The following is a 115,343-nucleotide window of genomic DNA, read 5'->3' as shown; positions in this document are numbered from 1 at the left end:
ATCATGATGGTTTTTGCGTCGAGCAGGTTTCGTGCCCGTTCGGCAATACGTGTGAATGCCGCATCCAGGCCTTCCTCGCTGGCCACGATTTCCGCAATTTCGTTCAGTAACGCAAGCTCGGCCTCCTTCTGTTGAAGCAGGTCCTCGAGTTCCCGGATTCGGTTCCGGGTATTGCCGTCCGACGCTGGACGCATAATCTCTCCACACTACAAGGCCGGTATGACCTCAGGATTATGTTCAGGATCGGCCGATTCCACGGAGGCTTAATGGTTGATTTACAGAAAAAAATTATAAATAGCGTGTATCGGGGGTGTGGCGCTTGCCGGCAGTTCCCGGTGTAAAGCCCGGAACAAGACGCGGCGCATCAGAAAGCTTGTCCTGTGCCTGAAATATATGCACTAACATCATGTAATTACACAAAAAGATCCTGGATTTCCTCGAGTTCCTCGACACGATCCGTCAGTTCGATCTCTTCCACGTCATCGTCCATCCCCAGTTGCTGGAATGCGGCCACCTGGGTCCAGTCGATATTGCCCAGCCTGTGCTCCGTGCCCATGTGACTCTGCAGATTGGCAACTTGCACGACATCCACCAGGTCAGCTCCGCCGTCGTGACTTCGTGACAGATCCTCATGTTGCCCGGCAACTGCCACAAGTGCCTCAGGGAATTTCCAGTGCCTGAGAATGGCGCCACCGACCCGGGTATGCAAACTGGATATGAGGTGGTCAAGCAGTCCCGGCGTTTCCAGTAACTCGGAACGTTCCTCGGCACGGTACAGGATCGGCAGGGTGCCGATATCGTGCAGCAGGCCGGCGAGCATGGCCTGGTCGGGAGAAATCCCGGCGCACTGGCCTGCCAGTACGCGCGCGATGGCCGCCACCTGTACGCTGTGTTCCCAAACAGCGCGCAGGTGCGTGTCGACCGCGTCATGGGTGGCCTGGAACATCTGCTTCATGACCTGGCTGGTCACCAGGTTGCGCACCAGCTTGTTGCCAAGGCGTGCGACGACCATATCGAGACGGTCGATTTCATTGCGCCCCCGGTAGAGCGGGGAGTTTGCAACATGTATCAGGCGTGCCGACAGGGCGGCATCCTGGGCAATAATCTCTGCGATCTGGTGGGCATTGGCCTGTTCGTCATCCACAACATCCCGCACCCTCAGGGCAACCTCGGGCAGGGTGGGGAGCTGCAGTTGCCCGCTTTCCAGGTCGTCGATCAGCTCTTTAACAAAAACGTTTTCCGGTTCCATGAAGGTTCCTTTCCGGTTATGCGGACCATCCTTGTGTGTAGCGACGCCAGGCGCGGATTATTGAAGTCAGGTATATACCCTACTCCTCGGCGGGGAAGGGGTAGGGGAGGGGCTCGATCTCGAGTGCCGGCCCGTCACTGGCGCCGAGGTGCAGGTTGGGGCTGTCGGATTCTGCGTTGGCGATCTGCAGCACCACGAGTACCACGAAGCCGCCATCCGGGTGTGGCGCGGCCGATACCAGTTTCCCGACGCTCTGGGCGCCTTCGGTGTCGGGCAATATTTCGTCGCCGGGTCGGGGGCTCTCCTTGCTGTCGATGCGCGCCCGGTACATGCGCCGTTTCAGCTTGCCAAGGTACTGCATGCGCGCCACGATTTCCTGGCCTGGATAGCATCCCTTGCGGAAACTGACGCCATCGACCAGCTGCAGGTTGACCATTTGCGGGACAAAGGCTTCACGGGTTTGCGGGTAAATCATCGGTATACCGGCCTCGATGTCCAGTAATTGCCAGGCATCGGCGCCAACCGGGGCATTGTGGACGTTAAGCGCATCCCATAGCACGGTGGCTTGCTCGATGCTGGTAAAGACTTCATAACCGGGACGAATACCGGGTACACGTATCACCAGGCCATCTTCGCTATGGACAACATCATGGACTTTCCCGGGTAGCGCACCGAAGGCCTTTTCCAGGTCGGCAGCGGCGGTTTCACCGGATACACCGAGGTGAACGAAGGTATCGCTGGTTTCCTCCAGGGTGACTTTCGATCGCAACACGAACATGCGCAGTTTGCTGATCAGGGAATCCAGCATTTCCGTCGGCAGACTCAGGTAATAGCTGTCTCCACGCCGGAAAACCCGGAAGGTGGCCAGCAGCCGCCCTTTTGCATTGCAGTAACCGCTGTACTGGCTGTGCTGTTCATCGACCTCGCGAAGATCATTGGTGAACTGGCCGAGCAGGAATTCCGCGGCGTCTTCGCCGTGAACTGAAACCAGTCCGTAGTGCGAGAGGTCGGCAAAGATATTGCCGGTCAGTGCAACGCTCAGCTCGCGGCGCAGGTTTCCGTAGTGGGCCACACCATAATCGTCGAATTCGGCGCCGGCTTTTTCGAGAAAGTTTTTCCAGTCAGGGATCATGGCTCTTGGGTATCCAGAAAGTGTGCGGTGAATGGTAGTCAATCTGTCCCGTGATGTCAGCCACACAAAAACTGGCGATTCATTCGGTCAGGTGGTATAAAACTCGAAAGACAGGGTTAGTCGATTTCATGGCAAAACAAAAAGCAGCGCCCAGGTTTCTCAATCTACTGGCCATCAAGCTGCCACCGGGTGGCATCGCCTCTATCGGGCACCGGATTTCCGGTGTGCTCATGTTTCTTTCCATCCCCTTCCTTGCCTGGCTGTTCGGGCTGTCACTGGGCAGCGAGGAAGGCTTCCGTCAGGCTGTGAGCTGGCTGCACACCCCTCCGCTGCGATTACTGGCGCTGCTGCTGGTCTGGTCGTTGAGCCATCATCTGCTGGCAGGCATTCGCCATCTGCTGCTGGATGCCGATATCGGCGTTGACAGGGGGCCGGCGCGGGCAACTGCCCGGGTGGTGAATTTTGGCGCACTGTTGCTGGTCGCCATCTACCTGGTCAGCCAGCTGTGAGTCGTGCCGCTCAAGGTCTTCGCGCCTGGCTGTTGCAGCGTTTCACGGCGGTCTATCTCGCGGTTTATTTTCTCACGGTGCTGGTTATATTCCTGCTCCACGGCGACTGGGATTACACCGCGTGGCGCGCCTGGATGAGTCAGCCAGTGATGAGCGTGGCAACGGTACTGTTTATTCTCGCCGTGCTGCTGCATGTCTGGGTTGGCGTTCGCGATGTACTGATTGATTATATTCACGCGGTCTGGTTGCGCCTGGTGTTCATGGCGGGGACCGCACTGCTGTTACTTGGCAGCCTGTTATGGATATTACGCGCCCTGAACCTTGCAGCACTGGCATCCACGGGATAAATGATGAGTTCCATACCCAAACGCAGTTTTGATACGCTGATCATTGGCGCCGGTGGTGGCGGGCTGCGGGCTGCGCTGCAGCTTTCCCAGGCCGATGCGCGTGTCGCGGTGGTGTCCAAGGTGTTTCCCACGCGCTCACATACCGTAGCGGCGCAGGGTGGTGTCAATGCCGCGCTGGCCAACGTGGTGCCGGACAACTGGCACTGGCACATGTTCGATACCGTCAAGGGCAGTGATTATCTCGGCGACCAGGATGCCATTGAATATATGTGTCGTGCCGCGCCGCGGGTGGTTTACGAACTGGAGCATTTCGGTGTGCCGTTCTCGCGGCTGGATACCGGGCGTATTTACCAGCGGGCCTTTGGTGGCCAGAGCCGTAATTTCGGTGGTGAACAGGCGGCGCGTACCTGCGCGGCGGCAGACCGCACCGGGCATGCCATTCTGCATTCGCTGTATCAGCAGAATATTCGTGCCAAAACCCATTTCTTCGACGAATATTTTGCCATTGACCTCATCAAGGACCAGGACGGTTATTTTCTTGGTGCGCTGGCCATTGAGATCGCGACCGGTGAGCCGATCCTGATCGAGGCCAAGACCACGTTGCTGGCGACCGGCGGTGCCGGGCAGTTGTTTCGTACCAATACCAATGCGCTGGTCAATACCGGTGACGGTATGGCCATGGCGCTGCGCGCCGGCATCCCGCTGCAGGACATGGAGTTTTTCCAGTTCCACCCGACCGGCATCGCCGGCAAGGGTATGTTGATTACCGAAGGCGTGCGTGGCGAAGGCGGTTACCTGCTGAATGCCGATGGCGAGCGTTTCATGGAACGTTATGCGCCCAATGCCAGGGATCTTGCCAGTCGCGACGTGGTCAGTCGCGCCATCGCCACCGAAGTGCGTGAAGGGCGTGGTGTGGGACCGAACAAGGACCATGTACTGCTCAAACTGGATCATCTCGGTGCAGATATTGTTAAAAAACGCCTGCCGGGCATCCGCGATACGGTCATGACCTTCCTGCACATCGACCCGGCGGAAACCCCGATCCCCGTATTTCCAACGGCGCACTACACCATGGGCGGCATCCCGACCGACCGCTACGGCCAGGTGGTGGTGCCGGTGCAGCAGGGCGCCGAAGAGCCGGTGCCGGGGCTTTACTCGGTCGGCGAATGCGCCTGTGTGTCGGTACACGGCGCCAACCGTCTGGGTGGCAACTCGCTACTGGATATCCTGGTGTTCGGACGCGCTGCCGCCAACCACATCATCGGGCACCTGTCAGAACAACGCTATCACCGGCCGATTCCGGAAGGTGCCGGTGATGCCGCCATGGAACGTCTGACGCGCTGGAACCGGCAGGGCAGGGGAGAATCGGTGCCCGCCTTGCGCCGGGAGCTGGCTAAAATCATGGAAGACCACTGCAGTGTGTTCCGTAACGAAGAAGTTCTGCAACAGGGTCGGGACAAGGTGCTGGAGATTCGTGAACGCCTCCGTGACGCCTGTATCGATGATCATAGCCAGGTGTTCAATACCGCACGTATCGAGGCCATGGAACTGGAGAACCTGGTGGAGATCGGTGTGGCGACGGTGGTCTCGGCGCTGGCGCGTACCGAAAGCCGCGGCGCCCATTCACGCATCGACTACCCTGAACGTGACGATGCGCGCTGGATGCGCCACAGTCTGTTTTCACTCGACGGCGACAAAATGGACTACAAACCGGTACGTATGAAGCCGTTAACCGTAGACAGCTTCCCGCCAAAGAAACGGACCTACTGATATGAAATTTTCCATATACCGTTACGATCCCGACCAGGACGCCAGGCCCTATATGCAGGACTACGAACTGGCGGAGGACAGGATCGAGCCTGGTATGATGCTGCTGGATGCCCTGTTGTTGCTGAAAGAACAGGATCAGAGTCTGAGCTTTCGGCGTTCCTGCCAGGAAGGTGTGTGTGGTTCCGATGGTATGAATATTAATGGCCGTAACGGGCTGGCCTGTATTACGACGCTGGCAACACTCAAACAGCCGGTGGAAGTTCGTCCACTGCCGGGGCTGCCGGTGGTACGTGACCTGATTGTGGATCTGTCACAGTTTTACAAGCAGTACCGCACCGTAAAGCCTTACCTCACGAATGACGACCCTACGCCGGAAGTAGAGCGGCTGCAAAGCCCGGAGGAGCGCGAGAGGCTCGACGGTTTATACGAGTGCATCCTGTGCGCCTGTTGTTCCACATCCTGTCCCTCGTTCTGGTGGAACCCGGACAAGTTCCTTGGCCCGGCGGCCCTGTTGCAGTCGTGGCGTTTCCTGGCGGATTCGCGCGACCAGGCTACCGAGGAACGCCTGAATGACCTGGAAGGTCCGTTCCGCCTGTTCCGCTGTCACACCATCATGAACTGTGTCGAGGTGTGTCCCAAGAACCTGAACCCGACGCGTGCCATTGGCCACATCAAGGCGCTGATGGTCAAGCGCTCGCTGTGAGTGAGCTGGCGCGACTGCGCTGGAAGTGCCGGCGCGGCATGCTGGAACTCGACCTGCTGTTGCGGGATTTTCTCGATCACGGCTACGCGCAACTGGACGCCGATGCCACGCAACGTTTTGATGCATTGCTCGATTACCCCGATGCCGTCCTGCTGGAATGGATGATGGGGCGTATACAACCCACCGACAAGGATGTCGCCCGACTTGTGCAACAGATTCGATCGTCCGCTTCGCCTTGATCTTGGCGATTCGCCACGGCTGCTGAAAGTGTTGACCGCGCTGCACCTGGCAGCTGTTACAGCCTGGCTGATGCTCCCGCTGTCGCTGCTTTTTCAGGCGCTGGTTATTGCTGTTCTGCTGGGCCAGTTCCGGCGCCTGCAACGTCTTCATGTGCGGCCCCGGGCACGTCATGCCGTACAGGCCCTGTACTGGGAGAAAGACAGCGGCTGGAAAGTGCGTACCGCGAGTGGCTGGTGCAGGGCTGCACTGTGTCAGCCCTGCTATGTGACGGTACACCTTGCTGCCGTACGCTTTCGCGTTGGACGGTTTCGCCGGGTGACGGCAATTGTGCTGGCAGACCGGGCTGAAGCCGATGATTTTCGCCGGCTTCGGGTACGCCTGCTACAGTGTACACGTGGCCGCTATTAACCGGATGCTGACGGTGTGGACATCGGCTGTACTTGCATGGCGGCACTCTGGGTGCAGCCTGCCCGAACCATCACCCGGGGCACCGGGTACTCGTCCAGGTATTCCTCCGGCAGGGAAAGCAGTTGCTGTTTGAATGCATCCGGGGCAAACAGCATGGGAATAATGTTGTTGTAGTAAGCCGCCTTGCCGGTCATGGCGAGCGCATCGCCATCGCGCCGTAGATAACCCAGTTTCAGCAGCGCCGCGATCAGGTCACCGAACACATAGTCCAGGTCGACACCATACTTTTGCCGGACGATGCCGAAGTTGACCTCGGTAAAACGCAGGCGGCTGGAAACCTCACGGATCAGTTCCATTTCTGCTGTCAGTGGGTCCACGGTTGCGATTGGCAGTCTGGCGTCATCGAGCAGCTGGTAGTAAGGCTTGAGTGCCCCGACATTCTGGTAGGGCATGCGCGGTGCATAGCCCTGTGCGGATACCCCAAGGGCGACCAGTGGAAGATTGTCCCAGCGCCTTGTCTGGTGCCGGTAGCTGCCACGGCCCGGTTGTACGAAGACATTTTGCAGCACCGGCGCATAGCCCAGCCTGTCGAGCAGACCGCGGGCGCGTGAGAAGGTATCGATCTTGTACTCGTACTGTTCATCGCGCGGGGGTCCCAGCAGGGATTTCCCCTTGCGAATACGCTGGCTGTCCAGGGCGTAGATGGACAGGCTGGGAATGCCCAGTTCATGAAAGCGCTGCAGGGTGCGGGTCAGTGCGTCATCGGGTTCATTCTCGAAGCCGTACATGGTGTCGACATTGATGTTGCCGATAATATCCAGCGCCAGTTCGAGTTCGTGCTCTGCCTCGCTTACCTTGTAGTGTCGGTTCATCGTTGCCAGCAGGGCTTCGTCGAGTGTCTGTATGCCGTAGCTGAGGCGGTTTACGCCGAGTTGTTTCAGGGTTTCCAGTTTCGATGGGGACAAGGTGCCGGGCGCGGCTTCAATGCTGATTTCGGCATCTTCCAGCAGGTGGAAGCGTTCGCGCAGCGCCTGGATCAGGGTGACCAGCTGTGATTCGTCAAGGTAAGTCGGTGTACCCCCGCCAATATAGATGGATTCACACCATTCTCCCTGTAACACGGGCGCATAGAGATCCATTTCCCGGATCAGGTACGCGAGGTACTGTGTGGACTGTTCGATACCGCGTCCCGGCAGAACGGTGTAGTAGCAGAAACTGCACAGGGTTTTGCAAAACGGCACATGCAGGTACAGGCTGTAGCGACCGGGTTCGACGGAAGGGCTTGAAAACAGCGCTTCGGCTGATGCCGGCGGCGTGTGGGTGCTCAGCAACGGCGGCGGGAAGGTCCAGTCGAAACAGGGGAAAAAGTCATTCTGTATCTGGAGTACGGATTGCAGGTGTTCGGGCAGACTGCCTGCATCCAGCGCACGGAGACGGTTGTTCGATGATTCACCCAGTGAAGGGGGTTTTAACAGGCGCGAACGTTTATTGAAACTGCCGCTGTACTGCTTCATGCATCCTCCTGTCCGGAGCAGAATGTCCGGATTGATCAAGAATGGCCAGTCGGGTGGAAACAGCTTGTTTGATATCCTGCATCGGTGTGTTGTCGCTGACTTCCCTGCCATTAAAATAGGTTACAGTGCGCATACTGAACCATCATTCACGCCAGTTCAATATCAGGGGTACAATGTCTGTGGGGCTCCCGTTGAACCGGGATTCCTTACGTCTTGAACCGGGGTCCCTTACGTCATACCGGCGCAGGCCGGTATCCAGCTTGCTGAAACCACTGGAAGGCTAAAAAATGAATCCCGCCAGGCAGCCCTGTAGCACGTGACAAGATATCTGTTGATGCTGGGTCTTGCGTTCTGGCTGGCAGGCTGCGATGTGCAACCTGACAGCGGGGCAATTCGTTTTGCACTGGCGACAGTACCTTCCGGCCTGGACCCCCGTTATGCCACGGATGCAACATCCGAACGTATCAACCGTTTGCTCTATGCGCGGCTGGTCGACTTTGATGAACAGTATCGCCCGGTGCCTTCACTGGCGCGCTGGGAGCGTCCCGGCCCCGCGCATTACCGTTTCTTTCTGCAGAATCAGGGGCGGGAATTTCATGACGGTACGCGACTGGAAGCGAAAGACGTCGCCGCCACCTATCGGTCCGTGCTGGACCCCGCCACGGCTTCGCCGCATTACGGCACACTGAAACTGATCCGGCGCATCGAGGTGGTCGATGCCGATACCGTGGATTTTTTTCTTGATCGGCCTGCGCCGCTGTTTCCCGCCTGGATGACAGTGGGGATCGTGCCGAAGGCTGTCATAGATGCCGGGCAGCCGCTGCACCACACGCCGCTCGGCAGTGGGCCATTTCGTTTTGTCGCCTGGCCGCAGGCCGGCCGGCTTGAGCTGGAGCGGGTGTCTGACGGACAACGGCTGGTATTTGAACAGGTGCGCGATCCAACCATGCGTGTCTTGAAGTTACTGCGTGGAGAGGTTGATCTGCTGCAGAACGATCTGCCGCCCGAACTGCTGGACTGGCTGGATGATCATCGGGCGATACAGGTAGCACGTCGCCCGGGCAGTAATTTTTCCTACCTGGGTTTCCAGATGCAGGATGCCGCTACCGGGAAGCTGGCGGTAAGGCGTGCTGTTGCACTGGCCATCGACCGTGACGCTATTATCCGCTATGTGTTCCGGGGCGCGGCGCGCAAGGCCTCGGCTTTGCTTCCACCGGAGCATTGGGCGGGTGCTGAACTGCCATTGATCGAGCGTGACCTGCCGCGTGCCCGTCAGCTGTTGCGCGAAGCAGGCTATGGTGAAGAAAATCCGCTGCGCCTCGTGTACAAGACCTCAAGTGATCCATTCCGCATCCGCCTGGCAACCATTCTGCAACAACAACTGGCGGAAGCCGGTATCCAGGTGGCGGTCAGCAGTTATGACTGGGGAACCTTGTTTGGTGATATCAAGGCGGGAAGGTTTCAGCTTTACAGTCTTGCCTGGGTGGGTATCAAGTCGCCGGATATCTTTCGCTATGCCTTTCACAGCGTTTCCTTGCCCCCGGCCGGGGCCAACCGCGGCCGGTTTTCCGACAAACAGGTCGATCAGTTGATTGATGCCGCCATGCAACAGGTGGATATGTCGCGGCAGGCGGATCTGTACCGGCGATTGCAACGGCGCCTGCTGGAGCAGCTGCCTTATGTGCCGCTGTGGTTTGAAAGCCAGTATTACGCGGCGCGTAATGACATTACGGGTTACCGCCTGGCGGCGGACGGTAACTTCGATGCCCTCGTGCAGGTGACAAGGCAGCCCTGGCGCAGCGCTCTCGATTCGTCATGCCGGCGAAGGCCGGCATCCAGTATACTGGGCCGGAATTAAAGGGTGCGCGGGAAACCAGCTGCTATGTCGAACAAAACACGGTTACCGGCCTCGCGGATAGAAATCAGTCTTGCAGACCAGCGCCTTGAGCTGATCCACCAGCATGAATGTGTCCGCAGCTGGCCTGTTTCGACCGCGCGGAATGGAGCCGGTGAACAATCGGGCAGTGAGCAGACGCCGCGTGGCTGGCATCGCATCCGTGCCATGATCGGTGCCGGCTGCCCGCCAGGGACGGTTTTTGTCGGCCGGCGTCCAACCGGTGAGGTGTGGTCCGCCGAACTGGCACGGTTGAACCCGGAGCGGGACTGGATACTCAGCCGTATTCTCTGGCTGTGTGGAAGCGAGCCGGGCCTGAACCGGCTCGGCGACGTTGATACCCAGCGCCGGTTTATCTATATCCATGGCTGCCCCGATACGGAGCCGGTTGGCGTACCGGCCTCGCATGGCTGTGTGCGCATGCATAATGCCGATGTTATCGCCTTGTTCGCGTCAGTCACGCCCGGCTTCCCGGTGCTCATAAAAGAGCACGACACGGGTTGCCGGAAAGACTGATCCCGCCCGGTTCGTATGGTATGATTTCGTCATAAAAACCGACGTTGGGGGGCAGGCCAGGGCGCCTGGACCGGTTGTATGACGCGATTCATTTCCATTACCAGTGGCAAGGGCGGTGTTGGTAAAACGAGCATTGCCGTCAACCTCGCCATGCAGCTGGCGCAGCGCGGCAAACGCGTGTGCCTGCTTGATGCGGACTGGGGCCTGGCCAACGTCAATGTCATGTTGCGCCTGCAACCGCTGCATACCCTCGAAGACATGATTGTTTCGGGTCTGTCGCTCGATGAGGTGCTATTGCGCGATGTTCAGGGGGTGGACATCATCCCTGGCAGTTCCGGCTCCGAACGTATGACAGCGTTGACGCCTGTGCAGATCGACCGCATGGCGGATGCCATGCAGGATTTACAGCGCTACGATTTTGTGCTGATTGACTCGTCCTCGGGCATTGCGCGTAACGTGCTGGCGCTGTCCCTGGCCAGTCCTGAAGTGCTGATCGTCATCACGCCGGAACCCACGTCCATGACTGACGCCTATGCGATGCTGAAACTGCTATACGCAGAACAGTATCAGGGGCAGATACAGGTCATTGTCAATCACTCGAGAAATCATTCGGTTGGAAGACATACTTACGACAAGTTCAGAGAAGTTGTCGACTTCTACCTGAAGCTCAAATTACCTTTGCTGGGGCTGGTCCAGGAAGACGCACGCATGCAGACGGCCGTGCTCCGGCAGCAGGCCGTGAGTATTGACAGCCCGGAATCGGCGGCGGCCCGTGACATCGGTTCGCTGGCCAGCCAGTTGCTGCTCGAATCCGGCGCCATGAAAAGTATTGATGCGGAAACCTTCTGGCAGCGTTACCGTGCAGCGGCCGGTGTCGGGCAACAGACACCGGCAGGGGAATACAAAACGGCGGGACAACCGGAAACGCGTGATGGGCCTGTTGTCGAGGAGCCGGAACGGGCAGAGCTGGAACAACAGATCGAATCACTGACGGCCCGGGTTGATGCGCTGATCAACGAAGTCACACATCTCCGGCAGGCCGCTGACACGGTGCCTGACGGTAACTCGGTGGTGCCGCTGGATCGTGGCCGGCGGCGGTTAGGTTCCTGTTGTCCCGAGCGCTGGGTTGCTGAACTCGCTTCCGGCTATGAAATTGTTACAACAGCTGAAGGCAGTTTTCCGGTCTATGAACTGGAACAGGCCGATGGCAAGACCATCCGCTTTGCCTGCCACGGTCTCGATGACGTCTACCAGAACCCGGGATCGCAGTCCTCTTCATCCTGATGCCGGCGTACCTGGCTTACCGTTTGGTGAACGCCTTATGGGTGCTGTTCGGTGTTACCACGCTGGTCTTCTTTCTCATTCACTGGGTGCCGGGCGATCCGGTTGCCGTCATGCTCGGGGAGTCGGCATCGGCCGCCGATAGCGAGGCACTGCGACATGCATTGGGTCTGAACCGGCCGCTGCCCGAGCAGTGGCTGGGTTTTCTGGGCGGCGTCCTGTCACTGGAACTGGGCCATTCGCTGTACTACCAGGAGCCGGTGTTCAGACTGCTGATGGACCGGTTTGGTGCAACACTGGAACTTTCGGCACTGGCGTTTCTGGTGGCGCTGCTGGTTGCCTTGCCGCTCGGTCTGCTGGCAGCGGCACGCAAGGGCAGTGTCTGGGACAGTAGCGCCATGGGTTTTTCCCTGTTGGGTGTTTCCATTCCCAACTTCTGGCTTGGGCCATTGCTGGTGATGGTTTTCTCGCTGGGCCTTGGCTGGTTTCCGGTGAGTGGGCGGGAGGGACCGCTTTCGGTTGTGCTGCCTGCCATTACGCTCGGTACCGGCCTGGCAGCCGTGTTGTCGCGCATGATACGCAGCAGTCTGCTGGAAGTGCTGGGCGATGACTATATCCGTACTGCGCGTGCCAAGGGACTGGCTTCGCGGCAGGTGCTGGTGCGCCACGCCTTGCGTAACGCCTGGTTGCCGGTACTGACATTACTGGGGATGCAACTGGGCGCCCTGCTCGGCGGTGCGGTGGTGACCGAGATGGTGTTCAACTGGCCAGGTGTGGGCGCCTTGCTGATCGAGTCGATCCAGCGCCGCGATTACCCGCTGGTACAGGGATGTGTCCTGTTGATCAGTGCGAGTTATGTGTTCGTCAACCTGGTAACGGATTTGCTGTATGTAAAAGCCGACCCACGTATACGGCTGGGGCAGACCGGGTGATTCGCCGTGTTGCCGTGCTGGTGCTGCTGAGCTGGGCGCTGGTTGCGCTGGGTGGACAGTGGTTGCCGTTGCACCCGGAGCAGATTGCCTTGCCGGATATTCTCGAAGCGCCGGACGCCGAACACTGGCTGGGCGCAGATGACCTGGGACGACCGGTACTCGACCGGTTGTTGGTCGGTGCTTCGGTATCGTTCCGGGTGGCATTGCTGGTTGTCAGTCTGTCGCTGGTATTCGGCGTACTGATCGGCAGTATTGCCGCCTGGTACGGTGGCATGGTCGAGCGCCTGCTGGTGCTGGTCATCGATGTGTTCATGGCATTCCCGGGAATCCTGCTGGCCATTGCACTGGCCGGCCTGCTCGGACCGGGTATCGATAACCTGGTGTTTGCACTGACACTGGTCGGCTGGGTAGGCTACGCACGGCTGGCGCGTGCGCAGGTCCTGTCGCTCAGGCAACGCGAACATGTGCTGGCCGCACAGGCGCTGGGCACGCGCACTTCAGGTATCATACGGCGCCACCTGTTACCGCTGATCAGTGCGCCACTGGTGGTGGAGGCGACGTTTGGCGTGGCGGCGGTGGTGATTGCCGAATCCGGCCTGTCGTTTCTGGGGCTCGGGGTACAGCCACCGGATGCCTCCTGGGGCAGTATGATTCGTGATGGCGTACGTTACATGCTGGTGGCGCCGCACCTGGTGCTGGCGCCGGGCCTGGCGCTACTGCTGGTGGTATTGAGTGTCAATCTGCTCGGTGATCAATTACGCGACTGGCTGGATGTGCGCTCCGGTCTGCGCAAACAGGGGACAGGACAGTGAGCATGGGACCGGTCATGCTGGACGTGCAGGGGCTGGAACTGCAGGCGGAGGAACGTGAAATCCTCCAGCACCCGGCTGTGGGTGGCGTGATCCTGTTCAGTCGCAATTATGAATCACCGGAGCAGGTGGTAAAACTGGCGGCTGATATTCACGCCGTGCGCCAGCCTCCCTTGCTGGTTGCCGTGGACCAGGAAGGCGGGCGTGTGCAGCGTTTCCGTGACGGGTTTTTCCGCTTGCCCCCGGTTGGCGTGTTTGCCGGTTTGTATGATGAAAACCCTGCTGCGGCACTGGCGCTGGCGGAGCAAGCGGGATGGCTGATGGCCAGTGAGGTATTGTCTGTCGGTGTCGACCTGAGTTTTGCGCCGGTACTGGACCTGGATCTTGGTGTCTCCGCTGTGATCGGTGATCGCGCCTTTCATCGCGACCCGGATGCGGTCAGTGAACTGGCACAGGCCTATCAGCGGGGCATGCGTGAAGCGGGCATGGCCAGTGTGGGCAAACATTTTCCCGGACACGGCGGCGTAGCGGTCGACTCGCACCTTGGTCTGCCGGAAGATCAACGCACGCTGGCGGATCTGGAGTTACAGGACCTGGTGCCGTTCGCACGACTGGCGCGGAATGGCATGAACAGCGTCATGGTGGCGCATGTGCTGTATCCACAGGTCGACAGTCAGCCGGCAGGCTTTTCGCGGCGCTGGCTGACCGGCATACTGCGCGACGCCATGCGCTTTCAGGGCGTGATTTTCAGCGATGACCTGAGCATGGGCGGCGCCGGGTGGGCAGGTGATTACCCGCAACGTGCGCAACTCGCGCTGGAGGCAGGTTGCGACATGGTGCTGGTGTGCAACCAGCCGCGGCATGCGCTTGAGGTGGTCGAATCGTTAACGGATTATAACAATCCTGCCGCACAGCTGCGGCTGGCGCGCATGCACGGCAGACAGTTCCTGTCGCGCGATGTGTTGCGTCAAAGTGAACGCTGGCAATCCGTTACCGCACGGCTGTCCCGATGTGAAACAGAAGGCTGGCTGGACATGGATCTGGAGTAGACAGGTAATAATGGAAAAACAGATTATCGCAACCCTTTCCGAGTGGACCGGCGCCAACACCTGGGTCGTGCAGGTTTTTGCCGTGGTGTTTATTGCCATGCTGGCGGACCTTGTCAAACGGCGTCTGATGAAGCGCCTCCATCAACGCTTCACGACCACGCGTAACCCCTGGGACGATGATGTATTGCAGGCAGCGGCACGGCCGCTGACGCTGTTGATCTGGGTGGTCGGCATTACCTTCGCCGCTGACATTGTGCGCACTGAATCCGGGTCGGCCATCTTCAACGCCGTCGGGCCGATACGCCAGGTCGGTGTCATTGTGGCGGTGGCCTGGTTCCTGGTGCGACTCACCGCCCGCTTGCAGGAAACTGTCATCGAGCGTGGACTTGTCAGCGGTGAACCCTATGACCGTACCACGGCCGATGCGATTGCAAAGCTGGTGCGCCTGTCCGTTATCATCACCGCGTCGCTGGTTATCCTGCAAACACTGGGGTTCAGCGTATCCGGCGTGCTGGCGTTTGGTGGCATCGGTGGTATCGCCGTCGGTTTTGCCGCCAAGGATCTGCTGGCCAACTTTTTTGGCGGGCTGATGATCTACCTCGACCGTCCGTTCCTGATCGGAGACTGGATTCGCTCGCCGGATCGCGAAATCGAGGGCACGGTGGAACACATTGGCTGGCGGTTGACAACCATCCGCTCATTCGCCAAACGGCCTATCTATGTACCGAACTCCATGTTTGCCAGCATCGCCGTCGAGAATCCCTCGCGCATGACCCACCGGCGCATCTATGAAACCATCGGGCTGCGCTATGACGATGCCGAAAAGGTCGCCGGGATTCTCAAGGCAATTGAAACCATGCTTCGCCAGCACCCCGAGATCGATGACAGCCAGACCCTGATGGTGAATTTCGAGGCCTTTGCACCGTCGTCACTGGATTTCTTTGTCTACACCTTTACGCATACCACCAACTGGGTGAAGTACCAGGCGGTCAAGCAGGATGTATTGCTGAAGATTGAACAGATTATCCGTGAACACGGTGCCCAGATTGCCTTCCCCACTTCCACGGTGCATGTGCCGGACGGATTGAAACTGGAGTCGCCATTGCCACCGGGGGCCATGAAATGACGCTTGCCGAAATCGAGGCGGTGCGTCGTCATGCAGACCTGATGTTTGACCGTGAAGCCGTCGATGCGGCATACGCGCGCATGGCGATGGAGATCACAGGCGTACTGCGGGAGACCAACCCGGTCCTGCTGTGTGTGATGAGTGGTGGCCTGGTCCCGGCCGCAGAATTGTTTACCCGGCTGGACTTCCCCGTACAGCTGGATTACCTGCATGCCACCCGTTATCGAGGCACAACGCAGGGGGGACGCACCTTGAACTGGCTGGCCCGTCCGCAGCACGACCTGAAGGGGCGTAGCGTGCTGGTCGTTGATGACATTCTCGATGAAGGCGTGACGCTGGCGGCTATCCTGGCGTATTGCCGCGAGCAGGGTGTGGAGGCGGTTTACAGTGCTGTACTGGTAGAGAAACGGCACAGTCGCAAGGCAGCCGGGCTGAAGGCGGATTTTGTCGGCCTGGAAGTTGAGGATCGGTATGTGTTCGGTTGTGGCATGGATTACCACGGCTACTGGCGCAACCTGCCTGCGATCTATGCGGTAGCCGGGACGGCATAAGGGAGGGGACAGGTGACGACACTGGGCATTATCGGCGGAACCGGGCTGGCGCAGCTTGAAGGTCTGACGAATACCCGCCGCGAGACACGCGACACACCGTTTGGAGAACCCTCGTCTCACTTGCTGCATGGGCAGATCGAGGGCGTCGATATTGTTTTTCTTGCCCGTCACGGGGAGAGGCATTCGATTCCCCCGCACCGGGTGAATTACCGCGCCAATCTGTTCGCTTTGCACGAGGCGGGTGTTGATGAGGTGATTGCGGTGGCGGCTGTAGGGGGCATCAGTGACGATATGGTACCCGGCGTGATTGCAGTCCCGAAACAGATCATTGATTACACCTGGGGACGACAGCACAGCTTTTTTGAGGATGACCCCGAACCGGTGACGCATATCGATTTTACCGATCCCTATTGTGAAACCCTGCGCAACAGGCTGCTGGCTGCTGCGCAGCAATGTGCAATACCGGTTGTCGATGGCGGTGTGTATGGTGCAACTCAGGGTCCAAGGCTGGAAACAGCGGCTGAAATTGACCGCATGCAGCGCGATGGCTGCACGCTGGTAGGCATGACCGGTATGCCGGAAGCCGCCCTTGCGCGTGAACTGGGGCTTTGTTACGCCGCTTGTGCCGTTGTCGCCAATCGTGCCGCCGGGCGCGGTGAGGGGAAAATCAGCATGGCGGAAATCGACGCCACGCTGGCCACCGCTATGCTGAAAATCAGCGTGATATTGACTGCTGTCACCAGGATAAACACAGAAAACAGAGCATAAAAGCTAATTAATACATTAAAAAATAAGGAAAAAATAAATTAAAAGTAATAATTATGGGTCAACAAGCTTGATTAATTGCCGCGTTGCTACTATATTAGTGGTTCCTAATAAGCCTTGACGGGAGGTGATGACAATGAGTGGATTGATTCCAGGGTTTCCAGCAGATGGTGTGGTAACAGTGAACCGCGTCATTCTTAAAGACGGTTACACAGTCGATGATCTTCAGGAGCGTGTCGCCTACCTGTGTGAAAACGTAAAGACCTATCATTCCGATACCGGTTTTGTCGGTGGGTTCGTGTGCCTGAACAAGGGCGATGTATCCAATGAAGGATCGACCGTGGGACAGGCCGTTGAAAGTGAACTGAAGGGCAAGGAGGCGCTGATTGTGACCTTCTGGAAGAGCTTTGAAGATCACGAGGCCTCACACCGCAGCGAGACCTTCCAGCCATTGTTCAAGAAGGTGCTGGAGCTGTGCGAGAATGGCAACGAGGAAATTGCCTACGAGATGCTGTGGTCCGGAAAAGCCTATAGTGCTGAAGAAGCCAAGGCTGCCCGCAAGGCCAAGGAAGAACACCAGGCAGCGTAACAATGTCTCACACGGATCCGGCGTCTGGCCGGCTTCCTGAAACCGGGCTTCGGCCCGGTTTTTTATTGCACGGAATCTGTTGCAGGCAGATTGTCGACGCTGGGCGGGGAGACAGTTTCGACCGGTACCGCAGGCGGCGTATAGGGCGTAATCAGTGCAATCACGCCAAACTTCGGATGATCGAAATAATGCAGTTCCTTGCTGCGCATACGACGTTTTTGCTGCATGCGGAATTCCGGTAATTCGAAATCGAGGAATTCTGTTTCAACGGCCAGTGTCGTATCAACCAGCCTCAGGTCGAGGTAGAGGTGCAGGTAGCGTTCGACGGCGACGCGTACGGTTCCTTCAAGTCTCACAGGGTTCTGCTTATCGAGTGACGGTATGTCGATGGGTCGGGCACGGATACGGTCAACAACGGTCTGGCGCCAGGCGATGTGACGCAGCGGCCGGTAATTGCCGGAACGTTCAAGTGCTGCCTGTTCGGCTTGCAGGTGGAGGTTTTCAGCGCTGAGCCATTCCGGCCCGGTTGAGCCTGTTTCTGTGCCGGGCGTTGTGATGGACGCCATTTCGGCGGGTCCGGCAGTATCTTCCTCGAACAATTCCGAGTAGTCGATGGGCCACACCTCACCACCGTCATCCGCGCTGAGGTTCTGGAAGATCAGTAATTCGATATCGAACTGGCGCGCTGCTTCTTCAGCATAACCGGGGGGTGTCGCACTGATAAACAACAGCAGGGCATAGACGGTTGTTCGGAGGTGATTCATCATGGCTCATCCTGCCCTAAGCCGGGCGCGTGCTCAACCTTTCCAGTAATGTCCCCACTGTGTGCAGGCGTGTTTCGGCGTCATCCATGTCGGCGTAGAAGCGTATCACGTCAGAACCATCGAGCCGGTAGTGTTGCGGTTCTGTCTGGATGAGCTGAATAATCGTGGTCGGGTCCACGTTCGGTTCCGGTCCAAACAATAACCTGCCGCTTTCTTCACCCGCATCGATCTTGCTGATACCCAGCGGCGCGGCTTTCAGTTTCAGGCGGGTCACTTCGAACAGCAGTTTGACCGGCTCCGGCAACAGGCCGAAGCGGTCGATCATTTCCACCTGCAACTCACGCAATTCATCTTCGTTGGCCGCGCTGGCAATGCGTTTATAGAGAATCAGGCGGCCGTGTACATCGTGCAGGTAATCGTCGGGAATCAGTGCCGGCAGGTGCAGGTCGACTTCCGGTCCGTGGTTGAGCGGGCGCTCCAGTTCCGGCTGGCGGCCGGCCTTCAATGCGCTCACGGCGCGTTCCAGCAGTTCGGTGTACAGGCTGAAGCCAATTTCATGGATCTGGCCGCTCTGGTCGTCGCCCAGCAGTTCGCCGGCACCGCGGATTTCCAGGTCGTGGGTGGCCAGGGTGAAGCCGGAGCCGAGGTCTTCCAGCGACTCGATGGCCTCGATGCGTTTGATGGCATCATCGCTCATGGCCTTGCGTGGTGGCACGATCATATAGGCGTAGGCGCGGTGATGGGAGCGCCCGACCCGGCCGCGCAACTGGTGCAACTGGGCAAGCCCCAGCTTGTCAGCACGGTTGATCAGGATCGTGTTGGCGCTCGGCACATCGATGCCGCTTTCAATAATGGTGGTGCACAGCAGGATGTTGAAACGGCGGTGGTAGAAATCCAGCATCACCTGTTCCAGTTCGCGCTCACGCATCTGGCCGTGACCGATTTCCAGTGTGGCTTCGGGAATCAGTTCGCGCAGTTCACGGGCGATGGTTTCAATGTTGTCGACTTCGTTGTGCAGGAAGTAGACCTGGCCACCACGTTTGATTTCACGCAGGCAGGCTTCGCGAATGGTGGCCTTGTTCCACTCGGTAATGAAGGTCTTGATGGTCAGGCGTTGTACCGGTGGTGTGGCGATGATGGACAGGTCGCGCAGCCCGGACAATGACATGTTCAGCGTGCGCGGTATTGGTGTGGCCGTCAGCGTGAGCAGATCGACCTCGGTGCGCAGTGCCTTGAGTTTTTCCTTCTGCCGCACACCGAATCGGTGCTCCTCGTCGATAATCACCAGCCCGAGGTTTTTTGGCTTGACGTCACTCTGCAGGATCTTGTGCGTACCGATCAATATGTCCAGTGTGCCGTCGGCAAATCGCTGCAGGATGTCATCCTGCTGTTTTTTGCCGCGAAAGCGTGACAGCACGTCGACCTGGATCGGCCAGTCGGCGAAGCGATCGGCAAAGTTCTGGTAGTGCTGCTGGGCGAGCAGGGTGGTCGGCACCAGTACCGCCACCTGGCGGCCGGCCTGTGCGGCGACAAACGCGGCGCGCATGGCGACTTCGGTCTTGCCGAAGCCCACATCGCCGCATACCACCCGGTCCATCGGTTGCGGGCCGGTCATGTCCGCGATCACCGCCTCGATGGCGCTCGCCTGGTCAGGGGTTTCCTCGAACGGGAAGGTGCTGGCGAAGGCGTGGTACTCGTCGGCGTCAAACGGGAAGGTGTAGCCCTGGCGCGCGGCGCGGCGTGCGTAGATGTCGAGCAGTTCGGCGGCGACATCACGGACCCGTTGTGCGGCGCGTTTGCGGGCCTTTTCCCACTGGTCGCTGCCGAGGCGATGCAGCGGTGCGCTGTCGGGGCTGGAGCCGGTGTAGCGGCTGATCAGGTGCAGCGAGGCAACCGGCACATAGAGTTTGTCGTTACCGGCATATTCGAGTGTGAGGAATTCAGACTCGCGTCCGCCCACGGTCAGTTTCTGCAGGCCGATATAGCGGCCGACACCGTGGTCCTCGTGCACCACCGGTGCACCGATGTGCAGATCGGTGAGGTTACGGACAATGGCTTCGGCATCGCGTTTCGGTTTGCGGCGCTGCTGCTGTTGCAGGGCGCGTTCTCCAAACAGACGGGCCTCGGTGATCAGAACGACCGGGGTGTCACTGACCAGCCAGGCGCCCTGTTCGAGTGGTGCGACAGTGATACCGAGAGCAATATCACTGTTCAGAAACGCATGCCAGCCCTGCACGGTGCGCGCGCGCAGTCCAAACTCACGCAATTGTCCCTGCAGGGTTTCGCGCCGACCGGCCGACTCGGCACAGATCAGCACACGGCCCGGGAAGCCGGCGATGAAATCCTGTACTGCAGCTGCCGGACGTTCCGCGCGTGCCTTGATCTGCAGATCGGGCAGCGCACGCGTGGCGTAGTTGGTTGCATCACGCTGCATGTCCAGCGCCTCGGCGCGTTGCAGCTCGATACGCGCGCTGTTGTCCAGCGCTCGATGCATTTCGTCTTCCGACAGGTAGAGCCGGTCCGGTGGCAGCAGTGGACGCTCAATGTCGTGGCGCAGGGATGCGTAGCGTTCCTCGATTTCCTGGCGGAAATCAACAATCGCATTGCGTGCATCTTCACTTTCCACCAGGCAGCAGTCACCGGGCAGGTAATCGAACAGCGTGGCTGTTTCCTTTACAAACAAGGGCAGGTAGTACTCGATGCCACCGGGAATAACATGGTTGCTGACGTCGCGGTAGATCAGTGCGCGCTGCGGGTCTCCTTCAAACAGGTCGCGCCAGTTCTGCCTGAAACGCCGGATGGCGTCTTCGTCGACGGGGAATTCACGCGCCGGCAACAGGCGTATCTGCTCGACCTTGTCAATGGAACGTTGGGTCTCCGGGTCAAAGGTACGGATGGATTCAATTTCGTCATCAAACAGATCAACACGGAATGGCGTTACGCTACCCATGGGAAACAGGTCCAGCAGTGCACCGCGCACCGCAAACTCACCGTGTTCCATGACCTGCTCCACGCAGCGATAGCCTGCAGTTTCAAGCCGTTTGCGCATGGCGTCCAGGTCAAGTGTGTCGCCACGATCGAGCATCAGGCTGTACTGGTCGAGAAAACTTTTTGGCGGCAGCCGTTGCAACAGGGTGGCAACCGGTACCAGCAGCACGCCGCGTTTCAGTGTGGGCAGGCGGCACAGGGTTTCCAGGCGCTCGGAGATAATGTCCTGGTGCGGCGAAAAGGCGTCATAGGGCAGGGTTTCCCAGTCCGGGAAACACAGGATGTCCAGCGACGTGTCATCACAGAAGAAACGCAGCTGCGACTGTAACTGCTCTGCTGTCTGGCTGTCCGGGGTAATAACCAGCAGCAGTCCTTCATGCTGTTGCGCGGCCCCGGCGAGGATCAGCGGCAGGCTGTCGCCATATAACCGTGACCAGCGCACGCGCTGGCGCGCCTCCGGCAGTTGTGGCTGGAAGGGATCTGCCTGTCCGGTATCCGCTGTGGTATGGCTGACGGCCTGTGACATAAAGCATCTGGTATACGGCAAAGCCGGCTATTCTCGCATAACCGGACAAAAAAAACCGGCGCTGGGCACCGGTCGAAGGCGGGACTATGAAACCTTGCTCAGATAAACAGGCAGATGTCTGAGTCCTTTGCAACCGGAAGGAAATAGGTTGCGCCGACATAGTCCGTCACTTCCGGGATAAATTCGCTCTGGTCGAAACCGAATACATCAACTGTCATCTGGCAGGCAACCATTTTGACATCAGCTTCGAGGCAGAGTTCACGCAGTTCTTCAACCGTGGCAACGCCCTTGTTCTTGAAAGTTTTTTTCATCAGCGTGGTAGCGACCTTCTCGAAACCGGGGATACCGGCCATCAGCAGGTTAGGCATATTCCAGTTGATGTTCTGGAACCATTTGGGGCCAAACGGCATTTTCATCGGCATGGCCGGGTTGCCCAAAGGGCTGACTTCACAGGGCAGTTCCTTTTTTAGCAGCAACAGGCCGTAGAAGGTAAAGAAAATCGACGTGTCCCAACCCAGTGCAGCAGAGGTCGAGGCGAGGATAAAGGGCGGATAGGCCCAGTCCAGCGTGCCCTTGGTTGCAATAATTGACATGGAGGGTGTGCGTGTTTCATCGATGCTCTTGAGTTTTGCCGGTAGTAATTCGTCCAGTTTCCTGTCGAGCCATTGGTCCATTTCAGTATTCGTTACGTCAGTGGTCATAGTAAACCTCCCATCATGGGTTAAGGGGTCAGAGGTTGTTCCTGAATCCGTATTCACCCAGCCAGCGGCCGCTGCGAAAATCCAGTTTCAGCCAGTCCGGGACAAACAGGTCGGGTTTCTTTACCGGCAGGGTTTCCACCGGGGGTTTGCCGTCGGTTTCATCCATCCGGCAGTGTGCGGTAGTCACTGCGCGGAAAGTCGCATACAGTCCTTGCATGACACGCGTGAAATCCTCGTTTTCGACAGTTTCTTCAGCGGGGAGGGCGGTAAAGCGGATTTGCTTGCGCACCAGGCAACTGAAATATAACTCGAGTTCCACCAGTAACGGGGTGTCCCGGTCGGAAAGCGCCCGGGCTGCGCTTTCGCTGATCTCGACACGTACGGGTTTGCCTTTCAGCTTCATGGTGCCTGCATACGCGTTCGAGGAAAGTCGGCGGTCCGGTATGGCCTCGCCGATGCTGAGTCCCAGTGTTAATGCCGTCATAACGGTGCATTCTCCTGCCGGTGTGGCTGTCAGGACAACCTTGCCGGGATTAGGGTTGCTTGCTAGAATACGTACCGACCAGATGGTTTGTCAATAGCTTTCCGCTCAAAGTTCCCGAATAATACAGCCAGCGGCGGAGGGAAGGTGAGTTATGCAACAGGCAGGAAATTTAGCCAGGGCACCAAGAAACGCCGATCAGACGCGCCAGCGTATACTTGAAGCCACGTTTATGGAGATCTATCGTAATGGTTTCCAGGGCATGCGCGTTGATGAAGTGCTGGCGGCGACTTCGCTGACAAAAGGCGCACTTTATCATCATTTTCCGAATAAACAGGCGCTTGGCTATGCGGTTGTCGATGAAGTGATTCAGCAGCTTGTACAGGCTACGTGGATCCAGCCATTGCGGGGTGCGGACGATCCGCTGCAGACGCTGATCGATGTTATCGAGCAGTTGCCGGATAACAAGCCACCCGAGATGATCCAGTATGGTTGCCCGCTGAACAATCTCGCCCAGGAAATGTCTCCACTGGACGAGGGGTTCCGCCAGCGCCTGGATCGGGTGTTCGATGCCTGGCAGGGTGCCACCCGTGATGCATTGGTAAAGGCTCAGCAACTGGGGCAGATTCGCCAGGCGTGTAACTGTGACGAGATTGCAACATTTATCATGGCTGCACTGGAAGGCTGCATCGGACTGGCAAAGAGCGCCCAGAGCAGGGAGCGCCTCAAAACCTGTAACCGGGGTTTGATACAGTTTCTCCTGTCGTTGAAAACGAACTGAAACAATAACAAGGATTTAATATGGCAAGGTTAGTTGCGAACCAACTGGTTCGCTGGCGATGGATCGCTTTACCGGTAGCGCTGTTACTGGCGGTTCTGGCAGCACTGGGAGCGCGGCAGCTCGAGTTCTCGAACGATTACCGGATTTTCTTCAGCAAGGATAATCCGCAACTGCTGGCTTTCGAGGAACTCCAGAACACCTACACAAAATCCGACAACGTCCTGTTTGCGATTTCACCCGCGGACGGGGATGTTTTTACCCCGAAGACACTGGAAGCTGTTCGCTGGTTGACCGAGGCATCCTGGCAGATTCCCTATTCCATCCGTGTCGACTCGGTGACCAATTTCCAGCACACCTACGCGGAAGGCGATGACCTGATTGTCGAAGACCTGGTACAGGACACCGATGTCCTTGATGCAGCCAGGCTTGAAGAAGTCCGCCATGTTGCGCTGACTGAACCGTTACTGCTCAATCGTCTGATCTCACCGGACAGCCGTACCACAGGCGTCAATGTCATTGTCCAGTTGCCGGGTATCCACCCTGAAAAGGAAGTGCCGGAAGTTGTGTCTTTCAGCCGTGATCTGGCCGATCAGTTACTGGCGCGGTACCCACACCTCGAAGTCCACCTGACCGGCGTGGTATTTCTCAATAACGCGTTCTCCGAAATGGCGATCAGCGACATGACAACGCTGGTACCCATTATGTTCGGCGTGATTGTCCTGATGCTGCTGATGCTGCTGCGTTCCGTGGTGGCCACATTGGTAACATTGCTGGTCATCATACTGTCGATCATTACCGCCATGGGTGTAGCCGGCTGGCTGGGCATCAATGTGACGCCGCCACTGGCGAGCGCGCCAACCATGATCATGACACTGGCCGTGGCAAACAGTGTGCATTTCCTGGTGACCTTCCTGCAGAAAGTGCGTGGCGGTGATTCACAGCGAGACGCCTTGCTGGAAAGTCTGCGTATTAATCTGCAGCCGATCATGGTCACCTCGCTGACCACGGCGATCGGGTTTATGTCGATGAATTTTTCGGATGCGCCACCATTCCGCGATCTGGGTAATGTCGTCGCCATCGGAGTGGTTGCATCTTTCGTCTACACGCTGGCGTTCCTGCCGGCATTGATGCTGTTGTTGCCTGTACGTCGAAGAACCGGCCCCGGGCGTTACGCGCCGTTTATGGATGCGCTGGCAGACCTGGTTGTAGCGCACCGCAACAAGGTGCTGGTGTTGATGACACTGCTGGTAGTGGGGTTGATATCCTTCGTGCCACGAAATGAACTGAACGATGAGTTCGTTAAATATTTTGATGAGCGTGTGCCTTTCCGTGTCGATACCGACTATACGACGCAACACCTGACCGGGTTATACAGTGTTGCCTACTCACTGGGCGCGGGTGAGCCGGGCGGCATCAGTGAACCGGCCTACCTGCGCAAGCTGGATGAGTTCGCCAACTGGTACCGGGCGCAGCCGGAAGTCAAGCACGTCAGTACCCTGTCCGATACCATGAAGCGACTCAACATGAATCTGCATGCTGATGATCCTGCCTGGTATCGTCTGCCCGAACAGCGGAATCTGGCTGCGCAGTACCTGCTGCTCTACGAGATGTCGTTGCCTTATGGTCTCGACCTGAATAACCAGATCAACGTAGACAAATCGGCGACCAAACTGGATGTGTCGCTGGGCAGTCTTTCCAGCAACCAGACCATTGCGCTGGAGGCGCGGGCGCAGCAATGGCTGGAAGACAATGCGCCGGAGTATATGCAGGCACACGGCGCCAGTCCTGCGGTCATGTTTTCGCATATCGGTAAACGCAACATAAAAAGCATGCTGGTCGGTACCACAGTGGCACTGGTGCTGATTTCCTTCGTGCTGATTTTTGCCCTTGGCTCCGTGCGTATCGGGTTGATCAGTATCATTCCCAACCTGGTGCCTGCCGGCATGGCGTTTGGCCTGTGGGGTTTGCTGGTCGGCCAGGTGGGCCTGGCGCTGTCTATTGTAACGGGGATGACGCTGGGTATCGTGGTGGACGATACCGTGCATTTCCTCAGTAAATACCTGCGCGCGCGCCGTGAGGAAGGGCTGTTACCCGAGGATGCGGTCCGTTACGCTTTTCATACCGTGGGTACGGCGTTGTGGACGACCTCGGCAGTACTGATGGCCGGCTTCCTGGTGCTGGTGTATTCGCCCTTCGAACTGAATGCCGGCATGGGGCTGCTGACGGCGATTACCATCGGTCTGGCTTTGCTGGCCGATTTCCTGTTGTTACCCACCCTGCTGATGGCCCTGGATAAAGGTGAAAGTGATGAAAAAACTGTGCTTGCTGATTCTGCTGAGTCTGTCTCTTAACGCTGCGGCGCAGACGCCGGAAGAAAAGGGACTGGAGATTGCAATCGAGGCAGACCGTCGCGATAGCGGTTTCCATGACTCCACCGCATCGATGCGCATGGTGCTGCGCAACAGGCAGGGGGACGAAAGTACCCGTGATATCCGCGTCAAAACACTGGAAGTGGAAAATGACGGAGACAAGAGCCTGACCATTTTCGACAGCCCGGCGGATGTGAAAGGCACGGCGTTTCTCAGCTTTACCCACAAGAGCGGGCCGGATGACCAGTGGTTGTACCTGCCGGCGCTGAAGCGGGTCAAGCGTATTGCCTCGCGCAACAAGTCCGGTCCGTTCATGGGCAGCGAGTTTGCCTACGAGGACCTGTCTTCACAGGAAGTGGAGAAATATACCTATAAGTACCTGCGTGACGAACCCTGTGACGATGGTCTGGAGTGTTTTGTTATCGAGCGTGACCCGGTTGACAAATATTCCGGTTATACCCGCCAGCTGGTGTGGATCGACAAGCAGGAATACCGCCCCTGGAAGATTGACTATTACGACCGCAAGAACAGTTTGCTGAAAACACTGACATTCAATGATTACAGGCAGTACCTGGGGCGTTACTGGCGTGCCCACGACATGTATATGATTAACCACCAGACCGGCAAAAGTACACGCCTGACCTGGTCGGATTACAAATTCAAAACAGGTCTGACGGAGCGTGACTTCGATCGCAACAGCCTGAAGCGCGCCAGGTAGCGTTGATCAGAAACCCCTGACTCTAACGGATTTCCTCGATCGACAGTGTCTTTTCCATGATCTGCGGCGTCACGATGGCATAGCCCTGCAGTTGCCAGTGTGCGATTTCCGTCATCGCTGACGGTGTCAGACGGATGAAGTCCTGGAAGTCATCGATGCTGTAGCCATAGTCGTCAGCGGCCAGTCCGCACACACGGAATTCCACGCCCAGTTCCGCGTAGTAGCGCATGCGCTCCACGGCGTCCTTGTACTTCGTGTAATTTTTCTTCGCCACGGTAACGATTTCTGTGCCGTGGATCAGTACGATCAGGCGCAGGTCTTCGGGGGCATAGTCGTAGGGTGAATCCAGCAGTGGATTCATCAGTGAGCGTACCCAGTACAGCGCCGAGTTGATCTTCTCGGGCCTGTCGAAGTAAAAATCGAACAGAACGCTCTGTGCCGTGTAGGGGGTCTGTACGAACTCGGCCTTTTCGTTGGCCTGGAGCGCGGTGCAGCCCAGCAGGATTGCCAGCAGCAGTATTCTCATGGTGGCCTCCGGTTCAGTCTGTGGCCAAGAGTATAGTCGACCGTGACGGCAACCTTTGTGTCTATTCCCCTGCTTTTGCTGCGCGTTTCCCTCGCTTCAGGTAGGCTTCCCGGGCTATCTGTACATCGTCGAGATACCAGGGCAGTTCATCGAGTGTCAGCGCCTGCGGACCGTCCACCAGCGCGCTGGCGGGGTCGGGGTGAAAATCCACCAGGATCATGTTGGCGCCTGCAATCACACCCTGTGCGGTAACGTGCATGACGTCCAGCAGACCGTCGGGCGCCATATCGCGTGTGCCGACCGAGTGGGAAGGGTCGATGCACACTGGCATCCGCGTCAGGCGTTTTACCACCGGCACATGGGCGAAGTCGACGAAATTGCGGTGCGGGTCGCCCATGTTGGTTTTCATGCCGCGCAGGGCGAATACCACGTTGCGATTTCCTTCGCTGGCGAGGTACTCGGCCGCGTTCAGTGACTCTTCCAGAGTAATGCCGAAGCCGCGTTTGAGCAGCACCGGGAAACGTTGCTGGCGACCGACCGATTTCAGCAGTTCAAAGTTCTGGGTATTACGTGTGCCGATCTGCAGCATGACCCCGGTGGGATTACCGGTTTGCTCCAGCGCCTCGGCAATTTCATCAACATGGTCCTCGTGGGTGATTTCCATGGCGATCACCTTGATTCCGTACTTGCCGGCGAGTTCAAACACGTACGGCAGGCAGGCCTTGCCGTGGCCCTGGAAGGAGTAGGGGCTGGTGCGAGGCTTGTAGGCGCCCATGCGCGTACACACCTGGCCATGGGCCTGCAGGGCCTTCATCATGGTTTCCACATGCTCTGGTGTGTTGACGGCGCACAGGCCGGCGAATACGTGCAGGGTGTCCTGCCCGAAACGCACACCGTTGTACTCGAACCAGGTCGGGCGCCGGTCGTCCCGGTGGCGCCCCAGTACCCGGTACTCCTCGGAAACCCGTACCACGCGTTCGACAGCTGGCAGGTTCTGCATGTCTTCTATCGACAACGCGGCGGTATCCCCGACCAGGTAAACCTCGGTGAGTAGTTGTTGCGCACCGGTTTCCTGGTGGACGCGATAGTGAATGTCTGGCAGTTTTTCGAGGAATGTTTGCAGATTGTGGAAGGCTTCGCTGTCAGTATCGGTATTGGGTTTCAGAATGAGGATCATGGTTTTGTCCTTGTGGTATCAGTCCCTGAAACGGCGTGTCAGGTCGTGGTAGGCGTCAATGCGGCGGTCGCGCAGGAACGGCCAGATACGGCGTACCTGTTCGCTGCGTCCGAGGTCGATGTCAGCCATCAGCAGGCTATTGCCCTGTGCTGATGCACGCGCCAGTATTTCGCCCTGTGGACCCGCGATAAAACTGTTGCCCCAGAACTGAATGCCATTGCTGCGCTCCACCGGGTCGGTTTCATGTCCTGTGCGGTTACAGCTAATGAGCGGCAGGCCATTGCTGATGGCATGGCCCCTTTGTACGGTAATCCATGCCTCAAGCTGGCGCTGTTGTTCGCTGTTGTCATCGCGACTGTCCCAGCCGATTGCGCTCGGGTACAGCAGTATGTCTGCGCCGTCGAGCGCCATCAGGCGGGCAGCTTCCGGGTACCACTGGTCCCAGCAGACCAGTATGCCGAGTTTGCCCAGGCGTGTGTCCACAGGATGGAAACCGCGATCACCCGGGGTGAAGTAAAACTTCTCGTGGTAACCGGGATCATCGGGGATGTGCATTTTGCGGTATTGCCCGGCCAGCGTGCCGTCGCTGTCCAGTACCACGGCCGTGTTGTGATACAGGCCGGCGCTGCGGCGTTCGAACACGGACCCGACGATAACGATTCCCAGTCGGCGAGCCTGTTCGGACAGGTGCTCGGTGGTCGGGCCGGGGAGGGTTTCCGCAAGATCGAAATTATCCGGGTTTTCCGTCTGGCAGAAGTACAGGCTGTTGTGCAGTTCCTGTAGCAGTACCAGTTGCACACCGGCGTCGGCGGCTTTTTCGAGTTGCGCGTCGATGTGTCGAAGGTTGACATCGCGCTCCGCTGAACAGGCCATTTGCACTGCGGCGACGCTGAGGGTTGTGTGTTTCATTGACCGGCATTATCCGGGGTTTGCATGCCGGAACTCAACACCTGACGGAAACTGCAGGGTCACACAGTGCAGGCTGCCGAACTGCTGGATCAGGGGCAGGCAGGGAACGGGCAGGATTTCGCGGTCAGGAAAGCACTGCTGCAACAGCGCTGCGGCCCTGTCGTCCTGCGCATCCTCGTAGGTGGGCAGTAACAGGGCGCCATTGATGAGCAGGAAGTTGGCGTAACTGGCGGGCAGTCTTTGTCCTGCCGCGTTGAACTTTGGCGAGGGCCAGGGCAGGGCAGTCAGTTGAAAAGGTTCGTCATCCACTGTACGCAGTTGCCCGAGTTCGATCTCCATGGCCTGTAGTGAAGCAGCAGCAGAATAGCCGGGCTCCGTGCATCGCTGGTAGATGATATGTGCCGGGCTGGCGAAACGCGCCAGCATGTCGATATGGCCGTCGGTATCGTCACCTTCCAGTGCCCCGTGTTGCAGCCACAGTACTCGCTGGATGCCCAGTAATTCACGCAGACGTTGCTCGATCTCATCGGCGTCAATAGCGGGATTTCTGCGTGGGTGCAGCAGGCAGCGGCGTGTCGTTAACAGCGTGCCTGTGCCGTCGCAGTCGATACTGCCGCCTTCGAGCACCCGCTCGATGTGAATAACGGGTGTACACCCGAATATACCGTTTTCAGCCAGTCGGCGTGTGATGGCATTGTCGCGTTCAGCCGGGTACTTGTCACCCCAGCCATTGAAGATAAAATCCAGCAATTCCGGGTTTCCGTTACGCAGGCGGGTCAGCGGTCCATGATCCCTCGCCCAGCTATCGTCTGAAGGAATGATAGTGGTTATCAGGTTTTGTTCGGGGATGCCCTGTTCAGACAGCCAGGCCTGGATGCGATCTGCAGTTTGCCGGTCGAAGCAGTTCACCAGCAGGGTTTCACGCCGGGCAATTTCGCTGGCAATCTGAAAAAAAACCGGCTCAACCTGCGCCAGCTGGTCGCGCCAGTCACTTTCAGCATGCGGCCAGGTCAGCATGACGCCGGCCTGGTGTTCCCACTCGGCGGGTAGTCGGATTTCTGTTGTTTTCATGCCGGCTATACTACGTCATTGCTCGCAATGGCGGTGGGGGGTTATTTGCCGTGCGGTACCACCGAGTGCAACACGTAATTGCCTTCGAAGTACACCACGAAATCCGGGTACACCCAGTGGCTGATCGGCGGTTCACCGACCGGGCCGACACGCCGTTGTGGTTCTCCCCGGTTCTGCAGCACCTGCTCCATGGTCATGCCGCGCTGCGGGCGGCTGACATCCGGGGTGGACTGTACCGATTCGAGCAGCAGGGTATCGGCGCTGGCAGGCGGAATAAACAGGCCGGAGACGAGCGACAGCAGAAACAAAACACGGATGGGACGCATGATAGTTGTCCTTGAAGTTGAATTTATAAAGCACATCAACTGTTTTCGGCAGCTCTCGCTTGTGATTTAATGCCCCGCATGTTTCGCCCCCTGGAAATCTGGATTGGCCTGCGCTACACCGGCGCCAAGCGCCGAAACCACTTCATCTCCTTCATCTCCCTGATCTCGATGCTGGGTATCGCGCTGGGTGTTGCGGCGCTGATTACGGTGCTATCGGTTATGAACGGCTTCGAACAGGAGCTGAGGACGCGGATTCTCGGCATGGCCTCGCATGCCAGCATCAGTGGTAACCGGGCACCACTGGCGGATTGGCAAAAGGCCTCGGAACTTGCCCTGCAGCACCCGGAGGTGGTCGGCGTGGCGCCCTACGTACAGGGTGAGGTCATGCTGACACAGGGCAAGAAGGTCAGTGGCGCGCTGATCCGCGGTATTCTGCCAGCACGTGAACCGGCGGTATCGACGGTCGGTGAGCACATGGTCATGGGGCGCCTGGACGACCTGCAGGCAGGCGAGTACCGGATAATTCTCGGCAGTGAGCTGGCCTACAGCCTCGGTGCGCGCGTGGGTGACAGCCTGACTGTGGTTACGCCACAGGCCAATTTCAGTCCCGCCGGTATCCTTCCGCGCCTGAGGCGGTTCCACGTGGTCGGTATCTTCGAGGTGGGCATGTACGAGTACGACCGTGGCGTGGCGCTGGTGCACATGCAGGATGCAGCGCGCCTGTTCCGCCTGGGTGACAAGGTCAGTGGTGTGCGTCTCAGGCTGGAAGACCTGTTCCAGGCCCCGCGTGTGGCAAAACAGCTGGCGCGGCAATTCGGCGGTGACCTGCGTGTCGAGGACTGGACACGCCAGCACGCCAATTTCTTTCGTGCGGTGCAGACCGAGAAGCGCGTCATGTTTGTCATCCTGACACTGATTGTTGCCGTGGCGGCCTTTAATATCGTTTCCACACTGGTCATGGTGGTGACGGACAAGCGCGCTGACATTGCCATTCTGCGCACGCTTGGCGCCACGCCTGGCGTTATCCTGCGCATCTTCATGATCCAGGGGGCGTTGATCGGAACGCTGGGCACTGCGCTCGGGCTGGTGGGAGGTATTGCACTGGCGATGAACGTCGAAACCATCGTGCCGGCGATCGAGCAGGCCTTTGGTGTCCAGTTCATGCCGGCTGATGTGTATTACATCAGTGACCTGCCTTCAAAAATAAACTGGCCGGACGTCTGGCAGATTGGCGGCGTGGCCTTCCTGCTGAGTTTTGTCGCCACACTCTACCCGGCCTGGCGTGCTTCACGGACCCAGCCAGCCGAGGCGTTGCGCTATGAATGAAGGGCGTGTGGTGTTGTCGTGCCGGGGGCTGGGGCGGACTTTCAGTGAAGGTGACCTGAATGTGCCTGTTTTGACGGAGGTTGATCTTACGATTCAGGCTGGACAGCAGCTGGCGATTGTCGGCAGCTCCGGCAGTGGTAAAAGCACCTTGCTGCATTTGCTGGGTGGACTGGATCAACCTACCCGGGGAGAGGTCGAGTTGATGGGGAAGCGCTTCAGCCGGATGCGCGAAGCTGCACGCAGCCGGCTGCGTAATCGCCACCTGGGTTTTGTCTACCAGTTCCATCACTTGCTGCCCGAGTTCAGTGCCATGGAGAATGTTGCCATGCCACTGATGATTCGGGGTTACACGGTTGACGAGGCGCGCGACAAGGCGGTTGATATGCTGCAGCGTGTTGGCCTGGAGGCGCGTATCCGCCACAAGCCTTCCGAACTGTCAGGTGGTGAACGGCAGCGCGCTGCTGTGGCGAGGGCGCTGGTGACACGCCCGGACTGTGTACTGGCCGATGAGCCAACCGGTAACCTGGACCGGCGTAATGCCGAGCATATTTACCAGTTGATGCTGGAGTTGAACCGGGATCTCAATACCAGCTTCGTCGTTGTCACCCATGACATCCAGTTGGCAGAACGTATGGACCATATCCTGCACCTCGATGACGGCAGACTTACGGGCTAAAAGAACCACCAGCCCTTGTCCAGCTCGTCTTCACATTGTTTGAGTTGTGCGCGGTAGGCCGAAGCGCGCGAAGCCACCTTTTTCGCGACTTTGATCAGCCATGGCTTCTTTTTGTAGGTCTTGCGTTTAAAACCGCCGTGACCCTCGTGGTAAGCCAGGTACTGGCTGTAGGCATCCTGTTTACTGATCCCCAGCTTGCGGTGCGAGACATTCCCGTACCAGCCGATGAAATCCACCACATCCTCGAAATCGTCACGATCCGCCCAACGGTTACCGGTAGACTTGCGGTACCAGTCCCAGGTGCCGTCCTTGATCTGGCCATAGCCATAGGCCGAAGACAGGCGTGTCCAGGGAATCACCCACAGCAGTTTTTTGCGCGGGGGTCTGGCGTCATGCACAAAACGGGATTCCTGATAGATGATGGCCAGTTGCACATGGATCGGTACACCCCATTTCTTCTGGCTGTCCAGTGCATCGCTGTACCAGCCGTCTTTCTCGGTAAAAATAGCGCAGCTGTTACGGGTGTCGCGGGGTGGTGAGGTGGCACAGGAAACCGCCAGCGATGAGGCAAGCAGGACAAGCGTGAGCGCAGAAAACAGACGCCAGCGGCGCACGGGGAAAGTCAGAATGCGAAATGCGCGCCGGCAAACGGACCGTCGAACTCGATATCGGCATAGGAGCCGTCGAAATCATCGAGGTTCAGGCGAATGGCGCGGTAACCGACATCGACACCCAGGTACCAGGGGGTGATATAGCTGGCCTTCAGTGTGTAATCGTAGAAGGTGCTGTCCTGGTACCCCACAAAGCTGCCATCGGCACTGATGGAAAGGCCGGTAAACGGCAGGTCGGCGCCGAAGCCCGCGTAGAGCATGGGTACCCAGCCGGAAACATCGGCTGTCTCCGTGCCTGAAAGCGAACCTGTGATGCGTGAGCGGGAATCGATGTATTTGGCGTTCAGGCCAAGATCAATATTGAGTACCGTGTCAAACAGCTGGTAGTACATGGTGACATCGGTCTGGTCCAGCGTCACTTCACTGCTGACATTCTCATTCAACAGGAAGGTGGTGTTGCCATAATTAACCGTGCTGCTTAACCGCCCATTGGCGCTCGAATCGATATTGGTGCGGCTGAGACGAATATTCGGCAGTACCGGCAGCGGGTGCTCGAAGGTGATGTAGTAGCTGTTTTGATCGTCATCGCCATAGCCGAGGTCATCGTTGACGTCGATATCGTCCGACGAGCGATTACTCTGATAGCGTACCGATCCGCTGATGTCGTAGGACCAGCGGTAGGCGCCGGCTTTTACGCCGATGTTGTCGGCCTGCGCGTGCGTGGCAGCCAGTGCCAGCAGGGCAGCGTAAGCAGCAAGTTGTCGCATATTCCCCCCGATCGGTGGCTGAAGGCCGCCAGCAATGGCGCGTTGATTGACGCCAATTGTAGCAGATGCCGGGTTTCAGACAAAGCCGTGCGTCACAAAATGCTTGTTGATTTGCCGGTTGCGGCGTAACGTCAGCAGCGACGGATAAACGGGATTTCAGGGACGAAATGCTTTACTCCGCACTGGCCATTCTGGCCGGAACAAGCGTGTTTTTGTCATTTATGCCGGTTGCCGGCTGGCCGCTGGCTGCACCCCTGTTACTGCTGCTTGCCACACCCTGGAAGTGGTTGCGGTTTCCCGGACTGGTGGTGGCCGGCTTCCTCTGGAGCGGCTGGCAGCTGGACCAGGTGCTGGCGCAGGATTTGCCGCGCCTGCTGGAAAATCGTGACCTGCAGGTGGAGGGTGTGGTTCAGGGGTTGCCGGAAACACTGGCAGACGGGCGGCGGCGTTTCCGTTTCCGGGTCGACTGTTACCGGGACGCGACCGGTTGTCATTCACTTCCGTTGCTGGTACGCCTGAGCTGGTATCGTCATGCGCCGCCACTCCAGGCCGGGGAGCGCTGGCAGTTGCGGGTGCGCCTGAAACGCCCGCACGGTTTCGCCAACCCGGGAGGATTTGATTATGAACGCTGGCTGCTCGCGGCCGGCATTCGTGCCACCGGTTATGTGCGCGGCAAGGCAGGCAACCAGCGTATCGGCCTGTCTTCCGGTTTCAGCCTGCACACGGCCCGGCAGTGGATAGCGCAGCAAATTTCCCGGCAGCTCGGCAACAACCCGCAGGCCGCTCTGCTGAGAGCACTGGGAGTGGGAGACCGCAGCCGGATGACCGCTGACCAGTGGGAGGTGTTGCGGGCAACGGGAACCAGCCATTTGCTGGCGATTTCCGGCCTTCATGTGGGGCTGGTGGCAGGCCTGGTGTTTGCGCTGGCGCGCAGCCTGTGGGGGCTGGCCGGTTTTTGCCGCTACTGGCCGTCGCGCCACGCCGCGGCACTCGCCAGCATGGCAGCGGCACTGGGGTATGCGCTGTTATCCGGGTTTGAGGTGCCCGCACAACGTGCACTGATCATGATCAGTGTGTTCATGCTGTCCGGGTTTGCTTCGCAACGCTTCTCGCCCTGGCATAGCTGGTCACTGGCACTGTTACTGGTACTTCTGGTCGATCCGCTGTCCGCACTGACCCCCGGGTTCTGGTTATCGTTCGGCGCGGTGGCGGCCATTCTGTATCTGAGTGTGGGCTACCAGGGCAATCTGCCGAAGTGGTACAGCATCGGCCGCCTGCAGTTGCTGCTGCCATTGGCGCTGTTACCGCCGGGCTGGGTCTGGTTCCAGCAGATTTCAGTGGTGGCGCCAGTGGCGAACCTGCTGGCCATTCCCTGGGTCGGGTTTCTGGTTGTGCCACCCCTGCTGGCCGGCCTGGCGTGTCTGCCGCTATGGCCGTTGGCGTCAGCCTGGTTGCTGTCAGTGGCGGCTGTCTCGGTGCAGGGATTATGGCAATTGCTGGCCTGGTTTTCCGACTGGCCGGGTAACCTGATGCACCTGCCCGCCATTACCGCTGCGGGTTTGCTGTGGACGCTGCTCGGTATGATCTGTGTGCTGGCCTGCCGGGTTTTGCCGGTGCGACTGACCGGAATGCTGTTGCTGGGTGCTGTTGCGCTGACGCCGGCAGCCCGTCCGGCGGCGGGTAATCTGTGGATGACGGTGCTGGATGTCGGGCAGGGTCTGGCGGCCGTGATCCAGACACAGCGGCACCTGCTGGTGTTCGATGCCGGGCCGGCATTTCGCAGCGGGTTTAATACCGGTGAAGCCGTCGTTGCACCTTTCCTGCGTGGGCTGGGATATGCTTTTATCGATCGGCTGATCATCAGCCATGCCGATAACGATCACGCGGGTGGTGCAAAAGCACTGCTTTCAGGGTTCCACACGGGCATTGTCTCAAGCGGTGAGCCAGGTGAACTGGCAGTGCCGGGGGTTCATACCTGTCGCAGTGGCCAGTACTGGGTCTGGGATAAGGTGCAGTTTGAAGTTTTGTCGCCGCCCGATGACACCAGGACGGGTAATAACGCATCCTGCGTCCTGCGCGTGACTGCCGGCGACGGACGTTCGATACTGTTGCCGGGTGATATCGAGCGTCGGGTGGAACAGCGGTTGCTGCGCCAGGCAGCGGAAAAATTGTCCTCCAGTGTATTGCTGGCACCCCATCATGGAAGCCGGACCTCTTCAAGTTCCGGGTTCGTTTCCGCGGTGAAGGCCGATCTGGTGATTTTCTCCACGGGGTACCTGAACCGCTTCGGTTTCCCGAAGGCGGATGTGAGCCGGCGCTACCAGGTCATGGGGGCAACACTGCTGAATACTGCCCGCGAGGGTAGCGTGCAGATCAGGATCGATGCAGGTCGCCCGCTTGCCGTGCGTGCCTATCGCCGGCATCAACGTTTTGGTGCGTTAACGGTCAGGGCAGTACTGCCATAACGGCAGCGGGCATTCGTATTTGCGCCTGATTCAAGTATTATTCGCAACAATTCTGAAATAACTGACAAACCAACAGAAAAGGACGGCAAACGTGTTTGAACTGGTTACCGCCGGCGGCTGGTTAATGGCCCCCATTATTGCCTGCTCGATTATCGCTTTTGCGATTATCGCCGAACGCCTGTGGACGCTGCGCATCAGGCGCGTCATTCCCTCGGAACTGGCCGCCCAGGTGTGGGAATGGGCCAAGGACAAAAAACTCGATATTGAGCGTATGCAGGCCCTGCGCGCCAGTTCACCGCTTGGACGTATTCTTGCCGCCGGTCTTTCCAACCGCAATGCCAGCCGCGAGATTATGAAAGAAGCGATCGAGGACACCGGTCGCCACGTCGTCCATGAACTGGAGCGTTACATCAACACACTCGGCACCATCGCGGCGATTTCCCCCTTGCTGGGCCTGCTGGGCACTGTTATCGGCATGATCAAGGTGTTTTCCGCCATTACCACCCAGGGCGTAGGCAACCCGGCGGCGCTGGCGGGCGGTATTTCCGAGGCGCTGATTACCACGGCGGCGGGTATGGTTGTCGCTATTCCCACCCTGATGGCCTATCGCTATTTCCGCGGCAAGGTGGCGCTGCTGGTGATTCGCATGGAACAGCAGGCGTTGCGCATGGTCGAGGTGCTGCATGGCCAGCGTCCGCAGGACAGCGTCGTGAGTGACCTGCCGTGAAGCTGCGCCAGACACCGATGGATGAGCCGGAGGTCAACCTCACGCCGTTGATCGACGTGGTTTTTATTCTACTGATTTTCTTCATGGTCTCCACGACCTTTCAGCGTGAATCGGAAATCAGGATTGAACTCCCGGAAGCCAGTGCGGAAGCGGTGGAAGACCGCGATGAGGTACTGGAAATCCTGATCGATGCCGAGGGACATTTCTTTATTGGTGGCGAGCAGGTGGTCAATACAGAACTGGAAACGCTCAAGGGTGCAATTCGCAAGTTCCTCGGTGACAGGAAAGAGATGCCGGTAGTGATTCGCGCCGATCGCACGTCACCCTACGAGGCCGTGATTCGTGCCATGGATGCGACCTCGCAACTGGGGCTGGAGAAGATGTCACTGGCGACCAATCAACCTGAAAATGGCGGAGAGTGATACGACGGTTGTTACGGTAACCGGGCCCTACCGACGACTGCTGGCCTACGCCCGGCCGCACTGGCGTATTTTTACCGGTTCAGTGCTGGCGATGGTGCTGGTGGCGGGTACCGAAACCGGCTTTGCCGCGCTCATGAAACCCTTGCTCGACGGCAATTTCATCGAGCGTGATCCAACCACCATCCGCCTGGTTCCGGTTGCACTGATCCTGCTGTTTCTGTTCCGCGGTCTGGGGGGCTTCGCTTCGCGCTATGGTATGGCGTTGATCAGCCGGCGCGTCATCAGTCAGCTGCGCGAGGAACTGTTTCATAAATTCCTGCACCTGCCGGTCAGCTACTATGACCGCAACACGGCCGGCCGCCTGCTGTCGCGCCTGACCTTCGATGTCGAACAGGTGGCTGAGGCCAGCACCAATGCGGTGACGATCCTGATCCGCGATACACTCACGCTGTTGTTCCTGCTGGCTTACATGTTCTGGGTCAGCGGCTGGCTGACGCTGCTGTTCCTGCTCGTCGGACCGGTACTGGTGTGGCTGATTCGCTATGTGAGCCGTCGTTTCCGGCGCATCAGTCGGTCTATACAGGATTCCATGGGTGAGCTTACCCAGTTCAGCGACGAGGCGATTCACGGGCAACGGCTGATCAAAACCTTCAGCGCCGAACACTGGCAGGAATCCCGTTTCCGGGACGTTAATGAGCGCAACCGGCAACTGCACCTGAGGATGGCTGCCGTAGCAGGCGCCAGCACACCCGTTGTCCAGTTCATTTCAGCCTGTATTCTTGCGCTGGTGATATACCTGACCACACTGGAATCGGTCGCCAGTGAAATCAGCGTTGGCAGTTTCGTGTCATTTATTGCTGCCATGATGTTGCTGATGCAGCCCATGAAACGGCTGACCAATATCAACGCGTCCGTGCAGCGCGGTGTGGCGGCGGCGCGCAGCATCTTTGGCGTGCTGGACGAGCGCAATGAGGATACAGGTGGCGATGTGCCACTGAAACAGGCGCGCGGTGCCATTGAATTCCGCGAGGTTTCGTTTGCCTACGATACGCACAAGGGTAATGTGCTCGACCGGCTTTCCTTTGTGATCGAACCCGGCCAGACCGTTGCACTGGTCGGTCGTTCCGGCAGTGGCAAATCGACACTGGCACAATTACTGGTGCGTTTCCATGACCCGGACCAGGGGAGTGTGTTGCTCGATGGCCGGGATTTAAGGGATTACCGGCTCGCCGATCTGCGCCGCCAGATCGGCATGGTCGGGCAGGAAGTTATCCTGTTCAACGATACCATCCGCAACAACATCGCCTTCGGCAGCCTGTCCGGTGCCAGCGAAGCGCAGATCATTGCGGCGGCGGAAGCGGCACGCGCCATGGAGTTTATCCGCGATTTGCCGCAGGGGCTGGATACCCGCATCGGTGATCGTGGCACCCTGTTGTCCGGCGGGCAGCGCCAGCGACTGGCGATAGCGCGTACCCTGCTCAAGAACGCGCCGATACTGATACTCGATGAAGCGACTTCCGCCCTCGACAGTGAGTCCGAACGGCTGGTGCAGGACGCATTGCAGCAGTTGATGCACAAGCGTACCTCACTCATCATTGCTCACCGGCTGTCGACGGTTGAACATGCCGACCGTATTCTGGTCATCGAGCAGGGCGTGATCGTCGAAACCGGAACCCACGCGGAATTGCTGGCCAGCCAGGGTCTGTATGCCGACCTGTACCGTCTGCAGTTCAGCGATACCCGGATGACATGAAGCGGGTTCAGGTGGAGCGCTGGCTGAATCGCATCTGGTATACCGATGCACTGCCACCTGCCTGGTTGATGCCGTTTTCCTGGTGCTACTGTACACTGCTGCGGATGCGTCGCCTGTTGCACAGGGCGGGCCTGTTAACGCGTGTTCATCCCGGCGTAACGACCCTTGTGGTCGGTAACCTTACGGTGGGCGGCACCGGCAAAACGCCGCTGGTGATTGCCATAACCAACATGTTGATCGACGAAGGTTTACGCGTTGGCATTGTGACGCGCGGTTACGGTGGTCGCGCAACCGACTGGCCGCTCGCGGTCACGGCCGACAGCGATCCGTGTGATGCGGGTGATGAGGCGGTGCTGCTTGCGCAATCTGCCACTGCCCCCGTCTATGCCGGGCCTGATCGTGTCGCGGCGGCGCGCGCCTTGCTGGCCAGCCATCGCGTCGATGTATTGATCAGTGATGATGGCCTGCAGCACGAGCGCATGGGGCGTGATATCGAGATTGTAACGATAGACCCGCAACGCGGGTTCGGAAACGGCTGCTGCCTGCCGGCCGGCCCGCTCAGGGAGCCCCTGTCGCGACTGCAGGACGTCGATGCAACGGTGGCGTTGGGCGATAACCCGGCCGCGCGATTCCAGCTTGCAGTGGCACCCGCGGACGCGAGAAAGGTGCGCAGTCCGGCAACCCGGCGCGCCTTGCGTGCCTTTGCCGGTCAGCCCTGCCACGCCATTGCCGGCATCAGCTGTCCCGAGCGCTTCTTCCGGATGCTGGACAGTCAGGGCATACAACCCGATACGCGAGCCTTTGCCGACCATCATGCCTTTATTGCCGGTGATATCCGCTTTGATGATGATTCTCCGGTTTTAATGACGGCGAAAGACGCGGTAAAATGCCGCAACTTCGCAGGCGAAAATACCTGGTATGTCCCGCTCGAACTGAACCTCGGGCCGGCATTCAGGCAATGGTTGCTTGAAACGCTGACACGGAAAAAACATCGTGGATAAAAAACTGCTCGATATTCTGGCATGCCCGGTCTGCAAGGGTCCCCTGGTGTACGACAAGGCAAGGCAGGAACTGATCTGCAAGGTTGACCGACTTGCTTACCCGGTACGTGACGACATCCCCGTCATGCTTGAGGAAGAAGCCCGCGAACTCCCCGCAGACGAGGAAATCCAGGCATCGCGGCAGCCGGGAGGGGGAAATCAATGAGCCAGTCCTTCAAGGTTGTGATACCGGCGCGCTATGCTTCAACGCGTCTGCCGGGCAAGCCGTTACGGCAACTGCTGGGCAAACCGATGCTGCAGCATGTCTGGGAAGCCGCGAAACAGTGTAGTGCCGACCAGATTGTTATTGCCACCGATGACGAACGGATTGAACGTGCGGCCCGCGACTTTGGTGCCGAGGTCTGTATGACAGCGAGCACCCACGCCAGTGGCACCGACAGGCTGGGTGAAGTGGTCAACACGCTGGGCTGGTCAGCTGACACGATCGTGGTGAATGTCCAGGGTGACGAGCCACTCATGCCGCCAGGACTGATCGAACAGGTGGCCGATGATCTTGCCGATAACAGTGAGGCATCCATGGCCACTGTTGCTACCCCGCTGCTGGCAGCCGGTGAGTTTTTTGACCCCAACGTCGTGAAGGTGGTCTGTGACAAGGCGGGTTATGCGCTGTATTTCAGTCGTGCACCCATTCCCTGGGATCGTGATCTGCTGGTGGATGAGGCCAGGGCGCTGCCCATTGGTATTATGCCGCTGCGCCATATCGGCATCTATGCCTACCGTGTCGGTTATCTGAACCGTTACGCTGAAATGCGTGCCTGTCCGCTGGAACAGGCGGAACAGCTGGAGCAGTTGCGCGCGCTGTGGTACGGCGAACGCATTCATGTGGCGGAGGCCGGACAACGCCCCGGGCCGGGTGTTGATACGGAAGACGATCTGATGATTGCCGAGGAGTTGCTCAGGGCGCGTCAGGCTGACGCCTGATTCAGCCAGTGACGGATGTCCGGGTCGAGCCGCTGTGATTCATCGTACAGTTTGATGGTATGGCAGGCCTGAACCCGTCGCGTAGCTTCTCCAAACTGGTTGCCCTGGATTGTCGGGGGGGCTGTACGGGAAACGCACTGCACCACCAGCGCCTGTTCTGAATCCAGCACCTCTATGACCTGGCACGGGCGGCCACGATACTCCACCTGGTATCCAATCAGGGAACGTAACTGGCGCTTCAGCGTGTCGTCGATCATGCGCGCATTGTAACGAACAACACGAATGCGTGATAATGTTCTGCAAGTGCAATAAAATACATCAGGAAAAACCTCTAACCATGAGTAAAATAAGCATATTATTTGTCTGTATGGGTAATATCTGCCGTTCACCTACGGCCCAGGGCGTGTTTGAAAGGCTGGTGCAGGAGGCGGGCCTGGAAGCCCATGTCGAAATTGATTCGGCCGGTACGCATGCCTATCACGTCGGCGAACCACCGGACCGGCGCGCCACACAGGCGGCGGCGGGTCGTGGTATTGACCTGACCCCACAACGTGCCAGACGTGTCAGTGAAGATGATTTCGAAATGTTCGATTACGTCCTGGCTATGGACCGGGACAATCTGCAGGACCTGCGCGCCATCTGTCCTGAACATAGACAGGATCGTATCTGTTTATTGCTGGATTTTGCTGAAACCGGTCAGTCCAGTGATGTACCGGACCCTTACTATGGCGGGACACAGGGATTCGAACGTGTGCTCGACATGGTTGAGGAGGGTGCAAGGGGACTACTGGAAGATATTCGTCGGCGGATAGAACGCTAGCCCCCGTTTCGTCATACCGGCATGCGCCGGTATGACGGTAATCGCTTTACACAGACCTGGAGCGTTATTTATCTCCTGCAGCGTTTGGCTTGTCCGCACTGGAGGGAGGCGTGGCAGGTGCAGCGGTTTTTGGCGCTGGCTCAGCTTTAGCCGGTGCCGAAGCCGTTGTTGATGCCGCTGTTGCTGCGGGCCTGGCTGCCTCAACCGGTTTGGGTGTTTCAACCGGTGCAGGAGGTTGCCGCTTTTTTTGTTCCTGAGCCGGTTTCACCTCGGCAGCGGGTTTGCTTGCTGCGGGTGCGGACGGCTTTTGTGCGACAGGTGCCCCGTCACGGTTTTCTCCGCCGGATGATGTGTTGTTTGCTGCCGGTTTGTCCTGTTTGGCAGCACCGGACTGATCGTCGCCAGAGGCGCTGTTCGGGTTCTGCGCGGCATTTCCATCACGTCGCTGACCGGAACGACGGCGCCCGCCGCGGCGGCCGCGGCGACTGCCGCTGCGTTGCTGACCCTGACCCCTGGCCTGCTCAGTGCCGGTCGTCTGTGCTGCCTCGACCTTCCCGGTTGAGGGCTTGTCTGTTGTGACTTCCCGGGTTTCCTTGCTTTCTTTGTTTTCCTTGCTGTCTTTCCTGGCCGCAGTGCTATTGCGTCGCCGGGGTTTTTGAGCCTGCCCCTGTTTGCCGGTGGCTTCGCGCTTTTCACCCTCGTTGCGACGGCTCCCCTGACTGCGTTTGCTGCCACCGGCGCGGTTGCGCCCACCCCGGTTAGTGCCGCGAGACCGGCTGCGCCGTTGAGGTTCGGGTTTTTTCTCTTCCTCGACTTCAACGGTTTTGCCGAACAGGTTTTCCCACAGACGACGGATCAGGCCGGTTGCTGGTGCCGCAGCAGGCTGCGCAGCCGGTGTGGGCGTGGGTGCCGGTGCGGAGGGCGTCACGGACTGAACAGCGGGTTTTTCAGCTTCCGGTGCCTTGCTCTCGCGCAATGCAGCCGAAATGTCGATTTCTTCCTCTTGCTGTATCAGCTTATGGCTGGTTGCGCCTTCCTCACCGCTGAGTTCATCAGCCCTCACCCGTTTGATTTCGTAGTGCGGCGTTTCCAGGCTGGGCGTGGGAATCAATGTGACGCTCAGTTTGTGCCGTTGTTCAAGATTGAACAGGATGTCGCGTTTTTCGTTGAGCAGGTAGGTGCCAACATCGACAGGGACGCGTGCAATGATGCGCCCGGTTTTTTCCTTCATGGCATCTTCTTCAATGATACGAAGGATCGACAGCGCCAGCGATTCCACGCCACGCACGGTGCCCTGGCCGTTACAGCGCGGGCAGACGATCTGGCTGGACTCGCCCAGCGACGGGCGCAACCGCTGGCGTGACATTTCCAGCAGGCCGAACCGCGAAATACGGCCAACCTGCACGCGTGCGCGGTCGATGCGCAAGGCGTCGCGCAGGCGGTTTTCCACCTCGCGCTGGTGCCTGGTCGGTTGCATGTCGATGAAGTCGATCACAATCAGGCCGCCCATGTCGCGCAGGCGCAGCTGGCGGGCAATTTCGTCAGCGGCTTCGAGGTTGGTATTTAACGCTGTTTCCTCGATGTCACTGCCCCTGGTGGCACGCGCCGAGTTAATGTCGATGGAGATCAACGCCTCGGTGTGGTCGATGACAATGGCGCCGCCTGCCGGCAGGGTGACTTCACGCTGGAAAGCCGTTTCAATCTGGGTTTCGATCTGGTAGCGGGAGAACAGTGGCACCGGATCGTCGTAAAACTTGAGCTTGGGCAGGTTGTGAGGCATGACCTGGGTCATGAACTCGACAGCACGCTGATAGACCTCCTTGTCATCAATGAGGATTTCACCAATGTCACTGCGCAGGTGATCGCGCAGGGCGCGGATAATGACATTGCTTTCCTGGTAGATCAGGAAAGGGGCAGGGCGTTCTTCAGCGGCCTTGGCGATGGATTCCCAGAGATGAATCAGATAGTCCAGATCCCACTGCAGTTCTTCGCTCTGTCGACCGACGCCGGCAGTGCGCACAATCAGCCCCATGGTGTCGGGGTACTCCAGCTGCGCCATGGCATCCCGGACAATACTGCGATCTTCACCCTCGATCCGGCGCGATACGCCACCGGCGCGGGGGTTGTTGGGCATCAGGACAAGGTAGCGGCCGGCCAGACTGATGAACGTGGTGAGTGCGGCGCCCTTGTTGCCGCGTTCTTCCTTCTCGACCTGGACGATGATTTCCTGGCCTTCGCGCAGGGCTTCCTTGATGGAAACGCGGCCACTGCCTTCACCGGCGCCTTCACGGTAATAGGTACGGGCGACTTCCTTCATGGGCAGGAAGCCGTGGCGCTCGGCGCCATAGTCAACAAAAGCGGCTTCGAGGCTGGGCTCGATGCGGGTTATTTTGCCTTTGTATACGTTGGATTTCTTTTGGCCGCGGGAAGGTACCTCAATATCGAGATCGAAGAGCTTCTGGCCGTCCACCAGAGCCACACGCAGCTCTTCGGGCTGCGTGGCGTTGATAAGCATACGTTTCATTTGATTTTTCTCTCATGCGCTCGACCATGTCGCGATGGCGCGCCGTGATTCTCACAGGAACAGGCTCAGGATGGCGCACAGCACAAGGTGCGCCGGAGGATCGAATCAGCCAGGTGACGGATCCGGCGAGCAGGCCAGTAATCAAAGCTATCGTTAACGACACAGGAGCAACCAGTAGTTGTTCGTCGGTTAAAAACAGTAGAAGCCCGATAAAGCGCTTCTGCTCGATCCCCGGGCATGGCGTACTGCGACTGCCCGGTGGAAACGAATAGGGTTCAGTTGCCGGCAGAGCGCGGAAACTCCTTTCCGGTTCAGCTGCGCGAGCGGCTCTGACTATAGCAGTCCAACCCCGTGATATCAAACGCTTATTAGTATTCCAAGTCGTTCATATTCCATGAAATTGGCGCAGATTCACAAGCAGTCCGGCGACGACGCTGGTAGAATGCGCGCGCATGGAGAATACGCACAGGCCCAGCGTACAGTGGGTGGATATCAGTGACGGGCAGGCCGGGCAGCGCATCGACAATTTTCTCCTGCGTGTGCTCAAGGGCGTTCCGAAAAGTCGCATCTACCGGCTGTTGCGCAAGGGTGAAGTGCGCGTCAATCGTGGTCGTATCCGCGCCGATTACCGCCTGAAGGCGGGCGATCAGGTGCGGATTCCGCCTGTTCGGGTCGCTGAAACGCGCAAGGCCGAGCCGACTACGGGGGCAGTAGACACGCTGGCCAAAAGTATCCTCTATGAAGATGACCGGCTGCTGGTGCTGGACAAGCCCTCGGGCATGGCCGTGCATGGCGGCAGTGGTCTGAGCTACGGCGTGATCGAGGCATTGCGTGCGCTGCGACCCGATGCCCCTTACCTGGAACTGGTGCACCGGCTCGACCGTGATACCTCGGGCTGCCTGTTGATTGCCAGGCGTCGCAGTGAGTTACGCACGCTACATGAATTATTGCGCAACGGCGGGGTCGAAAAGCGTTACCTGCTGCTGGTGCAGGGTGACTGGAGCCAGGGGCCGTGGAAAATCAACGCCCCGTTGCGCAAGAACCAGATGCAGGGCGGTGAGCGTATTGTGCGCGTCGACCCGGAAGGCAAGACGGCATTGACGCATTTCCGTTTTCTGGAGCGTTATGCCAACGCCAGTCTTATGGAGGCCGAACTCAAGACCGGCCGCACGCACCAGATTCGTGTCCACGCAGCGCACGCAGGACACCCGTTGGCGGGCGATACGAAGTACGGGGATGCCGGCTTCAACCGCGAGTTGCGCAGGCTGGGGCTGAAACGCCTGTTTCTGCATGCACATTTTGTTGCCTTCCGCGACCCGGAAAGGCAGCGTGAGATTGAGGTCAGTGCACCGTTGGCGCCTGATTTGAGAAAACTGATTCAGCAACTGGAGTGATGGTCCGATACAGGCCGGATGTATAAGGAAATGGACAGTAAAGCGAGAAACCTTCCGTCAGCCGTAAGGCTGATTGTGTTTGACTGGGACGGAACCCTGATGGATTCGGAAACCCAGATTGTGCACGCCCTTCAGTCGTCAATCGAGGAGTTGGCGCTGGAAGCCCGCAGTGTTGACGAATGTCGAAATATTATCGGTCTGGGCTTGCAGGAAGCCATAGACGCCCTCTACCCGGGGCAGGATGACGGCTTCAACCAGCGCTTCGTGGAATGTTACCGGCGTCACTGGTTTTCCGGTACACAGCAATCGGACCTGTTTCCGGGCAGCCGGGAGACCCTGTTGCTGCTGAAAGAGGCGGGCTTCGAGCTGGCGGTGGCCACGGGCAAGGGCCGCACCGGTCTGGACCGGGTGCTGGCCGATACCGGTCTGGAAAATCTGTTTTCCGTTACCCGCTGTTCCGATGAAACACAGTCCAAGCCGCATCCACAGATGTTGCAGGAAATTCTGCAGGAAACACGTATTGAGGCCAGGCAGGCACTGATGGTCGGCGACACCGAATACGATCTGAAGATGGCCAACGAGGCTGGCGTCGGCCCTGTCGCGGTCAACTATGGCGTGCACGCCCGCGAACGCCTGCTCCGGCACGGCCCGCTGGTCTGTCTGGACAATATCACCGAACTGGTTGACTGGCTGGCGGAACAGCAATGGCTTGATCCCGGCCGCATCAAACATGAACCCCTTGCTTCGTAAACTGAGGTAGTACATATGACATCGAATCAGGACACCGATCCGACACAGGAAAAAACCGCTGAATGGCAGCGCGATCTTATCCGGAAACTGGCAACCTCCTCGCTGGCCGAGCAGCGCCGCGCACGCCGCTGGGGAATCTTTTTCAAATTCCTGACCTTCGCCTACCTGGTCGGGATAGTGGTCCTGTATACACCCAGCATCGACATGGATGCTGACGAACACAAACGCCATACCGCGCTGGTCGAACTGAAGGGCGTGATTTCAGCGGATGAAGAGGCCAATGCCGATAATATTGTCAGCGGTTTACGCGATGCGTTTAAAAACAAAAATACTGCTGGCGTCATACTGCGTATCAACAGTCCAGGCGGCAGCCCGGTGCAGGCAGGTTATATTAACGATGAGATCGGGCGCCTGCGCAGCAAGTATCCCGATATCCCGCTGTATGTCGTTATCGCGGACATCTGTGCCTCGGGCGGTTATTACGTTGCCGCGGCGGCTGACAGGATCTATGCGGACAAGGCCAGTATTGTCGGCTCTATCGGTGTACGCATGGACGGTTTTGGTTTTGTCGGAACCATGGAAAAGCTGGGCGTGGAACGCCGCCTGTTGACCGCCGGGGAACACAAGGGTTTTCTCGACCCTTTCCTGCCGGCCAGGGCGTCTGATGTCGCCCACGTCCAAAAGCTGCTGGCTGATATTCACTCGCAATTTATCAATACGGTACGTGCAGGTCGTGGCGATCGGCTGAAGGAGACGCCGGAGCTGTTCAGTGGTTACGTCTGGACCGGCGAACAGGCCATCGACCTGGGGCTGGTTGACGAACTGGGCAACGCCAGTTACGTGGCGCGCGAGGTAATCGGTGCGGAGGCGATTGTCGATTACACGCCGCAAGAAGACCTGTTCCAGAAATTCAGCAAGAAATTCGGTACGGCGCTGGGGCAGGGTGTTGGCAAGGTGTTGATGAGTGGAAGTATGAGTTTGCAGTAAACAGGCGGGAAAGCCATATGTCGCAACCGTCCGTCCGGTTGAAACTTTCCGGTGATGCATTGTCAGAGGTGGACCCGGTACCCTTGGCACAACTTCTTCAGGCAGGGGTATCTTCCTGGTGCGGAATCTTTGTTCTTCCCTGGGCTGGCGTGATGGTGGGCGTACAGTCGAAGCCGTCTATGAGTGGAAGTTATGACAACCGGTCCAGGATAAATCCGCCCTAAACCCGGAACCCGTTCAGCCGATAGCTACAGGGATCGCGTTTCTATCAAAGGATTGCCACTATGAGTCAGGCCGCAGTATCAGATTTAACCCACAGCATGGCCGATGCATTGAATGCCTTCACGTTCTGGGTAGGCGACAGCCTGTTCGCCATAAACCTGGATAATGTCCTGTCTGTAGAGCAGGATAACAATGCAATCCAGCCCGATCCCTTCCAGGGGCGTGGTGCGCTGGGCATCATCAAGCATCATGGCGTACCTGTCAGGGTTTTCGATTTTGCGGAATTCCTCGGCATAAGCTCCTGCAGCGAACAAAAGGAAGCCTTGATCAGCACGCTGGTTGCCCGTGAACAGGACCATATCGATTGGCTGAATGCCCTCGAGCACTCAATAAAAACGGATGAAGCTTTCACCAGGGCGCGCAACCCTCACCAGTGTGAATTTGGTCAGTGGTACGATCATTATGAAACACGCGATGAGGAACTGAAGGAAATCCTGATCCAGTTTGACAAGCCTCACAAGCGCATCCATGCCATGGCTGACCGGTTGTTGAACCTCAAGGACAAGGGGCATGCCGAGCAGGCACTGAAGGAACTTGCTGTAGAGCGTGATACTACGCTGGTCGAGTTGCGCCGCCTTTTTGACCGTGCATGCGGGCAGATCCGAGACAGTATCCGCTCGGTCTCCCTGTTTGTTACGGTTGACGGGAAAACACCGCGTGTTGCACTTCGGCTGAATGAGATCAGCGATATGGTAAGTTTTACACCGGAACAAATTACCACTACCAGCGCGCTGGGTGTCGGCCAGAATGAAAGACTGGCCAGTACGATGCAGGGTTATCTCAGTACAGGCAGCGACAAGGACTGTTTGCTGATAGACGTCAATGGTCTGCTGGAGACAATACTGACCTGAATGACGCCTGGTAAAGCGCTGGCATTTCTTCCCCGCGCCGGCATGACGAATCCTGTCATTAGCCGCCTGTCCCTTTGCGTGCTTTGCGACTCCGCGAGCGCATCAATTCAGTTTTTCGCGCTTCGCGATTGATAAATATACGCAGTGCATCGTGAAGGGATTTGAGACTGTCTTGTGACATGGGAGATAGTCGGATTTATGCCACATACAAGTCAATTTACTGACGATATGTCGCACGCCCGGCGTGCATCCTTTCACACAGCAAGCTCAAATGTTCCAGAAATCCCGTATCTGGCGGAGAAAAAAGCAGCCGGTTTCTGTGTTGTAGTGCTGGCATGACTCATGCATCAGGCGTTTGGAAACAACGCGCATCGAGGTGACAGGAATATCTTTGATGGCGCTCAGCTGTTCTTAAGTCAGATCGGATGTTGCCGCTAGCGCGGCTGAATAGCAGATTGTATGGAGCAGGTGTATGACACAAGTGGAGTATGAAACCGACAAAGCGGTGGAAGCCATACAGTTACCCGAACAACTTACCATTGCACAGTCCGGTGAATTCCACCAGCAGTTCGTAGCACTCATCGAAAAAGGCACAGATATTGTTCTTGACGGTGCTGCCGTTACCCGGATCGATACCGCATTTATCCAGCTTCTATATCAGGTTCAACGCACCTTGCGGGAAGCCAGCAATTGCCTGCGCTGGGTTAATGCCAGTGAGGCAATTACCCGCTCAGTAGAACTTCTGGGTATGCGCGAACACCTGGCTTTGACTGAAGCCAATTGAGACTCAGGGACAGAGAGACCAGGGAGTACCTACCAAATGGCAACAATACTTGCAGTAGACGATTCAAATTCCATGCGGCAGATGGTGAGCTTTACCCTCAAGCAGGCCGGGCATACCGTTACAGAGGCGGCTGATGGTGTTGAAGCCCTCGCGCTGGCGAAAAAAAGCAGTTTCAATCTGGTGATATCCGACGTGAATATGCCACGTATGGATGGAATCGCCCTGATCAAGGAACTGCGAACATTACCCGATTACAAATTTACACCGTTACTGATGCTGACGACCGAATCAGGCACGGACAAGAAGCAGGAAGGCAAGGCGGCAGGAGCAACAGGCTGGATCGTAAAGCCGTTCAATCCTGACCAGTTACTTTCCACCGTCAAACGTGTACTGGGATAATTACCGATGACAATTGACGTCAGTCAGTTTCATCAGGTCTTTTTCGAGGAAAGCTTCGAAGGCCTGGAAGCCATGGAAAATGCGCTACTGGATCTCAGCCAGGGCGTAGACGATCCCGAACTGATTCACCTGATTTTTCGTTCTGCGCACTCGATCAAGGGTGGTTCCGGCACCTTCGGTTTTACCGCTGTCGCCGGCTTTACCCACGTAATGGAGACCCTGCTCGATCAGATGCGGGAGGGCGAGCGGGAAATCACCAGTGATGCACTGAATTTGTTGCTGGAATCCGGTGATGTATTGCGCAATATGCTGGAAGCAGCGCGAGATGATGGGGAATTCGATGCTGAGCGGGCTGCTGCGATCCAGTCGCAACTGGAAGCCATGCTGGGAAAGCGTGAAGATTCAGGCACTAATACTCCTGAGTCGGCAGTAGCGGGAAGTGGCACAGAAGGTTGGCTGATCGACTTCAGGCCATACACTGAACTGTTGAAAACCGGGAATGACCCGGTACGCATGTTCCGTGAACTTGCAGAACTCGGTGAGCTGAAGGCAGAAGTCATTACCGACGCACTACCTCCGTTCGACGATTTCGATCCGGAAGAATGTCACCTGTCCTGGAAGTTGACCGTTAAGGGAGACGTTTCGCGTGAACAGCTGGACGAGATTTTTGAGTGGGTCGATGGCGATTGTGACCTCAGTATCGAACCACTGGTTACCGGGCAGTCCGAAGCCTCAGGCACAAGTCATTCACAACCCACCCAGGTGAAAAGCAAGACTGAAACGCCGACAGTCAAGCGTGTGGAAAAGGCAGAAGACAGGCGACAAGGCGACGACCGTCGCAAAGGCGACCGGCGTTCCGTCAATACCGCAGACAGCTCTATCCGGGTAAGCATCCAGAAGATCGATGAGCTGATCAATATGGTCGGAGAGCTGGTGATCACCCAGTCCATGCTGGGGCAGGTCGGCAGCGGTGAAATTGAGGAATTCGATGCTTCCCGACTGGAAAAACTGCGCGATGGCCTGCAGCAGCTGGAACGCAATACGCGTGAGTTGCAGGAAAGTGTCATGCAGATCCGTATGCTGCCAATCAGTTTCTCGTTTAATCGTTTCCCGCGCCTGGTGCATGACCTGTCATCCCGGCTTGGTAAAAAGATCGAACTGAAAATTTCGGGTGAAGGTACCGAACTTGACAAGACTGTGATGGAGAAGATCGGTGACCCGCTGGTTCACCTTGTACGCAACTCACTGGATCACGGTATTGAAATGCCAGAGGAGCGCCTTGCCCGTGGCAAACCTGAAACCGGCGTTATACACCTGAACGCCTATCACCAGGGTGGAAATATCGTTATTGAGATTTCTGACGATGGTGGTGGACTGCCTGCTGAAAAGATCCTTGCCAGGGCACGTGAGCGCGGCCTGGTTGCGGCGGATGAAGAACTGAGTCATGAGCGTATTCTGGAGCTGATCTTTGAGCCTGGATTCTCAACGGCCGATGTGGTGAGCGATGTATCAGGACGTGGTGTGGGCATGGATGTCGTGCGCCGCAACATCAAGGATCTTGGCGGTGCGATCGAAGTGCAGTCAATAGCAGGCGAAGGTTCGACGTTCATTATACGCCTGCCACTGACACTGGCGATTCTCGATGGCCAGTTGCTCAGTGTCGGGGATGAAACTTTCATTATGCCTCTGATATCCATTGTTGAGTCGCTTCAGGTTGATAGCGCTATGGTGAATTCAGTTGCGGGTAACACGGAAATGTACAGGCTTCGCGATGACTACATCCCGATTGTGCGCCTCTACGGGATTTTTGGTATTGAACCCAAAACAACGTGTCTTGAACAAGCTCTGCTGGTTGTCGTTGAGCACGAGGGGCACAAGATCGGCCTCATGGTCGATGAACTGCTGGGACAGCAACAAGTGGTCATAAAGAGCCTGGAAACCAACTACCGGCGCGTAGAGGGACTTTCCGGGGCAACTATTCTGGGTGATGGCACTGTGGCCCTGATTCTTGACGTGGGTGGCCTCATTAGTTTGAGTGGCAGTGCAGGACCGGCCGAACGGCGCTCTGCCGGCGATGAACAGGCAGCATAAGGAAACATCATGGAAACAGCACAGGTTGAAGCGAAGATTGAAGCGGCCTCCATGGCCATTGGTCTTACAGGTGACGAAGACCAGTACCTGACCTTCCTGCTTGACGGTGAAGAATATGGGGTGGATATCCTGCGCATTCAGGAAATCAAGGGCTGGGACCGTATTACCCATATTCCCAATACACCGGAATATATTCTGGGTGTAATAAATCTTCGTGGTGCCATTGTCCCGGTTGTCGATCTGCGCCAGCGTTTCGGGATGCCGGCTGTTGCCTACGGTGCAACGACAGTTGTGATCGTACTCAAGGTAAAGGGTGAAGACAGAGAGCGTATCATGGGTGTCGTCGTGGATGCTGTGTCAGACGTGTACGACATACCCGAGTCAGAGCTCAAAGCGGCACCACCCGGCACGGCAAACAGCATTATGGAGTCGGTACGTTCACTGGCAACAGTTGACGAAAAGATGGTCATCCTTCTGGATGTTGATCATCTTCTCAATACCAGTGAATTATCCGCTATGGACAAAATATCAGGATAGGACCGGATGATGGTGCAACGCAGCCGAACATTCCGACAAAAACGACAGCCCAGACAGGGATGGCGTAGCGAATTATGGCTGTGGATACTGAGTGGACTGGTATGGATGGGGTAAGCTGATGACGATGAAGAAAACCCGGAAAAAAGCCGGACAGTGCCCAATGACGCAAGGCCTGGTGGATAACGAACCCGGTGAGGCGACCGATGAACTGAAAGGTCTCGAACGACGCACGACCGGAAACCGGCGGAAATCGTCACGCCGAAAATCGGATGATTCCATGACACCGGAACAGGTTGAAGCGGAGACACGTATTGCACTGCTGGAGAATTCCTTCGCACTGCTTGCAGGTGAGGCAGAAGCACTGGTCGCGAGGTTCTATGAGGAACTGTTCAAACGCTATCCGGCTGTACAACCGCTGTTTGCCAATACGGACATAAAGAAACAGCAGAAAAAACTGCTGGCCGCACTGAAGCTGGTGGTCAACAGTCTGCGGAAACCGGATGCGCTTCACAAGGCGCTGACGGATCTGGGAAGAAAACATATTGAATACGGCGCTGAACCGGAACACTACGCTGCTGTTGCCGGGACTTTGCTGGATGTCATGGCAGAGTTTGCCGGAAAGGCATGGACGAATGATGTCAGGGAGGCCTGGACGCAAGCATTGAACCAGGTTGCTGAAGTAATGATTGAAGCAGGAGAGGCAGAAATGGCCACGAGTAAAAAGGCAGTACAGGACAGTGTTGCACAGGCAGCCGGATCATCATGGGAAGATCTCGGTATCATGAAGGATATCCTGGAACAGGCGCCCTACAATATCATGATTGCCGATGCAGACGAGAATATCGTTTTCGTCAATCGCAAGGCGCGCGAGGTTCTGGGGGCCGTTGAGGGTGAACTGGCCGAGTACCTGCCCGGCTTCGAAGCCGACAAGGTGGTTGGAGGCAGTATCCACCGCTATCACAAGGATCCGCAGGCCATCAAACATATCCTGCATAGTCTGGGCAAGGATGACAGGCGTGTTGGCGCGATTACTCCCGGCAATTTCTATTTTGCGCACGAAACGCGCGTTCTCTATGACCGTGATGGAAACCGCGCAGGTTATGTCGTGCAATGGAACGATATAACCGAACAGCGTAAACGCGAAGACGATGTTGCCCGCCTGGAAGGCGCTGTACAGAATGCCATGACGGCCATGATGATGGTTGACCGCGATTTGATCATTACTTCGGCTAACCAGGCGACTATTGACCTGCTGACCAGGCACCAGGATATATTGCGCCAGGAATTCCCCGGGTTCGATGTTGAAAAACTGGTTGGAACGTGCATCGATGTCTTCCACAGGAATCCTGCGCATCAGCGTAAACTTCTTTCGGATGCGTCGAATTTACCCTATTCGACGGATATCAATATTGGGCCGTTGACATTCAATCTGAATGTTACGGCGATCTTCGACGCAGACCGGAATTATGTCGGGAATACGCTGGAATGGTCCGATGTCACCGAACAGCGTGCACGGGAACTTGAGGTTGCCCGTCTGCAGTCAGCAGTCGATGGCGCCCAGGCCAATCTGATGATCTGTGATACTGATCTGAATATTACTTACGTCAATCCTGCTGTCAAAGACATGCTGAGCAATCGTGAAGCGGATTTGCGAAAAGTATTCCCCGGTTTCAGCGTTGCGGACCTGGTCGGATCCAATATTGACCAGTTCCACAAGAATCCGGCCCACCAGCGAGCACTGCTCAGTGACCCGAAGAATTTACCTGCTTTTGCCGAGATTCAGGTGGCCGGTCTCGAATTTACGGTCAACGCCACGGCAATACTCGACCACCAGGGTAACTGGATGGGCAATATGGTTGAATGGCGTGATATCACCGAGCAGAAAGAAGCTGAACGCCAGATCGAACAATTGATCGAGGCCGCTTCTGCCGGTGAGCTTGACAGCCGTCTGGATCCGGAGCAATTCCAGGGTTTTGCGCGCAACGTTGCCAGTGGTATCAACGCATTGCTCGACGCCATGGTTGACCCGATGCAGGCCACTGCCGAGGTGGTCAAGGCACTGGCGGAAGGAGATCTTACCCGTACCATGAACGGGGACTACCAGGGACAGTTCTCCGAGCTTAAATCTGCGGTCAATGGTTCGGTTGAGAACCTGTTGCAGATCGTTGGTGAGATACGTAACACAGCAGACAGTATTGGCAGTGCTGCCGGTGAATTGTCACGTGGCAATACCGATCTGAGTCAGCGTACTGAAGAAATGGCATCCAGTCTGGAGGAAACGGCCTCCAGCATGGAAGAAATGACCAGTACCGTTCGTCAGAATGCCGACAACGCGCGTCAGGCAAATCAACTGGCGGCCGGCGCGCGAGAACAGGCTGAAAAAGGTGGGGAAGTGGTCGGCCGGGTTGTCGCTGCCATGGGCGCGATCAATGACTCCAGCAAGGAGATTGCCGATATCATCAGTGTTATCGATGAGATTGCTTTCCAGACTAATCTTCTTGCCCTGAATGCCGCGGTTGAAGCTGCGCGTGCCGGAGAGCAGGGGCGCGGGTTTGCCGTTGTGGCTGCAGAGGTGCGTAATCTTGCCCAGCGCAGTGCGGGCGCCGCCAAGGAAATCAAGAGTCTCATCAAGGACAGCGTGGACAAGGTAGAAGAGGGAAGCCGGCTGGTCGACGAGTCCGGTTCCACGCTGGAAGAGATCGTTAATTCAGTGAAGAAGGTATCGGATATCATTGCTGAAATTGCAGCGGCGAGTGAAGAGCAGTCACAGGGAATTGAACAGGTCAACAAGGCCGTGACACAGCTGGATGAAGTCACCCAGCAGAACGCAGCATTGGTTGAAGAGGCTGCTGCGGCAAGTGAAGCCATGGATGACCAGGCCCAGGGTTTGACAACCTTGATGAACCGCTTCCATACCGGTGACCAGGAATTTGCAGGATCTGCACCTGCAACAACTACAGCTACATCTCGCAGACAGGAACGCACTACAGCACCGGCAGTGCGAAAATCTGCGCCTCGCCGGACATCAACACGGAAAACGGATGATGAGTGGGAAGAGTTCTGATCTGTAAGCTTTATGTATCTCGCCGTGGCAATAAAATATTGCCACGGCATTCACCTGACATAAGGAATTACGTGGCTCATGCTGGCCAGATCACACCCGCAACGCGAAAGGGAATTTGAATTTACCTCGTCCGATTTCGAGACAGTGCGGAAAACACTCTATGAGCAGGCCGGTATCTCCCTCAATGACGGGAAAGCGGATCTCGCCTATGGGCGTCTGGCGCGACGCCTGCGCAATCTGCAGATGTCCCGTTTCGCTGACTACCTGGCCTATGTGAATTCAGACAAGGGTGAAAGTGAGATGGTGCATTTTATCAATGCACTTACCACTAACCTGACCGCATTCTTCCGTGAGCCTCACCATTTTGAATTCCTTGCGAAGACCGCACTTCCGGAAATCGCACGACGTCACCACCGCGATCGGCGTGTGCGTGTCTGGTCTGCGGGTTGTTCGACTGGTGAGGAGCCTTACTCTATTGCCATAACGCTGTCTGAATCGCCTGTTGTCAGTACATCATGGGATACAAAACTGCTTGCCACAGACCTGGACTCCAATGTTGTTGAAACAGCCCGCGAAGGAAGGTACGCCGTGAAACGCATAGAAGGACTTTCTGCTGCACGTGCCAGGAAATGGTTTCACCCTCTTCCGGGGGGTAGTGAAGTCCAGGTGAAGGATTCGCTGCAGGATATCATTACTTTCAAACAACTTAACCTGATGCACGACTGGCCGATGCGGGGTCCATTCGACATTATCTTCTGTCGCAACGTGGTAATTTATTTCGACAAGCCAACCCAGAAGCAATTGTTTAACCGTTACGCCGACATGTTGACTGGTGGGGGTTACCTGTTTCTTGGGCACTCTGAAACCATGCACAATCTGTCCGACCGGTTCGAACTGATCGGTAAAACAATCTACAGGAAGGTCGGGTAAGCATGGTTTTCCAGCAGCGCCCGCTTCCGGCCGGTCAGGAGCAGGCACCCGTACTGCGTGGATTCGAGCACATACGCCGCTACTGGGATCGGGCACATAACTGTTTCGCGGCAAAAATTCTGCCGGGCGAATATTATGTGACGTGCGCGGATGAAGCCGTTATCACTTCACTGGGTTCCTGCGTATCCGCCTGTATTCGCGACCGGGTATTTGGTGTTGGAGGTATGAATCATTTCATGTTGCCCGAAGCCGCGGGGCACAAACAGGTTCATGCCGGTGACCTGACCGAGGCGGCACGCTATGGTTCCTATGCCATGGAACAGCTGATCAATGAGATCCTCAAGGCTGGTGGACGTCGGGATAATCTTGAAGTCAAACTGGTTGGCGGGGGGCGTGTCATAGCCGCCATGGACAGCGATGTGGGTAAACGCAATATTGATTTTGCCCTGGAATATATCGCCAAGGATGGATTGACAGTAGCCGGTTCAGACCTGGGAGGGGAGTCGCCAAGGCGGGTCGTGTATTTCCCTGCGAGCGGAAGGGTTCGGGTAAAGAAACTGCGCAGCCAGGAAGTCATTGCCCGGGAACGCGCCTACCGTGAGAAAGTCAGTCACCAGCATATCGAAGGCGATGTCGAGTTGTTCTAGGAATTATTGTTTATGTCAGGTTCAACACTGAAAAAAGATAAACAGAAAATCCGCGTGCTGGTTGTTGATGACTCGGCACTGATACGCAAGATTCTGACAGAAATGCTTGAAAAAGATCCCGCTATCGAGGTCGTCGGGACAGCCCAGGACCCGATTATGGCGCGGGAGAAGATCAAGCAACTGAAGCCGGATGTTTTGACGCTGGATGTTGAAATGCCAAAAATGGACGGCGTTACCTTCCTGCGCAATTTAATGCGTCTGCGTCCAATGCCGGTAGTGATGGTCTCGACACTGACGCAGAAGGGCAGCGATATCACGCTGGATGCACTGGAGCTCGGTGCTGTTGATTTTGTTTCCAAGCCGACTGTGGACATTGCGCATTCGCTCGGAGACTATGCCGATGAAATCATCTCCAAGGTCAAGACTGCGTCGACAGCCCGTGTAAGGGAATTGAAGCCTGTTGCAGAACGCCACAGCGCAGATGCAGTATTGCCTGCTGTACGCGGAAAGCATTTCAGGACCACAGACAAACTCATTGCGCTTGGTGCTTCAACAGGAGGCACTGAGGCAATACGTGAGGTCCTGGAAGTCATGCCGGCCGACAGTCCGGCAATAGTCATAAGTCAACATATACCGGAAGCTTTCAGCAGGCCTTTCTCTGAACGCATGAACCGTTGCTCACAAATGACGGTCAGTCAGGCTGAGGATGGCGAGCAGATACTGCCGGGGCACGTATATATAGCACCCGGAGACAGTCACCTGCTGGTTGTGCGCGATGGCGCACGTTTCCGATGTAAATTAAGCGATGGCCCGCCGGTCAACAGGCATCGCCCCAGTGTCGATGTCATGTTTCGTTCGGTGGCACAAAATGTCGGACCGAATGCGGTATCTGTGCTGCTGACAGGTATGGGAACTGACGGCGCCCAGGGTATGCTGGAAATGCGCGAAGCCGGCGCGCATACACTTGTTCAGGATGAAGCCAGCAGTGTTGTCTGGGGTATGCCCGGAGAGGCCGTGGCGCTGGGTGCCGCAGAACAGCAGGTGGCACTGTCGAAAATGGCCAGATGTATACAAAAAGTTTTGTTGAAAGGATAAAGCCCGCCGGCCAGTGGGCGTTATTGTAGTGTAGTAAAGGAGTTGCTATCTCGTGTCAGAAACACCATTGAATCCCGTTCAGTTTAGCTGGTTGCGCGCACTTGTCCCGGGTATTGCGGGAACGCTGGCTGTTATGGCTGGGACTGCCCTGGGCTGGCTGGGTGAGGTTGATGCCTTGACACTGCTGTTGCTGGCCGCCAGCTGGGGGGCAGGTATCGTGTGGGCTGGACGCCGGGTATCTATTGCGACGCTAAATGAAAACGAAACCGCTACCAATGCGGTGTCTGTGGATGAATTGAGAGAGATATGCACACCGATAAAAAGTCTCCTGGCGGGCGAGGTTGACGGTACGCGAGATGAAGTACAACGTGTCAGCAATATCGTGCGCGACGCTATTGCGAACCTTACAGACAGTTTTCATAACCTGGGTGCCAGCAGTCAGCGTGAAGAGGAAATGATCCACGGGATTATCGAATATGGTTCCGGCGACAGCAATCAGCATTCTTTTCTCACTGAGGCAAGTGAACTGATGCAGAATTTTATCGATACGCTGATTGATGTCAGCAAACAGTCCGTCGAGACAGTACATCGAATCGATGACATGGTGGATCACATGGATGGTGTATTCAGGTTGCTGGAAGACGTCAAGAATATTGCCGACCAGACCAATCTGCTGGCCTTGAACGCGGCTATTGAGGCCGCACGGGCTGGTGAGGCAGGCCGGGGTTTTGCCGTAGTGGCTGATGAAGTCCGCCAGTTGTCAATGCGCTCAAATAAGCTGAATGAGGAAATTATTGCTGGTGTAAACGCCGGCAAGCAGGCAATCGCAGCGGTTCGTGAGACAGTCGGCGCAATGGCGTCACGAGATATGAATGTGGCAATTGCTGGCAAGGAACGCGTCGATGAGGCATTCACGCGTTCTGAAAAATATAACCTTTTTGTGGCAGAGCAGATAGGTCACCTGGGTAAAATCAGTGATTCGATCAGTAGTGATGTCGGGAATGCTGTTCGTTGTATGCAGTTTGAGGACATGGTTACCCAGTCCATGGCTGCTGCCGGGATTCACCTTCAGCGTCTGAATCAACTCGAGGGAATGGTGGAACGACTGGTTGACCTTTGCGCTGCACCGGATAGCGAGGTGTTGTCCGGCCTTAAGGCAGATATAGACGCATTTGCTGACAGCAGGATTGACAGCAGGGACAAGGCCGTCGTTCAAAACTCTCTGGATGGTGGTGAAGTTGAATTATTCTAGCGAAGAATAGTGGTGCTGTTGCTCAGGGCGGGGCCTGACGTAGAGAAAATACTGCGTATTGCGAATTTCGATAAATTGCTGGATATGCCTTCGGCCTGATCAGGGTATGCTGATACCCGCTTCATTCAACCAGCTCACCAGCCGTATCAACGGTAAACCTACCAGTGCATTCGGATCGTCGCCCTGCATGGTTTCAAACAGGCTGATACCGAGCGCCTCGGACTTGAAACTTCCCGCGCAGTTGTAGGGCTGCTCTGCACGCAGGTAGCGATCGATCTGTTCTGGAGACAGTTGTCGGAAAGTTACTGTATAGGTCACAAGATCCGTGCGCGCCTCGCCACTTGTCGCATCATACAGGCACAACCCGGTAAGGAAGTCGACGCGCTGTCCGGATAACTGTGCAAGCTGCTGGCAGGCTTTTTCATGGTTACCGGGTTTTCCTAATACTTCGTCTCCACATACCGCGACCTGGTCCGAGCCGATAATCAGCGCGTCAGGGAAAGCCTGTGCGCCGGCACGCGCCTTGGCTTCGGAGAGCCGTACTACAAGTGAACGAGGGCTTTCATTTTCAAGGCGGGTTTCGTCAACCTCGGATGAGAGGGTTTCAAACGGAATCTGCAATTTCTCCAGCAGGGCGCGGCGAAACGGAGACGTGGAGGCAAGGATCAGTGTTCTTTTCTGGCGCATTCGGGTTCAGACCTGGGAAAAGTACTGTTTCAGATAATCGTCGAAGCTCAATACATCGGCCGCCTCGCGGGCCTTCTGGTCTTCGACAGACTTGCTTGCAAGCGCGCTGTAAAAACGCTGTTTTTCTTCTTTCATGGGCAGGTTGGTGAAGAAGTGATGGTGTATTTCCGACATGCGCCTGGCGAAGTGGTAGAAGCCTTCGCCACGGTCACGCATTTCCTGGAGCATCCGCGCGGACGGTGTCAGTTCAGGGTTTTCGACTTTTTTCTGTTGTGACGCCAGGGCATTGCAGTAAGGCGATCCTTCTGTGCTCTTGTCAAGCAGATCACACACACCCTCCATCTCGGACAGCAGTTCACTTGCCCAACGGCTGAGCAGGACGGGTTCATTGTCACGTGTCAGTTTCAGTTGGGGATCCCGCCCCTGGTGCGCGGTCTTCAGCTCGTTTTCATCAATCGCCCGACGCTCGCTGTGGCTGATTGGCGGGCTTTCGTGCAGCAGGCAGAACAGCAGGAAGCACTCCAGGAAATACATCTGTCGCTCGTTGATGCCAAGCGGGTCAAAGGCATTGACATCGAGTGAGCGTAATTCAACATAAGCGACACCCCGGCGGCGTAGTGCCAGAGACGGCATTTCATTACCGGTGACAATCTGTTTGGGGCGGATGGTGCTGTAATATTCGTTCTCAATCTGCAGAATATTGGCGTTCAGTTGACGCCATTCACCATTGACTTTTACCCCGATCTTCTCAAACTCCGGGCAGGGCGTGGTGATGGCGCAGATCAGGCTATCAATGTAACTTTGCAGGTTATCGTAGTTGGCCTTGATACCGGTTTCGTTTTCACGGTTGTTCTGGTAACCAATATCGCCCATGCGCAACGAGGTGGCCCAGGGTTCGTAGCAGGTGTTTTCATTGAAAGTCTGCAGGCTGGTTTCACGGTTGCCTATAAAGGATTTGCAAATTGCCGGTGAGGCGCCGAACAGGTAGGGGATCAGCCAGCCAAACCGTTGCAGGTTACGAATAAGCGCCATGTAGGATTCGGAAATAAAATCCTGCATGGGCATTGTATTGCCTTCCAGTTCCGCATAAATCGGCCAAAACTCCGGCGGGAAAGAATAGTTGTAATGCACACCGGCGATGACCTGCATGGTACAGCCATGGCGATAACCGAGTCCCTTGCGGTAAACGTGTTTCATCATGCCCGAGTTTGATGTGCCGTAGTTGGCAATGGGAATGCTGGTCTCTCCATCCACTACGCACGGCATACTGGTTGCCCACAGGAACTCATTGTCGAGGCACTGGTAGACATATTGTTGTGTGTCGCGGAGAAAACCCAGCACATCCCGGATCTGTTGCAATGGCGGGGTAATGAATTCCGCCAGCGCTTCGGAAAAGTCGGTGGTGATCCAGGGATGGGTCAGCGCGGAACCCAGTTTTTCCGGGTGCGGTGTCCGGGCAATACTGCCCTGGGTGTTGACGCGCAGGCTTTCTTTCTCGACACCAATAGCACTGTTACGCATCAACTGCGAATGTTGCAGGTCAAGCAGCCGCTTCAGTCGCTGTCGGGCCGTATTGTACAAGGTTACAGTTGCTCCAGGTCCGGGGGCAGTCCTTCGGGGGCAAAGCCGCCCATGGCCACCAGCTCACGCAATCCCGGCTGAATCGCTTCTTCCAGTACCGGGTGGTAGAAAGGCATACGTACCATCTGCAGGACAGTCAGCTCCTGTTCAATACACCAGTTGAGCAGGTGCCCAAGGTGTTCGCCATGTGGTGCGATCATCGAGGCGCCCAGCAGTTTGCCAGTTGTTTTGTCGGCATAGAGTCTTAACTGCCCCTTGTTGCGCCCCATAATCAGCGCCCGTCCGAGCATGCCCAGTGCAACGCTGGCAACCAGGGTGTTGGCGAGATCGAGTTCCGACCAGCTTTTGCCCACCATGACAATGTTGGGATCCGAAAAGGTGATGTACAGCGGTGTCTTGCGCCGGAAGGCAACAGGGGAATCCGCCGTGGCATTGATACCGGCAATACGACCTTCATCCGCTGCCTCGTGGAGAAGCGGGCGGTCGCCATTGACATCGCCCGCCAGGAACAGGGGCTTGTCCTCAATTTGCAGGGTGTTCGGGTTGTAGTCCGGCAGGCCGTGCTCGTCAAGTGTGACACCGGCCTTTTCAATGGCCAAGCTGGCGAGGTTGGGGCGTCGGCCAATGCACAGCAGAACCTTCTCCACTTCTACCGAGTTATCACCCGCACTGATGCGCAGTTTCCCGTCACTCCCTTCCTCTATGCTGGCCGGTTTTCCCAGCCAGAGTGGCATTTCCTTGCCAAGAACCTGGATGGCCGTTTTATTGATTTCCGGGTCATCGAGATGGCCGATGGTTTGCAGCTGGTCGATACCGGTTACCTCGACACCAAGCCGGTGGAATGCCTGGCCGAGTTCCAGCCCGATAACGCCGAGACCGATAACGGCCAGTGACTTCGGAAGATCCTCGAGTTCGAAAATCTCATCGGTGGTCAGTACCCGCTCGCCAAACGCTTTCCAGGGTTTCGGGACAATCGGCGTTGAACCGGAAGCGATGACAATACGTTTGGCACGAATGCGTCGGTCGCCAACCTGCAGAAGACCGGGTTCAATGAACTGTGCATATTCCGGGATAAACTCATCGCCCATTTCATCCGTGGTGGTCGACAGAACCTTGTCGACAAAGATATCGCGTAAATCCTGTACGTGCTCCATGACATCGGGGCCTTCCACACTCAGGCCATCACCCCCCTCGATACCTTCACGGGGGAAAATTGAACGACGGTGAAAGTCTTCTGCAACCTGTATCAGCGCCTTGGAGGGCATACAACCCACGCGTGAGCAGGTGGTGCCCAGTTCGCCGCCGTCTATGAGGACATAATTGTCGGTCTTGCGTTTGACCTGGCCTTGCGCATAGAGTCCTGCGCTGCCTGCGCCGATAATGGCGACATCAACTTCTTGTTCCATAGTGTGTCTTCTGCTTTGTCGGTTCTCGGGGTGATATCGATGCTGTATGCTAGCCCGCCGGGCGGGCAATGGCGATACCGCCACCGGTATGAGTGGTTTTCGAGTGGTAAAGTGCCCGGTCTACCTGCTCCAGCAGGTTGGCGAAACTGTCGCCGTGGGTGGGCGCTTCACCAAGCCCGAAGGTTACGCTGAAATCAATTTCATTGTCGGTCGCCCACTGGTTGACCTGTTGCTGGATGCGCTCTGCAATTAACCGGGCATGTTCCAGTGTCGAGTCTTCAAGGATGATAACAAACTCGTCCCCACCAAAACGCGCAGCCACGTCCGGTTCCCGGATAGATTGACGCACAATCCGGGCAAATTCACGCAGCACCAGGTCGCCTGCCGCATGCCCCAGTTCATCGTTGACGTCCTTGAATTTGTCCAGGTCGGCAAACAGCAGGACAAATTTATGCTGGCTGCACTGCAACCGCTGGAACATCGCGGTGGCGACTTCCTGAAGGGCGCGGCGGTTCAGCAGCCCGGTCAGGGTGTCGATATTACTGCTCTGTTCCAGTTCGTTACGACTGTGTTCAATGCGCCCCATCAGTACGTAGGAATATACCAGGATGATGCCGCCGAACAGGTTCAGGAACAGCAGGCCGGCGGAAAGTTCCGAACTGCCCCACATGTAGCGTAATGACAGTACGATCATGGCGGCGCCAAAACAGCCAATCAACGACTCGGCGAACAGTCGCATGCCGTAGCGCATACCATTGCCCAGTACCACCATGATGTAGACCAGCAGCGAGGGTGGAATGGGGTAGGGGTCATTCATGACCGAGATGCTCACGATGGCAATATCAACCCACATCGCGAGGTGATAGCGCAACGGACACACATTGACCTTTGCTGCATGTACGAACATGGCTCCCTGGGCAATGAAATAAACCGCATAGGCCATGTTAATCTGCTCGGTCGACCAGAGCGTCGGCATGATCCCCGCCGTGAAGTTGAAAAAGCCTATGCCCAGGGCGAGAAAAATGAAACGGGTGATGAACTGGATCTTCTGCTCTTGCCAGCCGGGGTAGCGATAGCGCCCGGCGCTATGCTCACCGTCTGCACGACGCCGGTCGAGGTGATGGCGCCGATCCTCAAGCACTCCCTTGTCTGACAGTCTGCGCTGGCGCGAATGATCGTTAATTTCCTTTAACCTTTTGATTATTCATGAACTTACGGCTTTCAGGGCGGAGATCGTCGGGGACCTTTGCCAGGAAACAAGCCATTATAAAAAACTCCTGGCTGCTGGGGTAGTGTTACCAGTAGTTCTCTACCGTGATATGCCCGGGTTTGCGGCGCCGGTTGCGTTCCAGGCCGCGCGCCTTGAGCGTTGCGGAGGTATCTTTCACCATGGCCGGGTTGCCGCAGATCATCACCTGCGACTGTTCCGGCGAGATGTCGATGCCGGCACGCGCCTCCAGTGTACCGGAATCCAGTGCATGGGGGATGCGGTCGCGAATCGCAAAATCCGTGTCTTCCCGGCTGACAAAGGGGATATGGATGAACTGGTCAGGATGTTGTTCAGCAATGGCGCGGATGGTGTCCTGAAAGGAAAGTTCTTCGGCGGTGCGTACCGCATGTACCAGCACAATGCGCTCGAAACGTTTCCAGGGTTCCGGCGTTTTCAGGATCGACAGGAAAGGGCCGATGGCGGTACCGGTCGACAGCATCCACAGGTGTTTTGCGTCCGGGACTTCGTTCAGGCAAAGAAACCCCGCTGCCTTGCGCATAACGTAAATCGGGTCGCCGGGCCTGAGTGTTACCAGTCGTTGTGTCAGCGGCCCGCCCGGTACAGTGATAAAATAGAACTCCAGCGGGCGCTCATCGGGCGCGTTAACGTAGGAGTAGGGACGTCCGACCAGTTCCCCGTCGATGACAAGTCCAAGTTTGCTGAACTGACCGGCGGTAAAGTCATTGACCGGTGCATCAACACGAATCGAATACAGGCGATCCGTCCAGGGTTTGAGTTCGGTAACCCTGCCTTCGCACCAGCGCTCCAGGTTGACCGGTTTCTCCATTCAGTGGTCTCCTCGCTGTGGTTGCTGCATCTGGCGGTGGATGTCTTCCATACGCTCCAGTCGCAGCCAGGCATCGTGCAGGGTTCTGTCCGGGTCACGTTGCAACAGGAATACACGCGCATCCTCGCACAAAATCGATAGCTGTTCGACATCGAAAATGGTCAGGCTGGGCACGAGGGTTTCGTCCGGTTCGCTGAGCAACGAGGGGATTAACTCGTCTTCACCGATCGGGGACTCCGGGTGGGTCAGCGCGGACACCAGCGGCAGTTCCTGCAGGCTGAAGTGCGCACGTCGTGCTGTTTCCTCGTCATCCAGCTCCTGCCTGGCAACGGCATCTTCCCCGATGCCACTACGGATGGCACGCATGATGGCATCCACCAACTGGCCTATGGCCTGCTTGATGCGGCTCTGGTCGCCGGGCAGGGCGCAGGCCTGCTGGTAGGCCTTGTCCAGCGACGCCTTGATTTCCAGCACGGTTTCACTGGGGGTATTTGCCTTCAGGTCGACGGCGCGCTGCACCAGCGACTGGAACTCATTCATGAAGCGGTCCAGTTCAAGGCCGTCATCGAGACGCGCTGTCGCCAGGTCTTCACTTGCGACTTTGCGGCGTATTTCGTCAAACAGTGGATTGTTTCGACGCCGTAGCAGGTGTTGCTCGCGGACGCCCGGTTTTTCGTTGCTTTCAGCACGCATGCTGCTCTCCCCGTGTTCAGGCCACTACCTTACCTGAAGACGGGGGGATAAAAAAACGTGTGGTGAGTAAGGGTGCGTCATTGCGAGCGTAGCGCGGCAATGACCGGGTTGTATGAAACCGGTTCAGATCGTACACTCGATTTCACCAAGCCGTTTGGTCAGCTTGACATTCTCGGTATAATCCACCGGCACAGCAATCAGTGCCGGCCCATCCTGTTTGAAGGCTTCCTCCAGCGCAGGAAGGAGCTGCCCGGGGCTGGTCAGCGTCTTGCCCCACATGCCGAATGACTGTGCCAGTTGTTCCCAGCGGGGATTGCCGAAATCCAGTTTTGAATGGCGGCCGTTGAACTGGTTCTGCTGCTTCCATTTAATCAGCCCGTATTCGCCGTCTTCCCAGACCATGAATACAACGTTCAGTTTCAGGCGCACGGCCGTTTCCATATCCTGTACGTTCATCATGAAACCGGCGTCACCGCAGATGGCCAGCACCTTGTGTTCGGGCTGGGCGATTTTGGCGCCGATTGCACCGGGCAGCGCAAAGCCCATTGAGCAGAAGCCATTGGAGATAAGGCAGGTGTTGGCCTCCTGGCACTGGTAGTAACGTGAAATCCACATCTTGTGCGCACCGACGTCGGACAGCAGGTAATCGTCCGGGGCGAGGAACTCGCGCACGTCCCAGAGGATTTTCTGCGGCTTCATCGGAAACGATGCATCGTCTTTTTCCATGGCGAAATCGGCAAGGATGGCATTGCGCAATTTCTGCCAGGAATCGATGTTCTGCAGCGGCAGTTTGCCAGCGTAGTTACGTTCCAGCTCCATGTTGACCTGCCACAGGGCGTCGGCGATATCGCCGACCACATCCACACTGACGGTGTAGTGATAATCGATCTCTGCGGGCAGGAAATCGATATGAATAACCTTCTTGTCCTTGTCGGCATTCCAGAAGCTCGGGCTGTATTCCACCAGGTCGTAGCCGACGGTGATGACCAGGTCGACCTGGTCCATGGCGTGGTTGATATGGTCCTTGCCCTGTAAACCCATGGTAAACAGGCTGTGCCTGTTGTCCTTCGGCATGGCGCCCTTGCCCATGAAGGTATTGACGACCGGAATACCGGTTTTTTCAGCCAGTCTCCGCAGTTGCGAGGCGGCGCGCTTGCGGATGGCGCCGTTGCCGGCAAGGATAATGGGGCGTTTGGCGGCTACAATCGCATTTACGGCTTCGCTTACCGCCTTGTGGTCGGCGCCCGGGCGCCGGGTTTTCAGAACCGGCATGGGTTGCGAGCTGACCTGCTGCCTGGCGACATCCTCTGGCAGTTCAATGACGGTTACACCGGGTTTCTCCGCCTCGGCGAGCTTGAAGGCCTTGCGTACGACTTCAGGAATGGTCTCTGCGTCGACGACAGAATGCGCCCATTTACTGATGGGGCGCATCATGGCAATCGCATCCATGTTCTGGTGGCTTTCCTTGTGCAGACGCCGGGTTGAACCCTGACCGATGATTGCGACGACCGGGGCCCTGTCCATATTGGCGTCGGCCAGACCCGTGACCAGGTTGGTCGCGCCGGGTCCCAGCGTGGAGAGACAGACGCCGGCCTTGCCGGTGAGCCGGCCGTAGACGTCCGCGATAAAAGCGGCTGCCTGTTCGTGGCGGCACAGGACAAATTCGATATTGCTGTCCATCAGAGACATCATGAAGTCGGCATTCTCTTCGCCGGGAACGCCAAAAATGTGTGTAACGCCCTCCGACTCCAGGCATTTTACAAACGTGTCGGATGCCTTGCTGGCCACAGGTTTTGTTTTCCGGTCGGGCCTGATGGTGGTCGTTTTTGTTCCAGTCTGCGTTTTGCTCATGATCATCTCCCTGTCGTGTTTGACAACAATACTGATATCAGTCGATCCAGCGTATTTCACGTGCGGTTTTCGGGCCAACCACACAGGCCGCCAGTGAACGCGGCATGATGGCATCATGGCTTGCAACCGGAATCCGGCCGGCCATGATTTCGGCATATTTCTGTGGATAGACCGGGTCACGCTCCGGTTCGGCAAAACCATCCGGGTAGAGTGGCTGGTTATTTTGCGGGTCGTACTTGTCGCTGGCGCCCACCGTGTGCAGAAATTCGTGGGCGATAACGACGTTATTGCGCTTCGCCTGTGCAGGGCTGGCAAAGGCATTGACCACACCGATCAATCCCTTCTGAAGCCCCAGTGAATGTCTCAGGCGTTTGTGGGTTTTCGGGTCGTAGTAGACCACAAACATTTGTACATCGGGTTCGGGGCCATCGTAGCTATTGTGTGTCATGGCCCAGTAACGCAGCCTGAGGCTCCACAGCATGATGGAAAGTGTGCTGGCGTTGGCTGGTGGCAGGGGTGGGCGTTCTGTCACTTCTGGCGCCAGCTTGAGGGTTACCGGTTCGACGATACGTACATCGTAGCGGCCGGCTTCACGGGCCAGAAATTTCTCGACAGACTGGAAAGTATCCACTGTCAGGCTTTTGATGTAGCGTGAGGCCGCGGAACTGTCATCGCCATTCACTGGGTATACCGCCACCCACAGGGGCTCGTCCCAGTCCGTGGTGCGCAGTCTGGTCAGCCAGCTGTTCATACCGACAAAAAACAGCACCAGCAAAAGCAGGGTTATGCGAAATTTCCTGAAAAAACCACCCGACGCCATCAAGGGCCCCCGTCCGTGAGCTAATCGTCATCTAATATAGTGGAATCCGGGCGAAAAACTTGAGTTTTCGCTAGAATAGCGGGCTATGTCCAGACCCTTGCTGCTGAGTGTTATCGAACTGGGGGGATACCCCGATTTCCGGCCATTGTACAGAAAAGCCGGCTATGAAGTCCTGACCGAGACACGTATGCGCAAGGCCATGGTTACTATCAGAAAGAAGAAGCCTGCGGTGATTGTTGCAGAATTCAATTTTCAGTCCGACTTCCGGGATCGTACCAGTTCACTGGAGTCCATGATGTCCGTGGTCGAACGTTTGCCGGACACCAGGGTGATCGTGTTCTACGAGAAGGAATACGCGCACCAGTTTGAGTGCCTGCTGGGTGTGTGCAGTTTCTACCGGATGTTTACCTTTCCGGTTCCGGAGGATGAGCTGGCAAACTGTATTCAGTTGCTGGTCTGATCGTCTGTTGAGCGCGCGGTGTTCAGGTGAATCAGTTGTGCGACCATATCTTCATCCAGGTCCAGGCCAACCTCGTGGCCGGGGTTGATGGCGATGCCGATACCGCCACCGACGCGTGACAGTATCCAGCTGACTTCGGCCAGCAGGCCACCGCTATAGCCCGGCACATTGGCGACAAAAGGTTTGGCGCGTTCCGGGCTGGTGAACAGGATCAGCACGGTGTGGCCGTCTTCTGTTTCCAGTGTCAGGGGTTTGGCTTTCGATGAGGCCTGAAAACCCTCGATTTCATTTTTTTCGTCCTCGACCGGCATGAACAGTTGTTCATCCAGCAGGGTCTGCATAAAGCTGTTGCCGTCAAGGCGGCCTTCCTGAAGGGATACCAGACGGGTTTCGAGATCATTGTGTGGAGTAAACGCTTCGCTCATGGTGGCAGATCGCAGTGTAGGTCAGAAAGCGCAGAGTGTGCCTGTTACGGGCGTGTAAATAAACAGGCAGGGTAACAGGGAATAAAAAAGGCGGCGCATTGCTGCGCCGCCTTTAACCCGGTTCTCCCCGGGACCTGCTCAGGCAGTTCCGGTTGCCCGACTAGTCGTTATCAACATTGATTGCACCAACGCCACCAAAGAACGCCGGTCCGGCCCCTTCAGGCGGCTGGATCAGCGTCGGGTCGATCGCGGAAACCGGTGCGGGAACCGGCGGATTGCCTGCAACTCGTGAGTCAACGGTCTGGATACGGCCGGTTGCCACACTGGATGCCGTTACCGTGTTCATCGGCAGGGAATCCAGGTAACGGCGCATCAGGTGAACCGCGTGTACGAAGCGATCCGGCGCCACCTGCTTGACCCGCGGGCCGGTAATGATGCCCGTCGTGTTCAAGGGGCCTACCAGGCTGATACCGCTGGTGTAATCGTCTGCATCGGCCAGTTCAAAGAACTGGTGGTTGGTGCCGCCATTGGTGCGGCACACACGATCCAGTGCATCGCCGTGCGGGAAGCAGGAGGCAAACAGGTAGCGCTTGCTGGGATCCAGTTTCTCGCCACCGATGGTGGTTTCGACGATGCGACGGTCCGAACTGCTGTAGGGGCGGTTGTCCAGATCGATCTTCTGCGTCATGTTGGAAAGACCCACATACCAGCCGCCACGTTGCATGAAGGGGTTGCGGTCAAATACGGCTGTCAGCACCCGCTCAAGATCATTCTCGATAACCTTGCCGGAGAACTCGGCCACTGCAACAGCCGGTGAGATCGGGAACAGCGCAAACAGGTCGCGTAGTGTGATCTGGCCCGGCATGCGTCCATCGTTGTAGGTCTGGCCCGGCGCCACAACATCCGGTGACAGGATGGCGGTGCCAAAGCGGAAACCGTTGGTCATGGAAAGATCCACGCCCGACGGTACCACCTGGTTACTGATCGTAAAGATGGCGTCAGCGATGAAGTTGTTGATTTCATCTTCCAGTACGTTGTCGCGGTGTAACACGGTTTCAGTGAAGCCGACCACCGTGTCCAGGCTTTCGGTCAGCTGCAGGCCACGTACGGTAGTGTCACCGCAGTCGTTGGCCGGGCAGTAACCGCCGGGCATGAAGGTATGACGGACTACCGTGTCACCAATAAACGGTGCCTCGGCTGCATCGACCAGTGCCTTGGTGGCCGGGTCTTCCGCAACATCGTCATCAACCGGAATGGCTTCCCAGCTGAAGCCGGTGACTTCATTACCCCTGATGCTCAGGTCCAGGCGCCCCAGGTACAGGTCTTCATTGGTTTCAACCACGATCGTGGCGTCATCGTCCAGCTGTATGGCATCCCGGCTTGTCGCTGCGCGCACACCGTGTTCGTCAGCGATCAGTGCCTTGAGTGTGGTTTCGTGCGTGTGGGCAGACAACACCACATCCACATCATCGAAACGCTGCCCGATGGCGAGGTTCTGGGAAAGCCCCAGTTCAGACAATACGACGATCACGTCAGCACCGAGGCCCTGGACTTCGTCGATCATGCCGGGCAGCTCTTCGATGCCCTGGGTGAAACGCAGCCCGATACTGAACACGCTGGCCTGCTGGGGAACGATGGATGCGGTAATACCAATGACTGCCACCTGCACGCCATCAACGTCAAACATCTTGTAGGGCGGCAGTACCCGCTTGTTGTGCAGCTGCGGCGGGAGCGGTGCGGTATCCGTGTCATTGTAGACATTGATCGCGATGGTCGGGAAGGTTGCGGCTGTGACACCGGGTCCATCGAACGCATCCGACATGACGCGGATGTTGGCTGGCAGTGGCGGTTTCGGGCCAAAGCTGGCAAAGCGGTTGCGGAATACCGCCGGTCCGTAACCGAACTCCCAGTTACCCGGCGTGTAGGCGTCGATCCCGAAGGTATTGAGCGTCGGCATAATGGCATCGCCAACCGTAAACATAGTTTCTGCCGTGCCGTGGGTGGTGTCACCCACCGCCAGCAGCAGGCTGTTGGGGTTTTCAGCGCGTATTTCGTTGATCAGGGTCTTGGTCTTTGCCAGTCCACCGCCCTGGGTAACATAGCGCTGACCACCGTCCGCTGTCTTGATGATACCGGCGTGTGGTGTCAGGTTGCCGTGTACATCCTGAAGGTGAATGAGCGTGATGCGCTTTTTCTCGTGCGCCTGCGCGACAGACGACAGTCCCGCCAGCGACAGTGCCGAGACCAGCGCGCAAACGCCTGCCCGTTTAATGAAAGTCTGCATAGCCATTTTTTTCTCCTCCGATGGGTTTTTAATGCGTGGCAACGCCAGTGCAGACTAGCGGGGAGGGGGGCGATGGCGGTATAGGGAAAATCCTTAAAAGATGTGAAAGATAACCTGATCACTTATCATATAAAGGTTTAATAATATATTTTAATGCCATGTAATTAAAGAAAATATCTTCATTGCGAGTACCTCACCCTTTCGGGTCGAGGCATCGCAATGACGCTTTTTAACGGATGGGTCAGGGGTCTATTACCCCCAGGCGAATGGCCAGCCGGGTCAGTTCGGCATCATTACTGATACCCAGTTTCTGTTTCACACTGGTGTTGTGGTGTCCGACTGTCTTGGGGCTGAGATTAAGCAGTTTGGCAATTTCATTCACACTCCTGCCATCGGCACGCAGCCGAAAGATCTCAAACTCGCGTGGCGACAGGCCGGCAATCTGCTGATTGTCCCGCGAGGCATGACGCTTGACCAGGAACGGCATCATCTCCTGCCCGATGAACAACTCGCCACGGGCAACACAGCGAACCGCCTCGATCATGACCCGGGAGGCATTGCGTTTGGAGATGTAGCCGAGTACGCCCTGATCCAGTGCCCGGTTCAGGAATATCTCGTTTTCATGCACACTGAACACCAGGATGCGGGCGTTGCGGTCGCGCGCCAGTATGCGCCGGCAGGCATCCAGGCCGCCAATGCCCGGCATGGTGAGATCCATAACGACAACACCTGGCCGGTATTCCATATATAACTGGTAGGCCTGTTCGCCGTCGGTGGCTTCGGCGACCACGTCGATGTCTTCGGTGCTTTCGAACAGGCGGCGGTAGCCTGCACGCACCACTTCGTGATCGTCTGCCAGCAGGACACTTAGCTTGTTCATTGTCACGCTACGGTTTCTTTCGACACAGGAATACAGGTCTCGATCGTCATGCCTTCACCGGGCGCAGAGTGTATGGTAAAGGATCCATTCAGCGCTTCAATGCGTTCCCGCATGCCAATCAGCCCCAGTCCACGGCCACGCATGTCCGGCTCTGTTCCCTTGCCATTATCACTGATAGAAAGCAGAAGGTGAGGGGTATCATCGTCTGCTGTGCAGCCTAAATGAATCACCACTTCACTGGCGTGCGCATGCCGGGCGATATTGGTCAGGCTTTCCTGGACAATACGATACACGCTAATGTTAATCGCTTCTCCCAGGGTGGAGAGTCCCCCGGCGGTAATCAGTTGACAATTGGTGTCCGGGTGGCGATTTCGCCAGGCATCGATTTCCTCCTGCAGCGCCGCGACCAGTCCCAGGTCATCCAGTACGCTGGGGCGCAGTCTTTGCATCATGGAATGTACAACATCGTAGATGCGCGCGGAAACATCCAGGATAGCGCGCGCGCTGGTCTCGATCCTGGTGTCGCGCTGCCGGGAGAGTTCGTGGATGATTTCCGCGTCAGCCTGTATGGCCGTTGTGCATTGTCCCAGTTCATCATGAAGCTCACGCGCCAGGTTGCGGCGTTCCTCTTCCTGAACAGCAAGTGACTTGTGAATCAGGAAACGATTGCCTTCCAGCAGGATTCTGCATTCCTGCTCTGCCTGCTTGCGTTCGGTGATATCGTGCAGGGTCGCGGCAAACAGGGGTTCGCCGTCGATATCGACCTTGCCTGCATACCACTCAAGCGGGAAGCGACTGCCATCCTTGCGCAGTCCGGTGGCTTCAAGGCGGGAAGCAGTGACCGTTGTCCATTCGGACGCAGCGACGTCATTCAGCAGGCGAGTCGTCAGTTCACCGACCAGCTCAGGTTGCGAATACCCGAATAACTGTGTCATGGCCGGGTTGGCCGAGAGGATACGACACTGTGCATCGTAGGTAATCATGCCGTCGATGGATGTTTCCTCGATAACGCGTTCGCGGGCAAGCGTTTCCTGCAAGCGCCGTGTGCGGCGGGAAACTTCTGCCACCATGCGGTTGAAAGCCCGTGCCGTCATGCCAACTTCATCCGCGCTTCCTGCCTCCACCTCGACACTGTAATCACCGGCACCTACACGCTGTGCGGCACTGGCGAGTTTGCCCATGCGGCGCGTCAGGCGCACGCCGAAGAATACAGTAAGGAGGATGGTCAGTATGATTTCCGTGCCAGCGATAACGATGCTGCGAAGTTTCGCCGCCTCGATCGATTGTTGCATCAGATCCAGTGAAAATCCCAGCCTGACCTGGCCCATCAGGTTGCCGCCGATGCGGATGTCGCCGGCCATGTCCAGTGTGCCGTCTGTCACCGACAGGGGGTCGGTTTCAGTCGCCGGCCATTCTTCGACTGGCAAGGTGCCGAGTGACACGACCGGTTGCCGGTCCCTGTTCAGCACCACCAGATAGGTGAGTTCATCATGATTGGCGATGTTGCGCAGGTATTCCTCCAGCGTGGCATAGTCGACCTCGACCAGGTAGCTGCCGGTGGTCGTGGTGATCTGTTCGAGGATACTGTCGGCACTGTCGCGCAGCCGGTCACCGTGCGCCTGCCGGATGACCACGAGATTGCTCCAGACCAGTATCGAGAGCATGACAATTTCAATCAGCACGACACCTACGATAAGTCGTACACGCAAGGAACGAAGTGGAGATACCGGCAGCATCAATCCACCCTGACTGCCCGGGCGATCCAGCCGAGCCTGGCGTATTCCGCCTCACTCGCAGGTACAAAACCCGGCCAGGCCAGATGGGTGAGGAGATCACGTCCTTGCGCAGATTCACCCAGTGTCGTCAGGATCCTGCCAATGCGTTCAGCCATAACCGTGTCGACCCAGGGCGCAATTGCAATCGGCATGTGAGGCACCATGCGGGTTTTGGTGATAACCCGCATCGAGTCACGGATTTCGGGGCTGGCGCGGAGAAACAGCGGGAGTATCAGGGCCGCTGCATCGGTGGCGCCACGGTAGGTAGACAGCAGAGAGGCATTGTGACTCGGTGTCGGGATCAGCTGCAGGTCTGTATCCGGATCAATGCCGGCCGCCTCAAGTTGCGCACGAACCAGAACCGTCGCCAATGCCAGCGGATCTGTGGTGGCCAGGCGGTGGTTGCGCAGATCTTCAACCGTGCCGATGCCACGCTGTCTCGGCGCCACAATAACGGCCTGCATACCGGGGCGATCGACACGCACCAGCGCCCGGTATCCGCGTTCCCTGTGTGCCAGGTAATAGAGGTGTGGCGCAGTAAACAGGATGTCATAGCGTTGCTCGTGCTGAGTGCGCTGCACAAAGGTCTGGAAATCCGGCGCCGTTTCCATGCGAACCTCTATACCGGTCTTACGCGACAGGTAATCGGTCAACGGCGCAAAACGTTTTACCAGCCGTTCAGGGCTGACAATGGGCAGGAAGCCGAAGGTGATGTAAGCAGGTTTTGTGAGAGGGGTTTCTGCATGAACAGGCATAGCGAATTGCAGCCACAACACCGCGATCATGAAGGTGCCAGTTATCCGCCCGGTTGTGCCTGAATTAGCCATAATATGTTGTTGTTTTATGCGCGCAGGTGATTGTACCGGTTTGGCTTGATTGAGTCGTTACTTCATTATTTAACATAATATACATTATGCGTATATTATATTTAATCGCACTCAGACAGCTTGACTCTGTACCTGGGTACGGACATTAGAATCCAGCGTGCTGATGAAAGCCAAAGGACAGTTGAGCCAGGTGAGTGATCAACACACTGAAGAAGCGTTGCATATTGCGATTGTTGGTACTGGTTCGGCGGCTTTCGCAGCAGCGACAAAAGCCGTTGAGGAAGGTGCTCGGGTAACGGTCATCGAAGGGGCCGATGTGATCGGTGGAACCTGTGTCAACATCGGCTGTGTGCCGTCCAAGATCATGATTCGTGCTGCACATATTGTACACCTGCAGGCACACCATGCCTTTGCAGGCATACCGTTGAGCCAGCCGCAGGTTGATCGTGGCGCACTGGTCAGGCAACAGCAGGCCCGTGTTGAGGCGCTGCGGCGCGCCAAATATGAAAGCATTCTGGAGACAAACCCCGGTATTAACCTGGTTCACGGCCGGGCGCGCTTCAGGGACAGAAATACGTTGATGGTGGCCCAGTCCGATGGCAGCGGGAAAACGGTAACAGCCGATCGTATCCTTCTGGCTACGGGTGCCCGCCCTGCTGTTCCGGATATCCCCGGTCTGAAAGAAACACCCTTCTGGACTTCAACAGAAGCCCTTGTTGCCGAGCAGGTTCCCGAACACCTGGTTGTCATCGGTGGTTCAGTGGTTGCGCTTGAACTGGCCCAGGCGTTCCTGCGTCTCGGAGCAAAGGTCACCGTCATGGCGCGCAGCGTGTTTTTGTCGAAGGAAGACCATGCGCTTGGCGAAGGACTTGTCAGGGTATTCGAGGAAGAAGGCGCCAGGGTGTTATTGCATACCCTGCCGGATTCAGTGGAACATAACGGAACACAGTTTGTTCTGTCGTCCGCTGTCGGCGAAATTCAGTGCGACCAGCTGCTGGTGGCAACAGGGCGCAGTCCGAATATTGACCGACTGGATCTCGACAAGGCCGGTGTCGAGACCGATCGCAACGGTGCAATACGGATAGATGATCGCATGCGTACCACGCAAGAACACATTTATGCAGCCGGTGATTGTACCAACCAGCCGCAGTATGTGTATGTTGCCGCGGCCGCCGGCACGCGCGCGGCCATTAACATGACGGGTGGAGATACCGTACTGGACCTGACGGCCATGCCGGCCGTGGTATTTACTGAACCGGCTGTGGCGACTGCGGGCCTGACAGAACAGCAGGCAAACGACCAGGGAATTGAAACCGAATCCCGTACGCTGGATCTTGAGAACGTCCCGCGCGCGCTGGCTAATTTCGATACCCGTGGTTTTATCAGGCTTGTCTCAGAAAAGACCAGCGGCCGCCTGATCGGTTCGCATATCCTGGCCCCGGAGGCTGGTGAAATGATCCAGACAGCGGTACTGGCCATCCGCAACCGGATGACGGTTGCGGATCTTGCCGGGCAGTTGTTCCCTTACCTGACCATGGTTGAAGGAATTAAACTCTGCGCGCAAACGTTCAGCAAGGACGTTACGCAATTGTCCTGCTGTGCAGGTTAGAGAGGCTCTGATTCATTCGAAATCGTCATGCCGGCGCAGGCCGGAATCCAGAACATTCAACACCCTGGATCCCGGCCTGCGCCGGGATGACGAACTAATCAGACCTTCCTTAGGTGTTATTCTGGACGAGTCGTTGTAGGTGTCACGATCACGTCATGGGCGAAAGATTGTGCCACTACTGAGTAATGTGGCCAGTTCATCTCCAGGCAGAGGCCGGCTCCAGAGATAGCCCTGAACAAGGTCGCAGTTTTCAGTTTCCAGAAAGCCCAGCTGTGCGAGCGACTCAACGCCTTCGGCAACAACTTCAAGCCCCAGGTTATGTGCCAGTGCAATAACCGCACGTGTTATGGCGACATCTCCCGGGTCTTCCGGTACACCATGCACAAACGGCTGCGCGAGCTTCAGTGTGTGGACCGGAAAATGTTTTAGATAATTCAGGGAAGAATACCCCGTTCCGAAATCATCAATGGCAAGGCGGAATCCCTTGTCGTTCAGGGTTTTTAATTGCCGGGTCGTGTATTGCTGGTTTTGCATGACAACGCTTTCGGTAATTTCGAGTTCCAGTGCCCGGGGCGGCAGTTTATTTCCCGATACGGCGATTTCAATAATCTCAACTAGGTCGGGGTCCTGGAATTGTAATGCTGACAGGTTTACCGCGACTCGCAGGTTGCTCATGCCGGCATCACGCCAGTTGCGCAGGTCCTGGCATGCCGTGTCGATGACCCACTCCCCTACGGCTGTAATCATGCCGGTTTCTTCGAGCAGGGGTATGAATTCAGCGGGCATCACCAGCCCCAGTTTTTCATTTTCCCAGCGCAGCAAAGCCTCGACGCCAATCACTGCTCCACTAGCGATATCGACCTGTGGCTGGTAATGCAGCCTGAATTCGTTGCGTTCCAGGGCTCTGCGCAGGGCTGACTCCATTTCGAATTGTTGTACAGCATGCACGTTCATATCCGCGGTATAAAACTGGTAACTGTTTGGCCCCAGTTTCTTGGCCCGGTACATGGCAGTTTCTGCATTTCTGAGCAAGGTCGATACGTCTTTCCCGTCCTGCGGGTAGAGGCTGATCCCCAGTGCGACAGAACAGTAAATTTCCCTGTCATCCAGCACGAAGGGTGCCGTAAAAATTTCAAAGAGACCCTGTATCCAGTCAGGTATTCTTCCGGCCATTGTGCCGGCCTCAAGAACGAGAGAGAACACGTCACTGCCGAGGTGGGCGAGAATACAGTTATTGCCTGTCAGTTTCTGCAACCTGTCGCCAAGTTGCTTCAGAATAAAATCCCCCGCCTCATGCCCCAGTGTATCGTTCAGCTTATGAAATCTGTCCAGATCAAGGACAACCAGTACCAGGGAGTTGTTGTATTTGTCCGCCGTAATGATCGCGTGTTCGAAACGTTCTTTCAGCAGGAAACGATTGGGTAATCCCGTCAGGGGGTTGTAGTTAATGATTTTACGGAGCTTGCTGTCAGTGTTGACCTGTTGCGTGATGTCCCTGCCTGTGGATATAAAATGAGTGACCTCCATCGTGTCCTGATCACGGAAAGGGGTGATAATTTTTTCTTCGTAATACAGGGTACCGTCCTTGCGACGATTGATAACGACGTCACTGAACACCTGCCCCGAGCGGAGTGCCTTCCATAACCGCTGGTAGAATGCTGGATCCTGTAAACCGGATTTCAGGATTCGCGGTGTTTTGCCCGTTACTTCATCCTGGTGAAAACCGGTTGCTATTTCAAAGGACTTGTTCACATATTCAATGATGCCATTGGCATCGGTGATCATAACCAGTTCTGCGCTTTGCTCGATCACGCGCAGGAATTTGTACAGATCGATATCGCCGACCGAGCAGCTTGCAGTCATGTTCCGTGTTTCTGGCATATCGGTTTTCCCTGGTGCACAGTGTATATTCCTGTGTTACGCAAACAGGTTGTGTCTTGTTGATAAGCGGGCTGGGATGAGGCCCCTGGAAGGTTCCCCGCAGTGATCGGGCGGGCGAATATTGCTATTTACGGCAGAACGTGCATTTTTTCATGTTTCTAGGGCTGGTGTATTTTGAGAACAGGATTTAACGATGCATCATTAAGCGTATTCTCGGCGCAAACCAGTTCACGGGCAACTTCGGCCAGTTTTCTCTGTTGTGATCGCGCGTGCATTCTCAGCACCTGAAAAGCATCTTTCCCGGTCAGCCGGTAGCGCTCCATCAGTATACCGACGGCCTTGCTGGTATTCCTGTCGCTTTCCAGGGCATAGCGCAGGTTGTGCTCGCTTTCCTTCAGCTGGCTGATTTCCCTGGAACGTTTCAGGGCGGCCTCTATCGCAGGAATGATCTCTTCTATATCGATGGGTTTGATCAGATAACCGAGCGCACCATTGTCCACCATAGCCTCGACGAGTGCTGTGTCGGAGTAGGCTGTCAGAACCAGGAAAGGAATATTTCTTGCATTGAGTATGGATGATACGTCTGTACCTGAAATATCCGGCATGCGGATATCCAGGATGACAAGCTCAAACTCCTCTTTCTCGATCAACGCGAGAGCCTCCTTTCCTCCCGTTGCCGACGTTATACCATAGCCGGCTTTTTCCAGACCACTGGATAGCGTTGCCAGTACCAGACGGTCATCGTCAACAATCAGTATCTTTGTATTGCTCATATTTTCAGTTTTTCCTCCTGATTATATTTCACTTGTGATGGTGTGTTTCTGTCAACCTGCATAGCAGGCAGTTGAAGTATCACTTTATTGTTGTTTGTTCAAAAACAGGCGGTCGATCATCCGGGCAGGCGGGCATGATAATGGGCGCCGTGAGTTCAAGCCTGGCTCTTACCCGGTTGAGCTTGTCCACGTAGCGAATATCCAGGCTTGCGCCATCGTGCGGCAGCAGCGAGCGGACCAGTTCCAGCCCGGTACCCAGTCCTTTACCGCTCGCTATATCGATATCCTTCAGGGTTGATGTTGTTGAATTACTGATCTCGATCATGCCCCTGTCGTGTTGTGTGGTGAATGCAACATGGGTGTGGATGTCATTATAACCCTGTTGCGCATGCTTGATGGCATTGGTCAGCAATTCGTTCAGGATCAGTGCCACCGGGACAGCTTCTTCCGGCAGGATCTTCAAGGGTGGATCGACTTCCGCTTCCAGCTTCAGGTCGATGGATTTCCCCTGAACGTTCCTCACCGCATGCACGATAGCTTCGACGATCTCGCACAGATAAATTTCGCCGTTTTCCCCCTGGCTCTGCAGGCCGTGTATGATCGCGATCGAACGAACCCTGGCGATGGCATTTTCCATGATGCTCTCCAGGGCAGGATGCTCACCAAGTTCCTGGCGCAGCAGCCCCAGAATCCCCTGCAGGTTATTTTTGATGCGATGATGCACTTCGCGGACCAGCGCTTCGCGTTGCCGGTATTCCCTTTGCTGATGGCGTGCCTGTTCATTGCGCTGATCGGTAATATCCTCCGCCAGTCCGGCAACCCGGAATACTTTACCCTTTTTATCGCGAACCGGGAAGGCATTGACTCTGATCCAGCGCTCTGAACCGTCCTGTCGGACAATCCGGTGTTCATGGCGGCAGAGAGTGTCCTCTTCGATACACTGGCGGATGGCCTCCTCTACACCATCGCGATCTTCGGGGTGTACCGTTTGCACAAACTGTTCGTGACCCGGTTTTGTATCTGCGGGTAGCCCGAACAGCGGAGCATGTGTGTCTGACCAGCGCAGCTCACCGGTCCTGATATTCCAGTCCCACATCCCGATGTTGCTCAGCTTCTCTGTCAGGGCCAGTCTGTCGTTGATCTCATTCAGCCTGTGTTCCAGTCTGCGATGTTCAAGGTGTTCGCCAAGTATGAGCGCCAGCGTTCCCAGCAGATGTATTGTCGCACCGGGCCAGGCGCCGTCTGCCTCCGCAGCCTCGATGCCCAGGCAGGCAGTACAACGATCGCGCTGGGTCACAGGAATGAGCAGCAGCATTCCCGCAACGCCCGGTAACTGAATGGAGTCCTGGCCTGACGTCACAACGGTTTCCCAGTCTCTCGATGCAATGATATCGCTCAGTGCCCGGGAGGGTTCGACGCCACCCCTGCAGGCGCCTTCTGAAGAATGCCATTCCTGGTAGCCATCGAAAGGATACAAATTGAAAAAACAGGCCCGACTGGCGCCGAGCGTCACAACAAGATGCTGCAAAAGACGGGAGATAGCGTCGGGTGAGCCGTCCGAACCCAGTACATGCTCGGTAAGCTGTCTGAATAGCGCAGAGGTGTTTTCGCAGCACTGATACAAGAAATCGTCTCCTCGTCCCTGTTTCAGCCGAGGCGAATTCCTTTTTCAGCCTGTCTGGAGCTCGAAATACTCCACGCGTGCCGTTTGCAGCACGGTCTCGAGTGAAAGACCCGATAGATATTATGTAGTGAAGCTCTGATTCATTCGAAATCGTCATCCTGGTGCAGGCCGGGATGACGAACGCCGGGATGATGAATCAATCAGACTTTGCGTAGATAGTACTAGGGGGGTCAGGCCATGTAAATACTTACCCAGCCGTTAACACCAGCACAGGCCGCTGTCCATCGCCTCAGAAATACGCCGCGTTTACCCACATATGCACCCAGATGCTCGCCGCATAACCGAGCGCGATAACCGGCGTCCATTTCAGGTGACCAAAGAAGGTGTATTTGCCTCGCGCCTGTCCCATCAGCGCCACGCCGGCGGCCGAACCGATGGACAGCAGCGAACCACCCACACCGGCGGTCAATGTTACCAGCAGCCACTGCCCGGTCGACATGTCCGGACTCATCGTCAACACCGCAAACATCACCGGGATGTTATCGACGATGGCGGACAGGATGCCGACGGCGATGTTGGCGCTGGTTGCCCCCCATTCGTTGTACATGATTTCAGACGCCATACCCAGGTAACCGAGAAAACCCAGGCCACCTACACACAGCACTACGCCGTAGAAGAACAGCAACGTGTCCCACTCGGCGCGCGCGACCCTGCTGAATACGTCAAAAGGCACAACATCGCCAAGCTGACCGTTGTGCACCTGTTCGGTTGCCCGGCTTTCAATGCGTTTGTAGTGGGTCTTCTTGAGATAGAAACCAAAAAACTGCAGGTAACCCAGACCGGTCAGCATGCCGATAACCGGTGGCAGCCCGAGGAAGTTATGGAAGCTGACGGCGGTAATAATCGTAAGCAGGAACAGTGCGATAATCCGCCGGGCGCCACGGTACATGTTTATGATTTCACCGGAGGCCACGGGCTGCTCGCGCGGAATGGCAAAATGCATAATGGAAGCAGGCACCACGAAATTCACGACAGCAGGAATAAACAGCGCAAAGAAGGTCCAGAAATCCACCATGCCTTTCTGCCAGACCATCAGCGTGGTGATGTCGCCAAACGGACTGAAAGCACCGCCGGCATTTGCGGCGACGACAATATTGATACAGGCCAGTGTCACAAAGCGCAGGTTGTCGCCACCGACGGAAAGCACCACAGCACACATCAGCAAGGCCGTGGTCAGGTTGTCTGCCACCGGTGAAATAAAGAACGCCAGCACGCCGGTCATCCAGAATAACTGACGGAAACCAAACCCCTTGCGGACCAGCCAGGCACGTAGCGAATCAAACACAAGGCGTTCTTCCATGGCGTTGATATAGGTCATTGCCACCAGCAGGAACAGCATCAACTCGGCGTATTCCAGCAGGTTGTGGCGAACCGCATCTTCCGCCATTTCCGACATGCCGTGGCTGGTGTAAACCCAGCCGATAATGCCCCAGATCAGGCCTGCGGCAATGATAACCGGCTTGGATTTGCGCAGGTGCAGGAATTCCTCGCCGATGACCAGCGCATAGGCAAACACGAAGATGACCAGTGCCGCGTAGCCAATGGCGCTGCTGGTCAGGTCCAGGCGTGCGTGTGTACCCCCCTCCCCGGCACTGGCCAGTACCAATGCAGGCAGCAGTGTGAACAGTGTGGTGAGGAATACAGTGCAGACAGTTCGACGGGACATCCGTTTTTCCTTTTCTATACTAGAAGACAAGGTTCATCATGACCATGGAGACGATCAGGAACAGAATGGTCATGATACCACCGGCGCGAACGAAGTCCGGTACACGGTAGCCGCCCGGCCCCATGATCAGTGCATTCACCTGGTGGGTCGGAATAAGGAAAGAGTTGGATGTCGCAATGGCGACTGTCAGGGCAAACAGTGCCGGGTCTGCGCCGACGCCGATGGCGATATTCACAGCCAGAGGCACCAGCAATACCGTGGCACCCACATTGGACATGACCAGCGTAAAAAAGGTGGCCAGTGCGGCAACAGCTGTCTGGATAACCCAGATCGGCATGTCGCCGACAACAGACAGCGTTTGCTCTGCAATCCACTTGGCAGTGCCCGACGTCTCAACGGCCAGGCCGAGCGGAATCAGGCTGGCGAGCAGAAACACGGTTTTCCAGGACACGGCCTCATAGGCTTCCTCGATCTTGATGACGCCGGACAGAATCATACCCACCGCGCCGGTCAGCAGGGCTATCGACAGACGCAGGTCTGTAAACAGAACCAGCGTCAGGGCGATGGCAAAGAACAGGCCGGCCCAGCCGACCTTTTGCGGACGTACATCTTCGTGAGGATATTCGGTTGTCACAATAACGAAGTTGCGGTCTTTCTCGAGACGCGCCAGTGCATTCCAGGCCGTGTGTACCACCAGCGTATCGCCGGCTTCAAAGGGCAGCTCGCGGATGTTATCACCTTCGCGCAGGGTTTCACCGTTACGGTGCAGCGCCACCAGCGCCAGGCCATAGGTTTTGCGCATCCATATATCGCGCGCGCTCTTGCCGATCAGCTGGGAGCCCGGCGGGATAACAATTTCTGCAATACCGGCCTTGGCCGATGACAGTGATTCTGTGAAAGTGCGCAACTCATTGCGCAATTTCAGGCCGTACTTCTCAACAAAATTCTTGATATTCTTTTCCGCGGCCACAATACCCAGCACCATGCCGGGTTCGATCCTGGTGTCACGCGCCAGGCCGTTCGGGCCAACCAGGCTTTCCTGTCCGGAGCGTTTGCTGGCAATAATGCGGATACGGTAGGAAGACTCGACGTCATCGAGTTGTTTGCCCACCAGCGGACTGTCTTCTGGCACTACAATTTCGAACAACTCGTAGTTGATACCGTAGACGTCCTTGAAATAGTCCATGGTGTTGGCGGCTTTGGTGCCATTGTCGGTCTGGGTTACCGGCAGTACGAAACGGCCTGCAATCACGAAATAAAGGATACCCGTGACAACCAGCGCCAGGCCGACAGGTGTGACCGAGAACAGTGACCAGACTTCCATTTGCTGATCGGCAGGCAGGGCTTCGTTGGATGTCAGGATCAGGTCGTTGAGCAGGATCAGCGGGGATGAACCGACCATGGTGACTGTGCCGCCAAGAATCGCGCAGAAGCCCATGGGCATCAGCAGACGTGACAGCGGCAAACCGGAACGCGCGGAGATACGGCTGACCACCGGCAGGAACAGCGCTGCGGCGCCAACATTCTGCATGAACGAGGAGATGATGCCCACAGTACTGGAAATGATCGGGATGATGCGCGTCTCGGTGGTGCCACCTACTTTCAGTATAAAGGTGGCGACCTTGCTCATCAGGCCGGTCCGGTCCAGCCCGGCGCCAATGATCATGACGGCAATGATCGACATGACCGCGTTACTGGCGAAACCATTGAATATTTTCTGGGTATCGACCAGGCCCTGCTCAAGTCCCATGACGGGCGCGAACAGCGAGGTCAGTCCCAACAGCACCAGGACACTCAACGCGGCAACATCAACACCGACGACTTCAAACACAAATAAATAGATGGTGAGAACCAGCAGACCGGTCACCCAGGCAATTTCAATGCTGGGCGTTACGCTGGTCAGTCCCAGTGCAAGTGCCAGGAAGATCACGGCTGCAATCGCCTGTCGGCGCGTGAATGTCGATTTGTTTTCAGTCATAACAGTTGCTTACCGAATCTTCTTGATGCGGCACCTTGTTAATATTTTGTGAAGCCCCCGAAGGGAGGCGCGCATGCTATCCAACTCCCTGTATACTGAGAAGCGAATTTAACTGGCCGGTTTGAACAAAATTATTGCACACAGCCTATGGATCTGGAACAGCTTAAAACCTTTCTCGAAGTGGGCCGCATGCGAAATTTCCGCAAGGCGGCGGAAAACCTGTACGTCTCCCCTTCTGCCGTCAGCGCCCGTGTCCGACAACTGGAGCACACGCTGGGTCTGTCGCTGTTTCGCCGCGACCGGCAGAAAGTCAGCCTGACCCCTGCCGGTGAGCGTTTCGAGCGACATGCGCGTTTTATTGTAGGCGCGTGGGAGCGCGCGCATGAAGAAATCGCACTCAGCGAACAGGTAAACAAACGACTGATCATCGGCGGACTGGCCAGCCTGTGGGAAATTTACCTGCAGGACTGGTTGAATGAAATCCACTGCAGTGCCCCGCTGATCGGGTTACGTGCCGAGTCTGCCTCCTCGAAACGTATTGTGCAGAAACTCGAACAGGGCGTCATTGACCTGGGGTTTTTATTCGAGCCACCGCGACTGCGTGACATGATCGTTCAGGAAGTGCGTGATGTAACCATGGTGATGGTGTCGACCGAACGGGACATGCCGGTGGATCGCGCACTGGCTGAAGGTTATATCCGGGTTGACTGGGGGACATCGTTCACCAGCCTGCACGAAAGTTATTTCCCGCAACGGCCTATTGCTGCGGTACGCGCTAACGTGGGCAGTATCGCGCTGGGGCTCATCGAGAGTTGTGGTGGCTCTGCCTACCTGCCGACAACACTGGTGGCAGCCGATATTGCGGCGGGCAAATTGTGGCGTGTGCCCGAAGCCCCGGAAATTTCACTCAAGAGTTATGCCGTGTTTCCTCTTCATGGCGAACACCGCGCACTGATCGACCAGCTGCTACAGAGATTCCCTGCCACGCCTTCTGCATCGTGAGTGGATGCAGTTTTCCTGATCCCGGCCGATCAAGCGAATATGAACTTAACGGAATTTAGCGGGTCACACTTTCCGTGTGCCCTGACATCACCTATACTATGACGCCATGTTGAGCCGTAACCTTTTGTCTTTGTTGATTTCCCTGCTGCTGACGCTGTCGCCGTTCGCTGCTCTGGACGTGGCAGCATCAGTTGCCGGCCCGGGAGATTGCATGACGATGGTCAGGGACAACGGCAATGCAGTCGGGGATGTTCAATATGTTCATACCGCAGACAACCCGGCCATGTCCGATTGTGCACATTGCAGGGACGACAGCTGTGATGATCACAACTGCGCCAGTCATGACTGCTCGACGGGTCACGGTTTGTCACTGATCCAGCCATCTGCGCTGGAGGTGCTGGATTATGACAGCGCAAACCACACCGCCGGCCTGAGTGCCGGTCTGTTGTCACACAGTACACCCCCTCCGCTTCGCCCCCCTGTATAGTCGTTCCCTGATCGTAATCTGATGCACGCGCACGCGCGTTGTGTATTGTTTTGACTCACTTTGGGAGCTACCGGCATGTTTGTGTGTCGTTTCAAGAAAACGCTACTGTTGTTTACACTGTGGCTGTTCGCAGGCAGTTTGCAGGCTGCATCTGTCCTGACCCTCGCCGAGGCTGAACAACTGGCGCTGGCGGAAGACCCGGCCGTCATCTCCAGCCGGGCGCGCGCCGAAGCACTGCGCGAGCAGGCGGTTGCCGCCGGCCAGTTACCGGATCCAAAACTGGTGCTGGGTATGTGGAATGTGCCGGTGGACGATTTCAGTATCAGCCGTGAGCCGACTACTCAGCTGCGTACCGGTATTCGCCAGGCATTTCCACGCGGAAACTCACTGGAATACCGCCAGCGCAGTACCGAGTGGATGGGCAGGGCGGAAGACGCCATGACGCAGAACACCCGGCTGGAGATACAACGCGATGTCCGCCAGGCCTGGCTGGAGTTGTTCTACCAGCAGCGCGCCGCCGGGATTGTGGAACAGTCGCGCGACCTGTTCAGGCAGCTGGTCGAAATCACGCGCTCGCACTTTGCCAGCGGACGTGTCAGCCAGCAGGACGTTTTGCAGGCGCAGCTGGAGCTGTCCCGCCTCGATGACCGTGCCACCCGTATCCGGAAACAGGCTGATATACAGCGTGCCAGGCTCGGTCGCTGGCTGGGCGAACGCGCCTGGTCACCCATCGATGAAAGCTTCCCGCGTCTGCCTGCCCTGCCCGACCGGGAACAGCTTCAGGCCGGACTCATATCGCACCCCGCGATTGCGGCAGCCAGTGCGCGTGTAGCGTCACAACAACAGATGGTCAAGGTGGCGCGTGAACAATACAAGCCGGGTTTCAATGTCGGTGTCGAGTACCGCAAACGTTTCGGTGACAACCCGGACGGCAGTTCACGCGATGACATGATGGCCGCCATGGTGACGCTGGATCTGCCCCTGTTCACAGAAAAGCGGCAGGACAAACAGCTGGCCGCCCGTCAGTCACTGGCCGACGCTGCCATACAGGCACGCGAACGGCGTCTGCGTGAGTTACGGCGCATGCTGGATGCTGAATATGCCCGCTGGAAACGGTTGGGTGAACTGGAAGTCCTGTACCGCGAAAAGCTGCTGCGTGAGTCGCACGATAATGCTGACGCGGCACTGTCGTCCTACCAGAACGGCATCAACGAATTCACCACCCTGATGCGGGCGCGACTGATGGAACTGGACGTGCGCCTGCAGGATATCCGTATTCGCGTCGATCGTGCAAAAGCTGCAGCAGGCCTGCTGTTTCTTGTCGCCAAAAACGCCGACGCCATGAACAACCCGGGAGAGAATCCATGAATCTGTTTAATTCGTCATGCCGGCGCAGGCCGGCATCCAGTGTACTGAATAGCATAGATGGCGGCATGGGCTTGTTCTGGCTTGCACTGTTTGCAGCAACACTTGCCTCAGCCCTGACGTCAATGCCGGTTTCGGCCGGGGAAGACAAGGAGATTCTTTACTGGGTGGCGCCGATGGACCCCAACTACCGCCGCGACAAGCCCGGCAAGTCACCCATGGGCATGGACCTGGTTCCGGTCTATGCAGACGACGGGAACGAGGGCGATATTGTCAGGATCAACCCGGTCATGGTACAGAACCTCGGTGTCAGAACCGCCGAGGTCAAGCGTGGAAAACTCTGGCGCCTGATCGAGGCGGTGGGTTATGTCGCGTTCGACGAGCGCAAACTCAGTCATGTCCACCTGCGCACCGATGGCTGGATCGACAAGCTCACCATCAAGTCCAACGGTGAGCGTGTCAAAAAAGGCGATGTGCTGTTTGAGCTGTACTCCCGTGAACTGGTCAACGCACAGGAAGAGTACATTCAGTCATTACGTGGCAGTAATGATTACCTGAGACGTGCTTCAAGGGAACGCCTGGAAGCACTGGGTATGAGCAGACAGCAAATCCGCGAAGTCGCGAAGCAACGTCGTGCCTTCCAGCAGGTTCGCATACTGGCCAGCCAGGACGGTATCGTGCATAACCTCAATGTGCGTGAAGGCATGTACGTCAAACCCAGCACGGAAGTGATGACACTGGCCGACCTGTCCTCGATATGGCTGCTGGTCGATGTCTTTGAACGCCAGTCAGACTGGGTGGCTGCCGGTCAGCCGGCCGAAGTGCGGCTGGGTTATCTTCCCGGCCGCACCTGGGAGGGCAATGTCGAGTTTGTTTATCCCACCATTGATCCCAGGACCCGCACCCTGCAGGCGCGGTTGCGCTTCGACAACCCGGGTGAAATGCTCAAACCGGACATGTACGCCGATGTGCGCATTTATGCCGGCCCGAAAGACAATGTGCTGAGTATTCCGCGTGAGGCCCTGATCAAGGGCAGCGATGCACAGCGTGTGGTGCTTTCGCTGGGCGACGGGCGTTTCCGCGCCGTGCCGGTTGTTGCCGGTATGGAAAGTGGCGAATGGGTGGAAATTCTCGAAGGCCTGAAGGAAGGCGAGAAGGTGGTGACCTCCGCTCAGTTCCTGATCGATTCCGAAGCCAGCCTGCGCGCCAGCTTCAGCCGCATGGGCTCGGATGACAACGATAACAGTGCCGTCGAGGGACCCGCTATGGGCATGGGAGTGGTCAACGAGATCTTTGCCGACGAGCGTCGACTGAATATTTCCCATGAACCGATAGAGGCGCTCGGGTGGCCCGAAATGACGATGGACTTCAACCTGAACGATAACGCCAGCCTGGAGGGTCTTTCACCCGGGTCGAAGGTGCACTTCATGCTGAAGAAAGACGATCAGGGGAACTACACCATCGATTCGATCAGCGTCGTTGAATAAGCACGACGCCATGACGACACAATCACTCAAGAGACTTGGCTCATGATTGCAAATATCATTCACTGGTCGGTCAGGAACCGTTTCCTGGTGTTGCTGATGACGCTGGGCCTGGTGGCCTGGGGCAGTTATTCACTGAAGAACACACCACTGGACGCTCTGCCCGATCTGTCTGACGTGCAGGTCATCATCAAGACCAGCTTCCCCGGCCAGGCGCCACAGGTGGTGGAAGACCAGGTCACCTATCCGCTGACGACCACCATGCTGTCGGTACCCAAGGCAACCACGGTGCGCGGTTATTCCTTCTTCGGGGATTCCTTCGTGTACATCCTGTTCGAGGATGGCACCGACCTGTACTGGGCGCGTTCCCGTGTACTGGAGTATCTCAGCCAGGTGCAAAGCCGTTTGCCCGCCAATGCCACAACGGCACTGGGGCCGGATGCCACGGGTGTCGGCTGGGTGTATGAATACGCCCTGGTCGACCGGACCGGGCAGCATGATCTTTCCCAGTTGCGCAGCATCCAGGACTGGTTCCTGAAATATGAATTACAGACCGTTCCCGGGGTTTCCGAGGTCGCAACCATCGGCGGCATGGTCAAGCAGTACCAGGTTGTTGTCGACCCGGATCGCCTGCGCGCCTACGGTATCTCGCTCGACAAGGTAAAACGCGCTATTCAACGCGGCAACCAGGAAGTCGGTGGCTCGGTTATCGAAATGGCGGAAGCCGAGTACATGGTGCGCGCCACTGGATACATCCAGGGGCTTGAACAGCTTCGCGAGATCCCGCTGGGCATGAATGCCAACGGCACACCGGTATTGCTGGAAGATATTGCCGAGATCCGCCTTGGCCCGCAAATGCGCCGTGGTATCGCCGAACTGGATGGTGAAGGTGAAGTGGTTGGCGGCGTGATTATCATGCGCTGGGGTGAGAATGCGCTGACGACGATTGAAGGTGTGAAGCAAAAACTGAAAACCCTGCAGGCCAGCCTGCCGGACGGTGTCGAGATTGTCCCGACCTATGACCGATCCGGCCTGATTGAACGCGCCATCGATACCCTGAAGGAAAAACTGGTCGAGGAATTTATCGTTGTCACCCTGGTGTGTGCGATATTCCTGTTCCACATCCGTTCAGCGCTGGTGGTGTTGCTCAGCCTTCCCGTCGGCATCCTGGTGGCTTTCATCGTTATGCATATGCAGGGGATCAATGCCAACATCATGTCGCTGGGGGGTATCGCTATTGCGATTGGCGCCATGGTGGATGCGGCCATCGTCATGATCGAGAACATGCATAAACACATGGAGAACGAAACGATAACGGAGGAGAACCGTTGGGAGATTGTCGCCAAGGCGGCGGCCGAGGTCGGCCCCGCACTGTTCTTCTCACTGCTGATTATCACGCTGAGCTTCCTGCCGGTGTTCACCCTGGAAGCCCAGGAGGGTCGCATGTTTGCGCCACTGGCCTTCACCAAGACCTATGCCATGGCAGCGGCAGCCGGCCTGTCGATCACGCTGGTGCCCGTGCTCATGGGGTATTTCATTCGCGGCAAGATCATTGCCGAGGATAAGAACCCGGTAAACCGGCTCCTGATCGCCGGTTACCGCCCGGTCATCGACAAGGTGCTTGCCATGCCGAAGACCATCGTGCTGGTTTCCACCCTGGCGGCCGCCTCCATGCTGTGGCCGCTGACGGGGCTGTGGCCGCTGGAAGACGGCCTGGGGTCCGAATTCATGCCCGACCTCAATGAGGGGGACTTGCTGTATATGCCGAGTACCTTCCCGGCCGTTTCCATTGGCAAGGCACAGGAAATCATCCAGCAGACCAATAAACTCATTGCCACCGTTCCCGAGGTCAAGCGGGTATTCGGCAAGGTCGGGCGTGCCGAGTCGGCGACTGACCCGGCGCCGCTGACCATGATCGAAACCACCATCCAGCTCAAGCCGCTGGATGAATGGCGAGAAGGCATGACCATGGACAAGCTGCGTCGTGAGCTGGACGCATTGGTGAAAGTTCCCGGCATGAGCAACGCCTGGGTCATGCCGATCAAGAACCGTATCGATATGCTGGCAACCGGTATCAAGACACCGGTCGGTATCAAGGTGGCAGGCCCCGATCTGGCGGTGATCCAGGAGATCGGCAAGGATATCGAGCGTATCCTGACGCCTGTGCCAGGCACCATATCGGTATTTTCCGAACGCGTGGTGGGTGGCCGTTACGTGCTGGTGGACATCAACCGTACAGCCGCCTCGCGTTACGGACTCAATATCGCCGACGTGCAGCAGATTGTCAGTACTGCCGTGGGTGGCATGAATGTGACCGAGAGTATCGAGGGCCTGGAACGCTACCCGGTCAACCTGCGTTACCCGCGCTCGGTCCGCGATTCCGAGGTCAAGCTGGCGGAACTGCCCATACGCACACCGGAAGGTGCCCAGATAACGCTGGGTGATGTCGCGGACGTTAAAATTGTTGGCGGCCCGGGTGTCATAAAGAGTGAGAATGCCCGGCTCAATGGCTGGATTTATATCGACATCCAGGATCGTGATCTGGGGTCCTATGTCAAGGAGGCCAAACAGGTCGTTGCCGAGCAGCTCGACCTGCCGGCCGGTTACTCACTCAACTGGTCCGGGCAGTACGAGTTCATGGAGCGTGCCAAACAGAAACTGGCCACCGTCATCCCCGTCACGCTGGGTATTATCGTGTTACTGCTGTACCTGAACTTCCAGCGCTTCACCGAGGTGTTGATTATCCTCGGCACACTGCCTTTGGCGCTGGTTGGCGGCATCTGGCTGTTGTATTTCCTGAATTACGATATTTCGGTTGCAGTTGGCGTAGGTTTTATTGCGCTTGCCGGTGTATCGGTGGAGATTGGCGTCATCATGCTGGTCTACCTGAACCAGGCCTATCGGCGTCACCAGGAAGTGGCATGGCGCGAACAGCGATCTGTCGATATGAAGGAGCTGCGCGAGGCAATCATTGAAGGTGCACTGATGCGTGTACGCCCCATTATGATGACCGTGGCCGCGATCATCGCCGGTCTGCTGCCGATCATGCTCGGTACCGGCACCGGATCGGAAGTCATGCGCCGTATTGCAGCCCCCATGGTTGGCGGCATGATCAGTGCCACGATCCTGACATTATTGATCATACCCGCCGCCTTCATGATCTGGCGTGGCTACCAGATTCGATCGGGCAGGATCTCCCGCGATTGATCTGTGCATGGAATGGCACTAAGTTAAGTCGAAATCACCACTGTCATCCCGGCGCAGGCCGGGATCCAGGCGGTTTGATCAAGCTTCCTGGATTCCCGCCTGCGCGGGAATGACGGGATTTAAGGCTTAACCTGGTGCCATTCATCTGTGCTGTGGATCTGCAGCATACTGGCGCCAGGGGCCTGCCCTGGTGCCTGCTGCGAACCAGCACGCAGGAAATTGATTCAGGTCAAGGCACCCTGTAGCGCAGTCCAATAGCCTGACCCCCGGTTGTAGAATGTTACGGGTTGGTTCAGAGTGTAGCCATGCGGAATCTTTTAAACTGGTTGGTGATTATCGCGCTGTCGGCATCTCCGCTGTCGCTGATGCATGCCGCCTTCGCTGGCAACTGCGAGCGCAGTGAATCCGTATCCCCGACCACTCAGGGAAGTCACGCAACAGGGATGCACAAGCTCGCTGACCACAAGGAACAGGATCCTTGCTGTGGTGATCTCTGTATTGATCAAACCTGTGGCAGTTCTTGCATGACGGCCGGGACTATTACCAGCTTGCCAGTCAATCCCCTTGTTTATAGTGTGGCAACTCTCACAGAATTTTCTAACCTTCATAACAGGGACCGTCTCTCCGGTCTGAATCCGCAGCCTCTGCTGCATCCTCCCTGCTACAGCGTCAGACAAGATATATCTGACATTTGAGCAATACCTCGTGGTACTGTTTTGCCGCCATGTATGGCCGGCATAACAACACAACATCAACCCGTCCCCGAACAGCAGTCAAGCCGGGGGCGAACAGGGAGACAGACCGATGAAACAGACTCTCATGAAACTGAAACCGCTTGCACTCGCCCTGTGCGTTGCCTCGCTTCCGTTGCCAGTCTATTCCGCCGATAATCCCGATTCACTGAGAGAGACAGTGGAAGCGCTGAAGAAACAACTGGAGCAGGTTCAGAAACAGCTCGATGAACAGGAGAGGTCCAGTGTAACCCGGGCTGATCTGGCACGGGTCGAGAAACAGGCGGCCGCGGCCAGCGAGTGGACAGCGCCGAACACCCTGATCCATATGGCCGGTTATGCCGACGTGGATTATATAAAGACAGAGGGCGAAGATGGGAGCTTTACGATTGGGACCTTTTCGCCGATTTTCCATTTCCAGTACCGTGACATGGTGATGCTGGAATCGGAACTTGAATTCGGGCTTGAGGATGACGGGAGTACAGAGGTTGGCCTCGAATACCTCACCGTCGACTTTTTCCTGAATGACTATGTTACCCTGGTGGCGGGCAAGTTCCTGAGCCCGGTTGGCCAGTTCCGGCAGAACCTGCACCCTTCCTGGATCAACAAGATGGCATCCGCACCTCCCGGCTTCGGTCATGATGGCGCGGCACCGATCTCGGAAACCGGCGTACAGTTGCGCGGCGGTTTCCCGATCGGCGGTATCCGCACCAACTTTGCGGTGTATACCGGCAATGGTCCCGAGTTTAATGCTGAAACGGAAGACCAGACCGAATTCGGGCTTGAAGGTGTTCGCGCAGAAGGTTTTGGAGCCGACCGCGACGGGGAAATGGTCTATGGCGGACGCTTTGGCATTCTGCCGATGCCGGGTCTTGAAATCGGTGTCTCGGGCGCGACCGGTAAAGGCACCGTGACCGAGCTTGAGGATGCCTCCGGCCTGCCGGAACTTGCGCTGAATGAGGAAAAACGCGATTACCGGGTGGTGGGTGCTGATTTCAACTTTTCCTACCGTTCGCTGGGCATACGGGGTGAGTATGTCAAAACACGTGTTGGTTCCGCGAATACCGGTCTGACGTCATCGGGTTCTGCAACCTGGGAATCATTCTATACCCAGGCGGCCTATCGTTTCCTTCCGACAAAGTGGGAAGCGGCCGTACGTTACACCGATTTCGATTCTGCCGTCGATACGCAGGATCAGGAACAGTGGGCAGTTGCGCTGAATTATCTCTTTACCAATAACTTTATGGCCAAGTTTACCTACGAGTTGAATGACAACGACAAGGGAAGCCCCGCCGATGACAACCGCTTCCTGACTCAACTGGCCTACGGTTTCTAAGGAGTGATGACAATGAAAAAGCATGCAATCCAACAGCTGAGAACAACCCTGGCCGCAGCCTCTTTCGCCGCACTTTGCTGGCTTTCAGCGCCGGCAGTCGCATTCGACTACCCGGAGCCGGGGGACTTTGCCAAGGGTTCCCGGGCCTGGGCCGAGAACTGTGCCCGTTGCCATAATATCCGTTCTGCCAATGAGCTGCGCGACGATCAATGGCTGACCACGGTTTTCCATATGCGTGTTCGCGCGGGTCTGACCGGACAGGAAGCCCGGGACATTCTGACGTTTCTGCAGACGTCCAATGTTTCCTTTACACCAGGCGTGACGCCTGCCAGCAGCGAGGAATCACCTGCCAGTACCATGTCAGGCAAGGACATCTACCAGCAAACCTGCATTGCCTGCCATGGCCCGGACGGTAAAGGGGCTTTTGCCGGTGTTCCCGACTTTACCAACCCGAAGGGACGTCTGAGCAAGAGTGACGACGAGTTGCTGAAGAATGTCAGGAATGGATACCAGACACCCGGTTCGCCAATGGCCATGCCACCACGAGGCGGGAACGCTGCGCTGACGGATGGCGATCTGCGTAATGTCGTTGAATACCTGCGTAACGCGTTTGGTTCGTAACACGGCAATGCCCGGCACCGGGATGTCCCGGTGCCGGACTTGGATCATGCAGTATGCGCGAGTACACTCGCCGGCATGCGTGCAGAGGATGACAGTCTGACAATCGGTGCCCTGGCAAAGCGAGCCGAAGTCAATGTTGAAACGATACGCTACTACCAGCGCATCGGCCTGTTGCACGAACCCCCCAGACCGGCTCAGGGATACCGGCGTTATCCACAACAGGTCGTTTCACGTATTCACTTTATCAAACGCGCACAGGAACTGGGTTTTTCGCTGAAAGAAATCGCTGAACTGCTGCAACTCAATGACGGTTGTTGCCGTACCGCTCGCCTCATGGCCGAACAGAAGCGCGAACGGGTGGATGCACGGCTTCATGATCTGCAACGCCTGCACGCGACGCTCAGTCGTATGATCGATGCCTGTCGTCAGAGCGAGGTGGACGGTGCAAGCTGCGCCCTGATCGACACCCTGACCAACCGTCAGGACAGTGTTTCAGACTGAGACCGGTTTCAGCGCTTCTATCGTTGCGGAAATCACGTAATCCTCAATGCCCCGGCCCGGTGCCCAGTCCTTGATGAAGTCCCGTGATTCATCTTTCGGCTGAATCGAGATCTGTTCAAAGCCTGCGGCTTTCAGCCAGTTTTCCAGTTCACTGACCCGTGACGCACCCGCCACGCAAGCTGAATGCAAATAGGGATCGTTACGCATGGATTCCGGCAGTTCGGTGCTGGCAACGACATCGGAGATGGCCAGTCGCCCACCGGGCTTCAGTACCCGCCAGGTTTCGCGGAACACCTGTGGTTTGTCGGGGGACAGGTTGATCACACAGTTTGAAATAATGACGTCAACCGTTGCATCGGCAACGGGCAGGTGCTCGATTTCGCCGAGACGGAACTCAACCTGGCTGAAACCGCCTTTTTCCGCATTGCTGCGTGCCTTGCTGAGCATGGCCGGGGTCATGTCAATGCCGATCACATGTCCTTCCACACCGACTTCCTGCGCGGCGAGAAAGGCATCGAAGCCACCACCGCTACCCAGATCCACTACCACTTCACCGGGCTTCAGGCTGGCAATGGCCGCCGGGTTACCGCAACCAAGGCCCATGTCGGCACCGCCTGGCACGCTGTCAATGTCATCCTGCGAATAGCCCAGTCGGGTTGAAATCAGCGCGTTGATCTGTTCGTCTTCCGAAACACCGCAGCAGGACGCGGCTTCACCGCAACACGCACCTTCGTTGCTGGCTTCGGCAACTTCGCTGTAGGCCTGGCGAACATTCTGGCGGATCTGATCGGATTGTGACTTGTTCATGTATAACGTTCCTGTAAATTCATGTCGTTGTCTGGCTGAAATGTTGCCAGCGCCTGAGGTCTTCGGGGTAATCGATGTCCCACAGCCGATCGAGTTCGGAGAAATCAATACCGGCATCGCACAAGGCCTTACGGGTCTGTTGCATTACACTATCACAGCCCCAGTTGATATGGCGAAATACCCTTTCATCTGCCTGTGTTGAGCCGATCAACACATAACCGCCGTCTTCACTGGGTCCGACAACCACCTGTGAACCGCTGGCAAGTTGTTGCAGTGCAGTTTCGAGGTATTCCGCATCCATGACCGGGCAATCGGTGCCGATGATCAGTGCCGTTCTGCGTGTCTTCAGAACCTGGTCAAGGGCCAGGTACATACGTTCCCCGAGGTCTTCACCGTGTTGTGCGACGAGCTTTGCCTGGTGCTGCAATGCGATTTTTTGCAGGAAGGGATGCCCCGTATCACCGGCAATGTGCAGCTCGACCGGTGCAAGCCGGCTGTCAGCGACCGTGTGGAGAGTGTGTTCCAGCAGTTGCCGGTAGACCTCCAGCGTGGCATCAGCGCCGATGCCGGCGGCAAGCCGCGTTTTTACCTGCCCGTGTTCCGGCGAGCGGGCGAAAATGACAATACAGGCATCGGGATACCGGTATGTACCTTGCTCATACATAGTAGGGTGCCAGGCGGCGGGCGGGTACGCCGAGGTAGAAAGCCAGACGCAGCAGCCACATGCGAACAATCGTGCGCACGACCCCGCGGGTTTCCCAGCGTCGGCTTGAGGTGATCAGCGTGACGTCTGCCAGCACCGGCCTCACCTCGCGCCTGAGGCGGGTGGACAGGTCGATATCCTCCATCAGCGGAATGTCGCGAAATCCCCCGACACGATCGAGGAGTTGCCGGGTAACAAAAATACCCTGGTCGCCGGTAAGAATACCGGTCAGACGCGAGCGCGCATTCATCAGCCGTTCAACTATTCTCAGCAGGCGTTGCTGGCCGGAAAGGCGAACCGGGAAACCACCCCACTCTGTGCTGGCCAGCAGTTGCGCAATGATCTCGTCGGCGTTGGCTGGCACCGATGAGTCAGCGTGCAGGAACCACAACACTTCACCACTCGCAGCCTGCGTCCCGCTACGCATCTGCAGCGCACGCCCGGTTTCGGATGCAAGGCACTGGTCGCACAGCGGGCGGGCAATGGACGGCGTGCCGTCCCGGCTTCCTCCGTCTACCACGATAATCTCGTGACCGCGCCGCCGAAATGGCTGGAGCGCAGTGAGCAGCGTTTCAATACGGGAACGCTCATTGAGGACAGGAATGATGATGCTCAGTTTCATGACCGTGTTTCGTTTTCAGTATGCCTAACTCACTGATTGTTACAGGAATATGTAAAGATTAAAGGTGCTTTTGCCGACAATATGGTAACGATTGCCGCACAAATACTACAAATAACTCGCGACAGACCGGGGCATATTTTATTAGAATTGTGCCAAACACCCTTGCGTGGTCAAAAATAATGAGTAAATACAATATCCTGCTGGCTGGTTCAGGATCAGTTCAGGCTGCGATCGAGCAAACGCTGGAGCATGCCGATTTCGCGTTTGAGTTGATTTGCAGCCATGATCGTCAGCGCTTCGTCGATGCACTTGGGGCAGGTCAGCGTCTGGATCTCATTATCAGCGAGCCTGAGCTGGGTGATTTTTCCGCACTGGAAATCATGCCCCTGCTGGCGCAGCACCACAAACAAAATCTTCCTGTTATTCTGCTGGCTGAAACCGGTGTGGAAGCCATCACGCTTGGCTGCCTTGAGCAAGGCATCGATCAACTGGTCATTAATACCCCCGCCTCATTACCCAGGCTCTGTGCACTGGTTCCTTTTGTTATCCGCCGGGCGGAGGAAACCAGCCGGCAGCTGTTGCTCGCGAAAGAGCTGCAGGAAAGCAGGGAACGTTATCTCGATATCTTCGATAACACCAATGACCTGATCCAGTGTCTGTCACAGGATGGCCGCTTTATTTATACCAATCGCTGCTGGCGCGAAACCATGGGTTACACCGCTGAGGAGGTCAGCCGCCTGGTGCTGACGGATGTACTGCACCCGGACAGTCTTGAATGCTGCCAGCAACGCTTTTCACGCCTGAAGTCCGGCGAGTCAATGCAACGCATCGACTTCAAGTTTGTTACCAAGTCAGGCGAAACCGTACACCTTGAAGGCGACTGTGGATCTGTAATAAAGGACGGCGAAGCCATATCGACCCGTGGCATTTTCAGGAACGTCACCGACTCGGTCAAATCAGATAAAGCGCGCAAGGTCAGTGAAGCGCGCTACCAGACACTCTACGACAACGCGCCGGACATCTACTCGATCGTCAACGCACAGGGTGAGTTTGAGTCGATTAACCGCACCGGTGCAAAAATACTCGGCTACACGGTTGAAGAACTGATCGGCAAGCCGGCAACGCTGGTGATCCATCCCGAAGACCGCGAACGCGTACTGGCCTACATCACGGAGCGTTTCTCCGACCCCGAGGACAGTAACGGGATCGAATACCGCAAGATCAGAAAGGACGGGTCGGTGTTATGGATACACCAGCGCGTCAGCCTGGACCCGGATACCAGTCAGCCCCGCATGCTGGTGCTTTGCCGCGATATTACCGAGCAGCATGAACTGCGCAGGCAGCTCTCCTACCAGGCCACGCACGATGACCTGACGCAACTGATCAACCGACGCGAGTTTGACAGTCGCCTGCGCCGCATGCTGGCTGCCGCCGGTGATTCGAACGATGACCACCATGTGCTGTGTTATCTCGACCTTGACCAGTTCAAGGTGATCAACGATACCTGTGGGCACAGCGCGGGTGATGAATTGCTGCGCCAGGTCGCCGCACTGTTGAGCCGGCAGATTCGTTCCCGCGATACGCTGGCCCGGCTTGGCGGTGATGAATTTGCCATTCTCATGGAACACTGCCCGCTCGAACAGGCCGAGATTCTGGCCAACCGTATCCGTGAGAAGATCGAGGACTTCCGCTTCCAGTGGAAAACCCGCCGCTTCAGCATTGGCGCCAGCGTGGGTGTTGTGCCTGTACAGCACTCGGGCTCGGTCGAGGATGTCCTCAGCCTTGCCGATTCCGCCTGTTACGAGGCCAAGCAACTGGGCAGAAACCGTGTCCATGTTTTCCGCCCTGGCGACCGCGCCATTGTTGGCAAGGTGGGCGATGGCCGTTGGGCAAGCCGTATTACCGAAGCGCTGGATAATAACGCGTTCAGCCTGTTCGCCCAGGAGATCGCGCCCTGCAGGGGCGGCGGTTGCGGGCAGCGCATGGAAATCCTGATCCGGCTGCGTGATGCGGACGTCATGGTTAACCCGGGCGCTTTCATGCCGGTTGCAGAGCGCTACAATTTGTCAGGCAGGCTCGACCAGTGGGTACTGAACCAGACAATGATCTGGTTTGAACAGCACCCCGATGCACTTGCTGAACTGGAAGTTTGCTCGGTAAATCTGTCTGCACTGTCGCTTTGTGATGAGGTATTCCGCAACTATGCGCTCGAGCGCATCTGCAGTTCGGGGTTCCCGGCTGAAAAACTGTGTTTCGAGGTGACCGAAACAGCCGCCATATCCAATGTTACCCAGGCAACGGAGTTTATGCGCGCGTTGCGCGACAAGGGGTGCCTTTTCGCGCTGGATGATTTTGGCAGTGGATTGTCATCCCTCGCCTACCTGAAAAATCTGCCCGTGGATATTGTAAAGATCGATGGCGCATTCGTTCGCAATATTGTCAACAGCGAAGTTGACCATATGATGGTCAAATCGATCTGCGACATAGCCCGCATGATGGGTATGAAAACCACGGCGGAATATGTCGAGTCAGACGAAGCACTGCAGATTCTCAGGAATACAGGTGTCGATTTTGTTCAGGGGTTCCATATCGGCCACCCTGTCCCGCTTGAGGAATTTGCGGAAAGCCGGCGGCACAACGCCGAAATCCTCAGTTTCAAGCGTTAACGACGACGCACGTGCACAACGAGCAATCGCCCGAGAACATCCCCGCAACAGAATGTTTTACGCTTTTTACGGAAGGTGACCTGCTCTACGAGGATATGCTGGCGCGGATCGCGACAGCGCGTTCCGAAGTCCTTCTCGAAAGTTATATCTTTGCCGACGATGAAACAGGCCGGCGTTTTGCCCGGCAACTGTCCGGGCAGGCACAGGCCGGTGTCCGGGTCAGGGTTCACATCGATGCAGCCGGTTCCCTGTTCTGGTCGGCGCGGTCATTGCTGAACGGGATGGCAGCGCAAGGGGTTCAGGTGCGCTGGTTTCACCGCTGGGACTGGCGTCGGCCCTGGCGCTATAACCGTCGTAATCACCGCAAGTTGCTGGTGATCGATGGCAAGACAGCCTGGGTGGGTGGGTTCAATATCCATCGCGAGAACTCCCTGTCTGTCTACGGCCCCGAACGCTGGCGCGATACACATGTACGGTTTTCCGGCAAACTGGCTGTTCACGCAAGACAGTTGTTCAATGACTTCTGGCGTCGGCGAAAACGCCTCCGGACACGACACCCTGCAACGGGCGATCATCTGCTGATCTCGAATTATGCCTACGGCAGCCGGCGCCACATGAACCGCCTGTTCCGGCATGTGCTGGCCGGCGCACAGCAATGCGTCCACCTTACCACGCCCTACTTTATCCCCGATCGCCGTACACAACAGCTGTTGACCCAGGCTGCCAGGCGGGGGGTGGACGTTCATCTTCTGGTGCCGGGGAAAAGCGATATCCGGATTGCCCGCTGGGCGGCTCACGCCGTTTATGAACCGCTGCTCGATGCCGGTGTGCAGATACACGAATACCTGCCCCGGGTACTGCACGCCAAGACGGTTGTCGTTGACGGTCGCCAGGCGGTTATCGGCACCTCGAACATCGATTACCGAAGTTTCTTTTTAAATTACGAACTCAATCTGTTTACGAAGGACACGGAACTTTGTCAGCGGCTTGAGACCCAATTCAGCGAGGATCTGTTATTGTCAGCGACGATCAGCGCAAAGCACTGGAAGCGGCGTTTCTGGGGTGGCAGGATACTGGAACTGATTGGCTGGATGGCGCGACGCTGGCTATAGTTAAAGATACAGGGTTTCACAGGGAGAGTATCAATATGCAGAAAATCTGTATTGTAGGGGCAGGACGTGTCGGGGAGTCGGCCGCGCAGATTCTGGCCAAGGAAGAGTTATGCAGCGAGGTGGCGCTGCTCGATATTCATGAAGGTGTCCCGCAGGGTATCGCGCTGGACATTCAGCAGTCCGGCTCACTGTTGCGTTTCGATACACGCGTCATCGGGGACACAGACCCGGCCATCATGAGCGATTCGGACATGATCATCATCACGGCGGGCTTTCCGCGCAAGCCGGGCATGTCGCGCTCGGATGTGCTGGAAGCCAATCTGGGTATTATCGATGGACTGGTCGACAATGCCATGCGCTACGCGCCGGACAGCATGATCATGATGGTCACCAACCCGGTCGATGTGTTGACCTGGCGTGCCTGGCAACGTACCGGCTGGCCGCGCCAGCGCGTGTTCGGCCAGTCCGGCGCACTGGATACGGCGCGCATGATCAGTTTTATTGCGCTCGAAACCGGTTACTCGATCAAGGATATTTCTGCGCTGGTACTGGGCGGTCACGGCGATGCCATGGTGCCCCTGCCCCGCTTTACCGATATTGCCGGTATCCCCATCGAACATTTCCTCGATGATGCCACCATCCAGCAGATTGCCGAACGGACCCGTCAGGGTGGCGGCGAAATACTTGCCCTGAAGAAGCACAGCAGTGCCTATGATTCGCCGGCGGCGGCCATTGCCTCGATGGTCGATGCTATCCGTCATAACCGTCGGCGCATCCTGCCCTGCGTGAGCATCCTCGATGGCGAGTACGGGCAGAGCGGCATCGCCATGGGTGTCCCGGCCGTACTCGATGAGAATGGCCTGTCAAAAATTATCGAGTTGAAGCTGAACGCGACGGAGAAAAAGGACTTTGACCGGTCCGCCGACATGGTTCGGGACGATATAACATTATTGCCATAATAACTGGCGCAGCAAAAGGAGGGTTTGCCCGTGGTCGATGAAACCGTCACCGTCATTGATAACCGGACCGGAAAACGTATGGATCTTCCCATACGCAAGGCAACGCAGGGTCCCGATGCCGTTGATATCGGCCGCTTCTACCGCGAAATGGGGTATTTCACCTACGACCCCGGTTTTCTCTCCACCGCCAGCTGCCACAGCAGGCTGACCTATCTGGATGGTGAAAAAGGCATGTTGATGTATCGGGGCTACCCGATCGATCAACTGGCCGAAAAGAGCAACTTCCTCGAAGTGGCCTACCTGATGCTGTATGGCGAACTGCCACAGCAGCAGGCGCTGGAGGATTTCCGGAATATCATCATCCACCACACCATGCTCAATGAATCGCTCAAAAGTTTTTTCCAGGGGTTTTATCACGACGCACACCCGATGGCGATCATGGTCGGCGTGGTGGGCTCCCTGTCCGCCTTCTACCACGACTCCACCGACATCAACAATCCACGCCACCGGGAGATTGCCGCCCACCGTATGATTGCCAAGATGCCCAGCATCGCAGCCGCCAGTTACAAACACTCGGTTGGCGAGCCGCAGGTGTACCCGGATAACAGCCTGAGTTACACCGGCAACCTGCTGAACATGATGTTTGCGGTACCCTGCGAACCCTTTGTGCTCAATACAGTGGCGGAAAGAGCCCTCGACCTGATCTTTATCCTGCACATCGACCACGAACAGAATGCCAGCACCTCGACGGTACGCCTGGCCGGCAGTTCCGGCGCCAACCCGTTCGCCTGTATTGCCTCGGGCATTGCCGCCCTGTGGGGTCCGGCCCACGGTGGCGCCAATGAAGCGGTGCTGAAAATGCTCGACGAAATCGGTGAAGTGGCCAATGTGCCGAAGTTCCTGGCCCGCGCCAAAGACAAGCACGACCCGTTCCGGCTGATGGGGTTTGGCCACCGGGTTTACAAGAACTATGATCCGCGTGCACGCATTATCCGGCAGATGTGCCACGAGGTGCTGGAAAAACTGGGTGACGCCAATGACCCGCATTTTGAACTGGCCCTGAAGCTGGAAGAAATCGCCCTCAGCGATGAATATTTCATTGAACGCAAGCTGTACCCCAACGTGGATTTCTATTCCGGGCTGATCTACCGTGCACTGGGTATCCCGACCAACATGTTTACCGTGATGTTTGCGATTGCCCGCACCGTTGGCTGGGTGGCACAGTGGATGGAGATGATCAGTGAGGACAACCAGCGTATCGGCCGTCCTCGTCAGTTGTATATCGGGTCAACGCAGCGGGATTATGTTCCCATTGACCAGCGTGGTGTGATAAAGACACCCTGATGCCTGAAACGGAATTCGATCTGTCAGCGGACATCTGTCATCTCAATCATGCAGCCGTGGCCCCCTGGCCGTTACGGACGGTACGTGCAGTACAGGCCTTCAGTCAGGAAAACGCAACGCTCGGGTCGCAACACTATGCGCAGTGGCTGGAAACCGAACAGCAGTTGCGTGAACGTCTGGCACAGTTGATCAATGCCCGGGGCAGCGATGAAATCGCCCTGTTGAAAAACACCTCTGAAGCGCTCTCGGTCGTCGCCTGGGGACTGGACTGGAAGCCTGGCGATGAAGTGCTTGTCAGTGCGCATGAGTTTCCCTCCAACCGGATTGTCTGGGAATCGCTGGAACCACTCGGCGTGGTCGTCAGGCAGATCGACCCTGGAAACTCCAGCGTCCCGCACGAGCAACAACTGGTCGCTGCAATGACGGCACGCACGCGCCTGGTATCAGTGAGTTCCGTTCACTATGCAACAGGTCTTGCGCTGGACCTCCCCCCTGTCGGTCGCGCCTGCCGTGAGCGGGATATCATTTTCTGTGTGGATGCCATCCAGAGCCTGGGCGCAAAACCCTTCGACGTACAGGCCTGCCAGGCCGATTTCGTCATGGCCGACGGGCACAAATGGATGCTTGGCCCGGAAGGGATTGCGCTTTTTTACTGTCGACGGGAGTGGATCGAACGGTTGATACTGCGCCAGTACGGCTGGCATATGGTGGAAGCCATGGGCGACTTTGATCGCAGCGACTGGCAACCTGCGCATTCGGCAAGGCGTTTTGAATGCGGCAGCCCGAATATGCTGGGTATTCATGCCTTGCACGCCAGTATTGGCCTGCTGCTGGAAACCGGGCTACAGAATATTTCTCGGTCTATTTCCTCAAAGGTCACATATCTTATTGACAGGTTAATAGAAAATGGCGCCGAAATTCTCTCGGAAACGCGTCCTGCCCGGCGTGCCGGGATTGTTACCTTCCGCTTCCCGGACGACGACACGGCAAGACGTTACCGGTATTTGCAGGCGCAGGGGGTGCTGTGTGCGCTGCGCGGGGGCGGAATCCGTTTTTCCCCGCATTTCTATACGCCGGAAATCGTCCTGCAGCGTGCCCTCAAGCTGGCGTGCCAGTCGATTTGAAGGCCACAGATCCATGACTGCACAGTATTTTTTAACCAAATGCTGAATTTGCCGCTATTCTTCAATATGTAGATCACGGTTAGGGAAGGTCTGATTCATTCGTCATCCCGGCGCAGGCCGGGATGACGATTTCGAATGAATCAGGGCTTCCTTGGGTATATTCAAACAGATGACAGGTTTGGCTGTCTAACGTTCGTACATTAACCTGGAGTGGAGGTTGTATGGCATTTAATCCAGCAGCCTGGCTGGGTCGAAAGATCGTTCGCTGGCTGACGACTGAACACCCGCATACCACACCGCCACTTTGCGATTTTGACCGTGTGCGTTATGAAGTTCGCCCCTGTGACGTCATCCTCATCGAGGGACGCAGTCGTGTGTCGGAAATTATCCGCACCATCACCCAGAGCCCATGGTCGCATTCCGCACTCTATATTGGCCGGATCCACGACATTGATGACCCGGACCTGCGTGGAAGAGTATTGAGCTTCTACGATGGTGACCCCAATGAACAACTGGTTATCGAGGCCTGGCTGGGCGAAGGAACAGTGGTCAATCCACTGAGTAAATACCGTGACGACACCATCCGCATTTGCCGCCCGACCGGATTGACACGCCAGGATGCGCAAAAGGTGCTGGAATTTACCTTGCAGCACCTGGGTTTCGACTATGATCTCCGCCAGTTGCTCGATCTCGCCCGCTTCCTGCTTCCCTACAGTGTGATCCCGCGTCGCTGGCGCTCCAGCCTGTTCGAACACAACGCCGGCACACCGACGCGTTCGGTCTGCTCTTCAATGATCGCGGCGGCCTTTGCTTCGGTAAAGTTCCCGGTATTGCCGGTACTGGAAGAAAAACACGATGGCTCGTTGCGCATGATTCCGCGTAATACACGACTGTTCACACCGCGTGACTTCGACTACTCGCCCTACTTCGACATTATCAAATGCCCTCACCTGGATTTTGGCAAGAAGCCTTCTTACCGGGAGCTTCCCTGGGATAAAAAAGGGCGAATCTGTGACGACGATGGCAAGTGTTTTGTCCCCACTATGCAGCCTGAGAAAAAGCACCAGCAAGAACCGGAAAAACCATCCGCAGCGGAACCTTTGGCTGGCGACACAAAGGAAACCGTATTGAACGAAGCGGATGCTGAAAGCGTCAAACCTGACAGCATCGAAAAAACCAGCTGAGGATACGGGAGCGACATCATGGCAACACTGCTGGAAGTCATTGTTATCATCGCGGCGGCATGGGGGCTGGCGGCAGGACGTGCGCCAGGCTGGGCGTGGAGCGGTTCAATTGCCGCCTACCTGCTGGTATGGCCCGCATTGCACGCGACCAGCGCCTGGCTGCTGACACCGGTGTGGCTGATTTTCATTCCTGCCGCCGCAGTGCTGGGGGTGCCTGCCTTGCGCAGCAAGGTGATCAGCCGTCCTGTCCTGCGCCTGTTCAGGAAACTGATGCCTTCTGTATCGGATACCGAACGTGAAGCGCTGCAGGCAGGGAGTACCTGGTGGGAGGCGGACCTGTTCAGCGGCAGCCCGGACTGGCGAAAGCTTCTGGACTATGAGAAACCTGCGCTGAACGCGGAAGAGCAGGCCTTTATCGATGGTCCGGTGAATGAACTGTGCCGCATGATCGATGACTGGAAAATTACCGAAGACCTGCACGACCTGCCCGGGCCGGTATGGCAATTTCTCAAGCAGCAGCGTTTCTTCGGCATGATCATACCGAAGCAGTACGGTGGACTGGAATTTACCGCCCACGGTCATTCCAGCGTGGTGATGAAGATTGCCAGCCGCAGTATTACAGCGGCGGTCACTACCATGGTGCCCAACTCGCTGGGGCCGGCGCAGCTGTTGCTGCACTACGGTACCGAGGAACAGAAAAATTACTACCTGCCCCGCCTTGCAGCCGGGGAGGAAATTCCCTGCTTTGCACTCACCGGTCCGGAAGCTGGCAGCGATGCAGCGGCCATGCCGGACCGGGGTGTGGTTTGTCGGCAGCCGTATAACGGCGAGGAAACGCTGGGTATCCGCCTCAACTGGGAGAAGCGCTATATCACGCTGGGGCCGGTGGCCACAGTCCTCGGGCTGGCCTTCAAATTGTATGACCCCGACCACCTGGTCGGTGAACAGGAAGAGCGCGGTATTACGCTGGCACTGATTCCAACCGATACCCCGGGCATCGACATTGGCAGCCGGCATTTCCCGCTCAACCAGGCTTTCATGAATGGCCCTAACCGGGGCAAGGACGTGTTTATCCCCATGGACTGGATCATCGGCGGCCAGGCGCGTATCGGCGAAGGCTGGCGCATGCTCATGGAGTGCCTGGCCGACGGGCGGTCGATTTCCCTGCCGGCGCTCAGCACCGGCGCCGGCAAGCTGTCTGCACGCACTTGCGGGGCCTATGCCGCAGTACGCAAACAGTTCAAAACGCCTATTGGCAAGTTCGAGGGCATCTCCGAAGTGCTCGGGCGCATTGCCGGTAATGCCTACGCCATGGATGCGGCGCGTGGTCTCACCACACTGGCTGTCGATTCAGGAGAAAAACCGTCCGTCGCCTCGGCCATTGTCAAATACCACCTCACTGAACGCATGCGCCGGGTCATCGATGACGCCATGGATATTCACGGTGGCCGCGGCATCTGCATGGGACCGCGCAATTACCTGGCACGCGTGTACCAGGCCATACCTATCTCCATCACGGTGGAAGGCGCGAATATTCTGACCCGCAGCCTGATCATTTTCGGTCAGGGTGCGATCCGTTGCCACCCCTGGCTGCTGAAAGAAATGGAAGCCGCACAAAGCCGCGATGTCAGTGCATTCGACCGGGCGCTGTTCGGCCACATCAAACTGCTGACCAGCAACCTGGCACGCGCCACCTTCCACGGACTGACCCGGTCGCGTTTCGCCAGGACTCCCGTCGATGGGGAAGAAGCCCGTTATTACCGCCAGCTGACACGCCTGAGTGCAGCCTTTGCCGTCACCGCGGAATCGGCCTTGTTGACGCTGGGCGGCGCGCTGAAACGCAAGGAGTCCCTCTCCGGCCGTCTTGGCGATGTCCTCAGCCTGATGTACCTGGCCTCTGCCGCACTGAAACGCTTTGAAGATGAAGGCCGCCAGGCGGCTGACCAGCCGTTACTGGAATGGGTGGTGCGCGATGCCCTGTACCAGGCGCAGCAGAAATTGTTCGAGGTCTATGACAACCTGCCCAACCGTGCACTGGGCCGCGTACTGAAGTGGATACTGTTTCCCTACAGTGCCAGCTACCGCGCAGCGGATGATGCATTGCTGCAACGCGCGGCCAATGTCATCCTGCGTCAGGGTCCGGCCCGCGAACGGCTGACCGACGGCCTGTTTATATCCGATGATGAAAACGATCCGATCAACCAGCTTGAAATCGCGCTTGAGCGTGCTACCGCCGTACAGCCGGTATTGAGGAACTTGCGAAATGCCATGCGCAGTGGTCAACTTGAGTCTGGCGATCCCGAACAGTGTCTGGTCGAAGCTGTTTCGGCCGGTGTGATCGATGAACGCGAAGCGACGCAGGTACGCGCCGCGGTCGCTGCAAGACAACGGGTCATCGGTGTCGATGAATTCCCGGGCGATTACTGGAAGGAGAACAATAGCTCATGGCAGCGCAACCCAACCCCCTCGCCACAGGCCGGCCAGTCTACGTCGTAGACGGAGCGCGCACGCCGTTTCTGCGTGCGCGTAACAGGCCCGGGCCGTTTCATGCGTCAGACCTGGCGTTTCAGGCCGGGCGCGCCCTGCTCTACCGGCAATCGTTCAGCCCGGATGCGTTCGACCAGGTCATCCTCGGCTGCGTCATGGCCGGACCGCACGAGGTCAATATTGCGCGCGTCGTATCACTGCGACTGGGTTGCGGCGACAAGGTGCCGGCCTGGACCGTACAGCGCAATTGTGCGTCGGGGATGCAGGCGCTGGATTGCGCGGCACAGGACATTGCCAGTGGACGTTCAGAGCTGGTACTGGCAGGGGGTACGGAAGCCATGAGTCATGCGCCGCTGCTGTTTGGCAGTGCCATGGCCGCCTGGCTGGGGACCTTCAGTACAGCGCGTACCACGGCCGATAAACTCAAGGCGGCGGTTGCTTTCCGCCCCGCCTTTCTCAAGCCGGTCATCGGTTTGTTGTGCGGCCTGACCGATCCCGTTGTCGGCCTCAACATGGGACAAACAGCGGAAATTCTCGCCCACCGCTTCAACGTCAGCCGGGAGGAAATGGATGCGTTCGCCATGCGCAGCCACCAGCGCCTGGCAAAGGCGATGGAACAGGGCCACCTCGAAGAAATCGAAACCCTTTACGATGAAGCCGGCAAATACTATGACCACGATGATGGTTGCCGCCCGGACAGCAGTATGGAAAAGCTGGCGAAACTGCGCCCGGCATTCGAGCGCCCGTTCGGTAAAATCACCGCCGGTAACAGTGCACAGATTACCGATGGCGCCGCCTTGCTGATTCTGGCTTCGGAACAGGCGGTGCAAAAATACAATCTGCCGGTACTGGGCCAGATATGCGACAGCCAGTGGGCAGGTCTGGATCCCAGCCAGATGGGGCTGGGCCCGGTACACGCCATGGCGCCGATCCTGGAACGTAACGGTTTTGACAGTAAAGATATCGACTACTGGGAAATCAATGAAGCTTTCGCCGCCCAGGTGCAGGCCTGTCTGCGCGCCTGGCAAAGTGAAGACTACTGCAAAAACGAGCTGGGGCTCGGGCACGCCTTCAGTGCTATCGATGAAGAACGACTGAATGTCGATGGCGGCGGCGTATCACTCGGACACCCGGTTGGCGCCAGTGGCGCACGTATTGTCCTGCACCTGCTTAAAACCCTGCAACGGGAAGATGCGCAACGCGGCATGGCCACCCTGTGTATCGGCGGTGGGCAGGGTGGCGCCATGCTGGTCGAGAGGGTGGCATGATGAACGCTAAAGTCGATCTTTATCTCGAAACCGATAGCGACAATATTGCCTGGCTGCACTTTGACAAGCAGGGTTCCGGCACCAACGTGCTGTCAGCCTCAATCCTGGAATCCTTTTACGAAATTTTGCTGGAGCTTATTGAAAGCAGGCCGCGCGGCCTGGTTATTCTCTCCGACAAGCCCAACGGCTTCATTGCCGGCGCCGACGTGCGCGAATTTACCCGGCTGGAAAATTACGACCAGGCGCTTGCCGCCATCCAGCGCGGACAGGCCGTGTTTGACCGACTGGCGGCCCTTCCCTTCCCGACGGTCGCCCTGATCCACGGTTTCTGCCTTGGCGGCGGCCTGGAACTGTCGCTGGCCTGCCAGTACCGTATTGCCCGTGATGACCGCGCAACACGGCTTGGGCTGCCGGAGGTGAGGCTGGGCATACATCCGGGCTTTGGTGGCTCGGTACGTCTCACACCGCTGGTCGGGGCAATACATGCCATGGATCTCATGCTGAGCGGGCGTACCGTAGACGGGCGGGCGGCAAAGCGTATGGGTATTGTCGACCATGCGCTACCGGAGCGGCACCTGAAGACTGCCGCGCGTTCGCTGATCATGGACCGGCCCGGGCCGCATAAACCCACACGCCTGCAGGCACTGACCAACCACGCATGGGTGCGCCCGCTGCTGGCGCAGGTATTCGAACACCAGGTCGCAAAGAAAGCGCGCAAGGAGCACTACCCCGCACCCTGGGCGCTTATCGACCTGTGGCGCCAGCACGCCGACTCCGAACGCGACATGCTGCACGCGGAGGCCGGGTCGGTTGCACGACTTATCGTTGGCCCCACGGCACAGAACCTTATCCGTGTATTCCTGTTACAGGAAAAGCTGAAAGCACTGGGCAATCACCCGGACTATCGCCCGAAGCGGGTACACGTTGTCGGTGCCGGCGTCATGGGTGGCGACATCGCAAGCTGGTGTGCGTACAAAGGCATGCAGGTTACCTTGCAGGACCAGTCCCCCGAGCGTATTGCCCCGGCCATTAAACGTGCGCATCAACTGTTCAAACGCCGTTTGCGCCGTACACGGCCGATACAGGAAGCCATGGACAGACTGATGCCGGACCACAAGGGGCTTGGAGTCGAACGTGCCGACGTGGTGATCGAGGCAATTTTCGAAGACGCCGGGGCCAAGCGCAAGCTGTATGAGCAGTTGGAACCGCGTATGCGGCCTGACGCGATTCTTGCCACCAATACATCAAGTATCCCGCTTGGTGAACTGCGTGATGTCCTGAAAAATCCTGAGCGGCTGGTCGGATTGCACTTCTTCAATCCTGTGGCCAAAATGCAGCTGGTGGAAATTGTGCGCGACGAAGTGACCGACGTCGACGTTGCGCTAAAAGCCACTACCTTTGCCCGTCGCATCGACCGGCTTCCGTTACCGGTTACCAGTACGCCCGGCTTCCTCGTCAACCGTATTCTCATGCCTTACCTGCTGGAAGCTGTTCAGCTGGAAAGCGAGGGTGTTCCCGCCAGCGATATCGATCGACAGGCTGTGCGGTTCGGTATGCCAATGGGGCCAGTTGAACTGGCTGATACAGTAGGCCTGGATATCTGTTTGCACGTCGCTGAAAATCTGGGCGAGCATTTTAATGTCGAAGTACCGCAGCGGCTGCGTGAACTGGTGGACAAGGGGCACCTTGGACGAAAAAGCGGACAGGGTTTTTACCGTTACAAAAAGGGGAAAGCGGTCAAGCCAGCCTTGCCACGGACGCACCATTCCAGTGAAGAAGTCATCGACCGGATGATCCTGCGCATGCTTAATGAAGTCGTTACCTGCCTGCGCGAGAAGGTGGTCGAGGAAGCCGATCATCTCGATGGTGGCATGGTATACGGAACCGGTTTTGCACCGTTCCGCGGCGGTCCTGTACATTATATTGAAACGGCCGGTGCTGACACACTGTACCAGCGCCTGGTCAGTCTTGAACAACAGTATGGTATCCGTTTCAAACCCGATCCAGGCTGGAAGGACCTGGCAGGTTTCTCGTTGGGCGATAACACGGTGGATGAATAACCCATGAATAAACGCGATGAAAGTCACCTGATAACACCCGAGCAGGCCGGAACGCTCTCCGGGCTGTTTTTTGAGCGCGTGAAGCGTACACCGGATGCACTGGCCTACCGATATTTCGATTCGGCCGACGAAGTCTGGAAGGATATAAGCTGGTCTGAAGCCGGCCGGGAGGCGGCACGCTGGCAGGCGGCGCTCGCAGCCGAGAACCTGCAACCGGGTGATCGCGTCGCCATCCTCATGCAGAATGGCCCGCAGTGGGTCATGTTCGACCAGGCCGCACTGGCCAATGGGCTGGTTGTGGTTCCCCTCTACACCCAGGACCGTGCCGAAAATGTCGCCTACATTCTGCAGAATGCGGGAGCCAAGATCCTGTTAATCGGCCACCAGGAGCACTGGGACAGCTTGCAGCCGGTATGGGACCAGTTGGGATTCCTCAACCGGATCATCAGTCTTGAGCACATCGATACCAGCGGCCACCCTGATAACCGGCTGCGCACAGTGGGCGAGTGGTTACCCGACCAGGCTGAGCAGGTTCGCGTTAACTGGGACCCGAATTCACTGGCTACTATTGTTTATACCTCGGGGACAACAGGCCGCCCCAAGGGCGTGATGCTCAGCCACTACAATATTCTCTGGAACGCCTACCGCAGCCTGCAGGTGGTCAAACGTGATCCGGGTGAACTGTTTCTGTCCTTTCTTCCGCTCTCACATACCCTGGAGCGCACCGCGGGTTACTACCTGCCGATGATGCTCGAAGCGGCGGTGGCCTACAACCGCTCTATCCCCCAGCTTGCCGAAGACCTGCTGGCGGTTCGGCCAACCGTTATGATTTCCGTGCCGCGCATCTTTGAGCGTGTCTACAACAAGATTCATGCGGGCCTGGAGGAAAAATCTCCCGTCGCGCGTGCACTTTTCAGGCTGGCGGTTAATGTCGGCTGGCAGCGTTTTGAATACCAGCAGGGTCGTGCCGGCTGGAGTCCGAAGCTCCTGTTGTGGCCACTGCTGAATAAACTGGTTGCCAGCAAGGTTATGGAGAAGCTCGGCGGGCGTCTGCGTCTGGCGGTTGTCGGCGGTGCGCCGTTGCCCTTTGAGGTGGCAAAGCTGTTCATCGGGCTTGGGTTACCGATGATCCAGGGCTATGGCCTGACTGAAACCAGCCCCGTTATCAGTGTAAATCCCATCGAGAACAATGACCCGCGTGGTGTTGGTTGCTTGCTGGAAGACATCGAGGCGAAGATCGGTGACAAGGATGAACTGTTGGTACGCAGCCCCGGCCTCATGCTCGGTTACTGGGCCAACGAGAAAGCAACGCGTGAAGTGATCGATGAAGAGGGATGGTTGCATACCGGCGACAAGGCCAGGCTGGAAAACGGTCAGCTGTACATCACCGGCCGACTCAAGGAAATTATCGTACTGGCCAACGGTGAGAAGATTCCACCGGCTGATATGGAAATGGCGATTATAGCCGACCCGCTGTTTGAACAGGCGATGGTCATTGGTGATAACCGTCCATACCTGAGCGCGCTACTGGTGCTCAACCCTGAACAGTGGGCCCTGCTTGCGGAACAGCTGGGTATTGATCCCGACAGCCCGGAAGCCTGTAACAGTTCGCGGGTCAGGGAAGCCATACTGGAACGTGTTGCCAGGCAGATCAGCGCATTTCCCGGCTATGCGCGAGTTCGCAGCGTATACTGCCAGCTGGAGCCATGGACGATTGAGAATGGCCTGATTACACCGACACTCAAGCTTAAGCGCAACAAGGTGCTTGAGCGCTATGCACAGCAGGTCGAGGCGATGTATAAAGACCACTGACGGCCGGGCCGTCAGCCGCTACCCGCGTTTTTCGAACCCGGGTCTTGGTCAGGAGCTGACGGGATCAGCTGCCGCCGCTGCAAAACAGCCGGCCTGTTGTTCCTGCAGCTGCTGCTTGCGGCCACGTTTCTGGTAGAACATCAGGTCCTGGATGATCGCCCCGGTGACAATATCATTCTCGGCAAATTCCATTGCAATGCGGTTTTCATCGTGACGAACGACCCGGCAATAGATCTTCCGGTATAACATTTCGTTACCTGTCCAGACCCGGAAATTAAGGATGACGGAACGCTGTTCGGGGGGAAGCTCGCCTTCGTTGACCAGAACAGACACACCACCCTTGCTGATGTTTTCTACCTGGCCATGGCAGTAACCTGTGCCCGGATGGGCAATGTCGATATCAACCAGTATCTGGTCGCGTTTCGCGCTTCTTCGTTCCACGTCTACACCCCGGACTTGTCGCAATATCACAGGGGCTGAACTCCGTACCCCTTCCCTGCGCCGTCCTGACGCGCCTGTAGTCATAGCTGGTCTTGCAATGAGAGTCAGGCATCCGGGCCCGTGCAGAATGTGTTATATCGGCAGAATTCTGTGTCCTGGTCCAGCTTATAGCGACCAGCCGGGCAAGGGCTTTAGGCGTGGGTTGTCATGTCCGCGTAAGCCGGGACCCGGAGCGTGCAATGCCCGCTGTGGAGCGGATATCCTGTCTGCACTGAACCTGACCCGAGTCGAACCGGTCCTGGAGCTATTGTCCGACCTGGTACACGATCTGCATGGGCTGTCCTGCTCGTACGACGTCCACGTTCAACCGGCCGCTCTGGAGCATTTCATAGAGATGAGAGGGATCGAGCTTGTCGTCGAGAGGAATACCGTTGACACGGCGAACCAGATCACCGGGTTGCAGTCCGATTTCACTGCGTAATTCTTCCGGTATGCCGTTGGCGTAATAGCCGACCACCCGACCATTCTGCTGCTGCGGAATGATGTCCAGCGTGGCCGCAATCTCTGCAAACCGAAGCGGGCTGATACGGTAGCTGCCGGCTACGGGGTGATCTGCTGCATCGTTCAGCCGCGTTCCGAAATCAATCCGTTTCTGAGCGCCACTGTCAGATATCACGATGGCGTGATCAGGGAATACCCTGGCCAGACGCATTCCCGGCAGGATTTCAGTGCCGGTTCGTCGCCAGTGTTGAGTCGGACTGCCAGGCTGCTCGACAATGGCGAAACCCGATTGCCCGTCGAGGACGATGGTGCCGCGCAATACCCA

General features: G+C 57.0%; 102 protein-coding genes (1 of these 102 running past the window's edge). 62 read left to right on the top strand and 40 right to left on the bottom strand.

Features of this window, described 5'->3' with window-relative positions; genetic code table 11:
• The 3 genes from ACW81B_RS03900 to ygfZ form a co-directional block, all read right to left on the bottom strand.
• Nucleotides 1–194, bottom strand: partial view of a putative bifunctional diguanylate cyclase/phosphodiesterase gene (locus ACW81B_RS03900; RefSeq protein ID WP_491578898.1) — the beginning only. Its footprint begins 1,777 nt before the window's first position; only the first 194 of its 1,971 coding nucleotides appear in the window; the start codon lies at nt 192–194; its stop codon lies beyond the left edge, outside the window.
• Nucleotides 195–412: 218 nt separating this feature from the next.
• Complete coding sequence (locus ACW81B_RS03895) at nt 413–1,249, bottom strand: HDOD domain-containing protein (protein WP_491578897.1); 837 nt, start codon at nt 1,247–1,249, stop codon at nt 413–415.
• Nucleotides 1,250–1,328: 79 nt separating this feature from the next.
• Entirely contained in the window at nt 1,329–2,381 is a 1,053-nt protein-coding gene (gene ygfZ / locus ACW81B_RS03890; protein WP_491578896.1) for a CAF17-like 4Fe-4S cluster assembly/insertion protein YgfZ, read from the bottom strand.
• 128 nt (nt 2,382–2,509) lie between these two features.
• Here ygfZ and sdhC point away from each other — a divergent pair, with 128 nt between their 5' ends.
• The 6 genes from sdhC to ACW81B_RS03860 are packed head-to-tail and all read left to right on the top strand — an operon-like array spanning nt 2,510 to nt 6,358.
• The gene (gene sdhC, locus ACW81B_RS03885; RefSeq protein WP_491578895.1) at nt 2,510–2,890 is read left to right on the top strand and encodes a succinate dehydrogenase, cytochrome b556 subunit; all 381 of its coding nucleotides are present in this window, start codon (nt 2,510–2,512) and stop codon (nt 2,888–2,890) included.
• A complete protein-coding gene (gene sdhD / locus ACW81B_RS03880) occupies nt 2,887–3,237 on the top strand; it encodes a succinate dehydrogenase, hydrophobic membrane anchor protein (protein ID WP_491578894.1) in 351 nt (116 codons plus the stop codon). Before sdhC ends, sdhD begins: the two co-directional genes overlap by 4 nt.
• Nucleotides 3,238–3,240: 3 nt before the next feature.
• Nucleotides 3,241–5,007 (top strand): succinate dehydrogenase flavoprotein subunit, encoded by a 1,767-nt coding sequence (gene sdhA, locus ACW81B_RS03875; RefSeq protein WP_491578911.1) that lies wholly within the window; start codon nt 3,241–3,243, stop codon nt 5,005–5,007.
• Nucleotide 5,008: 1 nt separating this feature from the next.
• Nucleotides 5,009–5,710 carry a succinate dehydrogenase iron-sulfur subunit gene (locus tag ACW81B_RS03870; RefSeq protein ID WP_491578893.1) on the top strand — a complete coding sequence of 234 codons (702 nt, stop codon included), beginning with the start codon at nt 5,009–5,011 and terminating at the stop codon, nt 5,708–5,710.
• Nucleotides 5,711–5,748: 38 nt separating this feature from the next.
• Nucleotides 5,749–5,949 carry a succinate dehydrogenase assembly factor 2 gene (locus tag ACW81B_RS03865; protein ID WP_491578910.1) on the top strand — a complete coding sequence of 67 codons (201 nt, stop codon included), beginning with the start codon at nt 5,749–5,751 and terminating at the stop codon, nt 5,947–5,949.
• Nucleotides 5,915–6,358, top strand: a complete 444-nt coding sequence (locus ACW81B_RS03860) for a protein YgfX (RefSeq protein ID WP_491578892.1) — start codon at nt 5,915–5,917, stop codon at nt 6,356–6,358. Before ACW81B_RS03865 ends, ACW81B_RS03860 begins: the two co-directional genes overlap by 35 nt.
• Here the strand turns inward: ACW81B_RS03860 and ACW81B_RS03855 are convergent.
• Nucleotides 6,355–7,872, bottom strand: coding sequence for a coproporphyrinogen-III oxidase family protein (locus tag ACW81B_RS03855; RefSeq protein WP_491578891.1), 1,518 nt, complete (start codon nt 7,870–7,872; stop codon nt 6,355–6,357). The two genes, ACW81B_RS03860 and ACW81B_RS03855, sit on opposite strands and share 4 nt — an antisense overlap.
• A 316-nt stretch (nt 7,873–8,188) precedes the next feature.
• Here ACW81B_RS03855 and ACW81B_RS03850 point away from each other — a divergent pair, with 316 nt between their 5' ends.
• The 10 genes from ACW81B_RS03850 (at nt 8,189) to ACW81B_RS03805 (ending at nt 17,384) form a co-directional block, all read left to right on the top strand.
• Nucleotides 8,189–9,730 (top strand): ABC transporter substrate-binding protein, encoded by a 1,542-nt coding sequence (locus ACW81B_RS03850; protein WP_491578890.1) that lies wholly within the window; start codon nt 8,189–8,191, stop codon nt 9,728–9,730.
• Nucleotides 9,731–9,754: 24 nt separating this feature from the next.
• Nucleotides 9,755–10,282 carry a L,D-transpeptidase family protein gene (locus ACW81B_RS03845; RefSeq protein WP_491578889.1) on the top strand — a complete coding sequence of 176 codons (528 nt, stop codon included), beginning with the start codon at nt 9,755–9,757 and terminating at the stop codon, nt 10,280–10,282.
• 78 nt (nt 10,283–10,360) lie between these two features.
• Nucleotides 10,361–11,566: a MinD/ParA family protein gene (locus ACW81B_RS03840; protein ID WP_491578888.1), complete on the top strand. Its 1,206-nt coding sequence runs from the start codon at nt 10,361–10,363 to the stop codon at nt 11,564–11,566.
• On the top strand, nt 11,566–12,495 hold the full coding sequence (gene nikB / locus ACW81B_RS03835; RefSeq protein WP_491578887.1) for a nickel ABC transporter permease: 930 nt from the start codon (nt 11,566–11,568) through the stop codon (nt 12,493–12,495). The genes ACW81B_RS03840 and nikB overlap by 1 nt, the downstream gene beginning before the upstream one ends.
• Nucleotides 12,492–13,307: an ABC transporter permease gene (locus ACW81B_RS03830; RefSeq protein ID WP_491578886.1), complete on the top strand. Its 816-nt coding sequence runs from the start codon at nt 12,492–12,494 to the stop codon at nt 13,305–13,307. The genes nikB and ACW81B_RS03830 overlap by 4 nt, the downstream gene beginning before the upstream one ends.
• A complete protein-coding gene (nagZ, locus tag ACW81B_RS03825; RefSeq protein WP_491578885.1) occupies nt 13,304–14,353 on the top strand; it encodes a beta-N-acetylhexosaminidase in 1,050 nt (349 codons plus the stop codon). Before ACW81B_RS03830 ends, nagZ begins: the two co-directional genes overlap by 4 nt.
• 10 nt (nt 14,354–14,363) lie before the next feature.
• Complete coding sequence (locus tag ACW81B_RS03820; protein WP_491578884.1) at nt 14,364–15,479, top strand: mechanosensitive ion channel family protein; 1,116 nt, start codon at nt 14,364–14,366, stop codon at nt 15,477–15,479.
• Nucleotides 15,476–16,030 (top strand): hypoxanthine-guanine phosphoribosyltransferase, encoded by a 555-nt coding sequence (locus ACW81B_RS03815; RefSeq protein ID WP_491578883.1) that lies wholly within the window; start codon nt 15,476–15,478, stop codon nt 16,028–16,030. The genes ACW81B_RS03820 and ACW81B_RS03815 overlap by 4 nt, the downstream gene beginning before the upstream one ends.
• Before the next feature lie 12 nt (nt 16,031–16,042).
• Nucleotides 16,043–16,798, top strand: a complete 756-nt coding sequence (locus tag ACW81B_RS03810; RefSeq protein WP_491578882.1) for an S-methyl-5'-thioinosine phosphorylase — start codon at nt 16,043–16,045, stop codon at nt 16,796–16,798.
• Between the two features lie 133 nt (nt 16,799–16,931).
• Nucleotides 16,932–17,384, top strand: coding sequence for a ligand-binding protein SH3 (locus ACW81B_RS03805; protein ID WP_491578881.1), 453 nt, complete (start codon nt 16,932–16,934; stop codon nt 17,382–17,384).
• A 62-nt stretch (nt 17,385–17,446) separates the two neighbouring features.
• Here ACW81B_RS03805 and ACW81B_RS03800 read toward each other — a convergent pair whose 3' ends face one another.
• The 4 genes from ACW81B_RS03800 to ACW81B_RS03785 form a co-directional block, all read right to left on the bottom strand.
• Complete coding sequence (locus ACW81B_RS03800) at nt 17,447–18,151, bottom strand: CsiV family protein (protein WP_491578880.1); 705 nt, start codon at nt 18,149–18,151, stop codon at nt 17,447–17,449.
• A 13-nt stretch (nt 18,152–18,164) separates the two neighbouring features.
• Nucleotides 18,165–21,662 carry a transcription-repair coupling factor gene (gene mfd, locus ACW81B_RS03795; RefSeq protein WP_491578879.1) on the bottom strand — a complete coding sequence of 1,166 codons (3,498 nt, stop codon included), beginning with the start codon at nt 21,660–21,662 and terminating at the stop codon, nt 18,165–18,167.
• A 98-nt stretch (nt 21,663–21,760) separates the two neighbouring features.
• On the bottom strand, nt 21,761–22,255 hold the full coding sequence (dsrE2, locus tag ACW81B_RS03790; protein WP_491578909.1) for a sulfur carrier protein DsrE2: 495 nt from the start codon (nt 22,253–22,255) through the stop codon (nt 21,761–21,763).
• A 136-nt stretch (nt 22,256–22,391) separates the two neighbouring features.
• Nucleotides 22,392–22,847 carry a hypothetical protein gene (locus ACW81B_RS03785; protein ID WP_491578878.1) on the bottom strand — a complete coding sequence of 152 codons (456 nt, stop codon included), beginning with the start codon at nt 22,845–22,847 and terminating at the stop codon, nt 22,392–22,394.
• Between the two features lie 151 nt (nt 22,848–22,998).
• Between ACW81B_RS03785 and ACW81B_RS03780 the strand changes: the two genes are divergently transcribed.
• The 3 genes from ACW81B_RS03780 to ACW81B_RS03770 are packed head-to-tail and all read left to right on the top strand — an operon-like array spanning nt 22,999 to nt 26,712.
• Nucleotides 22,999–23,625, top strand: coding sequence for a TetR/AcrR family transcriptional regulator (locus ACW81B_RS03780; RefSeq protein ID WP_491578877.1), 627 nt, complete (start codon nt 22,999–23,001; stop codon nt 23,623–23,625).
• Between the two features lie 20 nt (nt 23,626–23,645).
• Nucleotides 23,646–25,976, top strand: coding sequence for an efflux RND transporter permease subunit (locus tag ACW81B_RS03775; RefSeq protein WP_491578876.1), 2,331 nt, complete (start codon nt 23,646–23,648; stop codon nt 25,974–25,976).
• Complete coding sequence (locus tag ACW81B_RS03770) at nt 25,933–26,712, top strand: outer membrane lipoprotein-sorting protein (protein ID WP_491578875.1); 780 nt, start codon at nt 25,933–25,935, stop codon at nt 26,710–26,712. Before ACW81B_RS03775 ends, ACW81B_RS03770 begins: the two co-directional genes overlap by 44 nt.
• A 22-nt stretch (nt 26,713–26,734) precedes the next feature.
• Here the strand turns inward: ACW81B_RS03770 and ACW81B_RS03765 are convergent, their stop codons facing one another.
• The 5 genes from ACW81B_RS03765 to ACW81B_RS03745 all read right to left on the bottom strand — a co-directional run bounded on the left by ACW81B_RS03765 (nt 26,735) and on the right by ACW81B_RS03745 (nt 30,721).
• The gene (locus ACW81B_RS03765) at nt 26,735–27,238 is read right to left on the bottom strand and encodes a DsrE family protein (protein ID WP_491578874.1); all 504 of its coding nucleotides are present in this window, start codon (nt 27,236–27,238) and stop codon (nt 26,735–26,737) included.
• A 61-nt stretch (nt 27,239–27,299) separates the two neighbouring features.
• On the bottom strand, nt 27,300–28,415 hold the full coding sequence (locus tag ACW81B_RS03760) for a 3-deoxy-7-phosphoheptulonate synthase (RefSeq protein ID WP_491578873.1): 1,116 nt from the start codon (nt 28,413–28,415) through the stop codon (nt 27,300–27,302).
• 18 nt (nt 28,416–28,433) lie between these two features.
• Nucleotides 28,434–29,324: a carbon-nitrogen hydrolase gene (locus tag ACW81B_RS03755; RefSeq protein ID WP_491578872.1), complete on the bottom strand. Its 891-nt coding sequence runs from the start codon at nt 29,322–29,324 to the stop codon at nt 28,434–28,436.
• 9 nt (nt 29,325–29,333) lie between these two features.
• Nucleotides 29,334–30,395, bottom strand: a complete 1,062-nt coding sequence (locus ACW81B_RS03750; protein ID WP_491578871.1) for an agmatine deiminase family protein — start codon at nt 30,393–30,395, stop codon at nt 29,334–29,336.
• Nucleotides 30,396–30,436: 41 nt separating this feature from the next.
• Nucleotides 30,437–30,721: a hypothetical protein gene (locus tag ACW81B_RS03745; RefSeq protein WP_491578870.1), complete on the bottom strand. Its 285-nt coding sequence runs from the start codon at nt 30,719–30,721 to the stop codon at nt 30,437–30,439.
• 78 nt (nt 30,722–30,799) lie between these two features.
• Between ACW81B_RS03745 and ACW81B_RS03740 the strand changes: the two genes are divergently transcribed.
• Entirely contained in the window at nt 30,800–32,047 is a 1,248-nt protein-coding gene (locus ACW81B_RS03740) for a lipoprotein-releasing ABC transporter permease subunit (RefSeq protein ID WP_491578908.1), read from the top strand.
• Nucleotides 32,040–32,723, top strand: coding sequence for a lipoprotein-releasing ABC transporter ATP-binding protein LolD (lolD, locus tag ACW81B_RS03735; RefSeq protein WP_491578869.1), 684 nt, complete (start codon nt 32,040–32,042; stop codon nt 32,721–32,723). The genes ACW81B_RS03740 and lolD overlap by 8 nt, the downstream gene beginning before the upstream one ends.
• On the opposite strand, the gene ACW81B_RS03730 is transcribed toward lolD, so the two are convergent.
• Entirely contained in the window at nt 32,720–33,337 is a 618-nt protein-coding gene (locus ACW81B_RS03730) for a transglycosylase SLT domain-containing protein (protein ID WP_491578868.1), read from the bottom strand. The genes lolD and ACW81B_RS03730 overlap by 4 nt on opposite strands.
• Nucleotides 33,338–33,345: 8 nt before the next feature.
• Entirely contained in the window at nt 33,346–34,101 is a 756-nt protein-coding gene (locus ACW81B_RS03725; protein ID WP_491578867.1) for a TIGR04219 family outer membrane beta-barrel protein, read from the bottom strand.
• 167 nt (nt 34,102–34,268) lie between these two features.
• Here ACW81B_RS03725 and ACW81B_RS03720 point away from each other — a divergent pair, with 167 nt between their 5' ends.
• The 7 genes from ACW81B_RS03720 (at nt 34,269) to kdsB (ending at nt 41,450) form a co-directional block, all read left to right on the top strand.
• Nucleotides 34,269–36,566 carry a DNA internalization-related competence protein ComEC/Rec2 gene (locus ACW81B_RS03720; protein ID WP_491578866.1) on the top strand — a complete coding sequence of 766 codons (2,298 nt, stop codon included), beginning with the start codon at nt 34,269–34,271 and terminating at the stop codon, nt 36,564–36,566.
• Between the two features lie 91 nt (nt 36,567–36,657).
• Nucleotides 36,658–37,293, top strand: coding sequence for a MotA/TolQ/ExbB proton channel family protein (locus tag ACW81B_RS03715; RefSeq protein WP_491578865.1), 636 nt, complete (start codon nt 36,658–36,660; stop codon nt 37,291–37,293).
• Nucleotides 37,290–37,715, top strand: a complete 426-nt coding sequence (locus tag ACW81B_RS03710; RefSeq protein ID WP_491578864.1) for an ExbD/TolR family protein — start codon at nt 37,290–37,292, stop codon at nt 37,713–37,715. Before ACW81B_RS03715 ends, ACW81B_RS03710 begins: the two co-directional genes overlap by 4 nt.
• Nucleotides 37,702–39,468: a lipid A export permease/ATP-binding protein MsbA gene (gene msbA / locus ACW81B_RS03705; RefSeq protein ID WP_491578863.1), complete on the top strand. Its 1,767-nt coding sequence runs from the start codon at nt 37,702–37,704 to the stop codon at nt 39,466–39,468. The genes ACW81B_RS03710 and msbA overlap by 14 nt, the downstream gene beginning before the upstream one ends.
• A complete protein-coding gene (gene lpxK / locus ACW81B_RS03700) occupies nt 39,465–40,469 on the top strand; it encodes a tetraacyldisaccharide 4'-kinase (RefSeq protein ID WP_491578862.1) in 1,005 nt (334 codons plus the stop codon). The genes msbA and lpxK overlap by 4 nt, the downstream gene beginning before the upstream one ends.
• The gene (locus tag ACW81B_RS03695; protein ID WP_491578861.1) at nt 40,462–40,674 is read left to right on the top strand and encodes a Trm112 family protein; all 213 of its coding nucleotides are present in this window, start codon (nt 40,462–40,464) and stop codon (nt 40,672–40,674) included. The genes lpxK and ACW81B_RS03695 overlap by 8 nt, the downstream gene beginning before the upstream one ends.
• The gene (kdsB, locus tag ACW81B_RS03690) at nt 40,671–41,450 is read left to right on the top strand and encodes a 3-deoxy-manno-octulosonate cytidylyltransferase (RefSeq protein ID WP_491578860.1); all 780 of its coding nucleotides are present in this window, start codon (nt 40,671–40,673) and stop codon (nt 41,448–41,450) included. The genes ACW81B_RS03695 and kdsB overlap by 4 nt, the downstream gene beginning before the upstream one ends.
• Here kdsB and ACW81B_RS03685 read toward each other — a convergent pair.
• Nucleotides 41,435–41,707: a hypothetical protein gene (locus ACW81B_RS03685; protein ID WP_491578859.1), complete on the bottom strand. Its 273-nt coding sequence runs from the start codon at nt 41,705–41,707 to the stop codon at nt 41,435–41,437. The genes kdsB and ACW81B_RS03685 overlap by 16 nt on opposite strands.
• Before the next feature lie 80 nt (nt 41,708–41,787).
• Between ACW81B_RS03685 and ACW81B_RS03680 the strand changes: the two genes are divergently transcribed.
• Nucleotides 41,788–42,270, top strand: coding sequence for a low molecular weight protein-tyrosine-phosphatase (locus ACW81B_RS03680; RefSeq protein WP_491578858.1), 483 nt, complete (start codon nt 41,788–41,790; stop codon nt 42,268–42,270).
• Between the two features lie 64 nt (nt 42,271–42,334).
• On the opposite strand, the gene rne is transcribed toward ACW81B_RS03680, so the two are convergent.
• On the bottom strand, nt 42,335–44,794 hold the full coding sequence (gene rne / locus ACW81B_RS03675; protein WP_491578857.1) for a ribonuclease E: 2,460 nt from the start codon (nt 44,792–44,794) through the stop codon (nt 42,335–42,337).
• A gap of 452 nt (nt 44,795–45,246) precedes the next feature.
• On the opposite strand from rne, the gene rluC reads away from it, so the two are divergent.
• The 13 genes from rluC (at nt 45,247) to ACW81B_RS03610 (ending at nt 59,857) form a co-directional block, all read left to right on the top strand.
• Nucleotides 45,247–46,188: a 23S rRNA pseudouridine(955/2504/2580) synthase RluC gene (gene rluC, locus ACW81B_RS03670; protein ID WP_491578856.1), complete on the top strand. Its 942-nt coding sequence runs from the start codon at nt 45,247–45,249 to the stop codon at nt 46,186–46,188.
• Nucleotides 46,189–46,218: 30 nt separating this feature from the next.
• Nucleotides 46,219–46,938, top strand: coding sequence for an HAD-IA family hydrolase (locus tag ACW81B_RS03665; RefSeq protein ID WP_491578855.1), 720 nt, complete (start codon nt 46,219–46,221; stop codon nt 46,936–46,938).
• A 15-nt stretch (nt 46,939–46,953) separates the two neighbouring features.
• The gene (locus ACW81B_RS03660) at nt 46,954–47,925 is read left to right on the top strand and encodes a S49 family peptidase (RefSeq protein WP_491578854.1); all 972 of its coding nucleotides are present in this window, start codon (nt 46,954–46,956) and stop codon (nt 47,923–47,925) included.
• Nucleotides 47,926–48,209: 284 nt separating this feature from the next.
• Nucleotides 48,210–49,058 carry a CZB domain-containing protein gene (locus ACW81B_RS03655; RefSeq protein ID WP_491578853.1) on the top strand — a complete coding sequence of 283 codons (849 nt, stop codon included), beginning with the start codon at nt 48,210–48,212 and terminating at the stop codon, nt 49,056–49,058.
• 472 nt (nt 49,059–49,530) lie between these two features.
• Nucleotides 49,531–49,842, top strand: a complete 312-nt coding sequence (locus tag ACW81B_RS03650; protein WP_491578852.1) for an STAS domain-containing protein — start codon at nt 49,531–49,533, stop codon at nt 49,840–49,842.
• Between the two features lie 36 nt (nt 49,843–49,878).
• Nucleotides 49,879–50,241: a response regulator gene (locus tag ACW81B_RS03645; protein WP_491578851.1), complete on the top strand. Its 363-nt coding sequence runs from the start codon at nt 49,879–49,881 to the stop codon at nt 50,239–50,241.
• A gap of 6 nt (nt 50,242–50,247) precedes the next feature.
• A complete protein-coding gene (locus ACW81B_RS03640; RefSeq protein ID WP_491578850.1) occupies nt 50,248–52,332 on the top strand; it encodes a chemotaxis protein CheA in 2,085 nt (694 codons plus the stop codon).
• Nucleotides 52,333–52,383: 51 nt separating this feature from the next.
• The gene (locus tag ACW81B_RS03635) at nt 52,384–52,869 is read left to right on the top strand and encodes a chemotaxis protein CheW (RefSeq protein ID WP_491578907.1); all 486 of its coding nucleotides are present in this window, start codon (nt 52,384–52,386) and stop codon (nt 52,867–52,869) included.
• 118 nt (nt 52,870–52,987) lie between these two features.
• The gene (locus ACW81B_RS03630; protein ID WP_491578849.1) at nt 52,988–55,933 is read left to right on the top strand and encodes a methyl-accepting chemotaxis protein; all 2,946 of its coding nucleotides are present in this window, start codon (nt 52,988–52,990) and stop codon (nt 55,931–55,933) included.
• A 78-nt stretch (nt 55,934–56,011) separates the two neighbouring features.
• Nucleotides 56,012–56,863 (top strand): CheR family methyltransferase, encoded by an 852-nt coding sequence (locus ACW81B_RS03625; protein WP_491578848.1) that lies wholly within the window; start codon nt 56,012–56,014, stop codon nt 56,861–56,863.
• A 2-nt stretch (nt 56,864–56,865) separates the two neighbouring features.
• The gene (gene cheD, locus ACW81B_RS03620) at nt 56,866–57,510 is read left to right on the top strand and encodes a chemoreceptor glutamine deamidase CheD (protein ID WP_491578847.1); all 645 of its coding nucleotides are present in this window, start codon (nt 56,866–56,868) and stop codon (nt 57,508–57,510) included.
• Nucleotides 57,511–57,537: 27 nt separating this feature from the next.
• Nucleotides 57,538–58,605: a protein-glutamate methylesterase/protein-glutamine glutaminase gene (locus ACW81B_RS03615; RefSeq protein WP_491578906.1), complete on the top strand. Its 1,068-nt coding sequence runs from the start codon at nt 57,538–57,540 to the stop codon at nt 58,603–58,605.
• Nucleotides 58,606–58,738: 133 nt separating this feature from the next.
• Nucleotides 58,739–59,857: a methyl-accepting chemotaxis protein gene (locus ACW81B_RS03610; RefSeq protein ID WP_491578846.1), complete on the top strand. Its 1,119-nt coding sequence runs from the start codon at nt 58,739–58,741 to the stop codon at nt 59,855–59,857.
• Nucleotides 59,858–59,956: 99 nt separating this feature from the next.
• Here ACW81B_RS03610 and ACW81B_RS03605 read toward each other — a convergent pair whose 3' ends face one another.
• From ACW81B_RS03605 to ACW81B_RS03570, 8 genes are all read right to left on the bottom strand, one after another.
• Nucleotides 59,957–60,544, bottom strand: coding sequence for a Maf family protein (locus ACW81B_RS03605; protein ID WP_491578845.1), 588 nt, complete (start codon nt 60,542–60,544; stop codon nt 59,957–59,959).
• A gap of 6 nt (nt 60,545–60,550) precedes the next feature.
• On the bottom strand, nt 60,551–62,125 hold the full coding sequence (gene gshA / locus ACW81B_RS03600; RefSeq protein ID WP_491578844.1) for a glutamate--cysteine ligase: 1,575 nt from the start codon (nt 62,123–62,125) through the stop codon (nt 60,551–60,553).
• A 2-nt stretch (nt 62,126–62,127) separates the two neighbouring features.
• Entirely contained in the window at nt 62,128–63,531 is a 1,404-nt protein-coding gene (locus ACW81B_RS03595) for a dihydrolipoyl dehydrogenase (protein ID WP_491578843.1), read from the bottom strand.
• Nucleotides 63,532–63,580: 49 nt separating this feature from the next.
• The gene (locus ACW81B_RS03590; protein ID WP_491578842.1) at nt 63,581–64,672 is read right to left on the bottom strand and encodes a GGDEF domain-containing protein; all 1,092 of its coding nucleotides are present in this window, start codon (nt 64,670–64,672) and stop codon (nt 63,581–63,583) included.
• Between the two features lie 154 nt (nt 64,673–64,826).
• Nucleotides 64,827–65,588 carry a ferredoxin--NADP reductase gene (locus tag ACW81B_RS03585; protein ID WP_491578841.1) on the bottom strand — a complete coding sequence of 254 codons (762 nt, stop codon included), beginning with the start codon at nt 65,586–65,588 and terminating at the stop codon, nt 64,827–64,829.
• Nucleotides 65,589–66,281 carry a hypothetical protein gene (locus tag ACW81B_RS03580; protein WP_491578840.1) on the bottom strand — a complete coding sequence of 231 codons (693 nt, stop codon included), beginning with the start codon at nt 66,279–66,281 and terminating at the stop codon, nt 65,589–65,591.
• A gap of 123 nt (nt 66,282–66,404) precedes the next feature.
• Nucleotides 66,405–68,132 (bottom strand): acetolactate synthase large subunit, encoded by a 1,728-nt coding sequence (locus ACW81B_RS03575; protein WP_491578839.1) that lies wholly within the window; start codon nt 68,130–68,132, stop codon nt 66,405–66,407.
• A gap of 37 nt (nt 68,133–68,169) precedes the next feature.
• Nucleotides 68,170–68,955, bottom strand: coding sequence for a hypothetical protein (locus ACW81B_RS03570; protein WP_491578838.1), 786 nt, complete (start codon nt 68,953–68,955; stop codon nt 68,170–68,172).
• An 82-nt stretch (nt 68,956–69,037) separates the two neighbouring features.
• On the opposite strand from ACW81B_RS03570, the gene ACW81B_RS03565 reads away from it, so the two are divergent.
• Nucleotides 69,038–69,412: a hypothetical protein gene (locus tag ACW81B_RS03565; protein ID WP_491578837.1), complete on the top strand. Its 375-nt coding sequence runs from the start codon at nt 69,038–69,040 to the stop codon at nt 69,410–69,412.
• Here ACW81B_RS03565 and ACW81B_RS03560 read toward each other — a convergent pair.
• The 5 genes from ACW81B_RS03560 to ACW81B_RS03540 all read right to left on the bottom strand — a co-directional run bounded on the left by ACW81B_RS03560 (nt 69,397) and on the right by ACW81B_RS03540 (nt 75,531).
• On the bottom strand, nt 69,397–69,837 hold the full coding sequence (locus ACW81B_RS03560) for an SseB family protein (protein ID WP_491578836.1): 441 nt from the start codon (nt 69,835–69,837) through the stop codon (nt 69,397–69,399). The genes ACW81B_RS03565 and ACW81B_RS03560 overlap by 16 nt on opposite strands.
• Before the next feature lie 160 nt (nt 69,838–69,997).
• Nucleotides 69,998–72,127 carry a bifunctional metallophosphatase/5'-nucleotidase gene (locus tag ACW81B_RS03555; protein ID WP_491578835.1) on the bottom strand — a complete coding sequence of 710 codons (2,130 nt, stop codon included), beginning with the start codon at nt 72,125–72,127 and terminating at the stop codon, nt 69,998–70,000.
• Between the two features lie 235 nt (nt 72,128–72,362).
• The gene (locus tag ACW81B_RS03550; RefSeq protein WP_491578834.1) at nt 72,363–73,001 is read right to left on the bottom strand and encodes a response regulator; all 639 of its coding nucleotides are present in this window, start codon (nt 72,999–73,001) and stop codon (nt 72,363–72,365) included.
• Nucleotides 73,002–73,003: 2 nt separating this feature from the next.
• Nucleotides 73,004–74,737 carry a PAS domain S-box protein gene (locus tag ACW81B_RS03545; protein WP_491578833.1) on the bottom strand — a complete coding sequence of 578 codons (1,734 nt, stop codon included), beginning with the start codon at nt 74,735–74,737 and terminating at the stop codon, nt 73,004–73,006.
• Nucleotides 74,737–75,531: a phosphate/phosphite/phosphonate ABC transporter substrate-binding protein gene (locus ACW81B_RS03540; protein ID WP_491578832.1), complete on the bottom strand. Its 795-nt coding sequence runs from the start codon at nt 75,529–75,531 to the stop codon at nt 74,737–74,739. Before ACW81B_RS03540 ends, ACW81B_RS03545 begins: the two co-directional genes overlap by 1 nt.
• Nucleotides 75,532–75,766: 235 nt before the next feature.
• Between ACW81B_RS03540 and merA the strand changes: the two genes are divergently transcribed.
• Complete coding sequence (gene merA, locus ACW81B_RS03535) at nt 75,767–77,212, top strand: mercury(II) reductase (protein ID WP_491578905.1); 1,446 nt, start codon at nt 75,767–75,769, stop codon at nt 77,210–77,212.
• Between the two features lie 153 nt (nt 77,213–77,365).
• Here the strand turns inward: merA and ACW81B_RS03530 are convergent, their stop codons facing one another.
• The 5 genes from ACW81B_RS03530 to ACW81B_RS03510 all read right to left on the bottom strand — a co-directional run bounded on the left by ACW81B_RS03530 (nt 77,366) and on the right by ACW81B_RS03510 (nt 85,194).
• Complete coding sequence (locus tag ACW81B_RS03530; RefSeq protein ID WP_491578831.1) at nt 77,366–79,093, bottom strand: putative bifunctional diguanylate cyclase/phosphodiesterase; 1,728 nt, start codon at nt 79,091–79,093, stop codon at nt 77,366–77,368.
• Between the two features lie 158 nt (nt 79,094–79,251).
• Nucleotides 79,252–79,866: an ANTAR domain-containing response regulator gene (locus ACW81B_RS03525; RefSeq protein WP_491578830.1), complete on the bottom strand. Its 615-nt coding sequence runs from the start codon at nt 79,864–79,866 to the stop codon at nt 79,252–79,254.
• A gap of 79 nt (nt 79,867–79,945) precedes the next feature.
• Nucleotides 79,946–81,490, bottom strand: a complete 1,545-nt coding sequence (locus ACW81B_RS03520) for a sensor histidine kinase (RefSeq protein ID WP_491578829.1) — start codon at nt 81,488–81,490, stop codon at nt 79,946–79,948.
• Nucleotides 81,491–81,779: 289 nt separating this feature from the next.
• Complete coding sequence (gene nhaD, locus ACW81B_RS03515; RefSeq protein WP_491578828.1) at nt 81,780–83,216, bottom strand: sodium:proton antiporter NhaD; 1,437 nt, start codon at nt 83,214–83,216, stop codon at nt 81,780–81,782.
• Between the two features lie 19 nt (nt 83,217–83,235).
• Entirely contained in the window at nt 83,236–85,194 is a 1,959-nt protein-coding gene (locus ACW81B_RS03510; RefSeq protein ID WP_491578827.1) for an SLC13 family permease, read from the bottom strand.
• Nucleotides 85,195–85,341: 147 nt separating this feature from the next.
• On the opposite strand from ACW81B_RS03510, the gene ACW81B_RS03505 reads away from it, so the two are divergent.
• The 8 genes from ACW81B_RS03505 to ACW81B_RS03470 all read left to right on the top strand — a co-directional run bounded on the left by ACW81B_RS03505 (nt 85,342) and on the right by ACW81B_RS03470 (nt 95,928).
• Nucleotides 85,342–86,196 (top strand): LysR family transcriptional regulator, encoded by an 855-nt coding sequence (locus ACW81B_RS03505; protein ID WP_491578826.1) that lies wholly within the window; start codon nt 85,342–85,344, stop codon nt 86,194–86,196.
• 211 nt (nt 86,197–86,407) lie between these two features.
• Nucleotides 86,408–86,683, top strand: coding sequence for a hypothetical protein (locus tag ACW81B_RS03500; protein ID WP_491578825.1), 276 nt, complete (start codon nt 86,408–86,410; stop codon nt 86,681–86,683).
• A gap of 75 nt (nt 86,684–86,758) precedes the next feature.
• A complete protein-coding gene (locus tag ACW81B_RS03495) occupies nt 86,759–88,051 on the top strand; it encodes a TolC family protein (RefSeq protein ID WP_491578824.1) in 1,293 nt (430 codons plus the stop codon).
• Nucleotides 88,048–89,535 (top strand): efflux RND transporter periplasmic adaptor subunit, encoded by a 1,488-nt coding sequence (locus ACW81B_RS03490; protein ID WP_491578823.1) that lies wholly within the window; start codon nt 88,048–88,050, stop codon nt 89,533–89,535. Before ACW81B_RS03495 ends, ACW81B_RS03490 begins: the two co-directional genes overlap by 4 nt.
• A gap of 42 nt (nt 89,536–89,577) precedes the next feature.
• Complete coding sequence (locus ACW81B_RS03485; protein ID WP_491578822.1) at nt 89,578–92,739, top strand: efflux RND transporter permease subunit; 3,162 nt, start codon at nt 89,578–89,580, stop codon at nt 92,737–92,739.
• Nucleotides 92,740–93,543: 804 nt separating this feature from the next.
• Nucleotides 93,544–94,806, top strand: a complete 1,263-nt coding sequence (locus ACW81B_RS03480; protein WP_491578821.1) for a porin — start codon at nt 93,544–93,546, stop codon at nt 94,804–94,806.
• Between the two features lie 12 nt (nt 94,807–94,818).
• The gene (locus ACW81B_RS03475) at nt 94,819–95,427 is read left to right on the top strand and encodes a cytochrome c5 family protein (RefSeq protein WP_491578820.1); all 609 of its coding nucleotides are present in this window, start codon (nt 94,819–94,821) and stop codon (nt 95,425–95,427) included.
• Nucleotides 95,428–95,466: 39 nt separating this feature from the next.
• The gene (locus ACW81B_RS03470) at nt 95,467–95,928 is read left to right on the top strand and encodes a MerR family transcriptional regulator (RefSeq protein WP_491578819.1); all 462 of its coding nucleotides are present in this window, start codon (nt 95,467–95,469) and stop codon (nt 95,926–95,928) included.
• On the opposite strand, the gene ACW81B_RS03465 is transcribed toward ACW81B_RS03470, so the two are convergent.
• The 3 genes from ACW81B_RS03465 to ACW81B_RS03455 are packed head-to-tail and all read right to left on the bottom strand — an operon-like array spanning nt 95,920 to nt 98,060.
• Nucleotides 95,920–96,735 (bottom strand): arsenite methyltransferase, encoded by an 816-nt coding sequence (locus ACW81B_RS03465; RefSeq protein ID WP_491578818.1) that lies wholly within the window; start codon nt 96,733–96,735, stop codon nt 95,920–95,922. The two genes, ACW81B_RS03470 and ACW81B_RS03465, sit on opposite strands and share 9 nt — an antisense overlap.
• Nucleotides 96,736–96,754: 19 nt before the next feature.
• Nucleotides 96,755–97,399, bottom strand: a complete 645-nt coding sequence (locus ACW81B_RS03460; protein WP_491578817.1) for a TIGR04282 family arsenosugar biosynthesis glycosyltransferase — start codon at nt 97,397–97,399, stop codon at nt 96,755–96,757.
• Complete coding sequence (locus ACW81B_RS03455) at nt 97,392–98,060, bottom strand: TIGR04283 family arsenosugar biosynthesis glycosyltransferase (RefSeq protein WP_491578816.1); 669 nt, start codon at nt 98,058–98,060, stop codon at nt 97,392–97,394. The genes ACW81B_RS03460 and ACW81B_RS03455 overlap by 8 nt, the downstream gene beginning before the upstream one ends.
• 179 nt (nt 98,061–98,239) lie before the next feature.
• On the opposite strand from ACW81B_RS03455, the gene ACW81B_RS03450 reads away from it, so the two are divergent.
• The 10 genes from ACW81B_RS03450 to ACW81B_RS03405 all read left to right on the top strand — a co-directional run bounded on the left by ACW81B_RS03450 (nt 98,240) and on the right by ACW81B_RS03405 (nt 114,076).
• Complete coding sequence (locus ACW81B_RS03450; protein ID WP_491578815.1) at nt 98,240–100,726, top strand: sensor domain-containing protein; 2,487 nt, start codon at nt 98,240–98,242, stop codon at nt 100,724–100,726.
• 11 nt (nt 100,727–100,737) lie between these two features.
• Complete coding sequence (locus tag ACW81B_RS03445) at nt 100,738–101,838, top strand: phospholipase D-like domain-containing protein (protein WP_491578814.1); 1,101 nt, start codon at nt 100,738–100,740, stop codon at nt 101,836–101,838.
• 35 nt (nt 101,839–101,873) lie between these two features.
• Nucleotides 101,874–102,797 (top strand): malate dehydrogenase, encoded by a 924-nt coding sequence (gene mdh / locus ACW81B_RS03440; protein ID WP_491578813.1) that lies wholly within the window; start codon nt 101,874–101,876, stop codon nt 102,795–102,797.
• A gap of 30 nt (nt 102,798–102,827) precedes the next feature.
• The gene (locus ACW81B_RS03435; RefSeq protein ID WP_491578812.1) at nt 102,828–104,141 is read left to right on the top strand and encodes a citrate synthase; all 1,314 of its coding nucleotides are present in this window, start codon (nt 102,828–102,830) and stop codon (nt 104,139–104,141) included.
• A complete protein-coding gene (locus ACW81B_RS03430) occupies nt 104,141–105,265 on the top strand; it encodes an aminotransferase class V-fold PLP-dependent enzyme (protein ID WP_491578811.1) in 1,125 nt (374 codons plus the stop codon). The genes ACW81B_RS03435 and ACW81B_RS03430 overlap by 1 nt, the downstream gene beginning before the upstream one ends.
• 221 nt (nt 105,266–105,486) lie before the next feature.
• Nucleotides 105,487–106,449 (top strand): YiiX/YebB-like N1pC/P60 family cysteine hydrolase, encoded by a 963-nt coding sequence (locus tag ACW81B_RS03425; RefSeq protein ID WP_491578810.1) that lies wholly within the window; start codon nt 105,487–105,489, stop codon nt 106,447–106,449.
• Nucleotides 106,450–106,467: 18 nt separating this feature from the next.
• Complete coding sequence (locus tag ACW81B_RS03420) at nt 106,468–108,945, top strand: acyl-CoA dehydrogenase (RefSeq protein WP_491578809.1); 2,478 nt, start codon at nt 106,468–106,470, stop codon at nt 108,943–108,945.
• Nucleotides 108,894–110,204: an acetyl-CoA C-acetyltransferase gene (locus ACW81B_RS03415; RefSeq protein ID WP_491578808.1), complete on the top strand. Its 1,311-nt coding sequence runs from the start codon at nt 108,894–108,896 to the stop codon at nt 110,202–110,204. Before ACW81B_RS03420 ends, ACW81B_RS03415 begins: the two co-directional genes overlap by 52 nt.
• Entirely contained in the window at nt 110,201–112,264 is a 2,064-nt protein-coding gene (locus ACW81B_RS03410; RefSeq protein WP_491578807.1) for a 3-hydroxyacyl-CoA dehydrogenase NAD-binding domain-containing protein, read from the top strand. The genes ACW81B_RS03415 and ACW81B_RS03410 overlap by 4 nt, the downstream gene beginning before the upstream one ends.
• A gap of 3 nt (nt 112,265–112,267) precedes the next feature.
• The gene (locus ACW81B_RS03405) at nt 112,268–114,076 is read left to right on the top strand and encodes an AMP-dependent synthetase/ligase (RefSeq protein ID WP_491578806.1); all 1,809 of its coding nucleotides are present in this window, start codon (nt 112,268–112,270) and stop codon (nt 114,074–114,076) included.
• A gap of 48 nt (nt 114,077–114,124) precedes the next feature.
• On the opposite strand, the gene ACW81B_RS03400 is transcribed toward ACW81B_RS03405, so the two are convergent.
• Entirely contained in the window at nt 114,125–114,517 is a 393-nt protein-coding gene (locus ACW81B_RS03400; protein ID WP_491578805.1) for a PilZ domain-containing protein, read from the bottom strand.
• Between the two features lie 304 nt (nt 114,518–114,821).
• A partial coding sequence (locus ACW81B_RS03395; RefSeq protein WP_491578804.1) for a hypothetical protein occupies nt 114,822–115,343 on the bottom strand: 522 nt, incomplete at its 5' end.

The organism is Thiogranum sp. (assembly GCF_058323355.1).
The sequence above is the reverse complement of the archived record's forward strand: the minus strand, read 5'-3'. Positions and strand labels throughout refer to the sequence as shown.

Coding starts and splice junctions, on each gene's coding strand:
- ACW81B_RS03895 (WP_491578897.1), bottom strand. CDS start 1,249: ATGGAACCGGAAAACGTTTTTGTTAAAGAGCTGATCGACGACCTGGAA.
- ygfZ (WP_491578896.1), bottom strand. CDS start 2,381: ATGATCCCTGACTGGAAAAACTTTCTCGAAAAAGCCGGCGCCGAATTC.
- sdhC (WP_491578895.1), top strand. CDS start 2,510: ATGGCAAAACAAAAAGCAGCGCCCAGGTTTCTCAATCTACTGGCCATC.
- sdhA (WP_491578911.1), top strand. CDS start 3,241: ATGAGTTCCATACCCAAACGCAGTTTTGATACGCTGATCATTGGCGCC.
- ACW81B_RS03870 (WP_491578893.1), top strand. CDS start 5,009: ATGAAATTTTCCATATACCGTTACGATCCCGACCAGGACGCCAGGCCC.
- ACW81B_RS03865 (WP_491578910.1), top strand. CDS start 5,749: ATGCTGGAACTCGACCTGCTGTTGCGGGATTTTCTCGATCACGGCTAC.
- ACW81B_RS03855 (WP_491578891.1), bottom strand. CDS start 7,872: ATGAAGCAGTACAGCGGCAGTTTCAATAAACGTTCGCGCCTGTTAAAA.
- ACW81B_RS03845 (WP_491578889.1), top strand. CDS start 9,755: ATGTCGAACAAAACACGGTTACCGGCCTCGCGGATAGAAATCAGTCTT.
- ACW81B_RS03840 (WP_491578888.1), top strand. CDS start 10,361: ATGACGCGATTCATTTCCATTACCAGTGGCAAGGGCGGTGTTGGTAAA.
- nikB (WP_491578887.1), top strand. CDS start 11,566: ATGCCGGCGTACCTGGCTTACCGTTTGGTGAACGCCTTATGGGTGCTG.
- ACW81B_RS03820 (WP_491578884.1), top strand. CDS start 14,364: ATGGAAAAACAGATTATCGCAACCCTTTCCGAGTGGACCGGCGCCAAC.
- ACW81B_RS03815 (WP_491578883.1), top strand. CDS start 15,476: ATGACGCTTGCCGAAATCGAGGCGGTGCGTCGTCATGCAGACCTGATG.
- ACW81B_RS03805 (WP_491578881.1), top strand. CDS start 16,932: ATGAGTGGATTGATTCCAGGGTTTCCAGCAGATGGTGTGGTAACAGTG.
- ACW81B_RS03800 (WP_491578880.1), bottom strand. CDS start 18,151: ATGATGAATCACCTCCGAACAACCGTCTATGCCCTGCTGTTGTTTATC.
- mfd (WP_491578879.1), bottom strand. CDS start 21,662: ATGTCACAGGCCGTCAGCCATACCACAGCGGATACCGGACAGGCAGAT.
- dsrE2 (WP_491578909.1), bottom strand. CDS start 22,255: ATGTCAATTATTGCAACCAAGGGCACGCTGGACTGGGCCTATCCGCCC.
- ACW81B_RS03785 (WP_491578878.1), bottom strand. CDS start 22,847: ATGACGGCATTAACACTGGGACTCAGCATCGGCGAGGCCATACCGGAC.
- ACW81B_RS03780 (WP_491578877.1), top strand. CDS start 22,999: ATGCAACAGGCAGGAAATTTAGCCAGGGCACCAAGAAACGCCGATCAG.
- ACW81B_RS03775 (WP_491578876.1), top strand. CDS start 23,646: ATGGCAAGGTTAGTTGCGAACCAACTGGTTCGCTGGCGATGGATCGCT.
- ACW81B_RS03770 (WP_491578875.1), top strand. CDS start 25,933: ATGAAAAAACTGTGCTTGCTGATTCTGCTGAGTCTGTCTCTTAACGCT.
- ACW81B_RS03765 (WP_491578874.1), bottom strand. CDS start 27,238: ATGAGAATACTGCTGCTGGCAATCCTGCTGGGCTGCACCGCGCTCCAG.
- ACW81B_RS03760 (WP_491578873.1), bottom strand. CDS start 28,415: ATGATCCTCATTCTGAAACCCAATACCGATACTGACAGCGAAGCCTTC.
- ACW81B_RS03755 (WP_491578872.1), bottom strand. CDS start 29,324: ATGAAACACACAACCCTCAGCGTCGCCGCAGTGCAAATGGCCTGTTCA.
- ACW81B_RS03750 (WP_491578871.1), bottom strand. CDS start 30,395: ATGAAAACAACAGAAATCCGACTACCCGCCGAGTGGGAACACCAGGCC.
- ACW81B_RS03745 (WP_491578870.1), bottom strand. CDS start 30,721: ATGCGTCCCATCCGTGTTTTGTTTCTGCTGTCGCTCGTCTCCGGCCTG.
- ACW81B_RS03740 (WP_491578908.1), top strand. CDS start 30,800: ATGTTTCGCCCCCTGGAAATCTGGATTGGCCTGCGCTACACCGGCGCC.
- lolD (WP_491578869.1), top strand. CDS start 32,040: ATGAATGAAGGGCGTGTGGTGTTGTCGTGCCGGGGGCTGGGGCGGACT.
- ACW81B_RS03725 (WP_491578867.1), bottom strand. CDS start 34,101: ATGCGACAACTTGCTGCTTACGCTGCCCTGCTGGCACTGGCTGCCACG.
- ACW81B_RS03720 (WP_491578866.1), top strand. CDS start 34,269: ATGCTTTACTCCGCACTGGCCATTCTGGCCGGAACAAGCGTGTTTTTG.
- msbA (WP_491578863.1), top strand. CDS start 37,702: ATGGCGGAGAGTGATACGACGGTTGTTACGGTAACCGGGCCCTACCGA.
- lpxK (WP_491578862.1), top strand. CDS start 39,465: ATGAAGCGGGTTCAGGTGGAGCGCTGGCTGAATCGCATCTGGTATACC.
- kdsB (WP_491578860.1), top strand. CDS start 40,671: ATGAGCCAGTCCTTCAAGGTTGTGATACCGGCGCGCTATGCTTCAACG.
- ACW81B_RS03685 (WP_491578859.1), bottom strand. CDS start 41,707: ATGATCGACGACACGCTGAAGCGCCAGTTACGTTCCCTGATTGGATAC.
- ACW81B_RS03680 (WP_491578858.1), top strand. CDS start 41,788: ATGAGTAAAATAAGCATATTATTTGTCTGTATGGGTAATATCTGCCGT.
- rne (WP_491578857.1), bottom strand. CDS start 44,794: ATGAAACGTATGCTTATCAACGCCACGCAGCCCGAAGAGCTGCGTGTG.
- rluC (WP_491578856.1), top strand. CDS start 45,247: ATGGAGAATACGCACAGGCCCAGCGTACAGTGGGTGGATATCAGTGAC.
- ACW81B_RS03665 (WP_491578855.1), top strand. CDS start 46,219: ATGGACAGTAAAGCGAGAAACCTTCCGTCAGCCGTAAGGCTGATTGTG.
- ACW81B_RS03660 (WP_491578854.1), top strand. CDS start 46,954: ATGACATCGAATCAGGACACCGATCCGACACAGGAAAAAACCGCTGAA.
- ACW81B_RS03655 (WP_491578853.1), top strand. CDS start 48,210: ATGAGTCAGGCCGCAGTATCAGATTTAACCCACAGCATGGCCGATGCA.
- ACW81B_RS03650 (WP_491578852.1), top strand. CDS start 49,531: ATGACACAAGTGGAGTATGAAACCGACAAAGCGGTGGAAGCCATACAG.
- ACW81B_RS03645 (WP_491578851.1), top strand. CDS start 49,879: ATGGCAACAATACTTGCAGTAGACGATTCAAATTCCATGCGGCAGATG.
- ACW81B_RS03640 (WP_491578850.1), top strand. CDS start 50,248: ATGACAATTGACGTCAGTCAGTTTCATCAGGTCTTTTTCGAGGAAAGC.
- ACW81B_RS03635 (WP_491578907.1), top strand. CDS start 52,384: ATGGCCATTGGTCTTACAGGTGACGAAGACCAGTACCTGACCTTCCTG.
- ACW81B_RS03630 (WP_491578849.1), top strand. CDS start 52,988: ATGACGATGAAGAAAACCCGGAAAAAAGCCGGACAGTGCCCAATGACG.
- ACW81B_RS03625 (WP_491578848.1), top strand. CDS start 56,012: ATGCTGGCCAGATCACACCCGCAACGCGAAAGGGAATTTGAATTTACC.
- cheD (WP_491578847.1), top strand. CDS start 56,866: ATGGTTTTCCAGCAGCGCCCGCTTCCGGCCGGTCAGGAGCAGGCACCC.
- ACW81B_RS03610 (WP_491578846.1), top strand. CDS start 58,739: ATGGCTGGGACTGCCCTGGGCTGGCTGGGTGAGGTTGATGCCTTGACA.
- ACW81B_RS03605 (WP_491578845.1), bottom strand. CDS start 60,544: ATGCGCCAGAAAAGAACACTGATCCTTGCCTCCACGTCTCCGTTTCGC.
- ACW81B_RS03595 (WP_491578843.1), bottom strand. CDS start 63,531: ATGGAACAAGAAGTTGATGTCGCCATTATCGGCGCAGGCAGCGCAGGA.
- ACW81B_RS03585 (WP_491578841.1), bottom strand. CDS start 65,588: ATGGAGAAACCGGTCAACCTGGAGCGCTGGTGCGAAGGCAGGGTTACC.
- ACW81B_RS03580 (WP_491578840.1), bottom strand. CDS start 66,281: ATGCGTGCTGAAAGCAACGAAAAACCGGGCGTCCGCGAGCAACACCTG.
- ACW81B_RS03575 (WP_491578839.1), bottom strand. CDS start 68,132: ATGAGCAAAACGCAGACTGGAACAAAAACGACCACCATCAGGCCCGAC.
- ACW81B_RS03565 (WP_491578837.1), top strand. CDS start 69,038: ATGTCCAGACCCTTGCTGCTGAGTGTTATCGAACTGGGGGGATACCCC.
- ACW81B_RS03560 (WP_491578836.1), bottom strand. CDS start 69,837: ATGAGCGAAGCGTTTACTCCACACAATGATCTCGAAACCCGTCTGGTA.
- ACW81B_RS03555 (WP_491578835.1), bottom strand. CDS start 72,127: ATGGCTATGCAGACTTTCATTAAACGGGCAGGCGTTTGCGCGCTGGTC.
- ACW81B_RS03550 (WP_491578834.1), bottom strand. CDS start 73,001: ATGAACAAGCTAAGTGTCCTGCTGGCAGACGATCACGAAGTGGTGCGT.
- ACW81B_RS03545 (WP_491578833.1), bottom strand. CDS start 74,737: ATGCTGCCGGTATCTCCACTTCGTTCCTTGCGTGTACGACTTATCGTA.
- ACW81B_RS03540 (WP_491578832.1), bottom strand. CDS start 75,531: ATGCCTGTTCATGCAGAAACCCCTCTCACAAAACCTGCTTACATCACC.
- merA (WP_491578905.1), top strand. CDS start 75,767: ATGAAAGCCAAAGGACAGTTGAGCCAGGTGAGTGATCAACACACTGAA.
- ACW81B_RS03530 (WP_491578831.1), bottom strand. CDS start 79,093: ATGCCAGAAACACGGAACATGACTGCAAGCTGCTCGGTCGGCGATATC.
- ACW81B_RS03525 (WP_491578830.1), bottom strand. CDS start 79,866: ATGAGCAATACAAAGATACTGATTGTTGACGATGACCGTCTGGTACTG.
- nhaD (WP_491578828.1), bottom strand. CDS start 83,216: ATGTCCCGTCGAACTGTCTGCACTGTATTCCTCACCACACTGTTCACA.
- ACW81B_RS03510 (WP_491578827.1), bottom strand. CDS start 85,194: ATGACTGAAAACAAATCGACATTCACGCGCCGACAGGCGATTGCAGCC.
- ACW81B_RS03505 (WP_491578826.1), top strand. CDS start 85,342: ATGGATCTGGAACAGCTTAAAACCTTTCTCGAAGTGGGCCGCATGCGA.
- ACW81B_RS03500 (WP_491578825.1), top strand. CDS start 86,408: ATGACGATGGTCAGGGACAACGGCAATGCAGTCGGGGATGTTCAATAT.
- ACW81B_RS03495 (WP_491578824.1), top strand. CDS start 86,759: ATGTTTGTGTGTCGTTTCAAGAAAACGCTACTGTTGTTTACACTGTGG.
- ACW81B_RS03490 (WP_491578823.1), top strand. CDS start 88,048: ATGAATCTGTTTAATTCGTCATGCCGGCGCAGGCCGGCATCCAGTGTA.
- ACW81B_RS03485 (WP_491578822.1), top strand. CDS start 89,578: ATGATTGCAAATATCATTCACTGGTCGGTCAGGAACCGTTTCCTGGTG.
- ACW81B_RS03480 (WP_491578821.1), top strand. CDS start 93,544: ATGAAACAGACTCTCATGAAACTGAAACCGCTTGCACTCGCCCTGTGC.
- ACW81B_RS03475 (WP_491578820.1), top strand. CDS start 94,819: ATGAAAAAGCATGCAATCCAACAGCTGAGAACAACCCTGGCCGCAGCC.
- ACW81B_RS03465 (WP_491578818.1), bottom strand. CDS start 96,735: ATGAACAAGTCACAATCCGATCAGATCCGCCAGAATGTTCGCCAGGCC.
- ACW81B_RS03460 (WP_491578817.1), bottom strand. CDS start 97,399: ATGTATGAGCAAGGTACATACCGGTATCCCGATGCCTGTATTGTCATT.
- ACW81B_RS03455 (WP_491578816.1), bottom strand. CDS start 98,060: ATGAAACTGAGCATCATCATTCCTGTCCTCAATGAGCGTTCCCGTATT.
- ACW81B_RS03450 (WP_491578815.1), top strand. CDS start 98,240: ATGAGTAAATACAATATCCTGCTGGCTGGTTCAGGATCAGTTCAGGCT.
- mdh (WP_491578813.1), top strand. CDS start 101,874: ATGCAGAAAATCTGTATTGTAGGGGCAGGACGTGTCGGGGAGTCGGCC.
- ACW81B_RS03430 (WP_491578811.1), top strand. CDS start 104,141: ATGCCTGAAACGGAATTCGATCTGTCAGCGGACATCTGTCATCTCAAT.
- ACW81B_RS03425 (WP_491578810.1), top strand. CDS start 105,487: ATGGCATTTAATCCAGCAGCCTGGCTGGGTCGAAAGATCGTTCGCTGG.
- ACW81B_RS03420 (WP_491578809.1), top strand. CDS start 106,468: ATGGCAACACTGCTGGAAGTCATTGTTATCATCGCGGCGGCATGGGGG.
- ACW81B_RS03415 (WP_491578808.1), top strand. CDS start 108,894: ATGGCAGCGCAACCCAACCCCCTCGCCACAGGCCGGCCAGTCTACGTC.
- ACW81B_RS03410 (WP_491578807.1), top strand. CDS start 110,201: ATGATGAACGCTAAAGTCGATCTTTATCTCGAAACCGATAGCGACAAT.
- ACW81B_RS03405 (WP_491578806.1), top strand. CDS start 112,268: ATGAATAAACGCGATGAAAGTCACCTGATAACACCCGAGCAGGCCGGA.